We start from the raw sequence: 111,836 nt of genomic DNA, 5'->3' as shown, positions 1-111,836 counted from the left end.
CCGAAACGGGCGGCCTGCCGGCCTTCCTGACGAACCCGGTGCGTTCCGCGCCCGTGGCCGCTGAGGATCAGAGCCCGGCGGCTCCGACCTTGGATTTCGGCGGCGAGCCCGCCGCCGATGAGCGTCCGCGCCGCCGCACTCGCCGCACCCGCCGCGATGTCGTCGAGAGCGCGGGCGACGAGGCGGGCACCTTCACACCGGACGTGGAAACCCCCGCCGCCGAGTAACGGCTGGGAACATGCGATAAGAATGAAGAAGGGAGAGCCATGCTCTCCCTTTTTTGTTGTGCTGAGTTCCCGATCGTCCCGGACGGCGTCAGCCGATCCGGGCGCTTGATGAATTCCCTCCACGTCATCCCTGGGCGTGGATCCCCGGAACAAGTCCGGGGATGACGCTCACGCACTGTTGTGGTTATGGAACCCCTTCCCGCGCTTCGCGCGCCGGGGATGACAGAGTTTCTTACAAGGCGAGCGTCGCCTGCTCAGTCTCGAAGTGGTCGCCGACCGCGATGCTCCCGCCGCTGAGAACTTCCGCATAGATGCCGCAGTCGAAATGCCCGTAAGCCTCCATCAGGCTCTTCGGGATTTGCAGGTCGCGGATGCCGGTGTCCGGGTCCACATTGGTGGCTGCACAACGCTCGATACGCTTCGTCACCTTCAGCCGCACGCCGGGCGCCGTGGTGAGCACCTGCCCCACGAGATCGAACTCCGCCCAAGGCGCCAATCCGTCGATGTGAACATTGCCACGGAAGCGCAAGGGATCGACGGCTGAGCCGACCACGTTCTCGAGCTGCCGCACGCTGGCGAGGTTGATAAGCGAGACAAAGCCGCGCCGAGAATCCGTGAAGCGGAAGCCATCCGGGGCTGTCAGCACCTTCGGCGGACCGCGCAGCTCCTTCGGCATGTAGCGGCGAAAGAACGCCTCGATGGCAAGCCGCCCTTCGCGCGTCGACAGATCGCCGCGTGCCACCTCGCGCCCGCCTTCCTCGATAAAGAGCGTCGTGATCCGGTCGAGATAGCGTGTCTTCAGCCGCGCCAGGCTCTCATTGCGCATGAGCATGAGAAACTTGATCTTGGGCTGATGCTGCGGAGTTTCGGGATCGAACCCGGCAGGGCCGTTCTCAATGGCGAAAAGCCGGTCGCCGGGGAAATACCCTCCCTTGGTGAGGGTGGCGGATTCCAGTGTCTCGGGCGACAGACCCTTGACCGGATAGCGTTGGAGGGAGGCGATGCGGATGCTCATGCCCTACCGATAAAAGGCGCGCGGGTATGGAGCAAGGGACCTCCGGAGATTGTTCCGCTCCACCGTCATGACCGTCCCCGGACTCGATCCGGGGATCGGTTCCGGCCATCGGGCCTTCGTCGCCGCAAAGACGTGGATCCCCGGGACAAGCCCGGGGATGACGGAAAATTGCCTAAAGAAAAGCCCCGCCGAGGGGGCGAGGCTCTTCCTGGCTCAAGCAAGATTAATGACTTTAAGAAGCATCCCCCGAGCGGGCGACCTTCGAACGCTTCAGCTGAGGCGTGAAGCCGGCCTCGCGGCCGCTGGTGCGGTCGAACTCCACCATATTCGGGTCCTTCTGCATCCCTTCGTGGGAGGTCTGGTGCTCAGGAATATTGGCGGTGGGGCCTGCCTCCTGCTTCATGCGAAGCGCCTTCTCGGCATTGGCCATCAGCTCCTGGCGGGCCTTCTCGGCCTTGCGCTTCTTGGGGTTGAGGCGGGCAAGAAAATCGGAAAATGCCATAGTGAATTACTCCTTTGCTCGCGAAAGCACGCCATCGCTCCGGTCGCTGCGATGGGTGGGCGGGGTTTCGACGTTCTGACGGTTTTCAGGGATGTCGCGGGAGGTCTTCATGGTGCCGGTGGAATCGCCGATATCCTGCTCCTCGGCCGTGACAGCTCCGGCGCCTTCGCCACCTCTGAGCACCCGTCCGCGTTTCGTCGTGTCGCCGAAGGTCTGAGGAGTCACGGAGGGCTGCTCCTCCAGGGGGCTTTCCGGTACGGCGAGCCCCAACTCGGCGTTGCGCGCCAGATCGGCGCGGGCTTTCTCGGCGTCTGAGCGCGGATCGCGCGTCATGGAAGCCTCCTTGAATTCGTTGAAATCACGTGCAGGGTCAATGCGAGGGCTTCCAGGGGGTTCCCCTCTTGTTGTTCCGGATCAATGTCCCCACCTTAAGCGCAGCGGATGCCTCCATGTGAGGGTCCGACATCGCAGGGCTGGCCTGTGCCTCTTGAGAGGGCGGGCGGGCCTGAGGAGGGATGACAATATGAATTTCGAAAAATACACCGAGCGCGCCCGGGGTTTCGTTCAGGCTGCGCAGAATCTGGCCATGCGGGAAGGACACCCGCAGCTCTCCCCGGGCCATGTTCTGAAAGTTCTGCTCGACGATCCTGAAGGCTTGTGCTCCGGTCTCATCGACCGCGCGGGCGGTCGCTCGCGCGATGCCCATGCTGCCGTCGAGCAATGGCTCGCCAAGCAGCCGAAGGTCTCCGGTTCCGCCGCGCAGCCGCAGGCGACGCGCGAGCTGATGCGCTTCTTCGACACTGCCGAAAAGGCTGCCGAGAAGGCGGGCGATTCTTACGTCACCGTCGAGCGCATGCTGCTGGCGCTCGCTGTCGAGAAGGACAGCGAAGCGGGCAAGATTCTGGCATCGGCCGGCGTGACCGCTCAGGGTCTCAACACGGCCATCAACGCTTTGCGCAAGGGCCGCACCGCCGACAATGCGACGGCGGAAAATGCTTATGATGCACTGAAGAAATACGCGCGCGACCTCACCGAGGCTGCCCGCGAGGGCAAGCTCGATCCGGTGATCGGCCGCGACGAGGAAATCCGCCGCACGATCCAGGTTCTCTCGCGCCGCACCAAGAACAACCCGGTGCTCATCGGCGAGCCCGGCGTCGGCAAGACCGCCATCGTGGAAGGCCTCGCGCTGCGCATCGTCAACGGCGACGTGCCTGAATCCTTGAAGGACAAGCAACTGCTCGCCCTCGACATGGGTGCGCTGATCGCGGGTGCGAAATATCGCGGCGAGTTCGAGGAGCGCCTGAAAGCCGTGCTGCAGGAAGTCACGGCAGCCGAAGGCGGCATCATCCTCTTCATCGACGAGATGCACACCCTCGTCGGCGCGGGCAAGGCCGATGGCGCGATGGATGCCTCGAACCTGCTCAAGCCTGCGCTTGCGCGCGGCGAGTTGCACTGCGTCGGCGCGACCACGCTCGACGAGTACCGCAAGCACGTGGAGAAGGACGCGGCGCTTGCCCGCAGATTCCAGCCGGTCTTCGTGGACGAGCCCACCGTGGAAGACACGGTGTCGATCCTGCGCGGCCTGAAGGAGAAGTACGAGCAGCATCACGGCGTGCGCATCACCGACAGCGCGCTCGTGGCCGCGGCCACGCTCTCGAACCGCTACATCACCGACCGTTTCCTGCCGGACAAGGCGATCGACCTGGTCGACGAAGCCTCGTCCCGCCTGCGCATGCAGGTCGATTCGAAGCCGGAAGAGCTCGACAACATCGACCGCGAGATCGTCCGTCTCAAGATCGAGCAGGAGGCCCTGAAGAAGGAGACGGATGCCGCTTCCAAGGATCGCCTCGAGCGCCTGACGAAGGAGCTTGCCGATCTGGAAGAGCAGTCGGCCGCCATCACCGCGCGCTGGAAGGCGGAGAAGGACAAGCTCGGCACGGCTGCCGATCTGAAGAAGAAGCTCGATGAGGCCCGCAACCAGCTGAGCCAGGCACAGCGCAACGGCGACTGGGCGAAGGCGGGCGAACTCTCCTACGGCGTCATTCCGGGCCTGGAGAAGCAGCTTGCCGATGTCGAGGCGAACGCCGACGGCGGCGGCCTGATGGAAGAGGCCGTGACGCCCGATCATGTGGCGCAGGTCGTCTCCCGCTGGACCGGCGTGCCTGTCGACAAGATGCTCGAAGGCGAGCGCGAGAAGCTCTTGCACATGGAGCAGGATCTCGCGAAGCGGGTGGTCGGCCAGCGCGAGGCGGTGGAAGCGGTTTCGACCGCCGTGCGCCGTGCGCGGGCAGGCCTGCAGGACCCGAACCGGCCCATCGGCTCGTTCATGTTCCTTGGCCCCACGGGCGTCGGCAAGACCGAGCTCACCAAGGCGCTCGCAGCCTTCCTGTTCGACGACGAGACCGCGCTCGTGCGCATCGACATGTCGGAGTACATGGAGAAGCACTCGGTCGCCCGTCTCATCGGCGCGCCTCCGGGCTATGTGGGCTATGAGGAAGGCGGCGCTCTGACGGAAGCCGTTCGCCGCAGGCCTTATCAGGTGGTGCTGTTCGACGAGATCGAGAAGGCGCATCCGGACGTGTTCAACGTCCTGCTGCAGGTGCTCGACGACGGACGCCTCACGGACGGTCAGGGTCGCACCGTGGACTTCCGCAACACGCTCATCATCATGACCTCGAACCTGGGCGCCGAGTATCTGGTGAACCAGCCCGAGGGTCAGGACACCGATGCGGTGCGCGATGAAGTCATGGGCATGGTGCGCTCGCACTTCCGTCCCGAGTTCCTCAACCGCGTGGACGAGATCATCCTGTTCCACCGGCTGAAGCGCTCGGAGATGGGTGCCATCGTCGACATCCAGCTCGGGCGTCTGCAGAAGCTGCTCGCCGACCGCAAGATCACCATCGAGCTCGACGGCGACGCTCGCGAGTGGCTCGCCCAAAAGGGCTACGATCCGGCCTATGGTGCGCGCCCCCTGAAGCGCGTGATCCAGAAGAATGTGCAGGACCCGCTGGCGGAAGCCATTCTCGCCGGCGAGATCAAGGACGGCGAGACAGTGCCCGTGCATGCAGGCCCCATGGGCCTGACCATCGGCAACGCCACTGTGCCCAAGACCACGGAGCGTCCGCCGGAAGGCGTGCGGTTGAATTGATGCAATGCTCCCGCACTTAAAGTGCGGGAGCATGCGACTCCATTTTCATCGGCGTAAACCGGGAACTGATCTCCTTCCCGTCTGCTGCACAGCCGCCGGGGACACATCCGCTCCATCGTCATGGCCGGGCTTGTCCCGGCCATCTCGCTGTGAAGAGCGCGGCGCTTTTCAGATCGGGATCACCGGCACAAGGCCCGTGATGACGCGGGTACAGATCTTTCCTCGGCTTCGACTCATCGGGGATATACGATAATACTCACATTCATCACTGTAGCAGCTTGAGCCGGGGCGGCAGGTCTTCGGCGCTGAGGCTCTCAGTCTTGCCGTGGACGTAGAGCATCAGCTCCCCATGCGCGTTCTTGTAGATGCCGTAGAGCAGACGCCCTTCCAGAGCACCCAGTTGGCTCTCGACCTTGTGTAAGCGCAACGCCTCGCGCGAAACTTGCGCGGCGAGATAGGCGATGCCCAGCACCGTCAGCATCGGAGCAATCAGCCACAGGGCCTGGATCCATTCCGGCGCAGTGTGAAACTTGCTGAGCAGGTCGGCCCCGAACGAATACGGCTGATCCATCGCTATGTCCAAAAGCGAGTGAAACCGAGAACTGAAGATCAGGCGCGCGTGAGAACGACGCCTTCCTGATTGTGTCGGGATATGAATGCGATCCCGGCCTCTATGAGAGCTTTCTCGATGGCCTGGATGGTTGAGTCCCGAACAGACTTTCCCTGCTCGAATCGTTGGAGTGCCGTAAGGGCAACAACAGCCTTGTCCGCGAGCATGACTTGATCCCATTTCAGCAGGGCGCGCGCAGCGCGGACTTGGCAAGGCGTGACCATGGGGTCACTCTTCCGAGTCGGTGCTGTGATCGCTACAAAAACAACTATAATAGTTGCCTATAAACCTGGAACAGGCAAGTGTCTGGGGGAGACAGCTACCAGCGGCGCTGGTGGCCGCCCCCGCCAATTGGTTTGAGGCTTCAGGCGAAAGTGCCTATTCCGCAGCTGCGCGAAACTCTTCCTCATCGCGAGCCGGCGGTCTGTTGCTTTCACGCAGCAGCGCGCCCTTGTCGACACGCTCGGCCTTGTCTTCACGAAGCTCGCGCTTGGATCTGCGAAGCTGCTTGGCGGCCTTCTGCAAGGCCTGCCGGAACGCGGCGTAGAGGTCCTTGTTCTTGGCCTCGCCGGTCATCTTCTTCAGAGCGCCCATCTGGATATTCACCGTGCATCGATAGGTGATGCCCTCGCGGGTGACATGCACTGAGGCGGCACTTAAGCGCCCAAAATACTTTCCTGCCACTTGGCGGATATTCGTTCTTGCGTATTCGGGAAACACCTCGCCTAGATCGACAGTTGAGCTTTGCACCAGGATAGAGTTTTCGGCGCCTTCGAGACTCATTCGTTCCTCCGTTCGTGAAGGTTCGAGGGCTAACGGCTGTTGTGCAAGAAGGTTTCAGGACGCTAGGAAACAAATTCCTCTCGGCAAAGGTTATTTACGGTTCAGCTCCCGAAAATCGGAAAGCTCCTTTGGCGGAGGAGAGCGTTAGCCTTGCACACGATTCGTCAGTCAGCAACAGGTTCTTCCGCCACGAGCGGAGCCGGCATCTGGAAGGATCAGGGCCGCGGGAACGCAGCGGCGTCAAGGCCGGCGACGCCGCTGGGCGACTTCGCCCACGTCGATCACCCGCACCTCGACCGTACGGGTGCGATTGTCCCGCATGACCTTCAGCGCCACACTTTGACCGACTCCAACCCGTTCAAGGTGATCCGTGAGATCGGATAGGCGCCGCACAGGCGCATCCCCGATGCCCACGATGATATCGCCAATGACGCCCATGGCAGGATCGACCCCGCGCAATCCTGCCTGCTCCGCAGGCGAGCCCGGCGCCACGTCGCCGACGATCACGCCTGTCACGCCAAGCTGGGCCGCAAGCGTCTCATTGGCCGCGAGAATGCCAATGCCGGGCGTGGGCACGCGGCCGCTGCGAATGAGTTCGGGCACGACACGGTTCACCACATCGACCGGAATGGCGAACCCGATGCCGGCATTCGCACCCGATGGTGAAAAGATGGCTGTGTTGACGCCGATCAGCCGTCCCGCGGAATCAAGCAGCGGCCCGCCGGAATTGCCGGGGTTGATGGCGGCATCTGTCTGGATGACATCCGCGATCTCGCGCCCGCCGCTCGTGGGCAGCCGCCGCTTGAGCGCGCTGATGATGCCGGTGGTCAGCGACTGATCGAGCCCGAAGGGATTGCCGATCGCATAGGCCGTCTGTCCCACCTTCAGATCCGCCGAGCGTCCGACTGCCACAGGCGCAGGCAAGCTGCCTCGGCGACCAAGGCGCAGCACGGCAAGATCGTAGTTCGGTGCCTGTCCGACCACTTCGGCAGGCACCACCTCGCCGGAGGCAAGGCGCACCACGAAGCCGGCGCCGTTGGCCACCACATGATCGTTGGTCACCACATGACCGGCGGCATCCCAGACGAAGCCCGTCCCCGACCCGGACGGCTCGGCTTCAGTCGCAGGGCCTCCTCGCGCCGACATGCTGACCACCTGCACGACGGAAGGCGCCACAGTCTCGAACACGCGAATCGTCGAGCGCTCGAAATCGGACAGATCGCCACGCGCCACGACTGGCTGCGGCTGACGTGCGGAGAGCAGATAAGAACTCACGTAAGGCTGAAGAACGAGGATCGCGAGCAGCACCGCGACCGCCAGCATAATCATGCGTGTTGCGCGATCCTGCATCTTGCCTCCTTCTCGATCGATTGGATCACCTCACAATGGACGCACCTGTGCGCACTTCGTTCCTCCCAACCTGACGTCTCGAACAAAAGCCTCCTGCAAACGTTCGCCACGAAAGATCTTCGCAGGAGAATTCCATGTCCTCTCGCCGTCTCATGATTGCCGGCATCGCTGTTGCCTTCACCCTTCCCGCTCTTGCCCAACAGCAGAACCAGGCAATCCCCTACCCCGTCTCCCCCCAACCCACCGAGACGCAGCCCAATCAGGCGCTCGGCCAGGGAGCCGAGCAGCGTCAGCAGCGCACGCAACAGGGCGGCGCGCCGCAGGATACGCAAACACCCATGCGCCAGGGCCAGGCCGGCAGCGCGCCCGCAGCGCAGGGCCAGCAGCAATCGCAAGCGGACCGCCAATACATCCAGCAGGCGCTGGCGCTGAGCACTGTCTCGCTTCAGCAATCGAACTTCGCCCTGTCGAAGGCTCAGAATCCGCGCGTGAAGCAGTTCGCGGAATTTGAAATCGGCGAGCAGAACAACCTCACGGATATTCTGCACACTTTCGCCGATCCCGCGGCGACGGCCTCGACCACCTCAGGCGCTCAGGCCTCTGCATCGACCGCTCCTGAGTTGCCGCAGGAAGATTCCGCCGCCATGGAGCGCCTGTCGAAAGCACAACCCGGCGCAGCCTTCGACCGCGACTATGTCACCCTGCAAATTCAAGGACATCAGAAACTGCTGAGGCTGCAGGAAGATCAGCTCAAGAGTTCCGGCAGCCGCGAGATGACCAACATCGCCAAGCTCGCGCGCGGACAGATCAGGGAGCATCTCGCCATGCTCGAGATCATTCAGCAGGAGCTTGGCCGCTAAACATTTCCGGCCCCGCTTGTTTGCATGATGCGGGGCCGGAACCCCTCTTTCGACAGGTCGTTGCTTTCCAAGACTCGCGGGCTTTCTCCAGCCCACCTTAAACCTAAGAAGAGGAATATCCGATGGCGCGAGACAAGCGCGGAAATCCCCCCGAACCGGATGTGGATGAGGTGATGAACGAGCTGGCCCAGAATGAGGGCGGTGATGATTTCGTCGCAGGCCCGACCCAGCGCAATGATGTCGGCAATGCCAAGCGTGCTGCGGCAAAAGCCACTGGCGTGATGGGCGCGTCGAAGAAGCTCGATCCCGATCTCGACATCGATCACGTCGATGATGGGCGCGTGACGAGCGGCTCCAATGCCGGCATCCGCTCCTTCAAGGAAGTGCCGGAAGAGGAGGATGACGGCGCTGGCTTCCAGATGTCCAACGAGGAGATTGCGGAGGGCGTGACGACGACGGCGCAGAAGAGCCCTGCTCCTCGCTCAGCGCAGACGAACGCCGGAACAGGCCCCACCGGCATGAGCGGCGGTGCAACCTCGCGCAAGCGCGTGCCGGCTCCCGGCACTGCCGTGGATGTGCCGAAAGGAACCCTCGTGCGCGGTCATCCGACAGCGAGCCAGTCCGGCGGGCGCTCGCAATCCTCCACGGGTGACGAGAAGCCTCCGAAGCGCTCCGCGCGCGCTGGCGAGGGACAGCACCGGCGTCCCCTCTCCAAGGGAGGCTCCGAAGAGCGCTGATAATCCGATCACTCCCCTTTCGCCCCGGAAGCGCAAACTGTCCGGGGCGATCCTTTTTCGGGACCCGTCCAACTCCAAAGAGACACCTCAGACGGAAGGTGGAGTGACACGATCCCGCCTCCCGCTTTATTGATCGTTCAGCCCAAATGGCTTTTCCGAAATAAAGCGACCGAGGAAACTCCCATGGATAGAAGAAAAGTTCTCAAAGGCGCAGGCTTGGCGGCTGCTGCCGGTACTGTGGCCTCGCCCGCCATCGCGCAGGCCAACCCCGAGATTCGCTGGCGCATGTCCTCGGCGTATCCTAAGAGCCTCGACACCCTCTATGGCGCGGGCGAGATGATCGCCAAGCGCGTGGCAGCCGCGACGGACAACAAGTTCCAGATCCAGGTCTTCGCGGCCGGCGAGATCGTCGGTGCGCTCCAGACCCTCGACGCCACGCAGAACGGCACCATCGAGTGCTCCTATACCCTGTCGAGCTTCTTCATCGGCAAGGACCCGACCTTCATGTTCGACACCTCGGTGCCGTGGGGCATGAACGTGCGCCAGCACAATGCGTGGATGCATTACGGCGGCGGCCTCGAGCTGATGCGCGAGTTCATGAAGGACTACAACGTGTTCCCGATTCCCGCGGGCCAGACGGGCGCGCAAATGGGCGGCTGGTTCCGGAAGGAGATCAACTCCATTGCGGATCTGCAGGGCCTCAAGATGCGCATCGCCGGCATGGGCGGCCAGATCATGGCCAAGCTCGGCGTGGTGCCGCAGGTGCTGGCTGCGGGCGACATCTACCCTGCGCTGGAACGCGGTACGCTCGATGCGGTGGAGTTCTCCGGCCCGCATGACGACGAGAAGCTCGGCTTCGTGAAGGTCGCGAAGTACTATTATTATCCCGGTTTCTGGGAAGGCGGCGCGCAGCCCTCCCTCTATGTGAACATGGGCAAGTGGAACGAGCTCCCTGCCCACTACAAGGCCGTTCTCGAAGCGGCCTGCGCGGAAGCCAACGCCATGTGCGTCGCCAAGTACGACGCCCAGAACGCCGATGCCATCCGCCGTCTCGTGGGTCAGGGCGTGCAGCTGCGCCCCTTCCCGCGGGACGTGATGGAGCAGAGCTACAAGGAAGCCTTCAAGCTCTACGGCGAGATCGCGGCCTCCAACGCGAAGTTCAAGAAGGTGTTCGATTCCTGGAACGCCTTCCGCGAGAAGGAGCTGACCTGGTTCCGCATCGCCGAGCTGCCCTTCGACTACTTCGTCAATCAGCAGCAGGGCCAGCGGTAAGTTCAAAAAGGCGGCGCGAAAGCGTCGCCTTTTCCTCGTGTGTCGGGATCGATGCCCGTCATGCCGCGTTGTCGTGGTGACAGAACCCTCTGAGCACCATGGAGACACGGCATGAACGACAAGATGCGCAATCAAGACAAATCGCCCGACAAATCCGAACACGATGACAGGAAGCTGCCGGAGAATTCCAGGAAATCTCTCGACGAGAAGCTGGATGAAGGCGTGGAAGAGTCTTTTCCCGCGAGCGACCCGGTTTCCGTGAAGATCACGAAGTAAGGTTCGTTTTTCATGACGCATGCCCCAGGTCTCACGCCTGGGGCTTTTTGTTGTCAGCTGCGGCTTGCCACCGCGACGCCCAGCGCCGCGCAGGCCATGCCGGCCATCTGGATCAGGCTTAAGGATTCCCCGAACAGCAGGAAGGCCATGATGGCCGCGACCGGAGGCACGAGGTAGAGCAGCGTCGCCACACCGACGACGGCACCCTGCCGGATGAGGAACAGCAGCAGGCCGATGGCGCCGATGGAAAGGCCCAGGACCGCCCACGCGAGAGCCCCGATCAGCGGCAGCGTCCATTCCATCCGCCCCTGTTCCGTCAGCAGAACCATCGGCAGGGTCACGATTGCCGCGCCGATATATTGTACGAAGGCGTTGACCCGCAGATCCTGCGCGCTGCCTGCCCGCTTCTGCCAGATCGTGCCGAAGGTGATCGAGAGCATGCCGAGCACGCAGATCACAAGCGGGAAGACAGGCACGCCGCCATCCCCCAGCTTCGGCGCCACGACGAGCGCGGCTCCCAGGAACCCGAGGCCGATCCCCGCCCAGCGGCGTTGCGAGACCCTCTCGCCCAGCAGAGGTCCGGCCAGTGCCCCCGTCACCAGGGGCTGGAGCCCTGCCACCAAAGCGGAGATGCCGGCCGGAAGTCCATGCTTCACCGACCAGAACACCCCGCCGAGGTAGCACCCGTGCAGCAGGGCGCCGGCGAGGAGACCGTTCCTCCATTCCTGTCCCGTGCGCGGCCAGGGCGCCCTGACGGCAAGGACGATCAGCCCCAGCACCAGGAGTGCCAGGAGATACCGGACCAGGAGGAAGGTGAGGGGATCGGCATAGGGCGCAACCGTCCGCGCCACGATGAACCCGGTCGCCCAGATGACGACGAAGAGCGGAGGCGCGAGGCGGGCGAGAGAGGATGAGGTCATATCGGGCGGGGACCAAGGCAACAGGATGGGAAGCCTACACCTCCCGGAAGGGGACCTTCTGCCACTCCCGGGCCTCTTCTGTCGAGCGGCAGTTCAAGAACGCCTGTCTACAGCATCGGTCCCAAAAGTGCAGGTCCACTTTTCACGTCCGATGCTTTAAGGCAAAGGCCTCCTCCGGGAGGCTTTTTGCTGGAACGTTCGCCAGGAGAGCCGTTTAAAGCTGATTGGGGGCAGGAACCCGGTTAAGCTCGACACGCCTGTCGAGCTTGCCTGTTCTTCGTCGCTGCACCATCTCCAGCCCCCTGGAGCCTGATTGTTGAAACGCCTGCGCCTCTATGTCGAACTGCTCGCGATCACGATGAACCGCTTCGTGCTCCATGACGCCTGGGCGATCGCAAGCCATATCGCGCTGTCGGTGCTGACCTCGTTGTTCCCCTTTCTCATCCTGGTCACGGCGCTGGCGGGTGTGTTCGGCACCGGCACCTTGGCCGATGAGGTAGCCAACCTCATTCTCGAAGCATGGCCGAAAGAGATTGCAGGCCCGATTGCCGGGGAGGTGCACAACATCCTCACCGGGCGGCGCAGCGACGTGCTCACCTTAGGCGTGGTGCTGACCCTCTATTTTGCGTCGAGCGGCGTCGAGAGCCTGAGAGTCGGTCTGAACCGCGCCTATAACGTGCGCGAGACCCGTGCCTGGTGGCTGACACGCCTCGAATCCATCGCCTTCGTCATCGGCGGCGCCTTCGTGCTCATGGCGATGGCTCTGCTCGTGGTTCTGGGGCCTTTCATCTGGCGCGGCATCCTGCGATGGGTGCCGGCGCTACAGCCCTTCGACGGCTTGATCGCTTTCCTGCGCATCGGCGTGGCCACCCTCGTCATCGTGGTGGGCCTAATATTGGCCCACAAGCTCGTCCCTGCCGGACGGCGCAGCTTCCGCTCCGTGCTGCCGGGTGTCGGCGTGACGCTTTTCCTGTGGCTTCTCGGAGGCTTCGGCTTCAGCTGGTATCTCGAGTTCTATCCGGGCGCCTATGCCTCCACCTATGGCGGCCTCGCGACCGCCATGGTGGCGCTGATCTTCCTCTACACCTTGGGCGCGATCTTCCTTTTCGGCGGTGAATTGAACGGCACTATCCTGGCTGCCAAGCAAAGGCGGCTGGGGAAAGAGAGGCAGCCCGAACTCACCGACGTGATCACGTTTCCCTGACCGAAACAACCGCGCAAACGAAAACGGCCAGGAGTTTCGCCTGGCCGCTTCGATCTTCAAGCGCTGAGCGCTCAGCCGACGATGCGATACTTCACGAAGCCTTCCGGCGCATCACCCATCTTCTCGACCTTGATGCCGGCCGGCTGATAGGCCGCTGCATTCGGACCCGTCGTGAAGGTCATGGTGACGCTGGTGGGCACTGCGAGCGACCAGGAGCCGTCGGCCTTCGGCGCGACTTTCTTCTTCTCGATGATGTAGCGCATGATCGCATCGCGGGTGAGATCGGGCGCCTCGAACACGATGGTCGTGCCGTCGTTGCCCGGGAAGTTGCCGCCACCGCCCGCGCGGTAGTTGTTCGTCACGACGATGAACTGCTGATCGTCCGTCACGGGCTTGCCGTTATAGGTGAGATCTCTGATGCGGTGCGCATCGGGAGCGACGAGCTTGCCGTCGTTGTCGTAGCGCGAGGCTTGGGTCGGATCGATCTTGTACTGCACGCCCGCGATGACGTCGAAGTTGTAGGCCGGGAACTTGGAATTGATGAGGTCCTGCTCGCCGCCCTTTGCCGGGTCGATCTGGTTGTAGATGCCCGCCGAACGCTCGAGCCACTCGCGCACCTGCGCGCCCGTCACCTTCACGACGCGGATCGTGTTCGGATAGATGTAGATGTCCGCCATGTCCTTGATGGCGAGCGGACCGGGCTTGATGTCGGTGAAGTAGGTCGGGCCGCCGCGTCCGCCGGCCTTGAAGGGCGCGGCCGCGGACAGGATCGGAAGATCCTTGAAGGCAGACGCCTTGAGCTGGTCCGCCACATACCAGGCCTGTGCCTCGGCCACGAGCTTCACGGAAGCATCATCAGAGACGAGCGAGAAGTAGGAGTGGATCGGGACTGCCGTCGTGCCGACCGGCTCACGCACGTATTTCAGCGTGGCGTCGTGATCGGCCTGGGCTGCCGCAAGCACGGCCGCATCGGAATCCACCTTCGCCACCACCTTGCGGTCGACGCGATCATAGATCGGGCGCGCCTCGGTGCGGAAGCTCGCGACCTTCCAGGCATCGCCTTCCTTCGTCAGGTCGAGATCGATCACGCCCAGATGGCTGCCCCAGAAGCCGGCCATCACGGCAGGCTTGCCATGGAGCGTGCCCGCCTTCACGTCGACGCCCGGGATGTTGTTGAACTCCTTGCCGCCGGGGAACACGAAGTGCTGGTGGCCGGTGAGGATGACGTCGATGCCGTCGACCTTCGCCAGATGCAGCGCCGCGTTCTCTTCACCACCTTTACGCTCGCCGCCCGCGATGCCGGAATGGCAGAGTGCCACGACGATGTCAGCGCCCGCCTTCTTCAGGTCGGGCACGTGCTTGTTCGCCGCATCGACGATGTCGACAGTGGTGGCCTTGCCGTCAAGATGCGACTTGTCCCACTGCACGATCTGCGGCGGCACGAAGCCAATGACGCCCACCTTGATTGTCTGCTTGGCTCCGGCCTCGTCCACGAACTCGCGGTCGAGAATGAGCCAGGGCTTCTGCAGCAGCTCGCCGTTCGCCTTGACGACGTTGGCGCAGACCAGCGGGAATTTCGCAGCACCCAGTGAGTTCTGCAGGAACTCGAGGCCATAGTTGAACTCGTGATTGCCGAGCGTGCCGCAATCGTAAGAGAGCTCGTTCATGGCGGCGACCATGGGATGCACGTCGCCAGCCTTCATGCCGCGGCGATAGGCGATGAAATCACCCAGCGGCGAGCCCTGGATCATGTCGCCGTTGTCGAAGAGCAGGCTGTTCTTCGCCTCGCCCCGCGCCGCCTTCACGAGGGTCGCCGTGCGCGCGAGCCCCACCGTGTCGTCGGCCGCGTCGCGATAGTAATCATACGGGAAGATGTTCACGTGAAGGTCGGTGGTCTCCATGATGCGGAGCTTCACCACCGGACCGGCTGCCCAGGCGAGATTGGGCAGGCCCGCGAGAGCGGCAGCGGCCACGCCGGTCTGAAGGACGCGGCGGCGGGTAATCGACGATGTCATGAGATAGTTTCCCTCTGATGGAACGTTGTTCCTTAACCAGAGGGAAGCACAACTTTTATGACAGGATCAAGATAGCCGGCTCAACGAATCCCCGCCCGTCGACAGCCTGTGTCATCCCGGGGCTGCGGAGCAGAACCCGGGATCGGTGGCAGAATAAGGCACTGTCATCCCGGCGAAGGCCGCGATCCAGAACCGCAGGTCGAGCAAGTTTTGGCTCCGTCAGTGGTTCTGGTTTCCCGCCTGCGCGGGAATGACAGTGTCGAAGTGGCTGTGCCCGTCCTGACCACGATCCCGGATCTTCGCTGCGCTCCGTCCGGGATGACAGCCTGCAAGGGATTCACGACGCCCGCAGCGCCTCGTCGAGGTCACGGTAGAGGTCTTCCACGTCCTCGATGCCGGTGGAGAGGCGCAAGAGATCGGGCGGGCAAGGCGTTCCCGGGCCTTCGATGGAGGCGCGATGCTCGACGAGGCTTTCCACCCCGCCGAGCGATGTCGCCCTTTTCCACAGGCGCACCTTCGCGGCCGTGCTGATGGCAGCCGCCTCCCCGCCCGTAACCTGGATCGAAAGCATGTATCCGAATCCGCCCTCCATCTGCCGCGCGGCGATATCGTGGCCGGGATGCTGCGGGAGGCCGGGATAGAGCACCCGCGCCACCTTCGAATGCGCGGAGAGGCGCTGCGCGAGGTCGAGCGCGCTCTTTGCCTGCGCCGCCGTGCGCACATGGAGCGTGCGCATGCCGCGCATGAGCAGGTAGGCCTCGAAGGGACCGAGGATCGCGCCCTGCATCTTGCGGATGGAGGCGATCCTCGCCCAGAACTCGTCGGCCGTGGCGCCCGCGAGCGCACCGGCTACCACATCCGAATGACCGTTGAGCACCTTGGTCGCGGCATGCATGACGATGTCGGCGCCGAGGTTGAGCGGACGGGTATGGACCGGCGAAGCCGTGGTGGAATCCACCGCCAGTCGTGCCCCTGCCGCATGGGCAATCTCGGCAACGGCTGCGATATCGGTGATGGTCCAGAGAGGATTGGAAGGCGTCTCGACCCAGACGAGCTTGGTCCGGCCCGGCACGACCGCCTTAGCGACGGCATCGAGATCATCCGTCTCCACGAAATCGACCGCAAGGCCCCAGCGCACGGCCTCCGTCATGAGCCAGTTGCGCAGCGCCCAGTACATGACTTTGGAGGCCACGATGTGATCGCCGGGATTCAGCGCCTGGAACACGGCGGTGGCTGCTGCCATGCCGGAGGAAAACAGGAGAGCGCCGGCCTCGGCCTCTTCCAGCATGGCCAGCACGCCTTCAGCCTCACGAATCGTCGCGTTGTCCGGGCGGCCATAGACGTAGCCGGAGGAATAAGCATTGTCCTCGTCGCGGATATAGGTGGTCGCCACATGGATCGGCGGCACCACCGCTTTCGTGATCGGATCCACATGGCCCATGGCCTGGGCGGTCAGGCTGCGCTTCGACCACGGGAGACGCGATGACGACATGGGAACCTCCGAGAAGCGTGACTGTTGGGGTCACGGGTTTCAAGACGCGCAATGTTTAAAGGGATTTCGGCGATGCATACAGACCAAACCGTGCCGGGCAGCCATGCAACGCCGCCGCTTTGGCGGTTCCTGATCGCCGTCCTGCCGGTCGTGGCTGTCAGCGTCGCGGGTGGCCTCGTGACGAGGGCCAAGATCCCGACCTGGTACGCCAGCCTCGCAAAGCCCGGCTTTACGCCGCCGAACTGGCTCTTCGCACCGGTCTGGACCACCCTTTATGCGCTGATGGCCTATGCACTCTGGCGCATTCTCTCCCTGCCGAGGAACCGGCCCGGGCGGACAGCGGCGGTCACGCTCTTCTTCGTGCAGCTCGCGCTGAACTCGCTCTGGTCCTTCGCCTTCTTCGGCGCGCAGAGCCCATTGTGGGGTCTTATCGTCATCGCCGCCCTGGTCGTGGCGATCCTTGCCACGATCATTGCGTTCCGGAAGCTCGACCGGGTGGCCGCACTTCTCCTCGTGCCGTATCTCGCCTGGGTCTCCTATGCGACCCTTCTGAACGGCGCGGTCTGGCAGCTCAACAGCTGATTATTCCGGCTTGTCGAAGAGGTCCGGGTTCGTATCGTGGCGGTCGAGAACGCCGACGAACGGAAGCTGGCGGTAGGAATGGGCGACATCCATGCCGTAGCCGACCACGAACACGTCGGGGCAGGTGAAACCCACATAATCCGGATGGATCGACACGGCGCGCTTGCCGGGCTTTTCCAGGAGAACGGCAGTCTTCACGCTCTTGGCGCCACGGGCCATCAGGAGGTCCTTGGCGAAGGTGACCGTGCGGCCGGATTCGAGGATATCGTCCACGAGCAGCACGTCGCGGCCGCGCACGTCGCTTTCCACGTCGCGCAGGATCGTGACGTTGCCGGAAGAAACCGTGCCGTCGAGATAGCTGGAGAGATGCACGAACTCCACCTGGGGGCTGAGGCCTGCACGGTGCAGGGCACGGATCAGATCCGCCGCAAACATGAAGCTGCCCTTCAGAACGGCGACGACCAGCAGGTTCTCAGGCTTGGAATTCGCGATTTCCTGCGCCAGAGCCTCGTTGCGCTTGGCGATGGTCTCTTCGTCGAAGAGAACCCGGATACGGTGGGAAGCAGTCATCGTCGGTCTGTCCAGAAACAAATGGAAGCGTCTTGGGGCTTCCTCTTTCACGATCATGGCGGAGCGCGGAAGTCAAACGGACTTCACGATTCTCCCGGCAAAATAGGACGCTCGAGCCCTTCAGGAATGATCCTGCGGCAATGTTCCGCGACCACCTCGCTTTCCGTCCGTGCCCCGCAAGTTTATGGCTTGCTAACCATGGCGGAGCGATAAGTTGAGACGAATCGCCTGTGGCTGGACCTGTCCGGTCCGTCACTTTTCCAGCTGTTCCAGAGGGTTCGGGCGCGCGTGAGAGCCTATTACGACGAGGAATTCGATGAGGACGTGGCCGTTCCGGCCGTGCGTTTCGAGAATGTGGGCGTGCGCTACGGCATGGGGCCCGAGGTTCTGCGCGACCTGACCTTCTCGATCGAGCCGAATTCCTTTCAGTTCCTCACGGGTCCCTCAGGCGCGGGCAAGACCACGCTGCTGCGCCTCATCCTGCTCTCGGTGAAGCCGACGCGCGGGCTGATCTCGCTCTTCGGAGAGGATGTCTCCAGGATCTCGAAGAACGAGCTGACCGGCCTTCGCCGCCGCATGGGCGTGGTGTTCCAGGACTTCCGCCTGCTCGATCATCTCACGACCTACGAGAATGTCGCCCTGCCCCTCCGCGTTCAGGGCAAGGACGAGGCGAGCTATCGCGCCGAGGTGGTCGAGCTGCTGCGCTGGGTCGGCTTAGGGGACCGCATGCACATGCTGCCGCCTGTGCTCTCGGGCGGTGAGAAGCAGCGCGCCGCCATCGCACGCGCGCTCATCGTGCGGCCGGACCTGCTGCTCGCCGACGAGCCCACCGGCAACGTGGACCCCTCGCTCGCCCGGCGGCTGCTGCGCCTCTTCATCGAACTCAACCGGCTCGGAACTTCGGTGGTCATCGCCACTCACGATTTCAGCCTCATGGATCAGCTCAACGTTCGCCGCCTCGTGCTCGGCGACGGCCGGCTGCATATCGACGAGTAAGCCGGATGAACGCGCCCCAACCCCGCCTCAGGAAGGCCGCATCGCACAAGCCGCAGGCAGGAGAGAAGCGCTCGCTTCCCGCCTCCTTGAGCCGCAACGCGCCGCTCGTGCCGGTCGATTCCGCGGGCGGTCAAGCGCTTGCCGCCGTCATCGCGATTCTCACCTTCCTTGCTGCTCTGTGCGCGGGTGGCGCGGAATTGATCTCCGCCAGTTCCGCGCAGTGGCGCTCGGAAATCGCCCGCGAGGTCACCATCCAGATTCGCCCCAACCCCCAGCGCTCCATCGACGATGACGTGGCGCGCGCGGTGGCGCTGGCGCGCCGGACACCGGGGGTGGAACAGGCGCAGCCCTTCACGAAAGAAGAATCCGAGCGTCTCCTGGAGCCGTGGCTCGGAACCGGCCTCGATTTCAAGGATCTTCCGGTGCCGCGCCTGATCGTGATCAAGCTCAAGGAAGACGAGCGGCCCGATTTCGCCCCCCTCAAGCAAAGCCTTCAGAACGAAGTGCCCGGCGCGACGCTCGACGATCATGCGCTCTGGGTCTCGCGCCTCTCGACCATGGCCAATACGATCATTGCCACGGGCTTGTTTCTCGTGGCCCTCGTTCTCATCGCGGCGGGATTGGCCGTCATCTTCGCCACGCGCGGTGCCATGGCCGGCAACAAGGAAGTGGTCGAGGTGCTGCATTTCGTCGGTGCCAACGACGACTTCATCGCCAAGGAATTCCAGCACCGCTTCTTCCGCTTAGGCCTTCGAGGCAGTGCCATCGGCGCGGGCGGCGCTCTCGCTCTCATCATCATCCTGGGGCTGATCACCCGCTCCTGGCGGGCAAGCCCGGCGGGCGACCAGATCGAGGCCCTGTTCGGGGCGTTCAGCATCAGCTGGACAGGTTATCTGGTCGTGATCCTCATCGCGCTCCTCGTGGCGCTGATCACGGGCATCGTGTCGCGCCTGACGGTGAGACGTTTTCTTAACGGAAATGGTTGATCCTCGGGCATCGTGCGGACCTCCGGCTCCGTGCCTGACGATGCGCTAGCTTACCCGTGGAAAAAGAGGGCTGCCTCTCCATTGCCGCATTCTCCACTATCATCGCCCAAGATGACCTCGCGAACGCAGAGTTGGGTAGCGCCGAGCGCCATGGAACCCGCTGAAGCCTTGGGCTGGGGCTGGACGATGCTGGGCGCTCCGACGCATCTGACCAAGAGGTCCTTGACCCGACGGCTCCTGAGCGTCGGCGCCTGGGGCTTTGCCGCTTTCTGTCTGATCGGCCTTCTCGGATTCCTCGCCTTCGTCTACAGCATCGACCGTATCGAGCAGCCGCCCGAGACGCGCGCGGACGGCATCGTGGCGATGACCGGCGGCGCGCAGCGCATCGGTGATGCCATCGACCTTCTGGCGAAAGGCTACGCCAAGCGGCTCCTGATCTCCGGCGTCAACGAGAAGACCAACCGCGATCAGATCTCCCGCCTCAATCCCGGCCAGCGGCAGCTCTTCGATTGCTGCGTGGATCTGGATTACCGGGCCCGCAACACCATCGGCAACGCCATCGAGACACGGCGCTGGGCTGAAGCGAACGGCTTCAACACCATCATCGTCGTGACCTCGAACTACCACATGCCCCGCATGCTGGTGGAACTCGACCACGCCCTGCCGAATCTGCAGAAAATCCCCTACCCGGTCGCGGCCACCATCGATCCGCACGAGTGGTGGCGCAATCCCGCGACGGCCAAGATCCTCGTGACGGAATACCTGAAGTTCCTCGCCGTCTGGATTCGCACCCGCTTCGAAGAAGATCCGGAGAGTTCCTCGGTCGCCCACATCATCAGCGGCGGCGCTCCGAGCCAACAGGCGAACGTCAAAACGACCTTGCGCTAGAACGTCGTGCAAAAAGTGCACTCTACTTTCGGGCTTGATGCCTAGAGACCTCAGCTAAAACCGATTAAGGTGCGCCACCCGCGGAGCCGTAGGCTCCGCTTTTTACGCTTTCACGAAGCCATGCTGTTCGTTCGCTCCCTGCTGTTCAACACCGCCTTCTACGCCAATCTCGTCCTGTGGCTGGTCATGCTCCTCCCGGGCCTGCTGGTGCCGCGTCGGGTGTTCATCAGGTTCGCTCAAGCCTGGGCACACTCGTCTCTCTGGCTCCTGAGGGTTCTGGCCGGGATCAGGATCGAGGTTCGCGGGCGGGAGAAGATCCCGGCTGGCGGGGCTCTGGTTGCCGCCAAGCATCAGTCCCTTTGGGAAACCTTCGCGCTGGTCACCCTTTTCGACGACCCGACCTTCATCCTGAAGCGGGAGCTGATGTGGATTCCCTTCTTCGGCTGGTATCTCTGGAAGGCGGGCTGCGTTCCGGTGAACCGCAAGGCGGGATCGTCGGCCCTGATGCAGATGACGGCCCGGGCCAGGGAAGAGGCGCAGCATGGCCGCCAGATCATCATCTTTCCGGAGGGCACGCGCCGCCCGCCAGGGGCGCCGCCCGCCTACAAGTACGGCGTGGCGCATCTTTACAATAACCTTGGGTTCCCTTGCATTCCGGTGGCGCTGAATTCGGGTCTCTACTGGCCTCGCCGTCGGTTCATCCGCCGCCCCGGCACGATTCGCGTGGAAGTTCTCGACCCCATTGCTCCCGGCCTGTCGCGTGAAGCGTTCTTCAAGCTCGTCCAGGAGCGGATCGAGGAAACGTCCAGCCGGCTGCTTGCCGAGGGACGACGGGAGCTGGGCATGAGCGATTCGGCCCAGGAAGCTGCCGTATCAGCCTCAAAAGTTTGATATTGCTAAGCTTTACAGCATCTTGACGGTTCGCCTCGCTCTTCCTACATATAAGAACATATGGCGAACAAACGTACCATATCCTGGAATACGGCCATGCGGGATCTCCGCAACGACCGAATGCGGAGGGCTGGCGTGCGCGAGGAACGCTTACGGGCAACGGCGGGGCTTCGCTCTTCCTCGACCTTGAGCTCATGGCGCGGCCTATCCGGCCGCCGCTACATCGTCGGCGTGCATCCCCTTGAGTTGAACGAACTCCTGGAAGTCACCGATGCGGTGATCCTGGCAGTCCACCGTGACGAAGGCGGCACCGGTCACGTGGTCGATTCCGTGCTCGCGGGCGCTGAGCCCAGCACGGAAACGCGGACACGCTGGCTCGAAAGGGTGCAGGAGCGCGGCGCCTCGGAACTCCACATCCACCGCCTCGCCGATACGGAAGCGCGCCGCCGCGAGATCCTGGCCGATCTGCGCGAGAACGCCGATCACGCCTCCTGATCGAGCGCCTCGACGAGCCGCCGCATCAGCGGATCGACGACACCCATGCCGAGAAGATGCTCGTGGGTCGAGCGCACGTAATCCGGATTGGCGCCCGAGATCCCCTTCCCCTGCCGCACCAGAGCCAGCACCTCCTCGAAGGAGAGATTGCCCGCATATTGCTCATGCCTGCGGTCGGCCACGTAGCCGATGGCCGTGACGGCCCTGCCGTCATCGAGCCGCACGGGCAGAGAACGCTCCAGGTAGACGCTCGTCACCTGCTCGCGCTCGCGCAGGTAGTGCACCGTGGATTCAGCCTCTTCCCTCGTCACGCGAAAGGCGACGCCGTGGCAGCGACCACCGCGATCGAGGCCGAGAACGAGCCCCGGATTCTCGGGCGTGCCGCGATGGACATGGGAGAGCACGCAAAGGGCGCGGCGATAGCCGTGAAGATGCGCGTGGCGTCGCTCGACAAAGGGAAAGCCTGGCCTCCACATGAGGGAGCCGTAGCCGAAAACCCACAGATCGCCAGACCCGTCCATCATCGTTTCGTGCCCGAACCTTGCCTGCTTTGCTTTTTAAGAAGCGCTGCATTCACGCAAAAAGTGCTCTCCACTTTTCCTCACGGGCGCTACCAGTTACGAAGCAGCAGCACAACAGGAGATCCTGCATGGCCGAGGCCATCCTCTCGGAAGACAAGCGCCGTAGCCGCTTCTGGCTCTATACGCCCTTCGTCCTGCTGCTTCTCGTCGCAATCGCCTGGAGCGTCGTCTGGTTCTTCATCCGCAACCGCGCTACCGAGGCGCTCGACGCATGGCTTGAGGCGGAAGCACAAAAGGGCCGGCAATGGACCTGCACGGACCGCACCATCGCGGGCTATCCGTTCCGCATCGAGATCGTCTGCAACACGCTCGATTTGAAGCAGGGCGCGGTGACCGCCTCCTTCGGACGCACGGAAGCCATCGCGCAGGTGTATCAGCCGCGCCTCGTGATCGCCGAGATCGCAGGGCCTCTGCGCGTGAGCGACGGCAAGGTGAATGTACAGGGCCAGTGGACTCTGATGCAGGCGAGCATCCATGCCTCGCCAACAGGCCTGCAGCGCCTCTCGATCGCGGCAAACGCCCCCAGGTTCAATGTGACGGGACTTCTGCCGCAGGAGATTGCAACATCGGGCGAGCGTCTCGAACTGCATTTGCGTCCCAATCCCTCGCGCGCATCCGAGAAGGCTTATGATGCGGCGCTTTCCGTGAAGCAGGCGAGCATTCCGCTGCTCGATGCGCTCATCGGCGGCACGGAGCCTACGGATCTGAATGCGGATGTCACGGCAACGCAGGTCGTCGGCTTTCAAGGCCGTCCGGTTGCCGAGGAACTCGAGCGCTGGCGGACGGCGGGCGGCACGCTCGACATCCTGATGCTGTCCGGCGCCAAAGGCCCGCGCCGCATCGAGGCGAAGGGCAAGCTCAATCTCGACGAGGAGCATAGGCCCGCAGGGCAGCTCAACGTGGCCGCCGCAGGCCTCGACGGCCTCATCGGCAATGTCACGGGCAACCGCACGGGCGGCGCGCTGCTTGGTGCGCTTTTGGGACAGAACTCGCGGGCTCAGGGAAAGAACCCGCAGCTTGCCCCCCTGCCGCCGCTGACCCTCAACAACGGCTTTCTCGCGATGGGTCCCTTCGTGATCCCGAATGTCAGGCTGCAGCCGCTTTATTGAGTGCACCGCTGCTTAATTCCCTCCCCCTTGTGGAGAGAGGTAGGGGTGGTGCGACCGGGTGAGAGGGAACCCAACTGCTCTCCCGTCATCACCGGCCTTGTGCCGGTGATCCCGAGTTCTGAAGCGCGGCGCTCATCAGAAGCGAGATGGCCGGCACGAGGCCGGCCATGACGTTGTATGATTGTTGTGTTTTCTGGAATGCCGCAACGCTTTGACTTTACGCCTCACGCCCTCGCTCCCTCCCGCCGCAAGTCGGGTGTTCCCGAGATCCGTGGGGAGGGAAGAAACACGGCGTTCAAGCCTTGTCCTCGCGCCTGCGCCCGAAATCGGGCTCCGGCGTTTCCTGGCCTGACGAGATGATGCCGCGGCGGATGGCGCGGGTGCGGGTGAAGAGATCGAACAGCTTGTCGCCCTCGCCCCAGCGGATGGCGCGCGCGAGGAGCGCGATGTCCTCGTTGAGGCGACCCAGCATTTCGAGCACCGCTTCCTTGTTGTGCAGGAAGATGTCGCGCCACATGGTGGGATCGGATGCGGCGATGCGCGTGAAATCGCGGAAGCCGCCGGCGGAGAACTTGATCACCTCGCCTTGCGTGACGGTTTCCAGATCCGCCGCCGTTCCCACGATGTTGTAGGCGATCAGATGCGGCACGTGGCTCGTGATGGCGAGCACGAGATCATGGTGCTGCGCCGTCATGATCTCCACGTTCGAGCCCATGGCGGCCCAGAAGGCGCGCACGCGCTCGATCGCCTGCTCGTCCGTCCCCTCCGGCGGCGTCAGGATGCACCAGCGGTTATGGAAGAGCGTCGCAAACCCCGCATCCGGGCCTGAATGCTCCGTGCCCGCCACCGGATGCGCCGGCACGAAATGCACGCCTTCCGGCAGATGCGGCTGCACCTGCGCGATGACGGAGGCCTTCACCGAACCCACATCGGATACGATGCAGCCCGGCTTCAAGCCGGGCTTCATGGCTTCGGCCACGGCGCCGCACACGCCCACCGGCACGCAGAGGATGACGAGATCCGCATCCTTCACGCCGGAGACGAAATCGGTCGTCGCTTCGTCCGCGATCTGCAGCTCGCGCACGCGCGCCACCACCTCCTCGCTGCGATCGATCGCGACGACGGCCCCGGCGAGATTGAGATGCTTCGTCGCCCGTGCGATCGACGAGCCGATCAGGCCGAGGCCGATCAGGGCGATGCGGTTGAACAGCGGCTTCTCGAAGGGAGGCCCAAGACGCTCAGGCATTCCGGGCTCCATTCATGAATTCACGCAGCACCTCGACGACGAGACGGTTCGCCTCCTCGCTGCCCACCGTCAGACGAAGAGCGTGCGGCAGACCATAAGCATCGATCCGGCGCAGGATCAGGCCGCGGCTCGAGAGGAATTCGTCAGCGTCCTTTGCGGTCTTCCCCGGCTCGTCAGGGAAGTTGATCATCAGGAAGTTCGCAACGCTCGGCGTGACCTTCAGGCCAAGCGCCTCGATTTCCTTCGTGAGCCAGTCGAGCCATTGCGCATTGTGCTCGGCGGCTTTCGCCACATGCGCCTCGTCCTGAACCGCTGCGATGCCTGCGGCCATCGCCGGCCCGTTCATGTTGAAAGGCCCGCGAATGCGGTTCACCGCATCGACGATATGCGCCGGCGCGACCATCCAGCCGATGCGCAGGTTCGCCAGGCCGTAGATCTTCGAGAAGGTGCGCGTCATCACCACGTTCTCGGCGGTGGCGACGAGTTCGAGACCGGACTCGTAATCGTTGCGGCGCACGTATTCCGCATAAGCCGCATCGAGCACCAGCACCACATGCGGCGGCAAACCCGCATGCAGGCGCTTCACCTCGTCGAAGGGAATGTAGGTGCCGGTCGGATTGTTGGGGTTGGCGAGGAAGACGATCTTCGTCTTGTCCGTCACCTTGGCGAGGATGGCATCCACATCCGCGCGGTAGTTCTTTTCCGCGGCCACCACGGGCGTGCCGCCGGCAGCGAGGATCGCAATGCGATAGACGAGGAATCCGTGCTCGCTGTAGATGCCCTCGTCGCCCGGGCCCACATAGGCGCTGGTGATGTACGAGAGAAGCTCGTCCGAACCCGCTCCGCAGACGATGCGGTTGGGATCGAGCCCGTACTTCGCGGCAATCGCCTCGCGCAGCTTGGTGGCCGAGCCGTCCGGATAAAGCTCGAAATGGTCCGCGTTCCGCACGGCCTCGACCGCCTTCGGCGAGGGGCCGAGCGGCGTCTCGTTCGAAGAGAGCTTATAGACCTTCGATCCCCCTGCGGCCTTGCTCTTGCCAGGCACATAGGCGTCGATCTTCATCACGCCGGGACGGGGTTCGGGACGAACGGACATATCAAAGGGTTCCTGAAAAACAAAAACTTGGGATGAGGCTCTAGCGCAGCTTTGCAATCATTTCACGTGGAAACGTTCGGCGTGGCTGCCGACCTCCGCCAGCTGGGCGAGGCTCGCGCCTGCTTCCGTCAGCTCCTGATGGAGGCGGGAGGCCTCCACGAGGCCGGGGACGGCAATGAGCTCGGAGAGGCCGTTGGCATCGGCGGCGCTCGCCACCACCTCGCCGCCGAGCCGCGTCAGTGCCTCGTTCGCGCCCCTGTGCCAGCGCTCGAACTGGGCCGCATAGAGCACCACGTCGCGCACGGCGGCATCCGTCAGGGGCTTGGAGATCACGAAGACCGGGGTGCCTGCCGGATGATCCGGGCGCTCGATGAAGGGCAGGCGCGCGATGATCTTCGGGCGGTCCCTCTCGGCGAGCGTGCGCCACCACGCGCCGCTCGTCGCGCCCTGGTCGAGGCGGAAGATGCCGAGATCGCCCCTGGAGTTCGCCACGGCCTCGATGACCGCCGCCGCGCTCGGGTGGGTGACGTAGGGCACCGTGAAGCCAAAATGAAACCGGGCCGAATCGCGCATGGGCGCATCGCCCCCCGATACGTCGGCATGGACCGAGTAGTTCGACTGCACATAGGTGAAGGTGCCGATGATCACCCGCCAGATGCTCTCCACCGTATCGAGCGGGAGCAGGCCCTGGTGGCGCTCGGCGAGCGAGCGCATCATCGAGGCCTCGCGGCCCGGACGGAAGGCCGAGCTCAGGCCCGTCTCGGAGGCCTTCTTGGACTCGATCAGCCGGTCGATGATGGTGCCGCGCTCCATGAGCAGCCGATGCATCGCCTCGTCGATGCGGTCGATCTCCTGGCGCAGCTCGGCAAGGGAGGGAACGGGCTTCTCGGTGGACATGGCTTCAATCCTGGAACAGAGCGCTCTTCTTTGGCCGGTTTGCAGCCGCTTGTCATCCCCGACAATAACGGCAAGCGTTCCTCTGATCTTCCGGGGCTCGCCTTCGGCGCCCGGGAAGATCAGTGGGAAGCATTTCACAGTCGATTGACATCGGCCATCGGCGGCAGGACTTTAATCCGCCAAACCGAAGCTGCTCGAATGGCGCGATGACATACTACGTCTACCTGCTGGCCAGCCGCCGCCACGGCACACTTTATCTTGGTGTCACGAACGATCTGCCGCGCAGAGTGGAGCAGCACAAATCCAACGTCGTCCCCGGCTTCTCAGCGGCTTACGACGTGACGCGTCTCGTCTGGCATGAGACCTACGAACGCATCGACGAGGCCATCACACGCGAAGAGAGCCTTAAGAAATGGCGGCGCGATTGGAAGATCCGTTTGATCGAGGACATGAACCCCGATTGGTCAGATCTCTACGCGTCGCTGAACATGTAGGTCTCAGAAATCCCACCCCCGTCATTCCGGGGCGGCTCCTAGAGCCGAGCCCGGAACCCAGAGCCGCCAACGTTGCAGAGAGGGCGCACCGCTGATCGTCCGTCCTTGAAATGTCATGTTTATGGGTCCCGGGTTCGCCTTTCGGCGCCCCGGAATGACGGCACGAGGGCAATAGGCGAATGTTCCCTGTTCGTTCTTGACTTCTGTCCTAAGCTCGGCTATATCGTGTCTTGTCCCGGCTCAGCGAGGGGCGCGCTCGCGAGGCGTCGTGACTGTGGAGCCGGGGCACGGTCCTGCGGAGGAGGCTGAACGCCAGCCCACCGGCAGGAGGCCGCCCGCAGGTCCCGAGCGACCGCTGCGGTGTCCGCCTAAAGAAGCCGTGCGCGAGGAGCCGTCGGGTTCCACGCTACCATCAGACATCGAGCCGGACCGCTCCTCGCGCGACCCCTCGACCCTCACCCTCGGAAGGCTCGCCAGCCCAGAGGATGCTTCCGCTCGGCTCTTTGACATTCTGCACCCACCGCTCCGAGCCCGAAAGCACAGCGTCGGACCTCATGTTCGTTGACGGCCGGACCTATCCGAATTACGGCTTGTTCGGAAGACCGAACGCAGCTGCCAATCCATGACATCGTCTCCTCTCTCCCTGGAAGCGCGAAGCCAAGCCGACGACCCGTCGAGCCTGGTCATGCGCTTTGGCGCGGATGAGCCTCTGATGATGGACTCAGGGGTGGCGCTGGCTCCCTGGCAGATCGCCTATCAGACCTACGGCACCCTCAATGCCGATAAGTCGAACGCGGTGCTGATCTGCCATGCGCTGACCGGCGACCAGCATGTGGCGAACGACAATCCGGTCACGGGCAAGCCCGGCTGGTGGCTGACCATGGTCGGCCCGGGCAAGCCGGTAGACACCAACCGATTCTTCGTGATCTGCGCCAATGTGATCGGCGGCTGCATGGGCACCACGGGCCCGGCCTCGACCGATCCGGTGACCGGCCAGCCCTATGCCCTGAACTTTCCGGTGGTGACCATCCGCGACATGGTTCGCGCCCAGGCAGCCCTGATCGACAGGCTCGGCATCGAAACCCTGTTCTGCGTGATCGGCGGCTCCATGGGCGGCATGCAGGTGCTGCAATGGGCGGCGAGCTACTCTCACCGCGTCTTCGCAGCGCTGCCCATCGCGACGGCCGCGCGCCATTCGGCCCAGAACATCGCCTTCCACGAGGTCGGCCGCCAAGCCGTGATGGCCGATCCCGACTGGCGGGGCGGGCGCTATCTGCTCGAGGGCACGCGCCCCTCGAAGGGCCTCGCCGTCGCCCGCATGGGCGCGCATATCACCTATCTGTCCGAGATGGCCCTGCACCGGAAGTTCGGCCGCAATTTCCAGGACCGCAACGCGCCGACCTTCTCCTTCGACGCCGATTTCCAGATCGAGAGTTACCTGCGTTACCAGGGCATCTCTTTCGTCGAGCGTTTCGACGCCAATTCTTATCTCTATGTGACGCGCGCGATGGATTATTTCGATCTCGCGGCGGGGCATGGCGGCTCGCTCGCCAGAACGTTCAAAGGTTCGGCGACGCGCTTTTGCGTGATCTCTTTCACCTCCGACTGGCTGTTCCCGACATCGGACTCGCGCGCCATCGTGCACGCGCTCAACGCTGCTGCGGCTTCCGTCGGTTTCGTGGAAGTGGAGAGCGACAAGGGGCATGACGCCTTCCTGCTCGACGAGCCCGCCATGTTCGCGGCCGCAAGCGGCTTCATCGATGCGGCGGCACGCGTGCGGGGGATCGCATGAGCACATCGAGTCTCGCCCTTCCGGCGACCGACCATGTCACCGGCCACCGCCTCGATTTCCTGCTCGTCGCCGAAATGGTCGAACCCGGCTCCCGCGTGCTCGATATCGGCTGCGGCGATGGCGCCCTGCTGTCGCTCCTGCGCGAGCGCAAGAACGTCGACGGACGCGGCATCGAGATTTCCCGCGAGGGCGTGAATGCCTGCCTCGCCAAGGGTCTGCCCGTCATCCAGGGCGACGCGGATACGGACCTTGCCGACTACCCGGATGACGCCTTCGATTACGTGATCCTTTCACAGACGATCCAGGCGACTCGCCAACCGCGTGTCGTGCTGGAGCACCTGCTGCGCATCGGCAGGCGGGCGATCGTCTCCTTCCCCAATTTCGGACACTGGCGCGTGCGCGTGGATCTGGCCCTCAAAGGCCGGATGCCGGTGACGGAGAACCTGCCCTATTCCTGGTACGACACGCCGAACATCCACTTCTGCACGATCCGCGATTTCGTGGAGCTCTGCCGCGAGGTCGGTGCGCAGATGGAAAAAGCCGTGGCGCTTAATGCCGGCGGCAGGCCCATGCAGGTGAGCCTGCCCTGGTGGGTGTGGAACCTGCTCGGCGACCAGGGCGTGTTCCTGCTCAAGCGGCGGTGAGACTGCCGCCTTATTCCCCCGACGACAGCGGGTGCAGGTCGCGGACCATGCTCTTCAGACGCTCGTCCAGAACATGCGTGTAGATCTGCGTGGTCGAGATGTCGGAGTGACCCAAGAGCTCCTGCACCACGCGCAGGTCCGCACCATTCTGGAGCAGATGGCTCGCGAAGGCATGGCGCAGCACGTGGGGGCTGATCTTGTCACCCCGCAATCCCGCTCCCGCGGCGACGGCCTTCAGGTCGCGGGCGAAAGCCTGGCGGGTGAGATAGCCGGTCTCGCTGTCTGCCGGAAACAGCCAGGGGCCGACTGCCTTCCCCTGCTCTTCAAGCAAGGCAAGATAGGCGCGGGCCGCGTCCCGCGCGGCATCCGTCAGAGGGACAAGGCGCTCCTTCGCACCCTTGCCCCGGACCACGAGGAAGCGGTCGCGGGTCTTGGCCGCGCTGCTGGGGAGCGAGACCAGTTCGGAGACACGCAGGCCCGTGGCGTAGAGAAGCTCCAGAAGGCAGGCCATGCGGGCCGCCCGCAGGCGCTCGGCGGGGGAAGCCTCAGGCCGGGCCACACCCTCATGAGCGACTTGCAGCAGACGGTCGACCTGATCGACCGAGAGAACCTTGGGCAGCGCCCTGCCCCGCTTCGGCGCTGATACGGCCGCCGTGGGATCGGCAGGGGCATAGCCCTCTACGTAGAGAAATTTGTGGAACTGGCGGACGGCCGAGAGCCTGCGGGCGGCCGAGGTGGCCTTCAGGCCGCGCTCGTCGAGGCTTGCCATGAAGCCGCGAATGGTGGCGGCGGTGGCGGCGTCGGGCCGGGCGCCCGCTTCGTTGAGATAGGCGAGGTAATCGTCGAGATCGCGCCGATAGGCATCGAGTGTGTTCTTGGAGGCGCCGCGCTCGGCGACGAGCATGTCCAGGAAAAGGCTGGCCTGACGGGCACCGTTCATGAGGACGAGGGCGCCCGCTGGGTGGGAACCGGTACCGTGATCTCGCGCGGATCGGGATTGACGAAGGTCGCCAGCGCGAACATGGCGGCGAAGCCTAGGCCCGCGAGAACGGCAATAACGAGGAGAAACCGGAACAGTGTGGGCACGGGAGCCTCTTTGAGCGATCCTCCGCTAGAACCATGCAAAAGCCGCAAAGGCAAGACCTAACCTTGGGTTACATTCCACACGCCCCACCATAAGCGCCCTATGCCAGAGCCGGAGCCCCGTGCTAGGACAGGGCCATGAACAATATCAGCCGCTTCAATCCGCTCGATGAAGCTGGCGAGCAGACTGAAAGTCGCCGGCGCGGCCATCCCATCAGCCGCCAGCTCGGCAGACGCTCGATCGTGCTCGTCGGGCTCATGGGCGCCGGAAAAAGCACGGTGGGTCGCAGGCTGGCCCAGACGCTCAAACTGCCTTTCCGCGACGCCGATCACGAGATCGAGGCGGCCGCCGGCATGACGATTCCCGACATCTTCGCTATCCACGGCGAGGAGCATTTCCGGGACGGGGAGCGCCGGGTCATCGCGCGCCTCCTCCAGGAAGGCCCGATGGTGCTGGCCACCGGCGGTGGAGCCTTCATGAACGAGGAAACCCGCCGGAACATCGCCGAACAGGGCATCTCGGTCTGGCTGAAAGCCGATCTCGACGTGCTCATGCGCCGCGTCCGCAAGCGCGACACGAGGCCCTTGCTGCGCAATCCCGATCCGGAGGGCACCATGCGCCGGCTCATGGAAATCCGCTACCCGGTCTATGCCCTGGCGGACCTCACCATCGATTCGCACGAGGCACCCCACGACCGCGTGGTGGCCGACACCATCAAGGCCTTAGGAAGCTGGTTCGAAAAGGAAAAACAGGGGAGCGCCGAATGAGCAGCGCAGCCGCTCAGGTCCAGAACGCATCCGTGATCACGGTTCCGGTTCCCCTCGGCGACAGAGCCTATGACATCCTCGTCGGGCGTGGCCTCATCGAGACGGCCGGCTCCCGTATCGCAGGCTTAAGCGCCCGCGCCGCGGCTATCGTGACGGACGAGCATGTGGGGCCGCTCTACGCACAGGCCCTCAGCCAGTCCCTCCAAGCCAATGGCCTTCGCAGCTGCGTGATCACTCTGCCCCCGGGCGAGGCCACGAAGTCCTATGCCAGCCTCGAGCGGGTCTGCGACGCCGTTCTGGAGGCCAGGATCGAGCGCGGCGATCTTGTCGTCGCCTTGGGCGGCGGCGTGATCGGCGATCTCGCCGGTTTCGTGGCCGCCATCGTGCGTCGCGGCGTGCGCTTCGTGCAGGTGCCGACCACCCTGCTCTCACAGGTCGATTCTTCCGTCGGCGGCAAGACCGGCATCAATTCCCGCCACGGCAAGAATCTTGTCGGCGCCTTCCATCAGCCGAGCCTCGTGCTGGCCGATACCGCGCTGCTCGATACGCTGCCCCTTCGCGAAATGCGTGCGGGCTATGCGGAGGTGGTGAAATACGGCCTCATCGACGATGCGCGTTTCTTCGCCTGGTGCGAGGCGAACTGGAAGGGCATCTTTGAGGGTGGGCCGGAGCGCGACGAGGCTGTCGCACAAAGCTGCCGCTCCAAGGCTGCTGTCGTGGTGCGCGACGAGCACGAAACCGGCGATCGCGCGCTTCTCAACCTCGGCCATACCTTCGGTCATGCGCTGGAGCGGATCACGCGATACGATTCCGCGCGCCTCGTTCATGGCGAGGGTGTCGCCATCGGCCTCAATCTCGCGTTCCGCTTCTCCGCCGCGCTCGGGCTTTGCCCGATCTCGCACGCGGAGCGCATCGAGGCGCATCTTGCGGCTGTTGGACTTCCCACGCGCCTGTCCCATGTACCGGGTGGGTGCAGCACGGTCGACGAATTGCTCGACGCCATGGCGCAGGACAAGAAGGTGAAGGGCGGATCGCTCACGTTCATTCTGGCCAAAGGCATCGGGCAGAGCTTCATCGCTCCCGGCATCGAGGCCGAGAAGGTCCGCACCTTCCTGAGAGGTGAAATCAACGCATCGCGATCATGATCGAGGAATCCTCTTCCGGCGACCTCTGGCTTGCAGCTCTGGTCGTCGTTGTTTGTCTCCTGTGCTCGGCCTTCTTCTCGGCTGGCGAGACAGCCTTCACGGGCGCTTCGCGTGCCCGCATGCTCATGCTGGAAAAGGGCGGCGACAAGCGTGCCCGGCTGGTGAACCGGCTGCTCGAAATGCGTGAGCGCTTCATCGGCACCGTTCTGATCGGCAACAACATCGTCAATATCGGCGTCTCGGCCTTCGCCACCAGCGTGCTCGTTGCGATCTTCGGCGACGGTGGTGCGCTCTATGCCACCGCCATCATGTCGGTGCTGGTGATCGTATTTGCCGAGGTTCTCCCGAAAACCATCGCCATCACATCGCCTGACAGCGTCTCGCTCTTTCTCTCGCGGCCGATGTCCTGGATCGTGGCCCTGCTCGGTCCGCTTGCTATCACCATCGAGCGCATCGTGCGCCTCATGCTGCGTCCCTTCGGCATTCGGATCGGCGAGAACACGCCGATCCTCTCGGCATCGGAGGAGATCCGCGGCCAAGTGAATCTCCTGCACAAGGAAGGCGGCGTCGCGAAGGTGGAACGCGACATGCTCGGTGGCCTTCTCGATCTCGAGGATCTCACCGTCTCGGAAGTGATGGTTCACCGCACGAAGATGCGCACCATCAATGCGGACCTCTCCTCGGAAGAGATCGTGCGCGAGGTGCTCTCCTCACCTTATACGCGCATGCCGCTCTGGCGCGGGAGCCAGGAAAACATCGTTGGCGTTCTGCACGCCAAGGACCTGCTGCGCGCGCTCGATGCGGTGGGCGGCGATGCGAGCAAGCTGAAGGTGGAAGCGATTGCGCTGGAGAGCTGGTTCGTGCCGGACACCACATCCCTGCGCGATCAGCTCAAGGCATTTCTCGCCAAGAAGACCCACTTCGCACTCGTCGTCGACGAGTACGGCGAGGTGATGGGCCTCGTTACCCTCGAGGATATCCTCGAAGAGATCGTCGGCGACATCAAGGACGAGCACGATCTCTCGGTGCAGGGCGTACGGCCTCAGCCCAACGGATCGGTGAATGTGGACGGCTCGGTGCCGATCCGCGATCTCAACCGCGCCATGGACTGGAACCTGCCGGACGAGGAAGCCACCACCATTGCGGGCCTCGTCATTCATGAGGCTCAGACCATTCCGGATACGGGCCAGATCTTCACCTTCCACGGCTGCCGCTTCCAGGTGCTCCGCAAATCGCGCAACCGCATCACCGCGCTCAGGATCATGCCGCTTCAGCCCATGCGCGGCAGAGAGAGTTGAGCGGTCAAGCTTTCAGGAAGCCGAAGAGCGCCCGATTGACGGCGTCCGCCTCTTCCAGGTGCACCCAATGAGTGGCCTTCTCGAAACGCAGCGCTTCGCCGCGGGTGCACAGGGCCAGGCTTTCCTCGCAGAGACCGAACTCCAGAGACCAGTCCTGCATGCCCCAGATCGCGAGCACTGGCATGGAGAGCTTCTCCGAGAAGGCACGAGGAGGCTTGAGTGGCAACGCACGATACCAGTTCAGCATGCCTGTGAGCGCACCGGACTGCGACCACGCTCTCTTGTATTCTACCAAATCCTTTTCCGAGAACGTGCCGGTCCGGCTCGTGCGCAGGAGCGCACGCTTCAATGCACGGTACTCGTTGGCCGAGAAGAGAGCCTCAGGAAGATAAGGCAGCTGAAAGAACCCGATATACGAGCTTCGCAGCATCTGGCTGGGATGACGGCGCATGTAAGCGCCCGCAACAGCGGGATGCGGGGCGTTGATGGCGATGAGCCGCTCGATCCGCTCCGGATGCCGCGACGCCGCCCACCAGGCGACAAGGCCGCCCCAATCGTGGCCGACGAGCGAACATTGGCTGTATCCGAGCGTCTCGCTTAAAGCCACGACATCCTTCGCCAGCGTATCGAGATCATAAGCCCAGCGGCCTTCCGGCTTGTCGCTGAGATTATAGCCGCGCTGATCCGGCACGAGGACGCGAAAGCCCGCATTCGCCAGCGGTTCGATTTGATGGCGCCAACCCCACCAGAATTCCGGGAACCCATGCAGCAGAATGACAAGAGGCCCATCCTTCGGTCCGGTCTCGATGCAGTGAAGCGTGATGCCGTTGGCCTGAAGGTGTATGCCGGTGGTGCGAGGGTCGGTGGCCTGCGCCATGATCCGCGTCGAACTCAGGCCTCAGCAGCGACGGCTTCTCGCACCACCTGTACGGTGGATTCGTCCGTCGCCATGAACTGCGCACGGGCGAGCTCGGCAAAGCGCCCGCCCTTTGCCACGAGTTCATCGAAGGTGCCGGTTTCGATCACGCGCCCGTGATCGAAGACGAGAATGCGGTTGGCGTTGCGGATCGTGGCAAGGCGATGCGCGATCACGAAGGTCGTGCGACCTTTCATCACCTCATCGAGCGCCCGCTGCAGCTTCCGCTCGGTGGCAGCATCCAGCGCGCTCGTCGCCTCGTCGAGAATGAGGATCGGCGGGTTCTTCAACAGCGCACGTGCAATCGACAGGCGCTGGCGTTCGCCGCCGGAGAGCGAGCGCCCGCGCTCGCCGATCACCGTATCGAGCCCTTCCGCCTGACGGGAGATGAACTCAATGGCTTGTGCGCGCTCCAGCGCTTCGATCATTTCCGCGTCCGTGGCATTGGGGCGGCCGACCTGCAGATTCTCGCGGATCGTGCGGGCAAAGAGCATCGGCTCTTGGAACACGACGCCGATATTGCGGCGAAGCGAAGCGAGAGTCAGATCGCGGATGTCGTCACCATCGATGCGGATGCTGCCGGATTGCGGATCGAAGGCCCGGTGCAACAATCCAAGTGTCGTCGACTTGCCGGAGCCTGTTGCACCCACCAGCGCCACGCTCTCGCCCGGATGGATCGCGAAGGTCACGTCCTGCACGGCGGCCCGCTTGCCGTCGTAGGAGAAGCTTACATTGTCGAACGCGACTTCGCCCTTGAAGCGAGCAACCGCTTTGGCGTTGGCACGGTCGTGCACGGCAGGCGTCGTATCGAGAATCTCGAAGAATTCCTGCAGCTTCGGTGCCTGCATGAAGAGCTGATTGATGAAGCTCACGGCCTGTTCCAGGCGTCCGATGAGCATCGTGGCCATGCTCATGAACATGACGATCTCGCCGATGGTCGCCAAACCGTTGAGATGCAGCCATGTTCCGAGCAGGAAGATGGCGGTCACCGTGATGGTAGCCGACGCACGAGACGCCACGGAAGCCAGCGCCCACCAAGACAGAACCGGGTTCTGCGCCTGCAGCAATTGATGGATGATCGTCCGCAGCGAACGGCTCTCCGCCTCGATGCGCGTGAAAGACTGGATGACCGGCACGTTGCCAAGAGCGTCAGAAGCGTGTTCGGCTAGGCTCGAATGGTAACGCTCGACGGATCCCTGCAGGGTTTCGGTCTTGCGCAACACGATGGCGGTGAGCACTGCGAAGACAGTCACGAGTGCGACGAGCAGAAGCCCAAGGCGCCAGTTGAGAAACACGGTGAGGGGCAACAACACCACAAGGGCGATGAGTGCCGACAGATGCTCCCGGAAGAAGCCGAGCCAGAGCCAGGACATGCCGCTCGAGCCTTCAAGCATCACCTTCAGAACACGGCCCGAATGGGTCGAGGTGTGAAAGGCAAGTGGCAATTCGAGGACGTGCTCGAAGTAATCGGCGATAACGGCAAGACGACGGCGATGGGCCAGCCGGTCTGCGTGAAGTGCGACGAGGGCGCCCGCACCGATGGAGAAAAGACCGAAGGCCACCCAAGCGACGATCAAGGGCATGAGCACCGAAAACGTGACGGGAGGTGAGCCCGGGATCTGTGCGCGGGTGAGAACGTCGATGATACGGCCGAACAGGATCGGCTCGGCAAAGGCCGAAATCGCCAAGGCGACGTTGGCCAGAGCCAAGAGGGCGCCAACCTTCAGGTCAGACCCGAGTTGGCCCAGAACGCGCACATATAGCCTGATCAGCCGCATGGGATCGACCTGCAACCATGGCGAAGCTCATAGGGAGAACTCCGCTCCTGATAGAGAGTTTCGTAGCCTTGTTTTTTCACAATGCCAAGGTGGGCCTGCATGGTGCACCTCATGCATTCTCCGGCTTGAGCTTCCTGAAACGTCTGCGGAATCCACCCAGCCACTTCTTGCGTGGATGCCCCGCCCGATGAAGCCGAGGCTTGGGCAGGAGGATAGCGCCCTCCTCCGTCTTCCGGATGTGGAGGGTCCGCGTATGGAACTCCTCAAGGCCCGGACGGTGCCCTATGGACATGACGGTCGCGCCCTTCAGTTCTTCATCGAACAGGGACAGCATGGAGGCCTGGTTCTCCTCATCGAGGGCGGAGGTGGCCTCGTCCATGAACACCCATCGCGGCTTGTGCAGCAGAACGCGGGCGAAGGCGACGCGCTGCTGCTGGCCGAGAGAGAGGGTCTTATCCCAGCGCTCGTGCTTGTCGAGCATGTCCAAAAATTCGCCCAGGCCGCAGCGCTCCAGGGCGCCGCGGATATCCGCATCGCCGAAGGTCTCGGGCGAGGCCGGATAGCTGAGCGCGGCCCTGAGCGTTCCGAGCGGCAGATAGGGACGCTGCGGCAGGAACATCATCTCGTTGCCGGGAGGGATGCGGATCGTGCCCGAACCCCAGGGCCAGAGACCGGAGATCGCTCTAAAGAGCGTGCTTTTGCCGGCCCCGGATTCTCCCATGATCAGAACCCGCTCGCCGGGCTGGATCTCCGCCGTCGCATCCTCGATGAGAATGCTGCCGTCACTCAAGGCAATGGACACTCCCTCGAAGCTGAGCCAACCTTTCGGGTGCGGCTGAATATCGATCTTGCCGTTCTGGGCCGTGACCTCTTCCAAGTCGATGGCCGCTTGGCGGAAGGTGGCGACGCGCAGCACCGCCGAGCGCCAATCGGCAATCTTCGGGAAGTTATCGACGAAGTAACGCAGCGCTGCCTGCACCTGATTGAACGCCCCGACCACCATCATCATGCCGCCGAAAGACAACCGCCCACTGAAATAGCCCGGCGCGGCGGCGATGATCGGAACCACGATCGCGACCCATCCGTAGCCCGATGTGATCCAGGTAAGGCGGGCAAGAGCCCCCGAGAGGCGGCGTGTTGCCTTGAGAACCGCCTCTACGAATTCATCGAGGCTGCGCCGCTCGTCATTCTCGCCGTTGTACAGGGAAACGCTCTCCGAACTCTCATTCACCCGCACGAGCGCGAAGCGCAGGTCGGCTTCGCGCGCATAGCGCAGCGTGTTGAGGCGGATCAATGGACGCCCGACGAGCCAGGTGAGTCCGGAGCCGATGCCCGCATAGCCGATCGCAACCCACACCATGTAACCGGGGATCGAGATCTCGTTGCCGCTGATGACGAAGGTCGTCGTGCCAGAGAGCGCCCACAAGACGCCGATGAAGCTGACGAGCAGGAGAAAGGCCTGAAGCATGCCAACGCCAAGCTCCGTCGACAGCTCGGAGAACAGGCGACAATCCTCCTGCAGGCGCTGATCGGGCTGGCGGCTCGCCTCTCCCATGAAGCCGAGCTGATAGGCGCGGTTGGGCTTGAGCCAGAGATCGAGCAGAACCTGTGTGAGGCGCTGCCTTAAGCGGATCTTCAGCCGCTCCTGCAGCCATGTCTGCCCCACAACCAACGCAAGCAGCGCGGCGACGATGACGAGAAAAACGAGAAGCTGGTGAAAGAAAGCGGATGCATCGCGCTTCTCCACTGCATCGAAGAAGGCGCCGTTCCACTGGTTCAGGCGCACCTGTCCAATCATGTTGCCGATCAGAACGACGACAATGGCGATGGCGAGCCGCAGCATCGGCCAGCCCTTCCGGTTCCGGAACATGTCTCGAAATAACAGAAACAGCTCTCGTCTAATGCTGGGACGATGCTCATGTGCAGGTTCAGGGCCTTGATGCACCTCCGGCTGATGGGCAGCAGCGTGAGCCGCCTCCTTCGCCAGAGTCTTCTCCTGACCGGGACCGACCTCCTGATCGCCCCCTGTTGCGGGAGGCGGGGGCATTTGTTTGCCCAATTTGGGATCAAAGTCCGGCATGGTCCCTAAAAGCGTACTCTTTCCGCGCCGATACTGGTGCTGGAAACTAAAGAGCTACGCTTCTGTTTAAGTTCCGAACCGCGACAGAACGGCTAGGCCTTTCAATCAGGCGAAACCTCGGATCAGCGCCTGTCCGCCGCGACCACGAGCGCCCAATAGACCTTGTACTTGGAATTGGGCGTATAGGCCGTGGCGATGCCGATCTTCGTAGCCTTGGAATCCAACAGCACCCGGTTGTGCTGCGGGCTCTCGCGCCACCCGGAGAAGGCTTCGGCAAGCGTGTGGTAACCCGCCGAGAGATTGGCCGCCGGTGCGACATAGCCCGCCGAAGACAGGCGGCTCTTGAAGGCATCGGCGGAAATCGGCCTGTCGGCAGCCGCCATCGCGTCTGCCTCTGCCTGCGCAGCCGCCTGCAACTCGGGATCGAGAACCAGCGGCCCCAGACCATTGTTGCGGCGATAGGCTCCGATCATGTCCCGCGCCATGGCTGCATCCACGACAGCGCCTGAATTGGCCATGGAGGCATAGAAGCTCGGCGTCTGCGAGCGGGCTTGGCGCTGATCGGACTGGCATCCCGCCAGGACGAGCGCGGCAAGGCTTGAACAGATGAGGCTTTTCATGCCGGCGATTTATCCTTGAGAAGGGTTAAGGTTTCATCCTCTTCCCCACCCTTTTTGGATGCATCTGCCTTCGGTGCCTCATCTTCCTCAGGCTCAGGCGTGCTCGGTGCAGGCACGCCAATGCCCGCCTTCCGAAGGCCCCGGAAGATTTCGAAATAGATATCGCTCGACACGCGGGCTGCCGCGTCGATGTCGTCCACGAAGCAGACGAGATCGAAGTCGATCGTGTTCTCCGTCGCCTTCTTGAAGAGGACGCGCGGATTGGGTTCGCTCATCACCTCGCGATGCGCCAGGGCCGCGCGGCGCATGATGTCCGCCATCAAATCAGGATCGGTTGCGCGTGGCACGGGAACCGAAACGAGCACGCGCCCGACGCGGTCGTTGCGCACGCGGTTGCGCACAACGCCCGAGATCAGGTTCGAATTCGGCACGATCAGTGTCGAGCGGTCGAAGGTCTGGATCTCCGTGGACCGGACATTGATCCGGCGCACATAGCCCTCGCCATCGCCTACGACCACGAGATCGCCCACACGGATCGGGCGTTCCCAGAGCAGGATCAGGCCTGAGATGAAGTTGTTGACGATGGATTGCAGACCGAAACCGATACCGACCGACAGGGCGCCGGCGACGATGGTCAGCCGCTCAAGGCTGAGGCCCAGATAGGTGAAGGCAACGACGCCCGCCGTGATGACGCCCACATAGCCCGCCGCCGTGCGGATCGAGTTGCGCAAGCCTGCATCGAGGTCGGTGGCCGGCAGGAAAGTGTTGTCGAGCCAACGCTGAATGATGCGCGTGATCGTGAAACCAGCCGCGAAAAGCAGCGCCGCGATCAGGATCGATGACAGGGAGATCGTGACATCGCCGACATTGAAGCCGAAGAACAGGGCCCGCAGCGAACTCATGACATCCGTGGATTCGATGCCCCAGGGCAGCAGGACCAACAGGATGGCGATGACGATGAGCGCGAGCCGCGCGATGCCGCTCGCCAGCACGCCAATCTGTTCCAGGGAGCGGCGGCGGATACCCGTGTTGGCCTGCAATGTCGTGGCAAGCCTGCTCTGTCCACGTAGCGACCCGCCGATGAACTCATCGGCCAGCGCAATGCCGAGGATCAGCATGGCGATGATGGTGGAGATCGAGACCGCCTGCTCGACGATGAAGGAAGCAAGAGCCGTGTAGCCGCCCAGCACGCTGCCGATGACGACAGCCACGACGAACCAGCCGAGGCTTCGCACCGGACCGCCGATATCGACCTCTTGCGGAACATAAGGGCCGAGGCAAGCTTCATCCTGGCTTTCGCGAGACGCAAACCGGCGCAGCAACTCCGCGAAGAGCAGAGCCATGGCCAGTGCAAAAACCGCTCTGGTGATCACCGTGATCGGCAGGGCCGCGGCGATGGCCTTGTTGAAGGCTTCGATCACCTTGCCAACGACCATGACGGTGGCGAGCGTGACGGAGAAGCGCATGATGCGCGCAGCGGAAGCGTCCCGGACCGGGATGAGGCGCCACGACGGATGATCCGGCGCAAGGATCGCATCGATGAGCGCACGCACGAAGGCAATGAAGGCGAGGCCGCCGAGCAGCGATCTCACCACCTGCTCCAGACGCGGCGGGACGATGTCCGCAGAGTCGAAGGCCACCCAGACGATCCAGCTTCCGGCAATGGCGGGACCTGCGCCCAGCACGAGAACGCCGACGGCAGCCATCAGGCGGCTCCGACGTAAAGGATCCGTGACCGCCGGATCGCGCCGGACGAGACGCGGGGCGATCGAACGACGGCCAATATAAAGCGCGACGGCAGCGCCGATGGCCAGTCCAAGGAAGAAAAGGACGCCGAGGGTCGCATTGCGCCGCAATTGGTCGAAGGCGTCGGACAGCACGATCCGCTGAGCTCTGAGCTCCCGCGGGATCGCCTGGATCACGTTCATCCAGAGGTTGGGGCTGAGGAGGCCATCACTCTGTTCGAAGAGGGCGCGCGCGAACCCGGCGCGGCGCAAGTCGCCGATCTGAGCACTGAGCTGCTCGGCCTGGACCAGAAGCGCGCGCCCGAGACGTTGGGTTTCATCGAGCTCCGCAACGGCGGCCTCACGGTCGGCGCGATCCCTGGCGACATCGGCGCTTTCCTCGGGCTGGCCACTGGCAGGCTTCGGCCCGAGCTGGGAGAGGCGCTGACGGCTTGCCTCGAGCCTCGGTGCCTGCTCGTCGATGACGGTGCGGATGTCGGAGATGATCGGCTCGATCTGCTGGCGCAGGTTCTGCAGCTCCGCATCGGACAGCACGCGCCCCTGGAGCGCCAGCTCCTTCTGGTCGAGATCCGCCTTGAAGCCATCGAGCTTGGCACGGGCCGCTTTCGTTTCAGCCGAGACGCTTGCTGCGGGCGCATCAGGGGCTGCGGCCGGAGGCGGCGCCGGTTGCTGAGGCGCGGGGGCCTGAGGTGCGGCAGGGGCTTGAGCCTGGGGTTGAGCCCGGGGTGGCGTTTGCGCCTGCTGGGCCAGAGCCAGGCCTCCCGTGGTCAGGCCGCACGCCATGATCACGGCGGAAAAGAGCCGCTTCAGTCCAATCCCTGTCATTCAGTCTGCCCTATCGCATTCCCTTGCGGGCTGGTTACTTGCGAATCAATAAGGCGAAAACTCGCCGCCGGGCAGCCGAAGCGCAACAAAAAAGCCTGGGTGACCGGGTGCCATCCAGGCTTTCTCGAAGAATGTTGTCCTTTACCGCTGCGCCGGCTCGTTGGCCGAGGGCTTGGCCTCCGGCACGGGATAAGCCGGGTTTGCAGGCGTGATCCGGTTTGTGGGGTTGGCATCAGAAGAGCCGGTGGTCGAACCGGTTGTGGCCGAACGAGCGGCGTCCGTACCGGGATCATCGGGCGATTGCGCGCCTGCCCAAATCAGATATCCGCCCACGGCGACGGCGAGCAGCAGGAGCGAGCCGAGCAAGACGCCCAGAACCGGGCGGCCGGAGGCACCCTGGCGGGCACGATCGTCTGGAATTTGTTGAGCCATCTCAAGCCTCTTTGGAAAGCATGGGTTTTCAGGGCGAGCAGCAAGGCTCGGCGTTATCAGGGCAACGCCAGATGCGGGGGGCGGTTCCTGCCAAGCATCTGCACTTCGCCAGCGCGCATTCAGAGACCCTCCCCCTGGATCCAATGCAGCGTTTCGCCGTTGTTCGAGACGGGCCACTAACCAGTATCAGGGACGAGGGGTCGATGGTTCGGGCAGGCGTTGGAAGCATCGATTGTCGCACCCCCCGACATGGCTTTCGTCTCCCGGCCCGAAGCCATTTTTTCGCCGTCTTGGGTGCCCTTGGGTAATCTCTGATTCAAGGAGAAATCATGCAGGACAATCGCATCAGTCTGGACGGGACTTGGGAATTTTTGCACGTGGCCGATGATCGCCTGTCCGGCCCGGCGGAAGTTCGCCAGATCGTGGTGCCAAGTCCCTGGCAGGCCCAATTTTCGGACCTGCGCATGCGGGCGGGGATCGGCATCTATCGCAGGACGATCGAGATCGACGAATCGTGGCTGCACGACAGCGTCTGGATCCGGTTCGGCGCCGTCTTCCACAACACGAAGGTCTTCATCAACGGTGAGGCCGTCGGCCACAACGAGGGCGGCTTCCTGCCCTTCTCGTTCGATGTGACGCCTCACCTCAAGCCGGGACCGAACGAGATCAAGGTGCGCGTGGACTCGCCCACCGACAACCCGGCCGAGTTCCCGGATTCACCCTTTGCCGAAATCCCGTTCGGCAAGCAGAGCTGGTACGGCCCGCTCTCCGGCATCTGGCAGTCGGTCTATCTCGAACGCCGCATCCCCGATCACATGAACCGCGTGCGCCTCGTTCCGAATCTGGCGACAGGTGTCGTGACGTCGGGCGTGTTCTTCGCGCGCCCCCTCACGGGCGCCACGCAGATCCGCATCGAGGTGACGGATCCGTCAGGCCAGGTCGTGATCGATGAGATGCATGAGACGCAAGTCGGCGTCACCAGCATGCCGTTCGAGCTGACGGTGCCGGATGTGCAGCCTTGGTCGCCCGATCACCCCAATCTCTATCGCATTCGCCTGCAGCTCATGCGCGGCGGCGAAGTCAAGGATGAGATCGCCGACAATTTCGGTTTCCGCACCATCGAGACGCGCAACGGCAAGTTCTATCTCAACGGTGAGCCGCTCTACTTACGCGCAGCGCTCGATCAGGATTATTACCCGGACACGATCTGCACCGTCCCGTCGGTGGAGTTCCTGGAGGATCAGTTCCGCAAGGCGAAGGAACTCGGCCTCAACTGCCTGCGCTGCCACATCAAGGCGGCGGATCCGCGCTATTACGAAACCGCGGACCGCATGGGCATGCTGATCTGGACGGAATTGCCTAACGGCGGCATGGCCACCGACCGCTCGCGTGGACGCAAGGAAAAGCTCCTGAAAGGCATCGTCGACCGCGATTGCAACCATCCGTCGATCATCATCTGGACGATCATCAACGAGAACTGGGGCGTCGACCTCGTCAACGATGCGGATCACCGCGACTGGCTCAAGCGCACATTCGCGTGGCTCAAGGCCTATGACCCGACACGCCTCGTCGTCGACAACTCACCGCTCGCACCGAGCTTCCACGTGGAGTCCGACATCGCGGATTATCACTTCTATGCTGCGTACCCGGACCACCGCGTGCAGTGGGATCAGTTCGTCGACGAACTCTCGAACCGCGCCTCATGGCTTTATTCGCCTCACGGCGATGCGGTGATCACCGGTCGCGAGCCGCTCATGTGCTCCGAGTTCGGCAACTGGGGCCTACCCTACCCGAAAGATTTGCGCGATGCCAAGGGCGAGGAGCCCTGGTGGTTCGAGACCGGTCACGACTGGGGCGAGGGCGTGATGTATGCCCACGGCGTCGAGAACCGTTTCTCGGATTGGAGCCTGGACCGCGTCTTCGGCGACCTGCGCCGGTTCGTGATCGCCGCGCAATGGCAGCAGTTCCGCGCCTTCAAGTACGAGATCGAGTCCATGCGCCGGAAGCCCAATCTGGCTGGCTACGTGATCACCGAGCTGCACGACTGCCACTGGGAGTCGAACGGTCTTCTCGACATGCGCCGCAATACACGCGTGTTCCACGAGCTGTTCCACATCTTCAACACGGATACGGTGCTCGTGCCGAAATGGGAGCGCGCCTCCTATTGGTCTGGGGAGACGGTCGCTTTGGAACTTGCGGTCGCGCATGGCGCGGGCCCGGCTCTGGAGGATTGCAAGCTCGAGATCAGCATCTGCAACGAGATTCAGCAGATCGACCTGCCGCGCATCGAAGCACCGGATGTGCTCGATCTCGGCCGCATCGAGATCCAGCTGCCGGAGATGGACGAGGCATCATTGCGGCGTATCAGCTTTACGCTGCGCGGATCCGATGGCCGCCTCATCGCGCAGAACCACCATGACATCGCCATTCACCCGAAGCGCACAAAGCCTATGCATGTGCGGGAGTTGGTCTGGTCGCCGGATGAGGACATTCGCGAGCGCTTCCGCGCTCTCGGCTACACCATGGCGCGCGCCTTCGAGGAATCGACCCTGGTCGTCTCCCGCACGCACAGCAAGGCGATTGCCGACCATGTGCGCGCCGGCGCCAAGCTCCTGCTGCTGCCGGAAGAGGACATGACCCTCTATCCGTTCTTCCCGCACTGGCAGGCGGTGAAGGTGCAGACGCGCCACGGCACCCTGTGGTCGGGCGACTGGGCCTCCTCCTTCGGCTGGCTGCGCCGCTCGGGCCATTTCGCCCGCTTCCCATCAGGCCCGCTGCTCGACGAGACCATGGACCGCGTGCTGCCCGATTTCGTGATCTCGGGCTGCAACCTGCTCGACTTCCAAGCCCGCGTTTTCGCCGGCCTCGTGGTCGGCTGGATCCACAAGCCGGTGGCGCTGGGTGTCGAGCGCTCCTATGGACGCGGCCGCCTTGTCGCATCGACGCTCCGCCTGTTCCGGGATGCGCCGCTTGCCGATCCCACGGCAACGATGCTGACGGATGCCTTGGTGGAATTGGCGGTCGAGTCCCGCGCTGCCCGTCTCGAAGAGGCGGTGCGCGCGGCGGAAGCCGCTGCCTGATCGGCCACATAATCCGAAACAGAAACGGCGCGGAGAGATCCGCGCCGTTTTCATGTGTCTCTTGGGAGATTACCGCTGCTATTCGGCAGCCACTTTCAGGTTCTCCTCCGACCACTCCACCTCGCTATCGATGAAGAAGCGATCAAGCGCGCTTTCAAGGCGAGGCATGAGGACACCGCGCTCGGTGGCTAGCGCCGTCTTGAGAACCGGCAGATCGCCTGCCTCTGTCACGAGGCTTGGATCGAAGCCTGCCCTCTCGGCCGCCTGTGCCGCCAGATCGCGCCAGGAGATCTCGCCGATATTGGCCATGTGCCAGATACCTGTTCCGCCGTCGATCAGCAGATCGAGGGACGTGTTCACAAGATCGGGCACGTAAGTCGGCGACACGACATCGACGCTGGCCTCGACACCCTCGCCCTTGCTCAAGGTGTTGAGGATCGACCAGACGAAGTTGTGGCGGTCCCACGGACCGAAGAAGGCGCCCGTGCGGATGATAAGAGCCTTGTCGTGGGCATCGAGAACACGGCGCTCGGCCTCAACCTTGCTCGCACCATAGACGGTGGTGGGATTAACCTCGTCACTTTCCACATAAGGCCTGTCGAGCGTCCCGTCGAACACGAGATCGGATGAGAAGGTCACGAGCGGGATGCCAAGATCCGCGCAGGCCTTCGCCAGCACCTCCGCACCAACCGCATTCTCACGGAAGCACACCTCGGCATCCTCCTCGGCCTCCGACACGCGCGCGTAGCCTGCGGTGTTGATGACGGCCCAAGGCCTGTGGCAGGCAAGAGCCTTCTTCACGCTCTTTGCATCTGCAATATCCATGTCGTTGCGCGAGAGCAGCACGTGGTTGAGACCGCGGAACTCGGCCAGCCGCGAAAAAGCACGTCCCAGGGTTCCGGTGGCGCCCGTAATCAGAAGTTGGCGCGGCTCGTCAGCGAGCCAGCAGGATCGCGATTGCCTGGATGGACGCCTATAGAACCGAATATCGCGCTTCCACCATCCCGCACGGTCGAGGACCGGATGATCGTAGCTGCCGGTCTTCGCCAGCGCCTCGGCGGCATGGGCCAGAGCCGTACGCCGAGGTTCGGGAGCCCGCACGTCGAAGGGACCAGCCTCATAGAAACCGTTGCGCTGCGTGAGCAGGCTGTTCCAGTCCACAGCGCCTAAGAGCGACCAGACGGTCACGGCGCGAATGTCAGCACCTTCGTCACGCAAGGAGTTGACGTCGTTCCACACCTCGATGAGCCAGCGCAGTTGATCGTCGCGCGAGCTGCCATGGTGGGCTTCCGTTACCGCGATGGGACGCTTGTAGCGCTCCCACACCTCGCGCAACCGGGCTGCCGGGCCGAGATACTCAGGCGGTAACGGCATGCGTACCGCTTCCGCATCCGCATATCGATGGCGTCCATTGCCGCCCCAATGATGCTCGGGGTAGCGCCTCATGTTCTCGTCGAGGTAGCGCTCGCTCGTGAGGTAATGATTGATACCGATGATGTCGGGCGCAGCATCGCCTTCGAGGAGAAGTTCGAGATCAGCTTCGCTGACGCCGTTCTCGATGAAGATCGGCCACCAGGGGTGGTTCCGGTCCACCATGCCGCACAGGAGATCGAAGCTCAGGAAACGGCGCTGGTTCTCATGCTCGGCCTGATAGACCAGCAAGGGCGTCGAGAAGGTCTTGCCCATGTCGTCCGTCTGCACAAGCTGTGCATCCGGCCGGACCTTGCGAATGGCACGCATGGACAGAACAGTGGCCTTGCATTCGTTCACGAGGATCTTGAGGAAAGCCTCATAGCTCGTGCCATGCGGATACCAATGGCCATAGAGCCCCGAGAATCGCGCCGTGGTGAGCGGCTCGTTGACCGGCGTGTAGAGATCGAGATGCGGATAGCGCTCGGCCACATTGGCCGCATGACGTGCGAGAAGCTCAGGCCAAGCCGGATCGAGCATCTGCGTGTATCGCGGGCCGCTGCCATGATGGCACAGGCCCGCGATAGCACGGATCCCGAGATTCTGAAGTCGACCCAGGCGTTCGTCGTGCCATGTGAAATCCGTGCTGTCCGGGCTCTCGGGAGAGATCGTCTCCCAGAGAACCGGGTGTCGCAGCGTGCGGATTCCAAGTTCAGCAATGCGATCAAGATCATCGACGCGATTGGTGTACCCGGTCTCCAGGCTTTGATCGCGGTAATCGTCGCCAACACGCGCGACAGTACATTCGATACCGCCCCAAAGCTCCAGGGATCGCTTCATCATTCAGCTCCGAGCTAATTTTTGCACCAGACGTTCAAAAACTGTGCTCAGCGCAATTTGTTCGATGAAGCTCATCCGTCATGATACCAGAGCAGCCGATGACGGCATGGCCTTGATGCTCGACGTGTCCGCACCGACCGGCAGGGCTTCGTTGATGCGCCGGAAGGTGGCGAGCGCTTGGCCGACGATCTGGTCCATGTTGTAGTAGCGATAGGTTGCCAAGCGACCCACGAACCACACATCTGGTGTCGCGAGAGCCAGACGCTCATACTTCTTGAAGAGCTCCTGGTTCTCAGGCTTCGGAATCGGATAGTAGGGATCACCCTCAGCAGACGGGTACTCGTAGGTCAGAGCAGTCTTTGCATGCTCCTGGCCCGTGAGGTGCTTGTATTCGGTCACGCGAGTGTAAGCATGCGTCTGCGGGTAGTTCACTACGCCCACCGACTGATGCCAGGGCTTGTGAAGGGTGACATGCTCGAAGCGCAGCGAACGATAGGGCAGCTTGCCGAACTGGTAATTGAAGTACTCGTCGATTGGACCCGTATAGATGACGCGGCGATGCGGCACGATGTGCTTGATGTCTTCATAGTCCGTCTGCGTCATGATGTGGATGTTCGGGTTGCTCACCATCTTCTCGAACATCCGGGTGTAGCCGTGCTTCGGCATGAACTGGAATTCGTCCGCGAAGTAACGGTCGTCCCGGTTTGTGCGGGTCGGCACGCGGGAGGTCACCGACTTGTCGAGCTCCGACGGGTCGAGCCCCCATTGCTTGCGGGTATAGCCGCGGAAGAACTTTTCGTAGAGCTCACGACCCACGGTCGAGACCACAACATCTTCCGAGGTCCTGATCTCACCGATCTTCTCGGCGCGCTCGGCAAACCAATCCTGCAGCTGCTCGGAGGTGAGATTGAGGCCGTAGAGCTTGTTGACGGTGTCGAGATTGATCGGAATCGGCACCTGCATACCGTCCACCTCAGCCAACACCCGGTGCTCGTAGAAACGCCATTCGGTAAAGCGCGAGAGATAATCGAAGATCTGCTTCGAATTCGTGTGGAAGATGTGAGGACCGTACTGGTGGATCAGGAGGCCGTCATCATCGTAACGGTCATAAGCATTTCCGCCAATATGGTTGCGGCGGTCGATGAGAAGGACGCGTTCATTGCGCTCGGTTGCAAGACGCTCGGCCAGAACAGAGCCCGCAAAGCCGGCGCCGACAATCAGCCAATCATACATTCAAATCACTCCGCGGGCGTGGTGGCATAGACGGAAAGGGAGGCCGCGGCAGGACGGTCCGCCGTCGTTTCACCTGTGGCGTCGAGCATGAGCTTGTGCATGGAGGCCCAGGTCTTGTCCCATGATCCTTGAGCGAGATGACGGTCGACCTTGGCAAGCCAAGCCTCTTTCGGCCTGCCTAAGATGGTCTCGACCTTGGCGACCACCTCCTCGGCACTGCGCGCGATCTCGACGAGACCCTTTTCACCGTAGGGCTTCACCACATCCGTGATAGGCGTCGAGACGACCGGCACACCGGCGGCGAGGAATTCGGGTGTCTTGGTCGGGCTGATGAATTTCGTTGCTTCGTTGAGCGCGAAGTTCATGAAGCCTACATCCCAGCCCGAAAGATAATGTGGCAGCTCACTGTAGTGTTTGCCGCCAAGCCAGTGAATGTTAGGGCGGTGTGGCAGGATGGCGGGATCGATCTTCACCACCGGACCGATCATGACGAACTGCCAGTCGGGGCGAAGATCTGCGACTTCGGTCAGAAGGTCGATGTCCATGCGCTCGTCCACCACGCCGAAGAAGCCAAGACGCGGATGCGGAATATGCGCCTGATCCTCCGGATCTTCGTGGATCGCGCGCGCCTGCGAGAAATGGTTGAAGTCGATGGACGACGGGAAGCCGTGAACGCTGCGGTGGCGGCTCTTCTTGGCTTCATAAAGGCTCATGCCGCCGGTGAAAACGAGATCACAGCGCGAGAAAAGCGCGCTCTCAAGATCGAGCAATTGCTGAGACGCCCCGCGGAAGAGCGACAGTTCGTCCATGTTATCATAGACGCACAGATCGCATTCGAAATCGCTGGTGAAAGCCATGGCCATCGGCGTGTAGTACCAGAACACGCGCGAGCCGTTGGCCTCCCGTCCGATCAAGGTCTCTATCAGGTCGTGCTGCTCGGCGATAACGTCCTCGTGCGAGAGACTCTCCGGCAGCATCGGCACGGCGATGGTGACGCCCTGCGGGCGGGTGCTCACGTCCACATGCGGCTTGATGCCGGCTTTGAACATGGGCTCTTCAATAATCAGGACATCGTAATGCTTGACGGCACGGCTAAGCAGATGCTGCGGACGCTGCCAGACGAAATCCCATCGAAGATGCGAGAAACAGACGAGAAGAGGCTTTTCGGAGCTGGCCTGATAGGGTGTACGGAGGGCATGCGGCTGCGTCATCAAACGCTCATGCATAGCGCGATCCTCAAACTACAGATGTGTTATCACGGTCGGACGGAAAATCACAGTCCGGGGCGAATAAAGCGATGACTTTAGTGAAGCGCACCGGAGAAGGGTCACGGGCGCAATCGTTTATTCAACGCCGTGGGTGCTATTCGGTTCCAACTGCATTCATGTTCATGAACGACTATTCATGATGATCGTTCGCATCACTTCTTCTCCAGCATCAGGGTTCCTTGCTTTTGGATGAAGGTCTTTGCCTTTTCAGCAACCATTGCGAGGATCCACGGTAGCTGCACTTCCACCCGCACCTGTTCTTCCATCACCTGGACATTGCCGCTCACGTTCTGGCCCATGGCTCCGACGCGGAAGTCCATGCGGTCTCCGGCCCAGCTTTCATCGATGGACGCAATCTTGTCGCCGAACTGCGATTTGAGGCTGGTCATTCCGCCCTGCAGCCTGCGCTGGGCCTCGGCCTTGCCAAGATTATGAGGAATGGAGACCACGAGAGGTTTGGACATGACGATGCTCCGCTTGTTGAGACGACAAGCGAGGCGACACGGCTCAGGTTCCGCCGTTAGAGCATTTCGACCTTGATGGCGCGGATGACGATGGTTTCCTGCTGGAAGCGGCGCTCAAGCTCCGCGCGGTAGTTTTCCCACCAGGCATGGTCGATTTCGCGCGCCATCACTTCGAACACGACGATATCATCATGGGCGGTATGACCACCCTCTTTCCAGACGCCCTCGGCTGGCGCACGGGTGAAACTGGTGATGCCGCCGAACCGCTCCGACAGTTCGGAGCGAACGCGGCCGTAAGCCTTGCCATCGAAGCGGCGGCCTGCATTGTCGGCCAGCGGCAGAAGGATCTGCACCAGATGCATCGCCTTGATCCTGTGACATGGGACAATCACAAGACTTCTGCGAAGCCCTGTGCGATGTGGCAGGAAATAGTTCAGGAAAGAAGAAAGGCGAGTCCTGAAAGATCAGGCAAGAAGAGCAGCAAAAAGATCCTGATCCGTTTCAGGCCAATCGTCATCAATCCGATAGCGGCTCGACGGCTTCGAGACGCGCCACGGGTGGAGTGTCGATGCCTGGAACGCCTCGGACGGGCGCAGGCGACGTGCCGTGCCGTCGGAAAGTACCTCGTCGATCACGACGAAGCCGAAGATGTTGAGCCTCGTCGCCATGTCCTTGGTTGCCCGGTCATCCGCCGGAACCGGCAGAGAGCCTGCGGCATAGACCGCATCCATGAGGCTCTTCTGATCGCGGCGCGGACTGGCCGACGACCGTGCGCCCGGAAAGCGGATGACGTTCGTCGGCTGAGACGATCTCGATTCCATGTAAGCAACCCTTGGTCCCGAATCGAGCCAAGAATCGCCGCAAGGGATTAAGAAGCGCCTAACTCCATCGAGGTAGGCCCCTAATCGAGCCTGTGCAGGGAGACATAGCCGGTACCGGTGGCGGTCAGACCCAGCGCCTGGGCGGGTCCCTTAGCCAGATCGATGATGCGCCGGTGGGCGAATGGTCCGCGATCATTGACGCGAACAACGACCGAGCGGCCATTCGTTTCATTGACGACCCTGAGCCTCGTGCCGAAGGGCAAAGAGCGGTGGGCCGCCGTCATGTCGTAGGAGTTGAACCGCTCACCGCTGGCGGTCTTCCGGCCGTGGAAGCCGGGGCCATACCAAGAGGCGGTGCCCCTCTGAAATTCCCGACCCAGGCTGGCTTGCGAGATGGATCCCGTCGTCGTGGGATCGTTAGAAGCAGTCGTATTGCATGCAGCAACGAATAGAAGTGGCGCCATTGCTGACACGCGGGTGAGAATGTTCTTCAAAAATGGTCTCCCCTTCCGTTTCAATTGGAAGTGAAGCTCATCTTTAAAAAGGCAAGAATAAGGCACTTCGATTTTTGCGTTACGATCTCATACTTTTGCGCCAGGGGATTAACGTGAACTATAGCCTGGACTCAGGACAAATCAGCGGGATATAGCCTGGATATAGTTTCGTTATCCTGCGGTAATTTTGAAAATTTTACCCCTTTTGGGAGCCTTGCCTCTGGCCGCCGAACTCGGCTGTTCTAGTTGGGATGGATTACGGGTTTTCCTGCAACCAGCAGCACCGAGGGTTGCCGATCCATGCCGAATGCCTTGCACTCGCCGCGTGTGGCCGTCGTCGGCGCAGGCCCTGGCGGCCTTGCCATCGGCGGTTGCGGCGCGGTATCGGAAGCCATGGCGAAGGTCGCCCGCAAGATGGGTGTCCATATTCGGCTCGATACTCCGGTGGACCGCATTCTCTACGAAGGTGGCGAGGCTGTTGGCGTCGAAACCGGCGGCGAGCATTTTGCGGCGGGCGCCATTGTCGTCAACGGCGATTTCGGCCATGCCATGAATCGTCTCGTGCCGCAGACCTTGCGCCCACGGTGGTCAAACAAGAAGTTCAGCCGCGCCAAACTCTCGTGCTCGACCTTCATGCTCTATCTCGGCATCCGAGAGTGAGGTGGGGGACCTCTCACATCACACGATTCTTCTTGCCCGCGATTACGAGCGCAATATTCGCGAGATCACCGGAGGTGTTATGCCAGAAGAGCCTTCGATTTATGTGCAGCATGCCGGTGCGACGGATTCGTCGCTGCCCCCCAAAGGTCACACGAGCCTCTACCTGCTCATGCCAGTTCCGAATTTGCGCTGTAACATCGACTAGCGGCACGAGGCAAAACGCTACCGCAGAATCGTGCTCGAGAGATCGAAGCTCCTGGGCCTCACGGACCTCGAAGGCAGGATCCGCTTCGAGCGTATGGTGACGCCGCGCGGCTGGCAGGACGAGTTCTCCGTCTTCGAGGGCGCAACCTTCAGCCTCGCACACAATCTCACCCAGATGCTCTATTTCCGGCCGCACAACCGGTTCGGTCGCAACGTCTACCTGGTGGGCGGCGGAACGCATCCCGGCAGCGGCCTGCCGGTCATCTACGAGGGTGCGCGCATCACCACACGCCTCCTGTTGGAAGACTGGGAACGCCGACGTGCCGGATGGCGCGAGCGGGAACCTGAGACGCAAGCAATCCGCGAGGCCACTTCATAGGGGAGAAGGAATGAGACGCGTTGGGTGGATTTTGGGTTTCGTTCTCATCGCGTCCTCCGCCCAGGCCGCCACCCTCACCATACGCGCAGAAGGTGTCGGCTCCACGCAGGGCATGGTTTATGCCGGCATCTGCGACACCAGCTTCGAGGAGATCACCTGCCCCTACAGGGACCGAGAAACGGCGAAGGCCGGCGCGGTCCACCGAATTTCGAAGCAGCCCGCATCATCGTGAAAGATCCCTCGACGATGATCGTGATCCAGATCCGGTAAGTTTCCCATGCTGTGGCGCGCCTATGCTGTCCTCCCCCATGGTGGAGATCGCATGGGCTTTCGCCCCTGGCGCAGGCCGGGGCCTCCGCTGCTCTATTATACCAACGATGTGCGGGGTCCTCTTCGCTGCCGCAGGCTTCGATCCTGTCATCCGCGCGCCGGAGGGCACGTGATGCACATGATCTGCGCCCGTCGTCCCATGATCATGAGGTCACCTTGAACCGCGTTTGGCGCTTCCTAGAACCAGAGCTTCGAGCCATGCGCACGACTAGGGGAAAAGGCCTGAGAGCCTTTGCGCCAACGTTTCATGGCCGGGATCTGACGGGAGGACCTTCGTGAGCGCTCAAGGAGCTTCTGTTGCCGCGATCGGCGGGGGTCTGGGCGGCAAGCCAGCAGTGCTGCACGAAGGCGGCTTTCGCTTCGACATGGGCCCGACGATCCTCACCGTGCCACGTGTTTTGGAGCGCATCTTCGCAGAAGCCGGACGCAATTTAAGCGATTATCTCGACCTCGTGCGGCTGGATCCGCAATGGCGCTGTTTCTTCGATGACGGCACGCGGATCGACCTGCAGGAAGACATCGATGCCATGGATCGCTTCGTGTCCGGCAGGGGCGCTGGCGAGGGCTACAAGCGCTTCCAGGAAATCTCGGCGCATCTTCTCGACATTTCCAATCGCTTCTTCCTCTGAAAACCGGTGGAGGACCTGTTCGACACCATCAACATCCGCGCCAACATGAACCCTGCCACCCTACGGGATGTGCTGTCCCTGCGCATGGGTTCGTCGGTTGCCGGCATCATACGCTCCAAGGTGAAGGACAAGCGTCTGGCGCAGATGCTCGATCATTTCACGCAATATGCGGGCTCTTCTCCCTACGGCTCGCCCGCCGTTCTCTGCGCCATCGCGCATATGCAGGCGGCAGATGGCGTGTGGTATCCCATGGGCGGCACGCGCGCGGTGGCCGAGGCGCTGATGAAGCTCGCGGCCGAACTCGGTGCGGCCTTCAAGCCCGCATCGGACGTGACCTCCGTGCAGATCGAGGATGGCGCGGTCAAGGGTCTTGTGCTCGCCAATGGAGATGCCGCGGCTTACGACAGCGTCATCTCCAACATGGATTCCATTCGCACCTATCGCGAGCTCGTGGGCGGCGAGGTGGGCGAGCATTACGCCCGAAAGGATTTCGAGCCCGCCTGCTCCGGCGTCGTGCTCTATCGGATGCGCCGGCGGCCGTCCTCGTCGCCGATCCACGCTTCGCCCGCGTGTGCGAGACTTTGGCCGATGAGGCCCGTGCAGGCATTGCCGCCGCGGACGAAGCCTTGACGCGCCTTGATCGGGCCGACCTCGAACCCGCGATCCTGATGATGGAAAACTACCGTCGCGTTCTCGAACGGCTCACCGACCGCGGCTCGGGCACACGCCAGGGAAAACTCCAGCTGACAGCGACAGACAAATTGCACCTCCTCACCCGCGCCATGAGGCCCGCATGACGGCAAGACGCATCCATATCATCGGAGCCGGCATTGCCGGCCTGAGTGCCGCCCTCGCCGTGACGAAGGAAGGCGGGGAGGTCATTCTCTATGAGGCGGCCCCGCATCCAGGCGGGCGCTGCCGCACGCTGCATCCGGCCGGTGGCTTTTCTCACGACAACGGCACCCATGTGCTGTTCACGGCGAACCGGCATGCGCTGAACCTCCTCAAAGCCGTTGGGGCGAGAGACAGATGGATCGAACCGGAGCCGAAAGGACTTCCCATTCACGATATGCGCGCAGGAACCAAGCGACGCATCGGTCTGTCGCCCTGGTCCTGGCTGTGGCCGTCGCGACGCCCGAAAGGCCTGGGCCTCGCCGATCTCTCGCGCATCGTGCGCCTCGCCTTTCCGGCGCAGGAATGCTCGGTGGCCTCCATCATCTGCGACAGGCCCATCATGGACAGCCTGATCGGCCCTCTCACGGTCGCCGTTCTCAACACGCCGCCGAATGTCGCCTCCGCCAAGCGGCTTGCTCTCGCATTACGGCGTCTGCTGTGGCCACGCTCAGGCAGGCTGCTGGTCGCGAAGAATGGTCTAAGCGAGGATTTGATCCAACCAGTGGTCGCAACCCTGAAGGCACACGGTGTCTCTATCCTGACAGGACAGCGCCTGAGACAGCTTCTGACCAATGATCGGCGCGTCATCGGCTTGAGCCTTTCCCCGCCATCCAGGGACCGGACACGAAGACGATCTGCTACGCCACGCAGAACCGCCAACTCGCCGTGCGGGTCATCGCCAAACGGGCCGAGCGCATCATCGTGTGCGGTGCGCGCAATTCATCGAACACGAATCGTCTCCGCGAAGTGGCGGAGAGCGAGGGGCGGCCCGCGCTTCTCATGCAGGATCCGAAGGACCTGACGCTCTCCTTCATCGACGGAGCGGCAGTGATCGGCCTCACCGCTGGCGCGTCCGCGCCGGAGGAGCTGGTGCAGGGGGCTCTCGCCCTGCTTGCGCAGTGGCGGCGGATCACCGTCGGGGAAGTCCACGTGACCCATGAGGGCATGCAATTCGCACCGGTCGATCTCTCAAAGCTGATCGCTCAGCTCGCGAATGCCTCCTGAACATCCTGCGGCACGGCCGTGACCAAGCCGAGCCGGTCGCGGCGCACCCAGCGCCAGAGCATCAGGGAGGCGACGACGCCGAGCCCCGTCGCCAGGCCGATCCAGATGCCGATGCCGCGAAGCGGCGTGCCGAAGGCCAGGATCACGCCGAGTGGCAGGCCGATGCCCCAGTAGCCGAAGGCCGCATAGAGCATCGGCACCCGCGTATCCTGCAGGCCGCGCAGCATGCCCGCACCCACAGCCTGCGACGCGTCGGCGAGCTGGAAGATCGCCGCCATGACCAAGAAGGAAACGGCAAAGCCGATCACCGGCGCATTCTTTGGGTCGCTGAGATCCAGGAAGGCACTCAGCAGCAGGTGCGGGGCAAAAAGCATGAGAGACGCGGTGACGATCATGAAGCTCGCGGCAAGAGCAAAAGCCGTCCAGCCCGCCCGCGTCACGCCCGCTGCATCCTGCGCACCATAGGCACGGCCCACGCGCACCGTTGCCGCCTGGCTTAAGCCGAAGGGGACCATGAAGCAGAAGGAGGCGATCTGAAGCGCGATGGCATGGGCGGCCAGTTCATTGGCGCCGATGCGCCCCATGAGGAGGGCCGCCGCGTTGAAGATCGTCACCTCGAAGGCGAGCGTCAGGCCGATGGGCACGCCGATGCGCCAGAGCGTCCGATAGCGCGGCCAATCGGAACGCCAGAAGCGGCCGAAGATGTGGTAGCGATTGAGCTTTGGATCGAGGCCGATCACGAGGGCCAGAGCGACGAACATGAAGGTGCTCGACACAACCGTGCCCACGCCCGCGCCGATCAGGCCAAGATGTGGCATGCCGAACTTGCCGAACATGAAGCAATAGGCGGCTCCTAAGTTCACCGGAACGGCGAGAACGCCGATGATGAGCGGCCAGCCGGGACGCTCCAATGCTGCCAGGAACGAGCGCAGCACGAGATAGAGCAGGAACGGCAGCAGGCTCCATTGGAGCGCGCGCATGTACTCACCCGCCTCGTGCGCGAGCCTCGGCTCCTGTCCCATGGCGAGCAGGATGATTTCGCCGTTCCAGGAGACGATCCAGATCGGCACCGCGACAGTGAGCGCCGCCCAGAATCCCTGCCGCACCGTCCGGCGCACCTCGCGGACGGAATGACGCCTGCGACCCAGCTCCTCGGCGATCAGAGGCGAGGTTGCGCTCATGAGGCCGATGCCGAAAATCAGGAAGGCGAAATAAAGATTCGTGCCGAGGGCGCCGGCCGCCAGGGCATCGGAGCCGAGCCATCCCATGAGGATGACATCCGATGTCATCAGGGCGTTCTGCGCCACGTTTGTCAGAATCAGAGGCCAGCCCAAAGACAGCGTCGCCCGCAGCTCCGCCAGCCAGGCGGATTTATCAAATGTCTCATTTTTCGCGATCATGGTGGCGGGTTTTACCCAAACGAAGCCTCGAAAGCCACACCACGGCCCTGAAAAGAGGGGGGAAAGCAAAAACAAGGAACTCAGCTACACCGCGCCCGTTCACTCCCACGCCTCACGCTTTCGTGTTCTGCCGGAGTTCTCGATGGCGCAGACTGCGCTTCCCACGTCGATCGATTTTCTTGCGCCTCCCGTGCTTTACAACGAGCAGGGCGAGGTGCGCACGGTCGGGGTGGAGATCGAATTCGTCGGGCCTTCCGCCGAGAAGACGGTGCAAGCCTTGCAGGAAGCGCTGGGCGGCCGGCTCATCGAGGTGGACCCGCATTCCTTTGCCTTGAAGGATTCCGCTATCGGCGAGCTAACGGTCGAGCTCGACAGCCGCATCCTGCATCCAGGCAAGAGCGCAGGCAGCCAGAAAGGCGTGCTGCCCAAGATCGCGGCCCTCTTCGGCTTTGCCGCAAGCTATCTCGTGCCCTGCGAGCTGGTGACGGCACCGACCCCCATCGACCGCCTGCAGGAGCTCGACCGTATTCTCGGCATCCTGCGCAAGCTCGGCGCGAAGGGCACCCAGGATGCGCCCTTCTACGCCTTTGGTCTTCACTTCAATCCGGAAATCCCGCGCCAGGATGCTCAGACCCTCGCAGCCTTCATGAAGAGCTTCGTGCTCCTGAATCCCTGGCTGCGCCGCGAGGTCTCGCCCGACCGCACACGCAATCTCCTTGGCTTCGCCGATCCGTTCCCAGCGGATTACGTGCGCATGATCGTCTCGCCCGATTACTGGCCCGACATCCCGCGTTTCATCGATGATTATCTTGAGGCGAACCCCACCCGCAACCGGGACCTCGATCTGCTTCCGCTCCTGCATCATCTCGACCGGGACCGCGTGCGCGCCGTGCTGCCAAACGAGAAGATCAACGCACGGCCGACCTTTCACTATCGGCTCCCCGATGCACGCGTGAGCGACCCGGGCTGGAGCATCGCGCCGGAGTGGAACCGCTGGGTGACCGTGGAGCGCTTGGCTGTCGACCGCGAGAAACTCGACATGGTGGGCAGCACCTATCTTGCCTTCGAAGGCGAGGACAAGAGCTGGGCCAACGTGGTGGAGCAGGTCGTGCGGTCATGACGAGGCCTTTGATCGGCGTTACCACCTCAAGACTTGGCGGCTGGCGCAGCTACCTCATGCATCGCCTGGCACTCGCCCGCGTGGGTGCGCGCTCCGTCCGCCTCGTGCCAGGCGAGCCCCTGCCCGAGGAGCCGTTGCAAGGCCTTGTCATCGGCGGCGGCGACGACATCGGCGCGGAAATCTATGGCGGGAAGGTCCTGCCCGACGTGCGCATCGACCCGGAGCGCGACAAGATGGAATTGTCGCTGTTGCGGGCCGCATTACCTCAGCAGCTCCCGATCCTCGGTATCTGCCGGGGCTCGCAGATGATTAACGTGGCCCTGGGCGGAACCCTGCACACGGATATCTACGAGGTCTATGTTCAGGCGCCGAAGATGCGCACGGTTCTGCCGAAGAAGCGTGTGGCCATCGAGCCGGATTCCCGGCTGGACAGGATCCTGAGCTGCAATCCCTGCCTCGTGAATGCATTGCATCATCAATCCGTGGATCGGCTCGGCGAGGGCTTGAAGATCGCAGCGCGCGACGAGAGCGGGATCGTTCAGGCCATCGAGAACGAGAAGGCACCATTCCTCATCGGCGTCCAATGGCATCCTGAGCTTCTGGTCTGGAAGAAGCCGCAACAAAGGCTTTTCGCTGCGCTCGCGCGGGCGGCAGAAGAGGTTGCAGTTCCTTTGACGGCTGCGGCCTTGGCCTCGTGATCAGCTCACGCGCTTCGTCGTGCGCGGGAACAGCGGCACGACTTTGTCGTCATCATCATGCGGCGTCAGATGGCGCTGGATCACAGCATGCAGATCGCGGCTGATGATGGGCTTCTGCAACAGCGGGAACTCGCTCGCATCACCCGCCGCGATCGGATTACCTGTGATCAGCAGAACGGGAAGCCCGGGGAAGATCTGGCGCACTTCGCGGGCCAGCATGACACCGTTCATGGTACCCGGCATGGCGATATCGGTCAGTACGAGACCGGGCCTGCGCGCATTCAGGCTCTTGATGGCCTGCGCGGCATCGGTGGCGATGCTGGTAACATAGCCGAACTCTTCCAGGGTGGATTGCAGAGCGAGAGCAACCTCGAGCTCATCGTCGACGATGAGGACTTCCGCATTGTGTCGCATATCCTCGCTCGGCAACTCATCATCACCGATGGCTCCGAAAGGCAGCATCGTCGCGGCCTGGGCACGCGGCAAGTATAACGTGATCGCCACATCCACGCCGCTGCGCGAAACCTTCGAGGCTCCGCCGATGCCTTGCAGGAAATGCAAGCTGCGGTTCAGGCGCAGCCATGACGACACATCGATGTCCTGCAGCGTGAAGGCCGGCTCTGCAGTCTCATCCAGATCTATGGAATTTTCTCCGGCAATGCTGCGGATCGTGAGCTGAACAAAGTCGCCCTCGATCTCCAGGTTCGGGAGAGAGCCCTTCTCGACCTGCGCGTTCTGCGCTTCGAGGGAGATCGTACCGCCCTGGGTCAGAGCATCGCGCACATAGGCGCTCAAGGTCACGATCGCCGTTTCGATATCGTCTGAATCGGCCTCGACCGGCCAGAGTTCCTCGTCCAACGATACACGCAGCTCCACGGTGTCACGCAGGAGGGACCGTCCCATCAAGGCCGCTACTGAATCAATTCTCTCGGACAGGTCGAGATATTGGACCTTCGGCTCACTCTGCCGGGCGAAAGCGGCGGACTTGGCGATGAGTTTGGCAGCCTGATCGGATGCCACGAGTGCCGACAGCAGCTTGCGCTGGATCGATGGTTGATCCTTCATCTGTCGGGCAACCGCATCGATATTCGCGCTGATCACCATGAGCTTGTTGTTGAGATCATGAGTGATTCCGTCCCGCAGACGGTCGACGGCCTGAGCCTTCTGAGTGCGGCGCAGAGCCCCGTCGTCCTCGACGGGAGATGGTTCTTCAGGAGAATGGAGTGCCACCTGCGCCGCAGCCGGCTCGACGGTGACGGCATCAAAGACGGATGCATCATCGACAACCAGCTTCCTTCGCTTGAGAACCCGGCGGACTTGCCGTCCAACCAGCGAAGGAGCACCCGCTGCAACAAACAGGAAGAGGGCCAGCGCGACGGCAAGAGTTTCCGAGTTTCGTGTATAGGCAGCCCCTGCCAGCGCCAGACCTGACAGAATCAGGGCGCAGGACAGGATCAGAAAGGACAACCTCAGGATCGCTGGCACCGGTTGCTCGCGTTTCTCACAAACCCATTGACCTGGCGCCCGCAAGGCGCCACTTCGGGACGTTATCTTGTGTAGCACGAATGCATGACAAGCGAGACAGCTCTCGCAATAAAGTTATCATTCCGGATTAAGGAGATGAATGTGCGGCTTTCTTATGTCCTTAGGCTTCTGTCAGCCCTGGCCGTGTCCAGCCTGTCCCTGAAGGGAGTTACAGCGCAGGAGGCGATCGAGCGCCGCGTGAACGAGTTGCTCGGGCAGATGACCCTGGAAGAGAAAGTCGGACAGCTGAACCTCGTCTCGCACGGCCCCCCTCTGCGCTGGGAAGATATTTCCGAAGGTAAGGCCGGAGCGGTGCTGAACTTCAACAATGCCGAGGACGTGGCCCGGGCACAGGCGCTCGTCCGGCAATCGCGGCTCAAGATTCCACTGCTCTACGGCCTCGACGTCCTACACGGCTTCCGTACACAATTCCCCCTTCCTTTGGGAGAAGCTGCAGCCTTCAGCCCGCGCATTTCGTTTCTCGCTTCCGAGTGGGCCGCGAAGGAAGCGTCCCACGTGGGCGTGAACTGGACCTTCGCGCCCATGGCCGACCTCTCGCGCGACAGTCGCTGGGGCCGCATCGTCGAGGGCTTCGGCGAAGATCCCTATCTCGGCTCCGTGCTGACGGCCGCGCGGGTGGAAGGTTTCCGGAAAGGCGGTCTTGCCGCTGCCACGAAGCACTTCGCAGGCTACGGTGCGCCCCAGGGCGGACGCGACTACGACACCACCTACATCCCGCGGGCGGAGATGTACGACACCTATCTCCCCTCGTTCCGCGCTGCAGCAGAGGCCGGATCGGCGAGCTTCATGGCTGCCTTCAATGCGCTCAATGGCGAGCCCTCGACAGCGAATGCATGGCTTTTGACCGACGTGCTGCGCAAGCAATGGGGCTTTGACGGTTTCGTCACCTCTGACTGGGTCGGCATCGGTGAACTGGTGAACCACGGTATCGCGGCCGATGGCGCCGAGGCGGCGCGCAAAGCGATCCTGGCCGGTGTCGATATGGACATGATGGGTCAGCTCTACATCAAGCACCTGCCCGACGAGGTGCGCGCCGGCCGCGTGCCGGAAAGCGTGATCGATGAATCGGTCCGCCGAGTCTTACGCACCAAGATGCGCCTCGGCCTCTTCGATCAGCCCGCCATCGATCCCAAGCGCACGGATGCAAACTTCCCCTCCAGGGAAGCGCGCCAGGCGGCGCGTGAGGTTGCGCGCGAAACCCTCGTGCTATTGCAGAACAAAGGCGACCTGCTGCCTGTGAAATCCGGCACTCGTTCGATTGCCGTCATCGGCCCCCTCGCCGATGCGCCTCAGGACCAGATGGGCCCGCACGCCGCCCGCGGTCACAAGGAGGACAGCGTCACGATCCTTCAGGGCATCCGCCAGCGTGCACAATCCGCCGGGATCGCGGTGAACCATGCGCCTGCCTGCGATCTCATGTGCCGCTCGACGGAGCAGCTGCCCGCAGCCATCGAGACTGCAAAGAAGGCCGATCTCGTGATCGCCGTGTTCGGCGAGCCGCAGGAGCTTTCGGGCGAGGCGGCCTCTCGGGCCTATCTCGATCTCAGCGGCAGGCAGAAGGAGATCCTGGAGGCGCTCGCTGATACAGGCAAGCCGATCGCGCTCGCGATCATCGGCGGTCGCCCTCAGATCCTGAACTCGCTGGCCGAGCGCATCCCGTCGATCGTCATGGCCTGGTATCCAGGCACGGAAGGCGGCAATGCCGTGGCCGATGTGCTGTTCGGCGACGTCAGCCCGAGCGGCAAGCTTCCGCTCACGTGGCCGCGCGCTACGGGTCAGCTGCCCATGTACTACAACCGCCTGCCCTCGAGCCGCCCGACCCTTCCGAACAATCGCTTCACGCTGCAATACATCGATGAAGCAATCGCGCCGCTCTATCCGTTCGGCTGGGGCCTCAGCTACACGCAGTTCGCGTATTCGGACGGGACCATTGGACAAAAGCAGCTCGATGCGGGTCAGATGCTGGACGTATCCGTGAACGTGACCAACAAGGGATCACGGGCCGGACAGGAAGTGGTGCAGCTTTATATCCGCGATCCGGTGGCAAGCCGCAGCCGTCCTCTGCGCCAGTTGAAGGCCTTTGAGAAGATCAGTTTGAATCCGGGGGAAACGAAGCGCGTGACTTTGCGCGTCCCGGTCGAATCCCTGGGCTTCCATCTCGACGACGGCACCTATCTGGTCGAGGCGGGCGAAATCCAGGTTTTCGTCGGTGGAAGTTCTCTGGCCGAACAGGTCGGCGAGGTGGAGATCGTGAAGACGATCAGCCTGCCGCCTGAGGAACGGCGCGCCTCCGCCGCGACAAGCGTTGCCCAGTAATCTTGACCGGGCCGCCCGAAGTCTCTTCGGGCGGCTTTTTGATTGGTGGACCCCGCCAGTCCGGCGCAGTAATGTCATGCCGATGGACGTACAGCTGAGACACGCCAGGCACCGTATCGCCGCCGCCCGAACTTTCAGGTCGGTGAAGGCGATTGCTGCTTCTGAGCGGACAGGCACAGCAGATACGCTCCTCGGCATGGCGCTCACCTTCATCGCGGGCGCGATCAATGCCGGCGGCTTTCTCGCCGTCGGGCAATACACGTCGCATATGTCCGGTATTCTCTCGTCCATGGCGGACAATCTGGCCCTGGGCAGCGCGACGCTCGTTGCGGTCGGCCTTGCAGCATTCGCTCCCTTCGTCTCAGGGGCGGCCTGCTCCGCCATGCTGATCAACTGGGGCAGGCGGCATCATCTCGGCAGCCGCTATGCCCTGCCCCTGATGCTGGAAGCCGTGCTTTTGTGCATTTTCGGCCTGTTGGGCCGGATGGCGCATCCCTCGCCGCAATTCGTTGCGGGCGCCATACCGCTTCTTTGCTTCATCATGGGCCTGCAGAATGCCACGGTGACGAAGATCTCCGGCGCGCGCATGCGCACGACCCATGTCACCGGCATCGTGACCGATATCGGCATCGAACTCGGCAAGCTTTTTTACTGGAACCGTAGCGGGCATCTCGACGGGCTCGTGATGGCAGACCGCGAGAAGCTGCGTCTGCTGCTCCTGCTGCTCGCCTCGTTCTTCACCGGCGGCGTCACAGGCGCCATCGGCTTCAGCCATCTCGGCCTTCTGTTCTCCCTGCCCTTTGCCCTGCTGCTCGTGCTTCTGGCCGGACCACCCCTCGCGGAGGACCTCATCGGCCGCGCCCGGCCCTCGCGCCGCCGGTAAAAGCCCCTTTCCATTGCCAGCACCTTTGCCAGCCCCTGCCAAAGGACTATGCTCAAGCTAGCGCTATGCGCGGCAGCCAAATGTGCATGGTGCTCATAAAGGAGGAGCCGGGCACGTTTGCCCGGTCAAAAGCATAAAGGTTGGAACAAACCATGCGTATCGGCGTGCCGAAAGAAATCAAGAACCACGAGTACCGCGTTGGCCTCATACCCTCATCCGTCGTAGAGCTCGTCCATCACGGTCACAGCGTGACGATCGAGCGCGGCGCGGGTCTGGGCGCGGGCGTGACGGATCGCGAATATGAAGCCGCAGGTGCGGTCATCGTTGACGGGCCGGACCGGATCTTCGCAGAGGCGGACATGGTCGTGAAGGTGAAGGAGCCCCTGGCGGAGGAGCGCAGGCGTCTTCGCCCTGGCCAGGTTCTCTTCACCTACCTCCATCTCGCGCCCGACCTGGAGCAGACCAAGGATCTCATCAAGAGCGGCGCCACCTGCATCGCCTATGAGACGGTGACGTCGGCATCCGGCGCCCTGCCATTGCTGACGCCCATGTCGGAGGTCGCCGGACGTCTCGCGCCGCAAGTGGGTGCGCATTGTCTCGAGAAGGCACAAGGCGGGCGTGGCGTTCTGCTCGGCGGCGTGCCCGGCGTGCCTGGGGCCGAAGTCGTCATCCTTGGCGGCGGCGTGTCTGGGACGCATGCTGCCACGATCGCACTCGGCATGGGTGCGCATGTCACGGTGATCGACCGCTCGGCCGATGTGCTGCGCCGCCTGTCGGCCCAGTTCAACGGGGCCGTGCGCACCGTCTTCTCCACGCGCGATGTCATCGCCCAGGCGGTTACGAACGCCGATCTCGTCATCGGCGCCGTTCTGGTGCCAGGAGCCGCAGCCCCGAAGCTGATCACGGCCGAAATGGTGCGGCAAATGAGGCTGGGCTCCGTCTTCATCGACATTGCCATCGATCAGGGCGGATGCTCCGAAACATCGCGGCCCACGACCCATTCCGCCCCGACCTACATCGTGGACGACGTAGTCCATTACTGCGTCACCAACATGCCGGGGGCAGTGGCCCGCACCTCCACGTTCGCGCTCAACAACGTCACCCTGCCCTTCACCCTCGCGCTGGCGGACAAGGGATGGCAACAGGCCCTGAAGGACGACCGTTTCCTGCGTGACGGACTCAACGTCCATGCCGGTAAAATCACTTGCCGTCCGGTCGCTGAGGCGCATGGTCTTGCCTATACGCCGGCCGAGGAGATCCTCGGCTAACACGAATGCAAGGAACATCGAACGAGGCGTGACAGTTCACCCGTGACAGAGTGGAGCGTTACCCATGCCTCGTTTGAACAGCAACCCCGTCGAAGTCCTGGCCCGCTTAGGATACGGCGCACGTGGGGCTGTCTATGGCCTCGTCGGCGGTCTGGCCCTTCTCGCCGCGATCGGTTCGGGCGGTCAGACCGGCGGCAGCCGGAACGCATTGCAAACCCTTCTCTCGCAGCCCTTCGGCAAGATCTGGCTCGCTCTGATCGCCGTCGGCCTGTTCGGCTTCTGCGCCTGGCGCGTGGTGGAAGCCCTGACCGATGCTGACCATCGCGGATCGGACATGAAGGGCTGGAGCGTTCGAGGCGCACATCTCGTCAGCGGCGCCATCTATGCCGGTCTCGCGATCTATGCCGTAAGCCTTGCCCTTGGACGCGGATCCGGCGGTGGAGAAGACCAAGCCGCTCAGGATTGGACGGCCTGGCTCATGAGCAAGCCCTTCGGATTATGGCTTGTGGGCCTCATCGGCCTCGCGGTCGCGGCGACAGGTCTCGGCTTTGCCTGGAAAGCCTGGCGCGGTGATGTCGCTCAGCGTCTTTCGCTGCCGGCCGACAAGCGGCAATGGGTGATCTCCCTCGGGCGCATGGGATTTGCCGCGCGCGGCGTCGTCTTCGTCATCATCGGCGGCTTTCTCATCCTCGCCGCGCTTCACAGCTCTTCTTCAGAGGTCCAAGGTCTCGGCGGCGCTTTGCAAACCTTGCAGCAGCAACCCTATGGCTGGGTGCTGCTGGCGTTGACGGCCATAGGCCTCTTCGCCTTCGGCATCTTCGGCCTCGTGCAGGCGCGCTACCGTCACATCGATGCTCCCGATGTCGATGACGCGAAAGCAGCCGTGGCGCAGATGGGGCGTTGATACGGGCTCAACCTGATCGCTCACGACACGTGCTCAGTAACGAGGGCGCTCAAAAGGGGAAACCTCCTGAGCGCCTTTGTGCATGATTGCCTCAAGCGTTCCGTCCCGCGAGACCATTCCAGTCCGCATCGTGAAAATCTTGATTGGCCCAATAGTAGCCGCGCTCGATCATGGCGATCTTCTGCTCCGCAAGGCTGACCAGAACACTGTCAGGTGCAGAATGTCTCAGCTCGCGCAACGCGTCCTTGATCTCGCTCAGGGCATGGGTGATGACCATCGGAACCTCACCCCCCATCAATTTCTGCTCCAACACCATCGGCAATGCTCCACATAACTGCAGTGGATGGCCCATGTCCTTTTGGCCTGCGGATCTCACGACCAGCCAAAAGCCGAACCCATCGCACGCGATCAGACGAGCAGATCACCGTCGGATCGACTGCTTCGGTCATGAGCTTAAGCGCCTCAAGAAGACGTCATGCTTACGGTCACATTACAGGTGTGTAATGCAGCTGTCGTTTCCGGGAGGTGTGCCCGGTCACATGACAAGCGCGCTGCAGGCTCTTCTCACCGGAGATTGAAACGAAGAGGCACCGTGAAGGTCAGTTGCTGCTGCGGAAGCGCATCCGGCGCTGAAGGCAGTGCGGTTCCAGGTACCGCTGTCGCCAAGGCGGCTTGGTCGAGAATATTGTTTCCCGTGCTGCGCACCAATGATGCGCTGACGATGCGGCCGGAGCGCTGCATCGTGAAGCGGATGGTTGCCACGCCCGACACTCCCTGCAGGCGTGCGGCATCAGGATAGCGGAGACGGCTGCGCAGGGCGGCAGCCAGTCGAGCCGCATAGCGGTTGATCACGTTCGGATCCGCGGAAGCCGCGGCCCCTCCGGTGTTCTCGCTTGACGAGGCGGCCTGCTGCTGCGGAGACGAAGAGGCAACGTTCTTCTTCAGCGTGGGCTTACGCGGCTTGGGGGGATCCTTGCGCTCCGTCTTGGTCTGCGCAGGCGGCTTCACCGGTTCCTGGGCAGACTTTTGCTCCACAATCTCCTCTGGCGGAGGCAGGGCCTCGACCAGGTGGGGCTCGGGAGGAGGCGCGGGCTCAACCGGCTTTTCCTCGACAGGCGGAGGCTCCGGCGTCTTCTCAGGCGGATTGGTCTCCGCCACCTCTTTAGGGGGTGGAGTTTCCTCTTCAGCCGGCTCGGAGATGGGCTCGGGCGGCTGAACCTCCGTTACCTCCGGAGGAGACTCGGCGACCGGCGTCGCCTCTGCAGGAGTGAGAGTCTCCTCGAATGCCATCGCAGGAGCCAGATCGATGGTGATCTCCTGCTCGCCAGGCGGGCTCTGGACATCCCGGGATGTCCAGTTCGTCAGGGCGGCCAGAGCGCCGGCATGCAGGATAAGGGCGGCCAGAAAGGCAGCACCGATCCGCCTTTGGCCCATCATCGGCCCTGTGTTCTGAATCGCTAAAGGCATGGACTACCGTTATTGCGGAGCTGTTCCGCCGGGCGCCTGCGCGATGAGCGAGACCTTGCTGAAACCCGCAGCGCTGACCTGACCCATGATTTCGATGATGCGCCCGTAGGGAACGCTCCGGTCGCCGCGCAGCAGGACGACCTGGTCCGGGTCCTGCGCAGCAAACTCCTTCAGGCGCGACAGCATCGTTTCCGGCAACAAGGGCTCCTTGTCGAGGAAAGGCTGACCATTCTGATCAATGCTGACGACGACGGGTTGCTTCGGCTGCGAAACTTTCGGCGCAACCGTCTTCGGCAATTGCACTGGAACGCCGACGGTCATGAGGGGCGCGGCCACCATGAAGATGATGAGCAGCACCAGCATAACATCGACGAGCGGCGTGACATTGATCTCGGAGAGAGGCGCGGCTCCGAACTCGTCGTCCGCCTCGTGCGGGCGGATTGGACCCATTCCCATTATTCAGCAGCCTCCGTCCGCAGATGAGGCTTGCGGTCACGCGCAAGGCGATCACCGAGGGCCGTCATCCCCGCTGCAAAGGATTGCTGCACACGTCCTAAATCGGTTGTCAGCTTGTTGTAGGCGATCACCGCAGGAATCGCGGCGACGAGTCCGATGGCGGTTGCGAACAGGGCTTCGGCAATGCCGGGCGCCACGACGGACAGGCTGGAGTCCTGGCTCTTCGCGATGGCCGAGAACGAGTTCATGATGCCCCAGACCGTACCGAACAACCCAATGAACGGCGCCGCCGATCCTGTGGTCGCGAGGAAGGGCAATCCGGTCTGGAGTTGGCGCATGTCGATCGAAAGCGCGGCCCGCATGGCACGCTCGATCCGCTCGCGCCGCTCGGCCCTGGTCTCGGAAGGATCCTGATCGCGCCAGGCCTCCTGCGCCGCTGCCATGATGCGTCCAATCGATCCGGGCATTTGCGGCTGAAGCTGCCCGCCAGCACGTGCCATCGCCTCAAAAGAGCGGGCCTGGCGCCGCAAAGCAATCAGGCGCAGAATCCTGTCGAAGATGATCGTCCAGCAGCCGAGCGATGCCAGCACCAGGAGAATCATAACGCCTTTGACGATGGGATCAGCCTGCAGAAACAACGCAAGGAATGACAGATCATGCGGCGTGACGGTCTCAATCATAGCGACAGTCTCACTTTAGTATCGGGAATGATGGCGACAGCATGCAATGTCCACATGCCGCCGCTCTAATGAATGGACGCGCGGTTGGCTTGCGAAGCGCTCGGGGCAAGACGGGTTTGCAACTGGTTGAGCCTTTCAGCCGCGCTCGAAACGGTATCGCAAAGGCAAGTGGCCACCCCTCCCATCAATGCCGCCGCCGCTTCATGGGCGTCGGAGGAGAAGCCGTGGCGAGCATAGGCAATGATCTTGATGAGGCGTTCTTCATCTGCGGTCGTCCGACAGCAGGTCGCCGGCAGGAAGCGCCATTCCCTCATGCATTCGCGGCGGATAGAGCGCATGATTCCTGTCATCGTGGCAACGAACTGCGGACCCTCGATTGGACCCAGTGCCCGCTCGGCAGCGTCATGGGCCGCATCCCAGCAGGCCACGTCGCTCGTCATGTAGCCGGCTGCTACGAAACGAAGAACCGCAAGCGCCAGCACTTCGGAATCGTCCGCGCAGACATCGGCAACGCGGTTCAGGTGATGTTGATCGTGACGGCACATGTCTTCACCCATCGTGCAAGAGCGCTGCGGCTACAGACTTGTTTGCCTGCAGGCCAGTAACGCCAGGGGTCTCTTGACTGCGAGATGCAATTCCGAACGGTTGCCAAGAACCGAAGTCAATTTTTAGTATCAGGAACTAAGTTTACGGGTCAATGACATAAGGGAAAGTCAGAGCACTTCTAAAAAGCCGTTTATCCTGTTGTGAGAAAGCTCGAATTTTCTTCCCTAAAAACCTTCCAGACTAAAAATTTACTTGCCGATATGGCAAAGGCGGCCACACTCGTCTCTCGGCTCAGATCAACTTGTCTTCGGATGAATTCGTCTTGCGTATCTTTGCCTCTGCAAGCGGGCAGAGAGAGCCGCAATCCTCAAAGCCTGGCAAAAGGTAGCGCAGGCAACAAACCTTGCGTCTTCGCGCAAGCGTCCCCTCATCCTCGCAACGGAGAACCATCCCGTGCATCGGATTGGGCCGCCCTTTTGCATCGGTGCGGCACTCCAGCAAGGCGCGGCCTTCGTTCAGGAGTGCTTGGCTCGGGTTGAGCGCTTCCGCCTGCTCAAGCGCCCACTCGAAGGTTGCAGCGGCGTTGGCCCAGAGAAGACGCCGTGACACGCGAAAACGATCGGCAAAATGCTCGACCAGGGGCTCGATGTGCCCCTCGAAGAGACGAGAGAAGCGACCCGCTTCTCCCACACATCCTTCCCTGCCATCGTCGGGAAGAACGATAGCGGCTGTCCGTCCCTCTCCGTTGAGAGCGATGCTTACATGATCCAGCTCCAGCGGCAGCTCTCTGTCGAGCAGCAGGATTGCGGCCGTGGCTGGAACAATGAGAATGCCGAAGTGCCACTGCGTCCACATCGAGACGATCGCGCGGCGATCCGCTCCCGGAAAAGTCTTGGCATAGTGGCGCAAGAGCTCGTCTGCGATGCCGCCATCGAGCAGATCGCGACCGGAGAGAGTGGTTGGGTGCTCGCCCGGAAGAGCCAATCCGTCCTTGTACCACTGGAAAGACCCCGTGAAGCCGGGCGCAAGGGAGGGGATCATCGCGCGTGGGACGCCGCGTGTGCGGCCGGAGTGCTCTCGTGCCGGCTCCGGGCTTCACCCGAGCGCCTGCTCAGGAATGCAACCGGAGCCGCTGCCGCGAGAGCAAGAACACCATTAAGGCCGAAAAAGACGCCGTATCCGTGATTCTGCGAGATCCATCCGGCTCCTACACCGCCCGCCATGCTCACGAGAGCATCCATGCATTGCAGGAGCGTGAAGTCGACGCCGGCCTGACGTGGATCCGAGAGCGACATGAATTGCGCGTAAAGGGCCACGAAGCCGAGCGCCAATATGCCGGAGGAGCTTGCAAGGGCAAGCACGAGTAGAATGCCCTGAGGCGCGCCACCGGACCGAGCGGCGAGTGCGAGACCGCACAGGGCGAGGGCCTGCAGCACGAGCGCGAGAAGCATGACGGATCGAGCCCCCCACGCGCGCACCATCGCGCCACCCAGAAGAGCGCAGGCGAAACCGACGATCAGCCCACCAAGGCCATTGAGAATGCCAAGGGACGTCAGGTCCAGTCCTGAATCGATCAGGAAAGGCCCGAGCATGCTCAGGCCCCACTTCTGAGTGAAGGCATAAAGGGCTGACAGTATAAGTCCTTTGCGCATCGAGACGCGTCTAAGCGCATCCCTCAAGGAAGGCTTGTGCACGCGCTCGCAGGCGGAACCTGCGGCGGACGAGAGGACAAAAGGCAACCCGAGCAGCACGAGCAGCACGGCCATGCCGATGGTTGCCCATCTCCAGTCGAAACGCGCAACGAGGATGAGATAGAGCCCCGATCCAACGGCGGCTCCGAGATAAGCCCCTCCAACCTGCGCGGCATTGACCCAGCCGTGATGTCGTTCGGAAAGACCCTCGACGGCTTCTGCATCGCAGGCAATATCGACGGTGGACGCCGCAAAGGCGATCAGCATGAGAAGGCCCAAGAGCGGCATGAAGCCTGTCGGTCCGATCACGCCGAGAAAAACGAGGCCGAGTGCCGAGATCACGCCTCCGACGAAGACGATGGAGCGTGAGCGGTTCGGCCCCACCGGAGGCAGTCTGTAGCGTTCGATGGCCGGAGCCCAGAGGAACCTCAGCACCCAAGGCAGAACGGCAAGATAGGTCAAGCCGATCTGATCGAGCGGCACGCCTCTGTCTCGCAGGACGCTCGGAAGGGCGCTGAATGTCACCCCTCCGATGATGCTTTGTCCCACATACAATCCGCCGAGCGTCAGGACGACGGTGACTGGAGAATGGAGATGCCGCACGACGATCACCAGCGGTAGCGCAGGCTCGCGAGGACCTTGCGGCCTTCGTCGTAGTAGCAATAGCCGGAGGTGCAGACTTGGCTGATTTCATCGAGCAGGTTCGTGGCATTCACCTGGAAGCGCATGCCCTTCATGCTCGGGTCGAGGTTCTCGAGATCGTAGTGGAGCGCCGCATCGAAATAGGTCCGCGCCTCGTTGTCGAGAACGGCCCTGTTGAGATTGTCGCCGAGGCTGGAGCCGACATAGCGCACGCCACCTGCAACACCGAATCCCTTCGCCGCACCCGCCTGGACCGTATAATCGAGCCAGAGCGAGGCCATGTGATAAGGCACGCTCGTGAGCCGGTTGCCCTCCGTCTCAGGCGTCAGTCGTAAGATGCGCGCGTCTGTGTAGGAATAGGACGCCTGAACGTTGAGCCCGTTCGTGAGCGAAGCAACGCCTTCGATCTCGAAGCCTTGCGAGCGCAGATCGAGCTGGACCGCCTCGTTCAAGCCGTTCACCACCTCGAAGACTCGCGCGTTCTCCTGACGAAGATCGAAGACGGCGGCACGCAGCGATGCGTTATAGCCCGGCAGATCATATTTCACGCCGAACTCGACCTGTTCACCGGTGGTCGGCTCCGCAACGGCGCCGGTCACCAGCGTCCCGGGATTCGGCGTGAAGGACGTGCCGTAGCTCACGTAAGGCGCGAGGCCGGAATCGGTGACGTAGCCCAGCGCCGCGCGGCCCGTGAACTTGCCGTCGTCGCGCTTGAACTCCATTCCGCCCGTCTCGTAATTGCTCTCGAGCCAATCATGCCGGCCGCCAAGCGTCAGGCGCCAGTTCTGCCACTTGAGCTGATCCTGGACATAGACGCCCGTGAGCGTCTGAGCCTGACGCGAGCGGTAGAGAAGCTCGGGATCTTCTCCCACCGGAACGCCGCCATAATCTTCCTTGGACCGATAGCGCAGATGGCTCACGTCCAACCCGGTCAGGATCGCGTGGTCGACCTCACCTGTCCTGACACGGCTTTCGAGATGCGTATCGCTCACGATGCCCCAGTTGTTCTCGCGAACGAGACCGGGCGTGCCCACATAGACATATTCCTGGTTCGTACCGAGCGCCGAGAAGCGCGTGCGCTGGCGAAGCGTAAACATCCCGTTGAAGCGGTGCTCGAATTCGGTGCCGATCCGGCCCTGCTGCTGGCTGAAGTCGTTGTAGCGCTCGTCGCCCGCAAAGACTTTCGTCGCGCCGATCGACTTGTAGGAGATGTTGCCCTGGCGATCCACGTAAGGCCCGTAGTCGTTCACATAGGCTGCCGTGCCGCCCGTCGTGGAATCCATATACTCGCCGAGGAGCGTGAAGGTCGTTGCCTCGTTCGGCTTCCATGTGAAAGCAGGCGCGATGAAGACGCGATCATCCTTGACGGCACCGATCCCGGTGCCGGCCTCACGCACGAGACCTGTCAGCCGATAGAACAACGTGTTGTCAGAGGAGACAGGACCGGACAGATCGAAATTGCCCTGCAGACGACCATAGGATCCGGTCTGTACCTCCACCTCGCGGAACGGGACAAAGGTGGGACGCTTCGAGATCAGATCGACAATGCCGCCGGTGCTGCTGGCCCCATAGATGGAAGCGGCCGGTCCACGTAAGATGGCGATCCCTTCAAGCCCGTAGGGCTCGAGGCGCCAGAGGCCATTCGGGCTGTTGACCTGCCGCAATCCGTCGCGGAACACGCCCGTATAGGTAGCGTCGATGCCACGGATCGAGAAGGCGTCATACCGCGGATCGAATCCGTAACCGCCGACGCGGGCACCCGGCGTATATGACACGGCATCGAGCAAGGCCTGAGGCTTGCGATCCTCGAGCTGCTTCTGCGTCACGGTCGAGATCGATTGCGGCGTTTCGAGAAGGGGCGTGTCCGTCTTCGTTGCGCTCCGCGCCGAGGTGGCGACATAGCCGTTCGCCGTCATCGCGCCGGTCTGATCGGCGCCTTGCCCTTGAACGGCAATCTCCTCCAGCTCGATCGCCGGTGTCCCAGCCCCTTGAGCGAGCGCAGCGCTCGAGACCAGCGTGAGAGCTGATGATGTCAGCAAGGCAAGAGGAGACTTCATGACGCAACCCTCAAAGAGAAAATGAGGTCTCGCGCCTAACAGAGCGGCTTAATTTAAGTCAAATACTATGTTTTACAATTATTACAATAAAAATATGCTGTTTAGAAGAACTCTATACTATAGAACTTACAATCTATTGAGATCTTGATTTAAAATAAATTTAAACAAGCGCCGAATGCACCTTCAGTTTCAACGGCCACCCGCGTTCCGGGGTATTGCTCAGGCTTCTCTGGATTCGTGGGCGCATGGCTTGCATGAGCTGCCTGCCGGGATGCGCTCCTTACAAGGAACGGCTCCGCTCCGGGCGGAAAAGCTGCCGTGCTTCAGATGAGAAATGTGAGGAAAAACTGGCGATCCCGGGAAGACTCGAACTTCCGACCTTCGGTTTAGGAAACCGCTGCTCTGTCCTGCTGAGCTACGGGACCGCTTGAGCAAATCGGGTTTAGCATGGTCGTGGCGGGCATTCCAGAGGGTTGCGGGTTACGTTCGGCTCCTCGACTGGCAGCAGCTTCAAAAGGTAGCTGAACAAGCCGCCGTGTCACCGGCCCTCGGCACGGCGGCAGGGTCAGGCTACTAGTGTGTCGCGGCCTCCGGCATGTGCACCGGAAGCATCAGGTGCTCGTAGGGTGTGTCGGGCTACATGATAATGGGTTGGGACGTGTCGGGCTTCGCGTTTCGAGGATAGCCCTCTATCATTCCCTGGCCCTACTACCATGATGTGGGGGCCTGTCTCGATCCGGTTGTTGGCCTCAGGCTTCTGCGCGTCAGGATCGGTGTTGCTGGCGTCCGTGCCACCCGCGAGCATGGAGAGGAAGCCGACCTTGTTTCTCGGCGGCTCCTTCTTCTCGATCCAGGCCTTTGCCCATTCCATCGCATTCCGGTCGCCGCACATGGGGTCGGGCCCCGGCGTGCTCGGATCGTCGGGCAGGCAGGTAAAGCCGTTGGCTCCTTTTGCTCAGCTCCCGCATCTGCCCATCGGCGGATGTCGCCACGATGGCGGCATCCTGGGCGACGGCGGGCGGGGCCGCCGCCATGGCGCTCCTGATGAGATCCTCATCGCTCATGGAAGCTGCCGTGTGCTGATGCTGGGCGGAAGCCGTGCCGATGAAGGCAAAAGCCATGACGCTGCAGGCAAACCATGCGAGAGCGCGATGCCTTTTCATGGCTCACCTCCTGCTTGCTGCGCGGCCGGCTGCCCATCCCACTCCTCCCTTTCGGCACGGAGAACGGGCATCTTGGGCAGCTTTGCCACGCCTGCCGGAACTCCCCACCCATGGATCGGTTTGTGAGAGGAACCGGAGGCATTCCATGGCTCAGACCCTGCGCGATTTTCTCAAAGCTGTTGAGAACCTTCCCCCCGACACCCTGCTCTGCGTCGCGGAGGTGGACGAGGCTTTCGCCTCCCACGTGGAGGAGTTCGAGATCGTCGAGAACGCCAAGCTGCAGAACAAGAAGTCGGAGGCCTCGGAGGCCGTCGAGCTCGGCAATGGCACTCAGACTGTCGTGGTGATCCGCTGGTAGGGCGAAAAGCGTGCCGTCACGCCTGAACCAACGGCAGCGTGATCGATTGACCCCGCGAGCACATGTTCAAGGCGCATGCGTCTTGAGCATTCCCATCGCAGGCAACGAACAATCAGGATCTTCGCGATGACCAAGAACATCCCAGGCTCCCGTGCGAATCCCGAGGGCATTCCTCAGGAAGGCCATGGCGGCTCCAACACCCGGGGCACGCAGCACCAGCAGGGCAAGGACGGCAACGGCGCCCAGAAGCGTCAGCAAGAGAAGAAATCATGAGCAGCACTGGCAACCGCAGCAACCCGAACGAGACCCGCGTGTCGGGTCATCAGGAGGGGCAAACCCAACAGGCCCACACCAACGCCTCCGGAAAGCCCGAGATCGGGCGCCAGGGCGGCGCGACCCACCAGGAAACCCGCGAGCACAACAAGCACAACGAGCCGGGCCAGAGCGGACACAAGCCGCAGAAGCACAGCCCCGCACAGGAAAAGCGCTAGTGTTGCATTCTTGAGCCTAGCCGTCCCGATCCGCCTGGGTATGATCCTTCGTCTCAGACGGGATCACACATGCGGATCGGGGTTGCGCTAGGCTTTTGCACTGCCCTCCTGACAAGCCCGGTCGCGGCTCAGGAGAACGCGCTACCGCGCCTGCCCCTCAAAAACCTGCCCGGCTGCGCCGGTGAGGTGCGCCAGGACCGCCTTGAAGGGATGACGCCCGAGGGCGATCTCGTGCTGGACTCCGAGCGTTTGGCCAAGCTTTCCGGCCTCAGGCTGCCGGACGAGCCCATCTTGAGGCAGCAAGCGCTGGCTTGGCTCAAGGCCTGGACCGGACAACCTCTCCTCGTAACGGTCCAGGGCGGGCGGGATCGGTGGAATCGTCTGCCTGTCAGGGCTCGTATATCGAAGGATTCTTTGGCTTTTGACCTCAGCCACGGCCTTGTGGAGACCGGGCTTGCCATCGTCGATCCCGGGGCCGATTCCCCCTTCTGCCAGCCCGAATTGTTCGCCCTCGAGGAAACGGCCCGTGAACGACGTCTTGGTCTTTGGGCCAATGGCCGCTATAACCCAATCCCCGTTGATCAGGCCGACCGTTTGAAAGAGCGCGTCGGCAGCTTCGTCATCGTCGAAGGGCGGGTTCGAAGCGTCGGGGAACGCAAGCAGAGAACCTATTTGAATTTCGGGGGGCACTGGGCAGACGACTTCACGATCATCATCCCGAAGAAAACCTGGGTGCAGATGGCCGGGCGTGGCCTTTCAACAGACTCGTTAAAGGGCCATATCATTCGGACCCGAGGCATTTTGCAGTCTTGGCAAGGCACCGCCCTTACCGTTGATTCAGCGGAGATGATCGAACGTCTTGAGGGCGGACGTCTTCAAGGCAGACGCAATGAAGACAAACGCTTGGCCCAATGAGCGAGCATGCGCGATAGACGTCACACAGTTAAGATTCGGATCGCCGCCGGCTTGATGATCTCAGGTCTGGTTGCGGGCTGCGCGGGCTTCGGTAATGCCTCTCTGCCGGCCAATGCACCGCGGGTGATCGGCCCGGATCGTGACCGCGACCATATCCGCTTGGTCTCGGCCTTCGGCGGCGAAGGCCGGGCTCCCCAGCTTGAGCGCCTCCTGACCGATGCAGTGAACCGGCTCGTCATGGCCACCGACCGGCCGGACGAGGCCTATCAGGTGACAATTCTCAATTCGCCCGTGGTGAACGCCTTCGCCCTGCCGAATGGGCGGCTTTATGTCACCCGCGGCCTGCTGGCCCTGGCGAACGACACCTCGGAAGTCGCGGCCGTGCTCTCGCACGAGATCGCCCACGTCACCCTTCGCCATGCCTCCCAGCGCAACGAGTTGCAGGCGCGCTCTGCTCTGATCGAGCGAGTGGCGGAAAACGTTCTGAACAATTCCCAGGAAGCGGCCGTGGTGCAGGACCAGGCCCGCTCGTCGCTGGCGAGCTTCTCGCGTTCGCAGGAGCTCGAGGCAGACCAGACCGGCGTCGCGGTTTTGGCGCGGGCAGGCTTCGACCCCTATAGCGCACCCCGCTTCCTCACCGCTCTGGGCCGCTCGGCCAACAGTGCCAACAATCCCGACCGGGTTGCCTCCCATCCCAGCACGAACGAACGAATCTCGCGGGCCCTTCAGGCTGCGCGACGCGCAGGCCCTCCAGGCATGGGCGAGACCGGCAGGCTTGAATATCTGACGGCTCTCAATGGTTTGGCTTATGGGGATGATCCTGGCGACGGTGTCGTGAAGGGTCGGCGCTTCATCCATGCGCGCCTCGGCGTCGCTTTCGAGGCACCCGAGGGCTTTACCCTGGAAAACACCTCCCAGGCCGTTCTGGGCTCCTCCGCTGATGGCGAGCGCCGGCTGCTCTTCGATGCGGCCGATACCCCGGCCGGACAGAGCCTCGAGGAAGTTCTTCGCTCCACCTGGACCGATACCATCGAACCGGGAAGCCTCGTGACGGCGATGGTGAATGATCTGCCGACCGTGACGGCTCTCTCCAATGGCAAGGAATGGACCTTCCGTCTCTCCGCCATTCGCATCGGCAATACCACCTATCGGCTCATCATGGCGGCTCGTAGCGGAGGCTCGGATCTGGAGGGCATGTTCCAGCGGACCCTCAACAGCGTGCGCCAAGTCCAGCCGGAGGAAGCCCGTCGCATCCGTCCGCTCAAGCTGCAGATCGTGACGGCCCGGCGCGGCGACACGGCGCAAGCGCTCGCCTCACGCATGCCGATCGACCGTGCGCTCGACCGCTTCCTGCTGCTCAATGGCCTTGATCGGAACGGGCCGTTGAAGGCGGGCGAACGCTACAAGATCGTCGTCGAGTAGCGGCCATCTTTTTCATAGCCTCACTCTGAGGAGCGTAGCGTCTCGAAGGGCGTCTTCAGAGAGCACCGGATCCTCCTCGAGACGCAGACTTCGTCTGCTCCTCAGAATGGGATGGGGGGTGGTGTTTCGATGGTCGGCACAGCGCATCAAAAGCACTCAGGCGAGCCGGTGTCCGGCTCGCCTGATGTCTTTCCAAGGGTCTCGACAATCCTTAGACGAAAGCACCCGAGGCCTGAGGATACTTGTCTATCAGGGCGCGCTTGAGCTTTTCCAGGGCGCGGTTCTCGATCTGGCGGACACGCTCCTTCGAGATTCCCAGACGATCACCAAGGAATTCAAGGGTCACCTGCTCGTCGTCAAGACGGCGCGCTTGGAGGATGCGCAGCTCACGCTCGTTGAGAACCTCGAGCGCCTGCTTGAGCCAGCGCACGCGACGCTCGGTGTCGATCACATCGCTCACGCTCTCGTCTGGCAGCGGGCTCGTATCGACGAGAAACTCCACGCGCTCTGCGGAGTTGGACGGGTCCGCATCGAGCACCGGGGCGTTGAGGGATGTGTCGGGAGCCGAAAGGCGGGCATCCATGAGGGCGACATCCGCCTTGGACACACCGATCGCCTCGGCGATCTTCTCGTGCACGTCGGCGGAGATGCGCTCCTCGCCACCGCGCGTCAGGCGAGCGCGCAGACGGCGGAGGTTGAAGAAAAGAGCCTTCTGAGCGGAACTTGTTCCGCCACGGACAATTGACCAGTTACGAAGGATGTAATCCTGCACGGAGGCACGGATCCACCAGGTTGCGTAGGTGGAGAAACGGACTTCCCGCTCCGGTTCGAACCGGGCAGCGGCTTCGAGAAGACCCACATGTCCTTCCTGAACGAGATCCGCCATCGGCAGGCCATAATGACGAAAACGGGCCGCCAGCGCGATCACGAGGCGCATATGCGCAGCCGTCAATTGGTGAAGAGCCGTCTCGTCGCCATGTTCCTTCCAGCGCACGGCCAGTTCATGCTCCTCTTCTCTTTCGAGAAAAGGCGCATTCATGGCTGCGCGAACGAAACGACGACGAACGCCTGAGATTTCTCCCATTGTGTCCTCCCTTGGCAGAGACACAACGAGCGAGGCGGGAAAAAGTTCACGCCGAATAGCCAAGTTTTGCGAAATAGATTCCAAAGTCCTGAAAACAAGGCGTCTTCGCAAATAAAAAGCCTGGCGCGAGGCCAGGCTTTTGAAAGGTTCGGTCGAAACCCTGCTGCTTTTTAGGCAGCTTCTTCCTGCATATCGTCGCCATCCGCGTCGACATCGGCATCGGCTTCGGCGCCCTTGGCGCGGCGCGGGGACTTGGCGAGGCTCTGCTCGATGAGCTTGAGCGCTTCCGTGTCCGTGATCTTGTTCACAACAGCGATCTCGCGCACGACGCGGTCGAGAGCCGATTCATAGAGCTGACGCTCGCTGTAGGACTGCTCGGGCTGGGCCTCAGAGCGATACAGATCGCGCACGACTTCCGTAACGGCGATCAGGTCGCCGGAATTGATCTTCGCTTCGTATTCCTGAGCGCGGCGCGACCACATGGTGCGCTTCACGCGGGCACGACCCGTCAGAACGTCCAGAGCCTTTTGAACCAGGGCCGGTTCGGCGAGCTTGCGCATACCGACGCTGGCAGCTTTCCCGGTCGGAACTCGCAGGACCATCTTGTCCTTGTCGAAGGAGACCACGTACAGCTCCAGCTTGAAGCCGGCGATTTCCTGCTCTTCGATGGCCGTGATGCGGCCGACGCCGTGAGCAGGGTAAACAATGGCTTCGCCGGATTTGAAACCCAGGCGCTGGGCGGACTTCTTAGCGGTTGTCATGCGAGAGAGGCCTCCTTGCATGGTCCCTTGCCGGTTCAGGCTCGGGAGCGATGGTTCCACTGAGCAGGGACCCAGGGGAACAGGAATGAGATGAGTGGTTACGGAACTTGACTATTCCGCTCGACTCCCTGATGTAAGCCAGCAGCTAGAAAACGCTCTTCCCCGGACCCAAGGCAGGCTGAACTCCCTTAAGCCGGGTTTCGTGCATCATTGCTTCAGTGTGTGAACCGACGACCTGCGGGGACGGTGCACGGCTTGAGCGCAAGCGACGGCATTCACAGACGCTACCATAGTCTGGCCGAAAAAGCAAAAATATTTCAAAGCGTAGCGTAAGGAAGCCCGGTTTATGGCCGAGTTTGAGGCGCCGTAAGGAAGAGCGGCTTCGGGCTTCCACGCCTGCCGCTCCGCTGTCGCAATGAGCACCGGCTCGACCCTGAAAGCGGCCTCCACTTTTGGGGGCCGATCTGCCTAGTCGCCCTCGCCGGGGCTGGGCGTGAAATACTTCTCGAACTTGCCCGCGACACCATCGAATTCCTTGGCGTCCGCCGGGGGGTCCTTCTTCTGCGTGATGTTGGGCCAGCTCTTGGCCATATCGGCGTTGAGTTTCAGCCATTGCTCGAGACCAGGCTCAGCATCGGGCTTGATGGCCTCGGCCGGGCATTCCGGCTCGCAGACGCCGCAATCGATGCACTCGTCCGGGTGGATGACGAGCATGTTCTCGCCCTCGTAGAAACAGTCCACCGGACACACCTCGACGCAGTCCATGTATTTGCACTTGATGCAATTTTCAGTGACGACGTAGGTCATGAACGGTCCTTCGGGGGTCTGTTCCAAAAAAGCGCGATACTGCCGCCGCTCTAGCCCTTGTCGCCGCCGCTGACAAGCGTCGCGTTGTCTCCGTTGAGATCGGCGTAGAGCTGCCTTGCTTCCGGTGCAGGACCTCGGCGCTCGCCGAGGCCCTCCACCCGCACCACCAGGGTTGTGCGGGCCAGGGCGATGGTCACCACGTCACCGACAGCCACCGCCTTGGCGGCATTGTCCGTGCGCTGGCCGTTGACCCGGACGAACCCGCTCGTGACGAGCTTGGCGGCCAATGTCCGGGTTTTGGCAAAGCGTGCGAACCAGAGCCACTTGTCGAGTCGCTGCCGGTCCTCACGCATTCACGGCCTCACTTCTTTCCGTCTTCGAGCTGGGCCTTGAGGGCCATGAGCTTGGCGAAGGGCGAGTTCGGGTCCGGCTGCTTCTCGCGGCGCTCCTGCCCGCCCTCACGGCGGTTATCGGTGCGCTTGTCGGGACGCGGGCCGCGACGATCGTCCGGGCGAGGTCCGCGCGGCGGACGGTTCTGTGGACGGCCGCCCTCCCCTTGGGCCTCGCGGCGAGGGCGCTCGCCCTGGCCATCGCCGTGCCGGGGACGCCGGTCGCCGCGCTCGGGACGCTCGCCGCGCTCATGACGGGGGCCTCGAGCCTCGCGTCCCTGGCGGGCGTGACCGCCTTCGTGATGGCGGCGGTGCTGACGCCAGACTTCGATCGTCTCGGGCTCGGCAGGGGTCTGAGCAGGAGCTTCGGCAGCGCCTTCAGCAGGACCTTCAGCCGGAGCCATGGCCTTGCCTTCGGGCGAAGCCACGGCCTCGGCGGCGCTGGCCTCGACAGCCTCGGCCGTGACGGAAGCCTCGGGTGCCTCCACGGCCACCGCGCCGGTCTCTTCGGCAACAGCTTGAGCCTCAGTCGGAGCCTCGGCAGCGGCCTGCTCGCCCTCGGCAGCCTGCGGCGCTGCCGTCAGCGGAACGGTGATGGCGGGGCCGGGACGGCGCTCCATCACGTAGCCGAGCGACTTCAGGATGGTGGCGAAATCCTCGCCGGCGCAGCCGACAAGCGACGTCATGGCCACAGTCGGCACGAAGCCCTCTCCGTCGGCGGCACCGGCCGGCGGCTCGCCGGGGGTGATCCCGGGGCGGTATGAGATCGCCGGACGGATCAGATCGGCCAAGCGCTCCAGGATGTCGACGCGCACGGCGCGGCCGCCGCAGACGCGGAAGCCGGCAGCGCGATAAAGCCCGTGGGCGATCTCCGGATCGACCGGGATCGAGGTACGGCCGGACTGGGCGAGATGGGCGATCTCGTCGATGCCCTTCTGGTCGAGGCCGCCGTTCTGGAGGGCCCAGAGCTGCGTCGCGAGCACGCGCGGAGCGGGTTTCAGAAGGGCCGGCAGATAAAGGTGATAGGCGCCGAAGCGCACGCCCGCCTTGCGGAGCGCCGCGCGGGCATCCTGGTCGAGGCTGCGCACCTCGTTGAGAACCTTGGCGCGCTCGAGGACGCCGAGAGCCTCGCCGATCTGGAAGGCGATGCCGCGGGCAAGGCCCGTCAGCTCGGCATTGGTCTCGAGATCCATCACCGGGCCGAGCAGGCGCACCACATAGGCCTTGAGCCAGGCGCGCAGGCGGTTGTCCACCTTGTCGCGGGCAGGTCCGGTGAGGTGCTCGTCCGAGAGAATGCGCACGCGCGGCTCGAAGAGCTTGTCGCCGGGCTCCAGCTTGGCCACGGGATCGCCCATCCAGCGGATCGTGCCGTCATTGGACAGCACCAGCGTGGTATCGGGAGTTTCGGCGAACCGGTCGGCCCGCGCCTCGATCTCGCCGGCCAAGGCCTTGCTGGCGGCATTGCGCAGCGTCTTGGCCTCCGTGGTGTCGGCCTGGGGATCAGGCACGAAATGGAAGCCGTGCAGGTGGCCGATATGTTGCCCCTCGACGGTGACGTCGCCGGTGGTCGTAATTTCCGCTTCGAGCATTGTGTTCTCTCTCAAGCGCCGCATGAGAACGCTCGTCCGCCGGTCAATGAATCTTTGGGCGAGACGTTCATGAAGCGCATCCGATAGCTTGTCCTCTACCTGACGCGCAACACCCTGCCAATGCTCCGGGTCCTTCAACCAGTCAGGACGGTTTGCGACAAAAGACCAAGTCCGTACCTGGGCGATGCGGTTGGAGAGGGTGTCGATATCGCCATCCGTCCGGTCCGAAGCCGAGAGATGGCGGGCGAACCAGTCCGCCGGAACGGCCCCCTCCTTCATGAGGAAGCGATAGAGCTGGCCGACAAGGTCCGCGTGAGTTTGAGGCGAAACTTTCCGATAATCCGGCACCTGGCAGATCTGCCAGAGCCGTTCGACCGCATATTTCGTGCGGGCGAAGGCCTGGATATCGTCATCCCGGGCCAGGAGTTCCAGCGCCGCCACATCCTCGCCCATGGGAGCGCGCACGAGGCCATGTTCCCGGGGCTGCTGGCCCAGGGAATCGCGCAGACGCCCAAGGGACGAGAAATCGAGATCCGGGTTGCGCCATTGCAGGATGCGCACGGGATCGAAGGTGTGGTTCTCCAGCGCCTCCACCGTCTCTGCATCGAAAGGCGGGCAGCGGCCCGTAGAGCCGAAGGTGCCGTCGCGCATATGGCGGCCCGCTCGGCCCGCGATCTGGGCGAGTTCCGGATTGTAGAGCTTGCGGAAGCGGAAACCGTCGAATTTCTTGTCGGCGGCGAAGGCCACATGGTCCACATCGAGGTTGAGGCCCATGCCGATGGCGTCCGTGGCGATGAGATAATCCACGTCCCCGTTCTGATAGAGCTCGACCTGGGCGTTGCGGGTGCGGGGCGAGAGCGCCCCCAGAACCACAGCCGCACCGCCGCTCTGGCGACGGATGAGCTCGGCGATGCCATAGACCTCCTCCGCCGAGAAGGCGACGATGGCCGAGCGGCGCGGCAGGCGCGAGACCTTCTTCTCGCCCGCGAAGGTGAGTTTCGACAGGCGCGGCCGCGTGACCACATGGACGCCGGGAATCAGCGCCTCGACGAGGGGGCGCATGGTCATGGAGCCGATGAGCAGCGTCTCCTCGCGCCCGCGCTGGTTCAGGAGGCGATCGGTGAAGACATGGCCGCGATCGAGGTCGGCGGCGAGCTGGATCTCGTCGATGGCCACGAACGACGCGTCGATATCGCGCGGCATGGCCTCGACGGTCGAGATCCAGTAGCGCGGGCGGTCCGGCTTGATCTTCTCCTCGCCCGTGATGAGGGCGACGTTGTGCGGCCCCGCCTTCTCGACGACCCTTTGATAGACCTCGCGCGCGAGCAGGCGCAGCGGCAGGCCGATCATGCCGCTGTCGTGACCGAGCATGCGCTCGATGGCGAGGTGGGTCTTGCCGGTATTGGTGGGCCCGAGCACGGCGGTGACGCCGCGCGCGCGCACTTGCGGAGGGAGAGAACGGCGAACCATGCCTGGGTGTCGGATAATGTCGGATCTGATCCCGGGTGAGAGGGACGAGACGCCCCCGCATCGACCGATGCAGGCAGCCTCTCACAAACAGGCCTGGCCCAAAGGTCCGGCAGCAGGCTCTCTCTTATATGGGACCTCGGGCCGGTTTCGCTACCGGAAACCTGAGAATTCTCCAAGGATTTTGAAGGCTTATTGCCCGACCCCGGCTTTGATGGGGTCCCTCCCCTTGATCCTGGGCCTGGCCGCCGCCGCGGTCGCCTTAGCCTCGCCCTCCACCGACCAGCTGGCCGCCTCGAGCTCACCCATGCCGATCATGGTGCGCACGGCAACCTTGATCGGGAAGAGCACGCGCGCACCTTCCACGGGTGCCAGCCACACGTTCATATCCTTGTTCTCCTGCATGAACTTGATGGCACTCCGTTGCGGACGATGGCCGGAGATCGGCACCCAGCGGGCATTACAGACGAGGACGGGGCCCGAATAACCCGGCACCTCGACATTCTTCGTCCCGGCATAGGAGAGCACGATGTTCTGACGCGCGGTGCCATCGAAAACGGGGATCGTGCGATTGCAATTGGCCTGATCGGTGAGGCTTTTTGACGCCATGGCCGGCATGATGAGGGCGCTCAAGGGGTCGATGACCCCTTTCTTGTCGGTTTCCTTCACCGGCACCCGGTCTTCCTTCGGCTCCAGGGGCGGCACGATTTCGGCTTTGACGACGTTGCCGTCATCGAGCGCCATGCGCACGGTGCGCTGCTCGCCGGAGGATTTGGAGGTGACGGCAAAGTCCTGGGGCTGAAGCTGGGACCCGGCAATCGTGCCAGAGGCCGTGCCCGCGCCCTTGCCGCCCGTGATCATCTTCACGAGACCGGAGAGCTTCACGCTGCCCTGCATCTCATATTTCGGGCCTTTGAAGGTGGAGGACAGATCAGCCTTCCCCAACGGCAGGCCTGCCAAGGAAAGATTATAGTTCACCTTGAGAATCTGGGCGGCCTGGGCCTGAGCCTGGGAGCCGAGGGCGGCCAAGCCAAAGGTTAACAAAGCTGAAGCGATGAAGCGCATTGGGTTTTCTTGGGGCTATCCCGTTAGTCTATTCTGTTGCATCGCATGGGAATCAGAATAAATCATGACCAAGGCGGCGCAAAAAAACGAGTTGCGCTGTCGCACTATTCTTGACGCGGGGCCTCTTTTCAGCCTATAGCCCTGCACCTTCCAAGGACTTCTGGTGTCCGGCCGCGTGGGATCTGCGTTGAAGCAAACCCGCGAAATCGAAGCCGCGACCCCTTATGACGATAGGATTGAACCCATGTCGCGCCGTTGCGAACTGACCGGCAAGGCCGTGCTGAGTGGCCACCTGGTGAGCCACTCGAACCGCAAGACGAAGCGGAAGTTCTTGCCGAACCTCTGCAACGTCACGCTCCAGTCTGAGACCCTGCAGCGCTCCGTGCGCCTGCGCGTGTCCGCCCATGCTCTGCGCTCCGTCGAGCATCGCGGTGGCCTCGATGCCTTCCTTGCGAAGGCCTCGGCTGACGAGCTCTCCACCACCGCCCTCGCCGTGAAGCGCGAGATCGAGAAGAAGCTCGCCGCTGCGAGCTGATCTCGGACTTTACGTTCTCTACGCTGCGGGCGGCCTCACGGCCGCCCGTTTTGCGTTGCCCTAAGGGCTTAGCTGCTTTCCAGGAAGGCCGATCATGATCAGGACCGAGCACCGCGACTTCCTCATTGCGCTTGCCGCGATGACCCTTGTGGTCCTCTCGTCCAATATTCTGGTTCAGTATCCCTTCCATTACCTGGGCCTGGGCGACTATTTGACCTGGGGCGCCTTCAGCTACCCCTTTGCCTTCCTGGTCACCGACTTGTCGAATCGGCGCTTCGGCCCCAGGGGAGCGCGCCGGGTCGTCTATGCCGGCTTCGTGCTGGCTGTGGCGCTGTCCGTCTATTTCGCCACGCCGCGTATCGCGATTGCCTCGGGTTCCGCCTTCCTCGTGGCCCAGCTTCTCGACATCCAGATCTTCGCGCGCCTGCGCGGCAAGGCTTGGTGGATGCCGCCCTTCGTGTCGTCCGTGATTTCGTCGGGCCTCGACACCGCGATCTTCTTCTCGTTCGCCTTCTATTGCGGCGCGGTTCCGGGTCTTGGCCTCACGCTCACCGATGTGCTGGCGCAAGCGGGCATCGTGGATCAATGCATCGCTCTGCCGTGGGTGAACCTGGCCGTCGCCGACTACCTCGTGAAGCTCGCGCTGGCCGCCATTGCGATTGCACCTTATGGAGCAATCCTGCGGCTCATGCGCTATTCTGCAAAGCACCATCATCAGACTGCCTGATCAGGCAGTCTCCCTCTCGCAATCCGATCAGAGGACCTCTTCCGCGTAAGGCGGATGGGGAATGGCCTGGTGGGCCGCGCGCAGGGCCGCTGACCAGCGCTCGCGCAGATCGCGGAAGTAAGGTTCGTCTTCCTGGATGCGGTGGGTGATCTGGGCTTTCAGCGCATCGCGCTTGGCCACCACGATATCGATCGGAAGGCCGACGCCAAGATTGGATTTGAGCGTCGAATCCATCGAGATGAGACCGAGCTTCAGGGCCTCCACGAGTTCCGTAGTGTGGGAGATCGCGCGGTCGAGGATGGGTTTGCCGTATTTCGGCTCACCGATCTGCAGGAAGGGCGTATCGAGGGTCGCCTCGATGGCATTGCCCGCCGAATAGACCTGATAAAGGCGCATCTGCCCCTGCCCGATCTGTCCGCCGAGCAGCATGGTGACGTCGAAGGTCATGTTGCGCTTTTCCATCTCCACGCCATCGATGGCATAGACCTGACGGATCGCGCGGCCGACGAGCTGGGCGGCCTTGAACATGCTGGGCACGTTCATCAGCGTCTCGGGCTCGCCCGTTTCCGGGTTCTCAACACCGTCCGACAGAAGCGACATGACCGACTGGCTGACTGAAAGATTGCCGGCAGTGGCGAGCGTCACCAGTCGCTCGCCGGGCTTTTCGAACAGGTGCAGCTTGCGGAAGGTCGCTATGTTGTCGACGCCCGCATTGGTGCGCGTATCCGCGACCATCACGAGGCCGTCGCGCACCAGGATGCCAACGCAATAGGTCATGGGTGCTCCTCCGGGTGCCTTCTGGTCGAGCTGCGGTTTTAAGATCATCCTTACGCCTGTGCTTGACGGGCGCTTTCGATCCTCAAACGAACGTCGAGCGCTTCACGGGAGATTCCGTAATAGCTGCCTCTGACAGGAGCTGCATCAAGATAATCGAGGCCGGTGGCGAGCCGCACGTAGTGTTCCGTTGCGGAAACGCCATTCGCCGGATCGAAGCTCACCCAACCGAGATCGGGAATGAAGGCCTCCGCCCAGGCATGGCCCGCCTCCTGCTGGGGCTCTCCGGGCTTGTGGAGATAGCCGGAGACGTAGCGTGCCGGGATCCCTAGGAACCGAGCGGCTGCCAGATAAACATGTGTAAAATCCTGGCAGACCCCATGCCCCGCCGTGAATGCCTCCGTCGCCGTGGTGGCGGGATGGGTTGCATCCGTATCGAAACGCAGGCGCTCGCCAATCGCGCCTGTCAGCGCATGCGCCAGGTCGAGAGGATTGGAGGAGCCTCCAGCAATCTCTTCGGCAAACTCGCGGATGACGGCATTGTCCTGTGTGAGCGGGGTCTGTCTCAAGTAAAACAGCTCCGGAAAGCGCTCGACACCCCCGCGAATGATGCCCGCCGTATCGGTCGTTTCGATTTCGCCTGCCACGCGCAAGGTGATCTGCTCGACAGGTCCTGCCACAAAGAGGCTGTGCGCGATGTTGCCGTACCAATCCTCACGGCGCAGAAGCTTGGCCTCGCAATCGACGTCGATATTCCATGACAGGACGGTTTGTCCCTCGTGGCCGCGCGGCGTGAGGCGGAGCCACTGGATCGCGGATTTCGCAGGCTCGCTGTAGCGATAGACCGTCTCGTGTGTGATGCGGATGCGCATGAGTCAGCCCAGATATTGCTGCGTGATGGCAAGACCGAGCCGGTTGTTCTCGGCGACGAACTCCTGCAGAAACTCGTGCAGCCCCTGCTGGAAGATGTCTTCGATATTCCGATTCACCAGCCGGGCATGGATGGAACGTGCCTGACGTTGCGCGCTGCCGGACAGGCCATAGCGGTGGGCGATGTCATCGAGGTGACGGGAGAGCGCGCCGTAGCAGGCCGCAAGCGAGCGCGGCATCTCCTCGCGCAGGATCAGCAGATCCGCCACGAGCCAGGGCCGCAGATTCTGGTGATAGACCCATTGATAGCTCACGAGAGCCGAGACCGAGCGGAGGATGGCGGCCCATTGGTAGTAATCGATGCCGCCGCCCACTTCCGCATCCTGGGGCAACAGCACATGATACTTCACGTCGAGCACGCGCGCGGTGTTGTCGGCGCGCTCGATGTAGACGCCGAGCCGCGAGAACCAATACGCATCGTTGCGCAGCATGGTTCGCATGGCGGAGCCGTCGTAGCGGAGCGAGGCTTCCTTCACGAGGTTGAGGAAGCGCGGCAGCTCTTCAACGCTGATCTTCTTCGTCCTGTAGCGACGCAGGTCGAGCCATGCGGAATTGATCGCCTCCCACATTTCGGAGGTGAGCGCAGAGCGGACCGAGCGGGCGTTCTGCCGCGCCGTGTTGAAGCAACTCTGAATGCTCGATGGGTTCTCCTCCGAGAAGGCGAGAAGCTCGATCACGCGCTCCGGCGTGACCTCACCATGAAGAGCACGAAACTGGTCGATGCCGCACGCCGTGATGAGCGCGGATTCCCACTCGTTCGTTTCGACGCCGTTGTAGGAAATCGGCATCGATGCCATGCGGTAGGCGACGTCGAGAATGCGTGCGGTATTCTCGGCGCGCTCCACATAGCGGGAGAGCCAATAGAGGCTGTCTGCATCACGGCTCAGCACGGCAACCGCTCCCTCATCATTCGCTCAACACCCAGGTATCTTTCGTCCCGCCGCCCTGGCTCGAATTCACGACGAGCGAACCTTCGGTCAGCGCGACACGCGTCAAACCGCCCGGCACGAGCCTCACGCCGTCGCGCCCGCTCAGGACGAAGGGACGCAGGTCCACATGGCGCGGGGCCAAGCCCTTCTCCGTGAGGACGGGGCTCGTGGAGAGAGCGAGCGTCGGCTGCGCGATATAGTTGTCGGGCGCTGCCAGGATGCGGGCGCGGAAATGTTCGCGCGCCTCCGCTGTGGAATGCGGCCCAACGAGCATGCCGTAGCCGCCCGATCCGTTGACCTCCTTCACGACGAGCTCGTGCAGATGGTCGAGCACATAGGAAAGAGCCTCCTTCTCGCGACAGCGCCATGTGGGCACGTTCCTGAGGATCGGCTCCTCGCCCATGTAGAAGCGCACGATATCGGGCACGTAGCTGTACATGGCCTTGTCGTCGGCGACGCCCGTCCCCGGTGCGTTGGCGATGGCGACATTGCCTGCACGATAGGCTGCGATCAGTCCCGGCACGCCGAGCGCGGAATCGGGACGAAAGACCAGCGGATCGAGGAAGTCGTCGTCGATGCGGCTGTAGATGACATCGACGCGTTTCGGCCCCTCGGTGGTGCGCATATAGACGACCTCGTCGCGCACGAAGAGATCGCGGCCCTCCACCAGCTCGACGCCCATCCGGTCTGCCAGGAAGCTGTGTTCGTAATAGGCGGAATTGAGAGAACCCGGCGTCAGCAGAACCACCGTCGGCTCCCATGGGCTGCTCGCCGGCGCGACGGATTTGAGCGTACCGAGCAACTCGTCCACATAGTTCTCGATGGGACGGATGCGCTGCTTCGCCACGAGATCGGGGAACAAGCGCATCATCACCTCGCGGTTCTCCAGCATGTAGGAGACGCCGGAAGGCGTGCGCAGATTGTCCTCGAGCACGTAGAAGTCCTTGTCGTCGACGCGCACGATGTCGACACCGGCCACCTGCACATAGATGTCGCTGTTGAGAGACAGTCCATGCATCTGCGGCCGGTAATAGGGATTGAGATAGACGAGCTCCGGCGGAACGATGCCGGCGCGCAGAATTTCGCGCGGCCCGTAGATGTCTTTCAGAAAGAGGTTGAGCGCCTTGACCCGCTGCTCGAGCCCTCGCGAAAGATGCGCCCATTCAGACCCTGAAAGAATGCGCGGGATGATGTCGAACGGAATCAACCGTTCTTCGGCTTCCGTGTTGCCGTAGACCGCGAAGGTGATGCCGACCCGGCGGAAGAAGAGTTCCGCCTCCTCGCGGCGATGCTCCAGGAGCTGTGGTGGCGCGGATGCCAGCCACTCCTGGAGCACCCGATAGGCCTCCCGGCTCTCGCCGTCATGGCCATTCATCTCGTCGAAGATCGCTCGCGCCGTCACAGGGTCCGCCGCCTCCCGTTTGGACAAGTGGTGCAAGAATGTGCGCCACATCCATTCAAGAGAAGGTTAGTTGCCTAAAACGAAGGACGGCAAGGGCTACTTAAAGCCAAAAGGGGGCAGGAGACGATGAGAAAAAGCGCAATTGCCCAAATAGAAGGCAGGCCCGCTGGGTGTCACGCTACGAGGGAAAATTCCAGCAACAGGGTCCGCTGGAGGTTCGCGTTGAAGTTGTTGTCGGAAATCAGGGTGAGGATGGTCTCGTCTCCCTCGCGGTGAACCGCGAGACCTTCCATGTTGTCGATCTGGTGCGAGGCTGCGCTCTCATAGATCGTCTCGCCATCGACGCTCGCGCCTGCCTTGATGGCGGAAGAGGTCACGCGGCGCAGGCGGCATCCGAATCCGCCGAACAGCGAGAAGCGGCGTTCGAGGATGATCGCATCGCCCGTGTCGAGAAACGCAAGATCCGTGACGTCATAGCCGTCCCGGCCCGCCACCTCGAAAGCGCCCTGCCTCGGACCGGTGAGGATGAAGCCTTTTCCTCCTTCCGCAATGCCGACGAGAGCACCGGCGAGCGTCGAGCGCTGCGGCGCAAGGGAAAGCGCCTCAAGCCCTCCATTCCTCGACAGATCCTTCAGCTCCTTCGGCACCGTGATCGGAACGCCTTCGACAAGGGACCCCTCCCGGTCGCGCTCGTAGCGGATCACGGCGTGATTGCGCTCGACACCGACGAAGGCTACGTTGCCGGAGACCGCGAGGCTCTCCGTGTCGTAGTAGCGAGACCGGCGGGCAGGCCGTCCGTCGTTCAGGAGCAAGGGCGCCATCACGGCATTGGACAATCCGGATAAACGCCCGTCCGAGGTCTCGATGCGCGCCTTCAGCACCTGCGCATTGTCGGCGAGCGCCACGATCTCCTGTCCCTTCGCAGAGCGCCACAGGCCCGAGAAGCCGCCGAAGGCGGCCACATCCGATTTCAAATTGAGGCCGGAACGAAAGAAGAGAGATCCGAATTGCGTACGGTCAGGATCGGTTGCGGAGAGGCGGCTGATCGGCTGAGCGGCGACTGTGATCCGCGTAGCGTTGCGAAACGCCTGCGGGCGCTGCGCAAAAGCTGCGCCTGCTGCACTGGCGGCGGTGAGTGCACCGCCGCCGATCAGCAGATTTCTTCGGGTGAAAAGCCTCACGCGTGAGCCCGGCGGCGGGGCGCTGCTCCGCGCGCAGGCAGCGCATTTTCTTCGAACAGCTCCGCGAGCTTTTCCGTCATCACGCCGCCGAGTTCTTCCGCATCGACAATGGTCACGGCGCGGCGGTAATAGCGCGTCACGTCATGGCCGATACCGATGGCAATGAGCTCCACCGGCGAGCGCGTCTCGATCTCTTCGATGATGTAGCGCAAGTGCCGTTCGAGGTAATTGCCCGGATTGACCGAAAGCGTCGAATCGTCCACCGGCGCGCCGTCCGAGATCACCATCAGGATGCGCCGCTGCTCGGGACGGCCGAGCAGACGCTTGTGCGCCCAATCGAGCGCCTCGCCGTCGATGTTCTCCTTCAGCAGACCCTCGCGCATCATCAGGCCAAGGTTCTTGCGCGCGCGCCGCCAGGGCGCATCCGCCGACTTGTAGATGATGTGGCGCAGATCGTTGAGACGGCCGGGATTGGCGGGCTTGCCGTTCTGCAGCCACATCTCGCGAGACTGTCCGCCCTTCCACGCGCGGGTGGTGAATCCGAGGATTTCCACCTTCACGCCGCAGCGCTCCAGGGTGCGCGCGAGAATATCGGCGCAGGTGGCTGCCACCGTGATCGGGCGTCCACGCATGGAGCCGGAATTGTCGAGCAGCAGCGTCACCACCGTGTCGCGGAAATTGGTGTCCTGCTCCTGCTTGAAGCTCAAAGGCTGGAACGGATCCATGATGATGCGCGGCAGGCGCACCGGATCGAGCGTTCCCTCTTCGAGATCGAATTCCCAAGCGCGGTTCTGCTGCGCCATGAGGCGGCGCTGCAGGCGGTTGGCAAGGCGCCCCACCACGCCCTGGAGATGCGCGAGCTGCTTGTCCAGATAGGCGCGAAGGCGCGTCAGCTCGTCCGCATCGCAGAGATCTTCCGCATGGATGATCTCGTCGAACTTAGGCGTATAGGCCTTGTAATCGGGCCCGCGCGCCTCGTTGGCGCGGGACGGCGGACGCCAGGATTCGCCGGCCTCGTCGGAATCGGCTTCCTCCGCTTCCTCGGGCAACTCGCCGGAAGGCCCGTCGGCCTCTTCGGTCGCGCCGTCCTCCATCTCATCGCTCGAATCCTCGCTGATCTCGACCTCGGCGCGGTCGCCTTGGGATTCCTGCTCGGATTCGCCCTCGCCCTGCTGCTCCTGCTGCTCGGACTCGTTCTCTTCCTCGTTCTCCTCGTCGTCCTGTTCGAGGGCCGCATCGTCGGCCATGTCGAGGGAGGAGAGCATCTCGCGGATGCCGCGCGCGAAATCGCGCTGGCTGTCGATGTTCTTCAACAGTCCGTCGAGGCCTTTTCCAGCACGCTGCTCGATGAAGTCACGCCAGAGATCGACGATCTTTTCCGCAGCATGCGGCGGCTTTTCGCCGGTCAGGCGCTCGCGCACCATCAGCGCCAGCGCATCCTCGATGGGCGCATCGGCGCGATCGGTGATCTCTTCGTATTTGCCGCCACGATGATAGCGGTCTTCCAGCATCGCCGAGATGTTCGAGGAAATGCCTGCCATGCGGCGCGAGCCGATGGATTCCACGCGCGCCTGCTCGACCGCGTCGAATACGGCGCGGGCAGCCTGACCTTCAGGCGCGAGCCTACGGTGGAGGACGGCGTCATGACAGGCGAGCCGCAGGGCCATGGAATCCGCGTTGCCGCGCAGGATCGCCACATCCTGCGAGGTAAGCTTTCGCGGCGGTTCCGGCAGGCGGGCCTTGTCCTGGCCCATGAGCACAGGCCGGTCGGAGGCGAAGGCCACCTCGAGATCGGGCTTGCGGGCGATGGCCTTCATGGCGCCGGCGATGGAGCGCTTGAGCGGCTCTGCCGGCGCTTCCTTCTTCTCACCTGGCTTGCGGTTCGAGATGGACATCTCACCTCTCCTGTCATTCCCGCTTGTGTCATCCCCGCGAAGGCGGGGATCCATAAACACAGGCTGTATCCCAGTCCTGCTCCGTCCCGTTTATGGATTCCGGGCTCCGCTGCGCGGCCCCGGAATGACAGGAAGAATGCGTTACGACAGCACCATGTTCACGGCGCTCTCCGGCAGTTCCTTGCCGAAGGACCGCTGGTAGAACTCGGCCACCAGGGTGCGTTCCAGCTCGTCGCACTTGTTGAGGAAGGTGACGCGGAACGCGAAGCCCGTGTCGCCGAAGATCTCGGCGTTCTCGGCCCAGGTGATCACCGTGCGCGGGCTCATGACGGTGGAGAGATCCCCGTTCATGAAGGCGCTGCGGGTCAGATCCGCCACGCGCACCATCTTGTTGACGATATCGCGGCCCTCGGCGCTCTCCTGGTAGTGCTTCGCCTTGGAGAGGACGATGTCCACCTCCTTGTCGTGCGGCAGGTAGTTGAGCGTGGTCACGATCGACCAGCGGTCCATCTGGCCCTGGTTGATCTGCTGGGTGCCGTGATAGAGGCCGGACGTATCGCCGAGGCCCACGGTATTGGCGGTGGCAAAGAGGCGGAAAGCCGGGTGGGGACGGATCACGCGCTTCTGGTCGAGAAGCGTGAGCTTGCCCGATTGCTCCAGCACACGCTGGATCACGAACATCACGTCCGGGCGGCCGGCGTCGTACTCGTCGAACACGAGGGCCACATTGTGCTGCAGCGCCCAGGGCAGGATGCCGTCCTGGAAGGCGGTGACCTGCTTGCCGTCCTGGAGCACGATGGCGTCCTTGCCGACGAGGTCGATACGCGACACATGGCTGTCCAGGTTCACGCGCACGCAGGGCCAGTTGAGTCGGGCGGCCACCTGCTCGATATGGGTCGACTTACCCGTGCCGTGATAGCCGGTGATCATCACGCGGCGGTTGCGCGCGAAGCCCGCCAGGATGGCGAGCGTCGTCTCCCGGTCGAACAGGTAATCCGGATCGAGGTCGGGCACATGCTCTTCTGTTTGGGAGAAGGCCGGAACTTCCAGATCCGAGTCGATGCCGAAGACCTGTCGCACGGATACCTTCATATCCGGCAGTAGGGTCGTTGTATCGGTTTGTGCCGTCATAGGGGCCTCTCGATCGGATTGAGGGTTTTCAATACTTGCCATGGCTTCTTAAACTCCATGGCGGTGCGGTGCAATTTCCTAAACGCTGGAGAGGGCTGCATAAAATGATGCCGTCTCAGCAGAGCCCCGCGCTTTTGAGGGTATCGTGCGCCTTGATAATGTCCCGCAGCCGCTCCTCGAAGGAGCGGTCGCCGCCATTGGCGTCGGGATGGAAGCGCTTCACCAGGGCCTTGTACTGGGCCTTGATGGCGGGTCCGTCCGCGGTTTCGTCCAAGCCTAAGATGTCCAGCGCCCGGCGCACGGCCCCCGTATAGCGGGGCCGCTTGGGTTCAGGGCTGGCCCTGTGGGTGCGGGCCTGGGTGAAGTCCTCGCCTCTCAGGATGCCCAAGGGGTCGAAATAAGCCCAGTCGCGGGCTTCCTGCTTGGCGCCCTCTCCCTCGGCCTTGCCGGAGGTGTTCACGCCCATGGCCCAGGTCGGGCGATGGCCGATGATCGCATCCTTCTGGTAGGCTGCGACAGCCGAATCGGACATGCCCGAGAAATAGTTGTAGGATGCGTTGTACTCGCGCACATGGTCCAGACAGAAACGCCAGTACTGGCCCTCGCGGTCCCGGCCTTTCGGCGCGCGGTATTCGCCCGATGCCTTGCAGCCGGGATGCTCGCAGACGGGTCCCTTGGCCTCCCGCGGCTCATCGGCGGAAGGCTTAATCCGGATACGGTCGAAAAGAGGCGAGTTGAGATCCATGATTCAAACATTATGAGGGGCATGAGGCCCTGAGCCAAGGCTTAAGAGCTTTTCGCCGCAGACCCGTTCAAAAAGGTTTATCGAAGCGCATGACCCTGAACCGTTGGATCACGCAAACCCTGCAGGAGCGCCTGCACCCGTCCCAACTGACCGTCACGGACGAGTCGGAACAGCATCGCGGTCATGGCGGATGGAGGGAGGGAGGCGAAACTCACTTCAGGGTACATATCGTATCTGAAGCCTTCATCGGCAAGAGCCGGGTCGAGCGCCACCGCCTCGTCAACGAGGTGTTGAAGGACGCCTTCGACAGGGGCCTGCACGCCCTGGCCGTTCAGGCCAAGGCGCCGGGGGAATAGAGGGCAGGGGAATAGAGGGATCGGCTCACCCCGTCATGGCCGGGCCTGTCCCGGCCATCCCCATGCCGAACGCGCCGCGCTCAACGGGTCGGGATCACCGGCACAAGGCCGGTGATGACGTGCAGCGCGTGACTTAGAAGTCACTTGATCCGCTCGAGCACGCTCACGTAGTTCGCGACGGCCGCGCCGCCCATGTTGAAGATGCCGCCGAGCTTCGGGTTCTTCACCTGCATGCCGCCGGCCTCCTCGCAGAGCTGCATGGCCGAGAGCGCGTGCATGGACACGCCTGTCGCGCCGATGGGGTGTCCTTTCGACTTCAGGCCACCGGAGGGGTTCACCGGCAGTTTACCGTCGCGATTCGTCCAGCCTTCCTTAACAGCAATTGCGCCCTGCCCGCGCGGCGTCAGGCCCATGGCCTCGTATTCGATAAGCTCGGCAATGGTGAAGCAGTCGTGGGTCTCGACGAAGGAGAGATCCGACAGCTGGATGCCGGCCTGATCCAGCGCCCGCCGCCACGCTTCCGTGCAGCCCTCGAACTGAATGATGTCGCGCTTCGACATGGGCAGAAAATCCTGCGCATGGGCGGTCGCGCGGAACGCCACGGCCCGGCGCATGCGCAATGCCGTCTCGGTATCCGTCAGCACGAGCGCGGCCGCGCCATCGGAAACGAGCGAGCAGTCGGTACGCTTGAGAGGACCTGCCACAAAGGGGTTCTTCTCGCTCTCGGCCCGGCAGAACTCGAAGCCGAGGTCCTTGCGCATCTGCGCATAGGGATTGTCGACGCCGTTCTTGTGGTTCTTGGCCGCGATCAGCGCCAGCGCATCCGATTGGTCGCCATAGCGCTGGAAATACTGTCCGGCGATCTTGCCGAACACGCCGGCAAAGCCTGCCGGCGTCTCGCCGTCTTCCGGCAGGTAGGAGGCTTTCAGCAGGATATTGCCGATCTCCGGACCCGGCGTGCGGGTCATCTGCTCGACGCCGACAACCAGCACCGTCCTGGCGCGCCTGGCTTCGATGGTTTTGATCGCCTGGTGCACGGCCGCGGAACCGGTGGCACAGGCGTTCTCGACGCGGGTGGCCGGCTTGAAACGGAACTTGTCGCTTGCCTGGAAGACGAGGGAGGCCGTGAAATCCTGAGGCGAGAACCCGCCGTTGAAATGGCCGAGCACCACCTCGTCCACATCTTCCGCGCCGATGCCCGCATGCTCCAGCGCCTCGCTGGCGACGCGGACGATGAGGCTTTCGACGGTCTCCGCGTCGAGCTTGCCGAAGGGCGTGTGCGCCCAGCCGACGATGCAGGCAGTCATGGGTGTCTCCTCACAAAACTTCGTTGTTGAGCACAAGGTGGTGTGGTTCTTAAGTTTCGGCAAGTCAGCCTTGGTCGAACTCCAAGCCTCTGGGTCAGCCCTTGAATTTGTCGCGGCTTAAGCCTCCATGTTCGCTCAGGAACGAATCATCGGAAATCTTCCATGCGCCTTTGCGTCTTCTGCGGCTCGAATGCGGGCCAGGACCCCGTCTATAGGGAAACCGCCCGTTTGCTGGGTGAAACCCTGGCACGAAACGGCATCGAGCTTGTCTATGGCGGCGCTTCGGTCGGGCTCATGGGTGCCGTGGCTGATGCGGTGCTCGGCAATGGTGGCCATGTGATCGGCGTAATGCCGCAGGCTCTCGTCGACAAGGAGATCGCGCATACAGGTTTGAGTGACCTGCGAGTCGTCGGTTCAATGCACGAGCGCAAGGCGCTGATGGCTGAGCTCTCTGACGGCTTCATTGCCCTGCCGGGCGGCCTCGGCACCTTCGAGGAACTCTTCGAGGTCTGGACTTGGGCGCAGCTCGGCTATCACGAGAAACCCTGCGCCCTGCTGAATGTCTCAGGCTTCTACGACAAGCTCGCGGACTTCCTCGACGATGTGGTGGAGCGCGGCTTCGTGAAACCCGTTCACCGTGCCATGCTGATCGTGAAAGACGAACCCGCCACCTTGATCGACGCGATCCGCAGCTACGAGCCGCCAAGGGTCGAGAAGTGGATCAAGGCAGGTGAGCGTTGATCGAGATCGTAACGGCGCTCATTCGCGACAAGCAAGGCCGCGTGCTGCTCGTTCGCAAGAACGGCACCGCCAGCTTCATGCAGCCCGGCGGCAAACGTGAGGCGAACGAAAGCGATCTCATGGCGCTCGCCCGGGAGATCAGAGAAGAACTCGGCTGCACAGTCGTTCCGGATTCGATCCGGTTTCTCGGCACCTTCGAGGCGGCCGCCGCCAATGAGCCGGGCCAATGGGTGCGGGCCAGTGCCTACAAGGTCCGCGTAACAGGTCGGATTGCCTGCGAGGCTGAAATCGCGGAGATCATCTGGGTGGATCCGCGCAAGCCGTGCGAGCGAAATCTGGCTCCGCTCATGCGGGATATCATTCTTCCGCTCGCCTTGTCACTGGAAGACTAGGCCTTACTCTCTCTCACGCGCACCGCACCCCATCCTGGCCTGCCGGCGTGTCGAAACGGAAGTCCGAATTGCTCGTTGAAGTGTGCACGAACCAAGGAGCAGTATCGCCATCCTGGAGAGAACGGCAGGCCAGTATTCCCGGGGGCTTCAACACTTTGAGCGTTTCGAACGGCCCACCCCAACCAGCTTTGCTCCGTTATACTATTTTGCTCAACTGATGCAGGACGATCAACAACTGCCCTGCAACCAATGGCCCCGCTTCATTGTTCTTCAAAGCGAGCGGCTCTTGCCACTCTCTTGCCACGGAGTTCGGTACAAAGGGCAGACCGGGTTGCGATCAATGACCCTGACCTAGCCAAGGCTAAGGTTTGGGGCTAAAAATATAGCCCAGCTGGCAAGCGGGGCTTCTGGTTCCCCTCTCCGACCGTTGTACAAGTCAAGGAGTCGTTCCGTATGAACGTTAGCCGAGCCCTGCGCGTGACAGCCTTTGCCATTGCCGCCCTCGCGAGCGGACAGGCTCTGGCCGCCGGCGGCCCCGCCCTCGTGGTCGAGGTTGAGTCCGGCCGCGTTCTGCATGCAGAGCGGGCAACCGATCCGTGGTATCCAGCCTCCATCACCAAGCTAATGACGGCTTATGTCGCCCTCGACAAGGTCAAGCGCGGCCAGCTTAGCATGGATACACTCCTGACGGTAACCGACAGCGCAGCCGCGTTGCCGCCGTCCAAGATGGGCTTCAAGCCGGGCACGCAGATCCGCCTCGACAACGCCCTCAAGATCATGCTGGTCAAGTCGGCCAACGACATCGCCGCGACCATCGCGGAGAGTATCGGCGGCTCCATCGATGGCTTCTCGGCGCTCATGAATGCCCACGCCCAGCGGCTCGGCATGGCGAGCAGTCATTTCGCCAATCCGCACGGCCTGCCCGACGAGCGCAACCAAACCACCGCCCGCGACATGGCGATTCTGGCGCGCGCGCTCCTGAAGGATTTCCCTGAGTATCAGGATCTGTTCGATATTGGCGCCGTCCAGTTCGGCCGCCGCATCATGCGCAACACCAACGGCCTCATCGGCCGCTATCCGGGCGCCGACGGCATGAAGACCGGCTTCATCTGCTCGTCCGGCTTCAACGTGGTGGCCAGCGCCACCCGCGATGGACGCCACCTGATTACGGTCGTGCTCGGGGCGCCTTCCGCCAACGAGCGCACCATGAAGGCCGCAGAGCTCTTCGACCGCGGCTTCAACAGCAAGGTCAACTTCACCAATCCCGAGCTCGCGGCCCTGCCCGCTTCGGCCAACACCACGCCGCCAGACATGCGCTCGGTGATCTGCGACCGTCGCGGCCCGATGCCTCAGGAAGAGGACGCACCCGTGGTTGCCGAAGAGGATTCGAACGTTCCCAACCTCTTCTCGTCCGAAGTCATGGCCTTTGCCGGAGACACCCAGAAGCCCGTGCGCACGGTGCTCGGCCCCCGCGCTGCCGTGCAGCCGGAACGCGTCTGGATCGGCCTGAACCCGCCATCCGAGGCCGAACTCGCCGCTCAGGCCGCGGCTGAAGAGGCGGCAGAAAAAGCCCGCCTGAGCAAGAAGAAGGCGACGGCCTCCAAAAAGAAAGCCAGCAAGCAAGCCGCAAAGGATTCGGATGTGGCGCCGGTGATCGAGGAAGGCGACAAGACGAAGGGCAAAGGACGCGTAAGCGTCACCGTCAAGCCGGTGAGCGGTGACACGAAGGCCACTGATAAGAAGCCTGCCGCCAAGCCGAAGGCCCAGAAGGCCGACGCCGCGTCGAAAGCCAAATCGGCGACGAACTGACCTTATCCACCGTGTATGAGCGCCCGGCCCCGAGCTGGGCGTTTTGCTTTGGGGCCCCTTGCATTCGCCCCCGATCCGCGCGAACGGTGCGCGTCTTACATAAGTCTCACTCGAAATGACGCGCTCCTCCCACGGCTCCGGACTTCTCCTCGCCATCGGTTCTGCCAGCTGTTACGGCTTCAATATCGTCTTCGCGCGCATGGCGTCCTTTGCCGGTGCCAGCGGCTCGGCCATCGTGGTCTACCGGGTGCTCCTGATGCTGGCGCTCGTGGCAGCCGTGGCGGCAATCGCGCGACGCTCGCTCGCCATGGCGCGGGAGGAACAAGGAAAGCTCGTCCTGCTCGGCATCGCCAGCGCTCTCCAGGGCATTTGCTATCTTTCGTCCGTCGCCTTCATACCAGTGACGGTCGCAGCGGTTGTGTTCTACACCTATCCCATCATCATCGTTCTCACGAGCCCGTTCGTGGAAAAGACGCCACTGACGCCTGCCCTCGTCGGTGTCGTCGCAATCGCGACCCTCGGCGTCGGCTTGGTGGTGGGGCCAGCCTTTTCCGATCTCGATTGGCGCGGCCTGGCTCTCGCCTTCGGCGCCAGCATCGCCACGGCGATACAATTCTTCACCGCAGCCCGCTGCACCAGGACAGGCGTGGTGGCGAAGGTGTTCTGGATTCAGCTGATCATACTGCCCACCGCGATCCTCATCAGCCTTGTCACGGGGCAGTTCGCACCGCCATCGGTCCTCGCTCTCGCTCCCTTCGCGATGGCCATGACCATCGGCGGCTACATCGGTGGATTCGTGCTGCAGTTCCTGGCGCTGGGGCGCATCTCGGCGGTCGCAGCCGGAATCGTCTTCTGCACCGAGCCGGTGGTTGCGACCCTCTCCTCAGCCTTTATCCTCAATGAGGGCCTGTCTCCCCTGCAGGTCGCAGGTGGCGCTCTTGTGCTGGCCGCCATCATCACCAACGTTCTCCTGGAGCAGCGCCGCCTGAAGAACACGGCCCTGGTTCCGATCGCGGATTGAAAAGCCATGACGAATCCCCCGATGACCCCGCCCGCGCCGATCCCGCTGACGATCATCACCGGCTTCCTCGGTGCCGGAAAGACCACCCTGCTCAACCGGATGCTGAAGAGCCCGGCGCTGCAGGACACGGTCGTCATCATGAACGAGTTCGGCGAGATCGGCCTCGATCACCTGCTGGTGGAGACCGTCGACGAGGGCATGGTGCTTCTGTCCGCGGGCTGTCTCTGCTGCACCGTGCGCGGCGACCTCATCGCCACGCTCGAGGATCTCCTGCGCAAGCGCGACAACAACCGAATCCTGCCCTTCAAGCGCGTGATCATCGAAACCACGGGCCTCGCGGATCCCGCTCCCATCCTCCATGCGGTGCTCTATCACCCGTATCTCTCCATGCGCTACGCCGTGGAAGGCGTGGTGACGGTGATCGATGCAGTGAACGGCTCTCGCACCCTCGACGCGCACCGCGAGGCCGTGAAGCAGGCGGCCATCGCGGAGCGGGTCGTCATCACAAAGACGGATGTCGTTCAGGATCAGACGAGCCTTCCGGAACTGCAGGACAGACTGCGCCAGCTCAATCCGGGCGCTACGATCCTCAAGGCCGATGCGCCCGTCGAAGATATCGTCGCAGGCGGCCTCTTCGGTCTCGACGGCAAGATCGCCGATGTCGCCGAATGGCTCAGGACGGAAGCGGTGGAAGAGGCCGAGCGCGAGAGCCATGCGCACCAGCACGCGCATCACCACCATGGCCATCACGGCCACGACCATCACCACCATCACGACGTGAACCGGCACGATGAGCGCATCCGTGCCTTCTGCCTCACCAGCGATCAGCCGATCCGCCAGGGCACGCTGGACATGTTCCTCGACCTGCTTCGCTCATCGCAAGGCGCGAAGCTGTTGCGCGTGAAGGGGCTGATCGCACTCGCCGAGGATCCGGAACATCCGGTAGTGATCCACGGCGTGCAGCACGTTATCCACGTGCCTGCCGTTCTGCCGCGCTGGCCGAGCGAGGATCGCCGCAGCCGCATCGTCTTCATCGTGGATGATCTGGAGCGTGAGACGGTGGAGAAGCTCTGGAACGCGTTTCTCGGGCGTCCCGCCATCGACCAGCCGGATGCGGCGGCGCTCTCCGACAATCCTCTTTCTCTGCGCCGCTGATAAAGCTTCCGCAAGGGCTGCCGATCAGTTAGGGTTCAGAAATGATATAACGCTGATCCCATAAGGCTGATTGCGATGCAGATTTCGAAATATCTTCAAGCCGTCTTTCTGTGCGGCGGCACTCTCATCGTTCCAGCTCAGGCGCAGCAAGCCCCGGGACCGAGAGTCCTGAAGATCGATGTACGGATCGAGGGCTCGGAAGGATGGCAGACCGCAGTCAGCTATGAAAAGGCGCTGATCTCGGAGCATTTCTTCCTGGCGACAGTCCTGGAGCCGAGTGAAAGCCTCGGTGGCATGAACCCCCTTGATCCGGACTCCATCCGCAAGGCGCAGGAAAACAGCGCCAGGCAGATCGCCAACGCGCAGAAGATCCAGGAGCGCAACAAGGCCCTGGCTCACGCTGTGCCGCCGAGCGCCGCTATGCAGCAGCAGGTCAACCAAGCGATCATGCAGGCCTATGCCAAATGCAAAGGCGACGAGAACTGCATCAAGGCGGCGGTGATGCGGTCGAATCCCGGCTTGATGCCCCCGCCTCCTGGCGCGACCATGAATCCCGGCATCCCGGATGTTTCGGCAGCATCTCAGGACGAGGAAAAGGCGATCTACCGCCAATGGTTCGGCCTTGAAGGGTGCCCCGGCAAGTTCAGGGCCATGCGCAACGATATCAGCAAGGGCGCCGTCGCCGACGTGGGCGGCGCGCGGCCGTGGAACCATGAGATCAAGTTAGACGTCGCGCAGGACAAGCCGTCGCTGTGCCTGTCCTATCCGATGTCAGTCGTGGACGAGGAAGCCGGCAAGCTCTTCCTTCCAGGCTTCACCTTCCCGGATGTACCCGCCACGCAGAAAAATATTGGAAGTCGCAGCGCGACCGTTCCCGGCGAAATTGCCACATGGGTGAGCAAAACCCTCAACGGCGCGCCGCTCTCCGGCACGAAGAGCGAGACGATCAGCTTGCAGAGACCGATCCTCGTTCTCCCGCTGGGGAACTTCTCCTACGGCGGCAGCGTGAAGATCACCATCACCTGGAGCTTCACGGAAAGCTACAAGCCAGGTACGGCCCTGCCGGATGATTGAGAGTAGGCACGCCGTTCCCGCGCCATTCATGGAAACAGCCAGATTTTACGCTCCCATCTGCGAGCGCTGCGCCCAGCCGGTCATGGAGCGCTCCGCATAGGCGGTGATCGCATACATGATGACGCCGAGCACCGCGAGCACCAGGAGAGCCGCCCAGACGAGCGGCACCTCGAAGGCGGCGGATGCGCGGGTGAGCAGGTTGCCGATGCCGACGTTGGATGCATTCTGCTCGCCGATCACGGAGCCGACATAAGCAAGCGTGATCGCCACCTTCAACGAGCCGAAAAAGTAAGGCATCGCGCGCGGCACGCCAACCTTGAACACGATGTCCCGCTTCGAGGCGCCGAGCGCGCGCAGCACATCCTCCATCTCGGGCTCTACCGTGGCGATGCCGGTGGCGACATTCACCACGATCGGAAAGAACGAGATGAGGAAGGCCGTCAGCACCGGCGGCACCCAGCCGACGCCGAACCAGAACACGAGGATCGGCACCACGGCCACTTTCGGGATCGAGTTGAAGCCGACGAGAAGCGGGTAGCTGCCCGCATTGATGAGCTTCGAGGAGCCCAGCACCATGCCAAGAAGGAGGCCGAAGGCTACGGCGAGCCCGAAGCCTGCAAGCGTCATCCAAAGCGTGTGCAGGGCGTGATAGGCCAGCTGGTTCCGGTATTCCCACACGGCGAGCAGGATCGTGGAGGGTGCGGGCAGGATGAAGCTGGAGATTTTGAATGCGCGGCAGACGATCTCCCACAACAGGAAAAAGCCGACGGTGAAGACCCAGGGCGCGACAGCGAGTTGATTCTTGGTTTTCATGAGGGTCTCACGCCGCCTTGCGCGCCTGCGCGATGTGACCGCGCAGCTCGTGAACGAGTTCGGAAAATTCCGGGATGTAGGTGATCTCGAGATCGCGCGGACGCGGGAAGGTCACCTCACGCTCGGCCACGATGCGACCGGGGCGCGCACTCATGCAGAAGATGCGATCCGCCAGGAAGGCCGCCTCGCGTAAATCGTGCGTGACGAGAATGATCGTGACCTTCTGCGCCGCATGGAGATCGCGCATCACGCACCACAGCTCCTCGCGGGTGAAGCTGTCGAGCGCACCGAAAGGCTCGTCCAGCATCAGGAGCTTCGGCTCGTGAATAAGCGCGCGGCAGAGGGAGGCGCGCTGCTGCATGCCGCCGGAGAGTTGCCAGGGGTATTTGTGACCTTGGCCCTTCAGGCCGACTTGCTCCAGCAGGCCCTCAGCTTTCGCGACATATTCCGCCTTGTGTCTGCGCAAGCGCGAGCGATGCGGCTCCACGATTTCGAGCGGCAGCAGGATGTTGTCGAGGGTCGTGCGCCAGGGAAGCATGGTGGGATTCTGGAACGCCATGCCTGCGAGCTTGACCGGCGCACCCACTTCCTTGCCGTCCACGATCACCGTGCCCTCGCGAGGGAACTGCAATCCGGTGGCGAGTTTCATGAGCGTGGACTTACCGCAACCCGATGGACCGACGATGGCGGCGAACTCACCCTCGTTGATCCGGATGGTCAGGTTTCGAACCGCCGGGACACCATCCTCCGCGCGGGCGTAGACATGAGTGACGTCGTGAATATCGACGAAGGCAGACAAGGGGCACTCCGGGTTTTCATCCTCCCCTTGAGAGAGGATCGGCTCGAAGAGCCGAGGTGGGGTGGTGGCGCGACATTCTTCGATGTTGGAGCTTCTCACTCCACCCCGCTCACGATGCTCGCGCCCCTCCCCCACGCAAGTCGGGTGCTCCCGACTGGCGCAGGTAACTGGATCCGGGAACACCCGAGATCCGTGGGGAGGGTGAGAGAAGAGCGTACAATCTCAGTTCACCTTCCGCTGATCGGCGGCGGGCAGGAACTCTTCCGTGAACACGCTCTCCACGGTCGGCTTTTGCTTGTAGTCGAAGGTCAGGCCGATTTGATCGAGCGCCTTGGCGAAGCGCGCCTTGTCGATGCCGCCGAAGCCGTTCTCCTTCACCCAGGGCGTGAGCATGTTCTGCTCCAGCACCATCTTGAGGCGCTCCAGCTCCACATCCTTCTTGGCGACGTCGTTGCGCTTGATCACCGAATCCACGGCGCTCGACGGATCCTTCACCGTATCCTGCACGCCCTTCACGATCGCGCGCAGCAGGCCTTTCACGGCCTCCGGCTTCTCCTGCGCGAACTGCTGCGAGACAATGATGGTGTTGCCATACAGGTCCACGCCGTAATCGCTCATGAGCAGGACGACGATGTCATCGGCCGGAACGCCGCGCGACTTCAGGTTGATGTAGGAGGACATGGAGAAGCCGAAAACCGCGTCGACCTCGCCCTGCGCCAACATCGGCTCGCGAACAGGGAAGCCCACATTCTCGAACTTCATCCCAGAGTCGTCGATCTTATTGACGGCCTTGAAGATCGGCCATTGCGCATAGGCGCCGTCCGCTGCCGGCGCGCCGAACTTCTTCCCCTGGAGGCTCGACGCCTCCTTGGAGATGCCGCGGCTCTTGCGGCCGATGATCGCGAAGGGCGGGCGGTCATACATCACCATCACGGCCTTGATTTCCGTGTCGGGGTTCTCATCGCGGAAACGCACGAGCGAGTTCACGTCGCCGAAACCCGCATCATATGTGCCGGAAGCCACGCGGGAGATCGGCTCGCGGGAGCCCGCCGCAGGATCGATCGTGACATCGAGCCCCTCGGCCTTGAAGTAGCCCTTGTCGAGCGCCACGGCGAAGGGCGCCGCCGGGCCTTCCCAGCGCCAGTCGAGGGAAAACCGCACCGGGGTCTGCGCCTGGGCGGCGGCAGTACCGAGCAGCACTGCCGCGCTGGCTAGGATCCCCCTGATCCACCGCGTCTTTGTCGAACGTTCTGACACCATCACCGTTACCTCTGCTTTATGGCCCAGCCTCTTGAACGAGCTGGATTGGCTAGAGTTGCCTTGTTGTTGACCATGCAAGCAGATCGGTGAGCAGGGTCAAGCCTGTAGCCCGGGCAAGCCTGCCCTGAAGTCGCCCACCTGACGCAAAATTGAGCAGAATCATCCCTGGTGAATGGTCTTGACGATAAAGGACGCCCTTCCCATGTTGCGTGGCGTCGGTGACCGGGCCCCTCTGGCAGGTGGATGAACCCCTGTGATGTCGGAGCCGACTTGGTTCAACAATGGGTTCGGTCAAAATGTTTGAAGTCCTGCTTTTAAGCTGGCTCGGCACTCCCGTATGGATGTGGCTTGCCTTCCTCGGAATCGTCCTTGCTCTCCTCGTGCTCGATCTCGGCGTGCTTCACCGCAAGCACCATGAGATCGGCGTGCGCGAGAGCCTTGTCATGAGTGCCTTCTACATCACCCTCGGCGTCGCCTTCGGCGGCTTCGTGTGGTGGTATCTCGGCTCCGAAGCGGGCATGAATTATCTCACCGGCTTTGCGGTCGAGAAGGCGCTGGCGATGGACAACGTGTTCGTCATCGCCATGATCTTTTCATTCTTCGCGGTGCCCCGCCTCTACCAGCACCGGGTGCTGTTCTGGGGCATTCTCGGGGTCATCGTCCTGCGCGCGCTGATGATCGGCTTCGGTGCCGCGGTGATCTCACAGTTCTCCTGGGTTCTCTACCTCTTCGCCGCGTTCCTCATCGGTACGGGCGTGAAGATGCTCGTGTTCTCCGACACGGAATATGACATAGCGAAGAACCCGGTGATCGGCTTTATGCGCCGTCACTTCAACGTTACCGACGAACACCATGGCGAGCACTTCTTCGTGAAGAAGCCGCACCCGGCAACCGGCAAGCTCGTGTGGTTCATGACGCCGCTCTTCATGGCGCTGGTGCTCGTCGAGATCGCGGACGTGATCTTCGCGGTGGATTCGGTTCCGGCGATCTTCGCCATCACGACCAATCCGTTCATCGTCTATACGTCGAACATCTTCGCGATCCTGGGCCTGCGTGCGCTCTACTTCGCGCTCGCCGCCATGGTGCACCGCTTCCATTACCTGAAGTATGCCCTGGCCTTCGTGCTGATCTTCATCGGCTCCAAGATCTTCGTGGCCGACATGCTGGGCCTCGCCAAGATCCCGGCTCCGATCTCGCTTAGCGTGACCTTCGCCATTCTCGCTGCAGGCGTAGGCTGGAGCCTCTGGAAGACGCGGGATGAGGCGGGCAAAGCAAAGCACGTTGCTGGCTAACGACTGGAACTACACAATATCGGTGCCGGGAGGGTAAGAACCTCCCGGCAAAGCTTGCTGCAGACAAGCTTGCAGCAGAGCTTCACCCAGTCCTTATCCGTGGACCCTTGCAGCGCAGGATCGGCGCTCCCACGTAAGGTCTATCACTTACCGGGCCCACTTGGTGGAGACGGCTTGTCCACGATGTCGGACCTGGCGGGATTCAACATGAACGGGCTTAAGTCATGTTCGACATCCTGCTCATTCCTTGGCTCGGCAAGCCTCTCTGGATGTGGCTGGCCTTCTTCAGCCTTGTCGGGTCGCTGCTTGTCTTCGATCTCGGCGTTCTCAACCGTAAAGATCATGCCATCGAGATCCGCGAGAGCCTCTATATGAGCGCTTTCTATATCGCGCTCGGCCTTTTCTTCGGCCTTTGGGTCTGGTGGTATCTCGGTTCTGAGCCGGGCATCAATTATCTGACCGGCTTCGCGCTGGAGAAGGCGCTGGCGATGGACAATGTGTTCATCATCGCCCTGGTCTTTCGATACTTTGCCGTGCCGCGGCTCTATCAGCACCGGGTGCTGTTCTGGGGCATCATGGGCGTCATCGTCCTGCGCGCGCTGATGATCGGCTTTGGCATCGCCGCCATTGCCCACTTCTCATGGGTCCTCTATGCCTTCGCGCTGTTCCTGATCGCCACGGGATTGAAGACTCTTTTCTTCGCGGAGCAGGTGAACGACATTGGGCGCAATCCCGTGCTGCACCTGATGCGCCGGCGCTTCAACGTTACGGACCGGCATCATGGCCGTCATTTTTTCGTGAAGCTGCCTCACCCTGAGACCGGGCGACCGACATGGTTCATGACGCCGCTGTTTCTGGCGCTGGTGCTGATCGAAGGTGCCGACATTCTCTTTGCCGTCGATTCGGTTCCGGCGATCTTTGCCATCACCACGGATCCGTTCATCGTCTACACGTCGAACATCTTCGCGATCCTGGGGCTGCGCGCGCTCTACTTCACCCTCGCCGCGATGATCCACCGTTTTCACTATCTCAAATATGCCCTGGCGCTCGTGCTGATCTTCATAGGATCAAAGATCTTCGTGGCGGAGGCTCTCGACATCGGCAAGATTCCACCCGCCATCTCGCTCGGCGTGACATTGAGCATCCTGACGGCTGGCGTGCTGTGGAGCTTGTGGAAGACGGGACGGCGCGGCCACCAGGGCGATGAGCTCTCCGTTTGACGCCCAAGCCTATCCGGCGCCCCTAAACCGGCAGCATCCCGTCGCTTTTCACTTCCTCCATCACCGCATAGGTGCGCGTTTCCTTGACGCCCGGCAGCGCCAGCAGGATCTCGCCGAGGAAGTGGCGGTAGGCGGCCATATCGGCGACGCGCGTTTTGACCAGATAATCGAAACCGCCCGCTACCATGTGGCATTCGAGAACCTCGGGAGCGCGCTTCACCGCTTCGGCGAATTTTTCAAAGACGTCCGGCGTCGTCTTGTCGAGGGAGACCTCCACGAAGACCAGGAGCTCCAAACCCAGCCGGTGCGGGTCGAGCCGCGCTCCGAAGCCCGCGATGAAGCCCTCCCGCTGCAGGCGCTTCACCCGGTCGCTGGTGGAAGTGGGGGAGAGGCCCACCTTCTCGGCCAGGTCCACGGTGGAAATCCGGCCGTCCTGCTGCAGGAACTTCAGGATCTTCCGATCGATCCGGTCAATCTCCGTCATTTTCACGCCTGTTAAGTTACCTTGCCTGGAGTATTAAGGCAGAACTCACAATATTGCCATCGAAACACGGCATGAGAGCCCGTATATTCCCGGGAAATTCCCAGAGGAAACCCATGGCTCAGAATTTCAACGCCGCCCTGCCCTTCAACCCGCCCTTCGCCGAGGACGACAAGGCCATTGCGGCCCGTCTTCTGGCCAGCTCCCGCCTCTCGCCCGAGCGTGAGCGCCGCATTGACGAACAGGCCACCCGCCTGATCGAGGCGATCCGCGCCAAAGGCGGCGGCCTCGGCGGCGTCGAGGAGATGCTGCGCGAATATGCACTCTCCACCAAGGAGGGCCTCGCCCTCATGGTGCTGGCAGAAGCGCTTCTTCGCGTGCCGGATGCCGCCACCGCCGACAAGCTCATCGAGGACAAGCTCGGCCAAGCGGATTTCGCGAGCCACGAGGCCAAATCCGACGCTTTCCTGGTCTCGGCCTCGGCGTGGGCGCTCGGCATCACCGCTCGCGTGATCCAGCCCGGTGAGACGCCGGAAAGCATTCTCGGCCAGCTCACGAAACGCATTGGCCTTCCCACCGTTCGCGCCGCCACCCGCCAGGCCATGCGCGTGATGGGCAATCACTTCGTGCTGGGTCAGACCATCGAGGAAGCCCTGAAGCGCGCCACCTCCTCCAAGGGCCGCATCTATCGCTATTCCTTCGACATGCTGGGCGAAGGTGCCCGCACAGCGGATGACGCCCGTCGTTATTTCGAATCCTATTCCTCCGCCATCGACGCCATTGGCCGCTCCGCCGGCAACGAGCCTCTGCCGAACCGCCCCGGTATTTCGGTGAAGCTCTCCGCGTTGCATCCGCGCTATGAGGCGACAAGCCGTGAGCGCGTGATGCGCGAACTCGTGCCGCTCGTCATTGAACTAGCGCAGAAGGCGAAGTCCTATGACCTCAATTTCACCATCGACGCGGAAGAGGCGGATCGCCTCGAACTGTCGCTCGAAGTGATCGAGGCCGTGATCGCCGATCCGTCGCTGGCGGGTTGGAAAGGTTTCGGGCTTGCCATCCAATCCTATCAGAAGCGCGCAGGCAGCGTGATCGATGCGATTGCCGCCATGGCCGAACGCTACGACCGCCAGATGATGGTGCGCCTCGTGAAAGGCGCCTATTGGGATACGGAAGTGAAGCGCGCCCAGGAGCGTGGGCTCGACGATTATCCGGTCTTCACCCGCAAGGCGATGACGGACCTGCATTATATGGCCTGCGCCGAGAAGATGCTCTCGCTTCGTCCGCGCATCTTCCCGCAATTTGCCACGCATAATGCGCTCACCGTAGCCTCGATCCTCGAGCGCGCAGGCGACACGGACGGTTTCGAGTTCCAGCGCCTGCACGGCATGGGCGAAGCGCTTTACGCACGCCTGCTCGAAGACAATCCGGGCCTTGGCTGCCGCGCCTATGCACCGGTCGGCGGCCACCGTGATCTCCTGGCCTACCTCGTGCGTCGTCTTCTCGAGAACGGCGCGAACTCCTCCTTCGTGTCGGTTGCGGCCGACCCCAACGTTCCGGTGCAGACCCTGCTGAAGCGTCCTGCCGACATCATCGTCTCTGCCGATCAGGCTCGTCATCCCAGGCTCCCGCTGCCGCGCGATCTCTATGGCGCCGAGCGCGCCAACTCGAAAGGCGTGGAGTTCGGCCATCAGGCTTCGCTCGATGCGCTGCTCGCGGAGATCAAGCAGGCGGCTTCGCAGACCTACCGCGCCGATCCGCTCCTCGACGGCAAGATGGCCTCCGGCGAAACGCGGCCGGTCGTCAGCCCCATCGACGGCACGACGATTGCTGGCCAAGTGACGGAAGCAACCCCTGAGGTCGCCGACCGCGCCATGGCCTCCGCCCGCGCCGGCTTTGGTGCGTGGAGCCGCACGGATGCCGAGACCCGCGCGAAGGCGCTGGAGCGCGCAGCCGATCTGCTAGAGCAGCGCCGCGGTGCGCTGCTCCATCTTCTGCAGACGGAAGCGGGCAAGACGCTCGACGACGCACTCTCCGAAGTGCGCGAAGCCGTCGATTTCTGTCGCTACTACGCGGTGCAGGGCCGCACGCTCTTCGGCTCCGGCGAGCCGATGCCCGGCCCGACCGGCGAGAGCAACGTGCTGCGCCTTCGCGGACGCGGCGTGTTCGTGGCGATCTCGCCCTGGAACTTCCCGCTCGCGATCTTCTTAGGGCAGGTGAGCGCAGCCCTGATGGCCGGGAATACGGTTGTGGCAAAGCCTGCCGAGCAGACGCCGCTGATCGCCGACATGGCCGTACGCATTCTGCATGAGGCAGGGGTCAGCAAGACCGCGCTGCACCTCGTTCCGGGCGATGGTCGCGTGGGTGGACGTCTCGTCGAGCACAAGGACGTCGCTGGTGTCGTCTTCACCGGTTCGACGGAAGTTGCGCGCATCATCAACCGCACGCTCGCCGGAAAGGACGCCGCCATCGTTCCGCTGATCGCGGAGACCGGTGGCATCAATGCCATGATCGTCGATGCCACGGCGCTGCCTGAGCAGGTAGCCGACGACGTTGTGACCTCCGCCTTCCGCTCGGCCGGTCAGCGCTGCTCGGCGCTTCGTCTGC

The 111,836-nt window shown here is 62.7% G+C and carries 110 protein-coding genes, 1 tRNA gene and 2 pseudogenes (2 of these 113 running past the window's edge); 51 read left to right on the top strand and 62 right to left on the bottom strand.

All coding sequences use genetic code 11. The features are described 5' to 3' along the window. Positions 1-227, top strand: the 3' end of a protein-coding gene (locus tag DC522_RS02370; RefSeq protein WP_205769468.1) for a DUF4167 domain-containing protein. Its footprint begins 709 nt before the window's first position; 227 of the gene's 936 nt are visible here — the last part of the coding sequence; its start codon lies off the left edge, out of view; the stop codon is at positions 225-227. Positions 228-459: 232 nt separating this feature from the next. Here DC522_RS02370 and DC522_RS02365 read toward each other — a convergent pair whose 3' ends face one another. The 3 genes from DC522_RS02365 to DC522_RS02355 all read right to left on the bottom strand — a co-directional run bounded on the left by DC522_RS02365 (position 460) and on the right by DC522_RS02355 (position 2,077). Then, positions 460-1,242 (bottom strand): MOSC domain-containing protein, encoded by a 783-nt coding sequence (locus DC522_RS02365; RefSeq protein WP_116527087.1) that lies wholly within the window; start codon positions 1,240-1,242, stop codon positions 460-462. A 232-nt stretch (positions 1,243-1,474) separates the two neighbouring features. After that, positions 1,475-1,744, bottom strand: coding sequence for a hypothetical protein (locus tag DC522_RS02360; RefSeq protein ID WP_116527086.1), 270 nt, complete (start codon positions 1,742-1,744; stop codon positions 1,475-1,477). A gap of 6 nt (positions 1,745-1,750) precedes the next feature. Beyond that, the gene (locus DC522_RS02355; RefSeq protein ID WP_116527085.1) at positions 1,751-2,077 is read right to left on the bottom strand and encodes a hypothetical protein; all 327 of its coding nucleotides are present in this window, start codon (positions 2,075-2,077) and stop codon (positions 1,751-1,753) included. Between the two features lie 190 nt (positions 2,078-2,267). Here DC522_RS02355 and clpB point away from each other — a divergent pair, with 190 nt between their 5' ends. Continuing rightward, positions 2,268-4,892, top strand: a complete 2,625-nt coding sequence (clpB, locus tag DC522_RS02350; protein ID WP_116527084.1) for an ATP-dependent chaperone ClpB — start codon at positions 2,268-2,270, stop codon at positions 4,890-4,892. Positions 4,893-5,157: 265 nt separating this feature from the next. Here the strand turns inward: clpB and DC522_RS02345 are convergent, their stop codons facing one another. The 4 genes from DC522_RS02345 to DC522_RS02330 all read right to left on the bottom strand — a co-directional run bounded on the left by DC522_RS02345 (position 5,158) and on the right by DC522_RS02330 (position 7,635). Beyond that, on the bottom strand, positions 5,158-5,463 hold the full coding sequence (locus DC522_RS02345; RefSeq protein WP_116527083.1) for a hypothetical protein: 306 nt from the start codon (positions 5,461-5,463) through the stop codon (positions 5,158-5,160). Between the two features lie 38 nt (positions 5,464-5,501). Then, positions 5,502-5,726: a helix-turn-helix transcriptional regulator gene (locus tag DC522_RS02340; RefSeq protein ID WP_116527082.1), complete on the bottom strand. Its 225-nt coding sequence runs from the start codon at positions 5,724-5,726 to the stop codon at positions 5,502-5,504. A gap of 154 nt (positions 5,727-5,880) precedes the next feature. Then, a complete protein-coding gene (gene hpf, locus DC522_RS02335) occupies positions 5,881-6,285 on the bottom strand; it encodes a ribosome hibernation-promoting factor, HPF/YfiA family (RefSeq protein ID WP_116527081.1) in 405 nt (134 codons plus the stop codon). A 240-nt stretch (positions 6,286-6,525) separates the two neighbouring features. Next, entirely contained in the window at positions 6,526-7,635 is a 1,110-nt protein-coding gene (locus tag DC522_RS02330) for a S1C family serine protease (RefSeq protein ID WP_116527080.1), read from the bottom strand. 134 nt (positions 7,636-7,769) lie between these two features. Between DC522_RS02330 and DC522_RS02325 the strand changes: the two genes are divergently transcribed. The 4 genes from DC522_RS02325 (at position 7,770) to DC522_RS34575 (ending at position 10,780) form a co-directional block, all read left to right on the top strand. Next, on the top strand, positions 7,770-8,495 hold the full coding sequence (locus tag DC522_RS02325; protein WP_116527079.1) for a DUF4142 domain-containing protein: 726 nt from the start codon (positions 7,770-7,772) through the stop codon (positions 8,493-8,495). Between the two features lie 122 nt (positions 8,496-8,617). Further along, a complete protein-coding gene (locus DC522_RS02320) occupies positions 8,618-9,232 on the top strand; it encodes a hypothetical protein (protein WP_116527078.1) in 615 nt (204 codons plus the stop codon). Positions 9,233-9,415: 183 nt separating this feature from the next. Next, positions 9,416-10,504, top strand: coding sequence for a TRAP transporter substrate-binding protein (locus DC522_RS02315; RefSeq protein WP_116527077.1), 1,089 nt, complete (start codon positions 9,416-9,418; stop codon positions 10,502-10,504). Positions 10,505-10,615: 111 nt separating this feature from the next. Continuing rightward, positions 10,616-10,780, top strand: a complete 165-nt coding sequence (locus DC522_RS34575; protein ID WP_165820019.1) for a hypothetical protein — start codon at positions 10,616-10,618, stop codon at positions 10,778-10,780. Positions 10,781-10,833: 53 nt separating this feature from the next. Here the strand turns inward: DC522_RS34575 and DC522_RS02310 are convergent, their stop codons facing one another. Next, positions 10,834-11,700: a DMT family transporter gene (locus DC522_RS02310; protein ID WP_116527172.1), complete on the bottom strand. Its 867-nt coding sequence runs from the start codon at positions 11,698-11,700 to the stop codon at positions 10,834-10,836. A 316-nt stretch (positions 11,701-12,016) separates the two neighbouring features. Between DC522_RS02310 and DC522_RS02305 the strand changes: the two genes are divergently transcribed. Next, on the top strand, positions 12,017-12,904 hold the full coding sequence (locus tag DC522_RS02305; protein WP_245443915.1) for a YihY/virulence factor BrkB family protein: 888 nt from the start codon (positions 12,017-12,019) through the stop codon (positions 12,902-12,904). Positions 12,905-12,975: 71 nt separating this feature from the next. On the opposite strand, the gene DC522_RS02300 is transcribed toward DC522_RS02305, so the two are convergent. Continuing rightward, positions 12,976-14,919, bottom strand: coding sequence for a bifunctional 2',3'-cyclic-nucleotide 2'-phosphodiesterase/3'-nucleotidase (locus DC522_RS02300; RefSeq protein WP_116527076.1), 1,944 nt, complete (start codon positions 14,917-14,919; stop codon positions 12,976-12,978). A gap of 337 nt (positions 14,920-15,256) precedes the next feature. After that, on the bottom strand, positions 15,257-16,411 hold the full coding sequence (locus DC522_RS02295) for a PLP-dependent aspartate aminotransferase family protein (RefSeq protein WP_116527075.1): 1,155 nt from the start codon (positions 16,409-16,411) through the stop codon (positions 15,257-15,259). A gap of 72 nt (positions 16,412-16,483) precedes the next feature. Here DC522_RS02295 and DC522_RS02290 point away from each other — a divergent pair, with 72 nt between their 5' ends. Continuing rightward, complete coding sequence (locus tag DC522_RS02290) at positions 16,484-16,993, top strand: TspO/MBR family protein (RefSeq protein WP_116527170.1); 510 nt, start codon at positions 16,484-16,486, stop codon at positions 16,991-16,993. Here DC522_RS02290 and hpt read toward each other — a convergent pair whose 3' ends face one another. Continuing rightward, positions 16,994-17,563, bottom strand: a complete 570-nt coding sequence (gene hpt / locus DC522_RS02285; protein WP_116527169.1) for a hypoxanthine phosphoribosyltransferase — start codon at positions 17,561-17,563, stop codon at positions 16,994-16,996. Between the two features lie 288 nt (positions 17,564-17,851). Between hpt and ftsE the strand changes: the two genes are divergently transcribed. The 5 genes from ftsE to DC522_RS02260 all read left to right on the top strand — a co-directional run bounded on the left by ftsE (position 17,852) and on the right by DC522_RS02260 (position 21,819). After that, positions 17,852-18,559, top strand: a complete 708-nt coding sequence (gene ftsE / locus DC522_RS02280; RefSeq protein ID WP_205769466.1) for a cell division ATP-binding protein FtsE — start codon at positions 17,852-17,854, stop codon at positions 18,557-18,559. A 5-nt stretch (positions 18,560-18,564) separates the two neighbouring features. After that, entirely contained in the window at positions 18,565-19,545 is a 981-nt protein-coding gene (locus tag DC522_RS02275) for an ABC transporter permease (protein WP_116527074.1), read from the top strand. A 150-nt stretch (positions 19,546-19,695) separates the two neighbouring features. Beyond that, on the top strand, positions 19,696-20,433 hold the full coding sequence (locus tag DC522_RS02270; protein WP_165820018.1) for a YdcF family protein: 738 nt from the start codon (positions 19,696-19,698) through the stop codon (positions 20,431-20,433). A 120-nt stretch (positions 20,434-20,553) separates the two neighbouring features. After that, positions 20,554-21,324: a 1-acyl-sn-glycerol-3-phosphate acyltransferase gene (locus tag DC522_RS02265; RefSeq protein ID WP_116527072.1), complete on the top strand. Its 771-nt coding sequence runs from the start codon at positions 20,554-20,556 to the stop codon at positions 21,322-21,324. 60 nt (positions 21,325-21,384) lie between these two features. Next, entirely contained in the window at positions 21,385-21,819 is a 435-nt protein-coding gene (locus DC522_RS02260) for a hypothetical protein (protein WP_116527071.1), read from the top strand. Here the strand turns inward: DC522_RS02260 and DC522_RS02255 are convergent. After that, positions 21,807-22,343 carry a gamma-glutamylcyclotransferase gene (locus DC522_RS02255; protein ID WP_116527070.1) on the bottom strand — a complete coding sequence of 179 codons (537 nt, stop codon included), beginning with the start codon at positions 22,341-22,343 and terminating at the stop codon, positions 21,807-21,809. The genes DC522_RS02260 and DC522_RS02255 overlap by 13 nt on opposite strands. Positions 22,344-22,468: 125 nt before the next feature. On the opposite strand from DC522_RS02255, the gene DC522_RS02250 reads away from it, so the two are divergent. Continuing rightward, complete coding sequence (locus DC522_RS02250; protein WP_116527069.1) at positions 22,469-23,509, top strand: DUF2125 domain-containing protein; 1,041 nt, start codon at positions 22,469-22,471, stop codon at positions 23,507-23,509. A 295-nt stretch (positions 23,510-23,804) separates the two neighbouring features. On the opposite strand, the gene DC522_RS02245 is transcribed toward DC522_RS02250, so the two are convergent. The 3 genes from DC522_RS02245 to DC522_RS02235 are packed head-to-tail and all read right to left on the bottom strand — an operon-like array spanning position 23,805 to position 26,748. Next, positions 23,805-24,755, bottom strand: a complete 951-nt coding sequence (locus DC522_RS02245) for a prephenate/arogenate dehydrogenase family protein (protein WP_116527068.1) — start codon at positions 24,753-24,755, stop codon at positions 23,805-23,807. Continuing rightward, the gene (gene hisC / locus DC522_RS02240) at positions 24,748-25,851 is read right to left on the bottom strand and encodes a histidinol-phosphate transaminase (protein WP_116527067.1); all 1,104 of its coding nucleotides are present in this window, start codon (positions 25,849-25,851) and stop codon (positions 24,748-24,750) included. Before hisC ends, DC522_RS02245 begins: the two co-directional genes overlap by 8 nt. A gap of 57 nt (positions 25,852-25,908) precedes the next feature. Next, positions 25,909-26,748, bottom strand: coding sequence for a chorismate mutase (locus tag DC522_RS02235; protein ID WP_116527066.1), 840 nt, complete (start codon positions 26,746-26,748; stop codon positions 25,909-25,911). Between the two features lie 206 nt (positions 26,749-26,954). Between DC522_RS02235 and DC522_RS02230 the strand changes: the two genes are divergently transcribed. From DC522_RS02230 to metW, 3 genes are all read left to right on the top strand, one after another. Next, positions 26,955-27,242 carry a GIY-YIG nuclease family protein gene (locus DC522_RS02230; protein ID WP_116527065.1) on the top strand — a complete coding sequence of 96 codons (288 nt, stop codon included), beginning with the start codon at positions 26,955-26,957 and terminating at the stop codon, positions 27,240-27,242. Positions 27,243-27,864: 622 nt separating this feature from the next. Continuing rightward, entirely contained in the window at positions 27,865-29,034 is a 1,170-nt protein-coding gene (locus tag DC522_RS02225) for a homoserine O-acetyltransferase (protein WP_116527064.1), read from the top strand. Further along, positions 29,031-29,678 carry a methionine biosynthesis protein MetW gene (gene metW, locus DC522_RS02220; protein ID WP_116527063.1) on the top strand — a complete coding sequence of 216 codons (648 nt, stop codon included), beginning with the start codon at positions 29,031-29,033 and terminating at the stop codon, positions 29,676-29,678. The genes DC522_RS02225 and metW overlap by 4 nt, the downstream gene beginning before the upstream one ends. Before the next feature lie 10 nt (positions 29,679-29,688). On the opposite strand, the gene xerD is transcribed toward metW, so the two are convergent. Further along, on the bottom strand, positions 29,689-30,618 hold the full coding sequence (gene xerD, locus DC522_RS02215) for a site-specific tyrosine recombinase XerD (RefSeq protein ID WP_116527062.1): 930 nt from the start codon (positions 30,616-30,618) through the stop codon (positions 29,689-29,691). Further along, the gene (locus tag DC522_RS02210; RefSeq protein WP_116527061.1) at positions 30,615-30,764 is read right to left on the bottom strand and encodes a histidine kinase; all 150 of its coding nucleotides are present in this window, start codon (positions 30,762-30,764) and stop codon (positions 30,615-30,617) included. Before DC522_RS02210 ends, xerD begins: the two co-directional genes overlap by 4 nt. A 135-nt stretch (positions 30,765-30,899) precedes the next feature. On the opposite strand from DC522_RS02210, the gene DC522_RS02205 reads away from it, so the two are divergent. From DC522_RS02205 to DC522_RS02195, 3 genes are read left to right on the top strand one after another with little or no spacing between them, the layout of a single operon-like run. Continuing rightward, entirely contained in the window at positions 30,900-31,529 is a 630-nt protein-coding gene (locus DC522_RS02205) for a shikimate kinase (RefSeq protein ID WP_116527060.1), read from the top strand. Beyond that, complete coding sequence (aroB, locus tag DC522_RS02200) at positions 31,526-32,674, top strand: 3-dehydroquinate synthase (protein WP_116527059.1); 1,149 nt, start codon at positions 31,526-31,528, stop codon at positions 32,672-32,674. Before DC522_RS02205 ends, aroB begins: the two co-directional genes overlap by 4 nt. Continuing rightward, a complete protein-coding gene (locus tag DC522_RS02195; RefSeq protein ID WP_116527058.1) occupies positions 32,671-33,972 on the top strand; it encodes an HlyC/CorC family transporter in 1,302 nt (433 codons plus the stop codon). Before aroB ends, DC522_RS02195 begins: the two co-directional genes overlap by 4 nt. Before the next feature lie 4 nt (positions 33,973-33,976). Here DC522_RS02195 and DC522_RS02190 read toward each other — a convergent pair whose 3' ends face one another. The 6 genes from DC522_RS02190 to DC522_RS02165 form a co-directional block, all read right to left on the bottom strand. Continuing rightward, positions 33,977-34,849 (bottom strand): alpha/beta fold hydrolase, encoded by an 873-nt coding sequence (locus DC522_RS02190; RefSeq protein WP_116527057.1) that lies wholly within the window; start codon positions 34,847-34,849, stop codon positions 33,977-33,979. 14 nt (positions 34,850-34,863) lie between these two features. Further along, on the bottom strand, positions 34,864-36,666 hold the full coding sequence (locus DC522_RS02185) for a glucan ABC transporter ATP-binding protein/ permease (RefSeq protein WP_116527167.1): 1,803 nt from the start codon (positions 36,664-36,666) through the stop codon (positions 34,864-34,866). A 109-nt stretch (positions 36,667-36,775) separates the two neighbouring features. Continuing rightward, on the bottom strand, positions 36,776-38,536 hold the full coding sequence (locus tag DC522_RS02180) for an ABC transporter ATP-binding protein/permease (protein ID WP_165820017.1): 1,761 nt from the start codon (positions 38,534-38,536) through the stop codon (positions 36,776-36,778). A 332-nt stretch (positions 38,537-38,868) separates the two neighbouring features. Continuing rightward, positions 38,869-39,366, bottom strand: a complete 498-nt coding sequence (locus DC522_RS02175) for a CAP domain-containing protein (RefSeq protein ID WP_116527055.1) — start codon at positions 39,364-39,366, stop codon at positions 38,869-38,871. Continuing rightward, positions 39,363-41,936 carry a DUF3772 domain-containing protein gene (locus DC522_RS02170; RefSeq protein WP_116527054.1) on the bottom strand — a complete coding sequence of 858 codons (2,574 nt, stop codon included), beginning with the start codon at positions 41,934-41,936 and terminating at the stop codon, positions 39,363-39,365. Before DC522_RS02170 ends, DC522_RS02175 begins: the two co-directional genes overlap by 4 nt. A gap of 141 nt (positions 41,937-42,077) precedes the next feature. After that, on the bottom strand, positions 42,078-42,368 hold the full coding sequence (locus tag DC522_RS02165; RefSeq protein ID WP_116527053.1) for a hypothetical protein: 291 nt from the start codon (positions 42,366-42,368) through the stop codon (positions 42,078-42,080). A 329-nt stretch (positions 42,369-42,697) separates the two neighbouring features. Between DC522_RS02165 and DC522_RS02155 the strand changes: the two genes are divergently transcribed. Next, positions 42,698-45,448: a glycoside hydrolase family 2 protein gene (locus DC522_RS02155; protein ID WP_116527051.1), complete on the top strand. Its 2,751-nt coding sequence runs from the start codon at positions 42,698-42,700 to the stop codon at positions 45,446-45,448. A gap of 78 nt (positions 45,449-45,526) precedes the next feature. On the opposite strand, the gene DC522_RS02150 is transcribed toward DC522_RS02155, so the two are convergent. The 7 genes from DC522_RS02150 to DC522_RS02120 all read right to left on the bottom strand — a co-directional run bounded on the left by DC522_RS02150 (position 45,527) and on the right by DC522_RS02120 (position 51,978). Then, on the bottom strand, positions 45,527-47,701 hold the full coding sequence (locus DC522_RS02150; RefSeq protein ID WP_245443914.1) for a family 1 glycosylhydrolase: 2,175 nt from the start codon (positions 47,699-47,701) through the stop codon (positions 45,527-45,529). Between the two features lie 75 nt (positions 47,702-47,776). Next, positions 47,777-48,931: a UDP-galactopyranose mutase gene (glf, locus tag DC522_RS02145; protein ID WP_116527050.1), complete on the bottom strand. Its 1,155-nt coding sequence runs from the start codon at positions 48,929-48,931 to the stop codon at positions 47,777-47,779. A 5-nt stretch (positions 48,932-48,936) separates the two neighbouring features. After that, the gene (locus DC522_RS02140; RefSeq protein WP_245443913.1) at positions 48,937-50,142 is read right to left on the bottom strand and encodes a glycosyltransferase; all 1,206 of its coding nucleotides are present in this window, start codon (positions 50,140-50,142) and stop codon (positions 48,937-48,939) included. 209 nt (positions 50,143-50,351) lie between these two features. Beyond that, entirely contained in the window at positions 50,352-50,663 is a 312-nt protein-coding gene (locus DC522_RS02135) for a polyhydroxyalkanoic acid system family protein (protein WP_116527048.1), read from the bottom strand. A 56-nt stretch (positions 50,664-50,719) separates the two neighbouring features. Beyond that, a complete protein-coding gene (locus tag DC522_RS02130) occupies positions 50,720-51,025 on the bottom strand; it encodes a hypothetical protein (protein WP_116527047.1) in 306 nt (101 codons plus the stop codon). 102 nt (positions 51,026-51,127) lie between these two features. Continuing rightward, a complete protein-coding gene (locus DC522_RS02125) occupies positions 51,128-51,484 on the bottom strand; it encodes a hypothetical protein (RefSeq protein ID WP_116527046.1) in 357 nt (118 codons plus the stop codon). An 80-nt stretch (positions 51,485-51,564) separates the two neighbouring features. Next, on the bottom strand, positions 51,565-51,978 hold the full coding sequence (locus tag DC522_RS02120; RefSeq protein ID WP_245443911.1) for a septal ring lytic transglycosylase RlpA family protein: 414 nt from the start codon (positions 51,976-51,978) through the stop codon (positions 51,565-51,567). 300 nt (positions 51,979-52,278) lie between these two features. Here DC522_RS02120 and DC522_RS37165 point away from each other — a divergent pair, with 300 nt between their 5' ends. The 7 genes and pseudogenes from DC522_RS37165 to DC522_RS02095 all read left to right on the top strand — a co-directional run bounded on the left by DC522_RS37165 (position 52,279) and on the right by DC522_RS02095 (position 56,079). Beyond that, the gene (locus DC522_RS37165) at positions 52,279-52,638 is read left to right on the top strand and encodes a phytoene desaturase family protein (protein WP_371678664.1); all 360 of its coding nucleotides are present in this window, start codon (positions 52,279-52,281) and stop codon (positions 52,636-52,638) included. 235 nt (positions 52,639-52,873) lie between these two features. After that, positions 52,874-53,221 carry a hypothetical protein gene (locus tag DC522_RS37160; protein ID WP_371678662.1) on the top strand — a complete coding sequence of 116 codons (348 nt, stop codon included), beginning with the start codon at positions 52,874-52,876 and terminating at the stop codon, positions 53,219-53,221. Positions 53,222-53,231: 10 nt separating this feature from the next. Further along, the gene (locus DC522_RS02110) at positions 53,232-53,453 is read left to right on the top strand and encodes a hypothetical protein (RefSeq protein ID WP_133239214.1); all 222 of its coding nucleotides are present in this window, start codon (positions 53,232-53,234) and stop codon (positions 53,451-53,453) included. Positions 53,454-53,826: 373 nt separating this feature from the next. Next, positions 53,827-54,702: pseudogene (locus DC522_RS02105) on the top strand (phytoene desaturase family protein); the annotation flags it as partial. A gap of 104 nt (positions 54,703-54,806) precedes the next feature. Then, positions 54,807-54,977 (top strand): hypothetical protein, encoded by a 171-nt coding sequence (locus DC522_RS34570; protein WP_165820016.1) that lies wholly within the window; start codon positions 54,807-54,809, stop codon positions 54,975-54,977. Next, positions 54,974-55,633, top strand: a pseudogene (locus tag DC522_RS02100) (FAD-dependent oxidoreductase); the annotation flags it as partial. The gene DC522_RS34570 and the pseudogene DC522_RS02100, both read left to right, overlap by 4 nt. 50 nt (positions 55,634-55,683) lie before the next feature. Next, a complete protein-coding gene (locus tag DC522_RS02095) occupies positions 55,684-56,079 on the top strand; it encodes a hypothetical protein (protein WP_371678727.1) in 396 nt (131 codons plus the stop codon). Here the strand turns inward: DC522_RS02095 and DC522_RS02090 are convergent. Next, positions 56,058-57,479, bottom strand: a complete 1,422-nt coding sequence (locus DC522_RS02090) for an MATE family efflux transporter (protein WP_116527042.1) — start codon at positions 57,477-57,479, stop codon at positions 56,058-56,060. The two genes, DC522_RS02095 and DC522_RS02090, sit on opposite strands and share 22 nt — an antisense overlap. Before the next feature lie 142 nt (positions 57,480-57,621). Here DC522_RS02090 and DC522_RS02085 point away from each other — a divergent pair, with 142 nt between their 5' ends. Both DC522_RS02085 and DC522_RS02080 read left to right on the top strand, forming a co-directional pair. After that, entirely contained in the window at positions 57,622-58,599 is a 978-nt protein-coding gene (locus tag DC522_RS02085; RefSeq protein ID WP_165820015.1) for an amidoligase family protein, read from the top strand. Then, on the top strand, positions 58,596-59,297 hold the full coding sequence (locus DC522_RS02080) for a gamma-glutamyl-gamma-aminobutyrate hydrolase family protein (RefSeq protein ID WP_116527040.1): 702 nt from the start codon (positions 58,596-58,598) through the stop codon (positions 59,295-59,297). The genes DC522_RS02085 and DC522_RS02080 overlap by 4 nt, the downstream gene beginning before the upstream one ends. Here the strand turns inward: DC522_RS02080 and DC522_RS02075 are convergent, their stop codons facing one another. Continuing rightward, positions 59,298-60,782 carry a response regulator gene (locus tag DC522_RS02075; protein ID WP_133239213.1) on the bottom strand — a complete coding sequence of 495 codons (1,485 nt, stop codon included), beginning with the start codon at positions 60,780-60,782 and terminating at the stop codon, positions 59,298-59,300. Positions 60,783-60,917: 135 nt separating this feature from the next. On the opposite strand from DC522_RS02075, the gene bglX reads away from it, so the two are divergent. The 4 genes from bglX (at position 60,918) to DC522_RS02055 (ending at position 66,213) form a co-directional block, all read left to right on the top strand. Then, positions 60,918-63,158, top strand: coding sequence for a beta-glucosidase BglX (bglX, locus tag DC522_RS02070; protein WP_116527038.1), 2,241 nt, complete (start codon positions 60,918-60,920; stop codon positions 63,156-63,158). 76 nt (positions 63,159-63,234) lie between these two features. Beyond that, positions 63,235-64,041 (top strand): YoaK family protein, encoded by an 807-nt coding sequence (locus DC522_RS02065; RefSeq protein WP_371678657.1) that lies wholly within the window; start codon positions 63,235-63,237, stop codon positions 64,039-64,041. Positions 64,042-64,193: 152 nt separating this feature from the next. Then, the gene (gene ald / locus DC522_RS02060) at positions 64,194-65,309 is read left to right on the top strand and encodes an alanine dehydrogenase (protein ID WP_116527037.1); all 1,116 of its coding nucleotides are present in this window, start codon (positions 64,194-64,196) and stop codon (positions 65,307-65,309) included. A 64-nt stretch (positions 65,310-65,373) separates the two neighbouring features. Beyond that, positions 65,374-66,213: a DUF1206 domain-containing protein gene (locus DC522_RS02055; RefSeq protein WP_116527036.1), complete on the top strand. Its 840-nt coding sequence runs from the start codon at positions 65,374-65,376 to the stop codon at positions 66,211-66,213. Positions 66,214-66,304: 91 nt separating this feature from the next. Here DC522_RS02055 and DC522_RS02050 read toward each other — a convergent pair whose 3' ends face one another. From DC522_RS02050 to DC522_RS02005, 10 genes are all read right to left on the bottom strand, one after another. Next, entirely contained in the window at positions 66,305-66,508 is a 204-nt protein-coding gene (locus DC522_RS02050; protein WP_133239212.1) for a hypothetical protein, read from the bottom strand. A gap of 269 nt (positions 66,509-66,777) precedes the next feature. Continuing rightward, the gene (locus tag DC522_RS02045; protein WP_116527034.1) at positions 66,778-67,680 is read right to left on the bottom strand and encodes an energy transducer TonB; all 903 of its coding nucleotides are present in this window, start codon (positions 67,678-67,680) and stop codon (positions 66,778-66,780) included. 9 nt (positions 67,681-67,689) lie between these two features. Continuing rightward, positions 67,690-68,136 carry a biopolymer transporter ExbD gene (locus DC522_RS02040; protein WP_116527033.1) on the bottom strand — a complete coding sequence of 149 codons (447 nt, stop codon included), beginning with the start codon at positions 68,134-68,136 and terminating at the stop codon, positions 67,690-67,692. Next, positions 68,136-68,816 (bottom strand): MotA/TolQ/ExbB proton channel family protein, encoded by a 681-nt coding sequence (locus DC522_RS02035; RefSeq protein WP_116527032.1) that lies wholly within the window; start codon positions 68,814-68,816, stop codon positions 68,136-68,138. Before DC522_RS02035 ends, DC522_RS02040 begins: the two co-directional genes overlap by 1 nt. Positions 68,817-68,881: 65 nt before the next feature. Then, positions 68,882-69,361, bottom strand: a complete 480-nt coding sequence (locus tag DC522_RS02030; RefSeq protein ID WP_116527031.1) for a hypothetical protein — start codon at positions 69,359-69,361, stop codon at positions 68,882-68,884. Positions 69,362-69,653: 292 nt separating this feature from the next. Continuing rightward, positions 69,654-70,403, bottom strand: a complete 750-nt coding sequence (gene fhuF / locus DC522_RS02025) for a siderophore-iron reductase FhuF (RefSeq protein WP_116527030.1) — start codon at positions 70,401-70,403, stop codon at positions 69,654-69,656. Next, positions 70,400-71,656: an MFS transporter gene (locus tag DC522_RS02020; protein ID WP_245443904.1), complete on the bottom strand. Its 1,257-nt coding sequence runs from the start codon at positions 71,654-71,656 to the stop codon at positions 70,400-70,402. The genes fhuF and DC522_RS02020 overlap by 4 nt, the downstream gene beginning before the upstream one ends. 5 nt (positions 71,657-71,661) lie before the next feature. Continuing rightward, the gene (locus DC522_RS02015) at positions 71,662-73,752 is read right to left on the bottom strand and encodes a TonB-dependent siderophore receptor (RefSeq protein ID WP_116527029.1); all 2,091 of its coding nucleotides are present in this window, start codon (positions 73,750-73,752) and stop codon (positions 71,662-71,664) included. Between the two features lie 348 nt (positions 73,753-74,100). Then, a tRNA-Arg gene (locus DC522_RS02010) sits at positions 74,101-74,177 on the bottom strand. 339 nt (positions 74,178-74,516) lie between these two features. Then, on the bottom strand, positions 74,517-74,915 hold the full coding sequence (locus tag DC522_RS02005; RefSeq protein ID WP_245443902.1) for a hypothetical protein: 399 nt from the start codon (positions 74,913-74,915) through the stop codon (positions 74,517-74,519). 145 nt (positions 74,916-75,060) lie between these two features. Here DC522_RS02005 and DC522_RS02000 point away from each other — a divergent pair, with 145 nt between their 5' ends. The 3 genes from DC522_RS02000 (at position 75,061) to DC522_RS01995 (ending at position 75,764) form a co-directional block, all read left to right on the top strand. Then, positions 75,061-75,273: a sugar phosphorylase gene (locus tag DC522_RS02000; protein ID WP_116527028.1), complete on the top strand. Its 213-nt coding sequence runs from the start codon at positions 75,061-75,063 to the stop codon at positions 75,271-75,273. A gap of 126 nt (positions 75,274-75,399) precedes the next feature. Beyond that, the gene (locus DC522_RS34565; protein ID WP_165820013.1) at positions 75,400-75,546 is read left to right on the top strand and encodes a hypothetical protein; all 147 of its coding nucleotides are present in this window, start codon (positions 75,400-75,402) and stop codon (positions 75,544-75,546) included. Further along, positions 75,543-75,764, top strand: coding sequence for a hypothetical protein (locus DC522_RS01995; RefSeq protein ID WP_116527027.1), 222 nt, complete (start codon positions 75,543-75,545; stop codon positions 75,762-75,764). Before DC522_RS34565 ends, DC522_RS01995 begins: the two co-directional genes overlap by 4 nt. A gap of 141 nt (positions 75,765-75,905) precedes the next feature. Here the strand turns inward: DC522_RS01995 and DC522_RS34210 are convergent, their stop codons facing one another. Beyond that, positions 75,906-76,100, bottom strand: a complete 195-nt coding sequence (locus DC522_RS34210) for a hypothetical protein (protein WP_133239211.1) — start codon at positions 76,098-76,100, stop codon at positions 75,906-75,908. Between the two features lie 78 nt (positions 76,101-76,178). Here DC522_RS34210 and DC522_RS34205 point away from each other — a divergent pair, with 78 nt between their 5' ends. Both DC522_RS34205 and DC522_RS01985 read left to right on the top strand, forming a co-directional pair. Next, entirely contained in the window at positions 76,179-76,679 is a 501-nt protein-coding gene (locus DC522_RS34205; protein WP_133239210.1) for a hypothetical protein, read from the top strand. Between the two features lie 6 nt (positions 76,680-76,685). Then, complete coding sequence (locus DC522_RS01985) at positions 76,686-78,101, top strand: M48 family metalloprotease (RefSeq protein ID WP_116527025.1); 1,416 nt, start codon at positions 76,686-76,688, stop codon at positions 78,099-78,101. 211 nt (positions 78,102-78,312) lie between these two features. Here the strand turns inward: DC522_RS01985 and DC522_RS01980 are convergent, their stop codons facing one another. From DC522_RS01980 to DC522_RS01955, 6 genes are all read right to left on the bottom strand, one after another. After that, positions 78,313-79,185, bottom strand: coding sequence for an RNA polymerase factor sigma-32 (locus DC522_RS01980; protein ID WP_116527024.1), 873 nt, complete (start codon positions 79,183-79,185; stop codon positions 78,313-78,315). A gap of 170 nt (positions 79,186-79,355) precedes the next feature. Continuing rightward, positions 79,356-79,946 carry a CarD family transcriptional regulator gene (locus DC522_RS01975; RefSeq protein WP_116527023.1) on the bottom strand — a complete coding sequence of 197 codons (591 nt, stop codon included), beginning with the start codon at positions 79,944-79,946 and terminating at the stop codon, positions 79,356-79,358. 468 nt (positions 79,947-80,414) lie between these two features. Next, positions 80,415-80,753, bottom strand: a complete 339-nt coding sequence (gene fdxA, locus DC522_RS01970; RefSeq protein WP_116527022.1) for a ferredoxin FdxA — start codon at positions 80,751-80,753, stop codon at positions 80,415-80,417. 50 nt (positions 80,754-80,803) lie between these two features. Further along, positions 80,804-81,106 (bottom strand): RNA-binding S4 domain-containing protein, encoded by a 303-nt coding sequence (locus DC522_RS01965; protein WP_116527021.1) that lies wholly within the window; start codon positions 81,104-81,106, stop codon positions 80,804-80,806. A gap of 8 nt (positions 81,107-81,114) precedes the next feature. After that, positions 81,115-84,201 (bottom strand): helicase-related protein, encoded by a 3,087-nt coding sequence (locus DC522_RS01960; RefSeq protein ID WP_116527020.1) that lies wholly within the window; start codon positions 84,199-84,201, stop codon positions 81,115-81,117. A 189-nt stretch (positions 84,202-84,390) separates the two neighbouring features. Beyond that, complete coding sequence (locus DC522_RS01955) at positions 84,391-85,263, bottom strand: DUF3108 domain-containing protein (RefSeq protein ID WP_116527019.1); 873 nt, start codon at positions 85,261-85,263, stop codon at positions 84,391-84,393. Positions 85,264-85,507: 244 nt separating this feature from the next. On the opposite strand from DC522_RS01955, the gene rpmB reads away from it, so the two are divergent. Together rpmB and DC522_RS01945 are read left to right on the top strand one after the other, a co-directional pair. Beyond that, entirely contained in the window at positions 85,508-85,798 is a 291-nt protein-coding gene (gene rpmB, locus DC522_RS01950) for a 50S ribosomal protein L28 (RefSeq protein ID WP_047190249.1), read from the top strand. A 94-nt stretch (positions 85,799-85,892) separates the two neighbouring features. After that, on the top strand, positions 85,893-86,525 hold the full coding sequence (locus DC522_RS01945) for a queuosine precursor transporter (protein ID WP_116527018.1): 633 nt from the start codon (positions 85,893-85,895) through the stop codon (positions 86,523-86,525). A gap of 27 nt (positions 86,526-86,552) precedes the next feature. Here the strand turns inward: DC522_RS01945 and DC522_RS01940 are convergent, their stop codons facing one another. The 8 genes from DC522_RS01940 to DC522_RS01905 all read right to left on the bottom strand — a co-directional run bounded on the left by DC522_RS01940 (position 86,553) and on the right by DC522_RS01905 (position 95,512). Beyond that, a complete protein-coding gene (locus DC522_RS01940; RefSeq protein ID WP_116527162.1) occupies positions 86,553-87,302 on the bottom strand; it encodes a peptidase in 750 nt (249 codons plus the stop codon). A 50-nt stretch (positions 87,303-87,352) separates the two neighbouring features. Further along, positions 87,353-88,171, bottom strand: a complete 819-nt coding sequence (locus tag DC522_RS01935; RefSeq protein WP_116527017.1) for a transglutaminase family protein — start codon at positions 88,169-88,171, stop codon at positions 87,353-87,355. A 3-nt stretch (positions 88,172-88,174) separates the two neighbouring features. After that, positions 88,175-89,119 carry an alpha-E domain-containing protein gene (locus tag DC522_RS01930; RefSeq protein WP_116527016.1) on the bottom strand — a complete coding sequence of 315 codons (945 nt, stop codon included), beginning with the start codon at positions 89,117-89,119 and terminating at the stop codon, positions 88,175-88,177. A gap of 16 nt (positions 89,120-89,135) precedes the next feature. Further along, on the bottom strand, positions 89,136-90,533 hold the full coding sequence (locus DC522_RS01925) for a circularly permuted type 2 ATP-grasp protein (protein WP_116527161.1): 1,398 nt from the start codon (positions 90,531-90,533) through the stop codon (positions 89,136-89,138). Between the two features lie 200 nt (positions 90,534-90,733). Beyond that, a complete protein-coding gene (locus tag DC522_RS01920) occupies positions 90,734-91,741 on the bottom strand; it encodes an esterase-like activity of phytase family protein (protein ID WP_116527015.1) in 1,008 nt (335 codons plus the stop codon). After that, complete coding sequence (gene cobT, locus DC522_RS01915; protein ID WP_116527014.1) at positions 91,738-93,636, bottom strand: cobaltochelatase subunit CobT; 1,899 nt, start codon at positions 93,634-93,636, stop codon at positions 91,738-91,740. Before cobT ends, DC522_RS01920 begins: the two co-directional genes overlap by 4 nt. Positions 93,637-93,777: 141 nt before the next feature. Further along, positions 93,778-94,767, bottom strand: coding sequence for a cobaltochelatase subunit CobS (gene cobS / locus DC522_RS01910; RefSeq protein ID WP_116527013.1), 990 nt, complete (start codon positions 94,765-94,767; stop codon positions 93,778-93,780). Positions 94,768-94,882: 115 nt separating this feature from the next. Then, entirely contained in the window at positions 94,883-95,512 is a 630-nt protein-coding gene (locus DC522_RS01905) for a J domain-containing protein (RefSeq protein ID WP_116527012.1), read from the bottom strand. 89 nt (positions 95,513-95,601) lie between these two features. On the opposite strand from DC522_RS01905, the gene DC522_RS01900 reads away from it, so the two are divergent. After that, entirely contained in the window at positions 95,602-95,868 is a 267-nt protein-coding gene (locus tag DC522_RS01900) for a BolA family transcriptional regulator (protein WP_116527011.1), read from the top strand. Positions 95,869-96,008: 140 nt separating this feature from the next. On the opposite strand, the gene DC522_RS01895 is transcribed toward DC522_RS01900, so the two are convergent. After that, on the bottom strand, positions 96,009-97,175 hold the full coding sequence (locus DC522_RS01895) for an acetyl-CoA acetyltransferase (RefSeq protein WP_116527010.1): 1,167 nt from the start codon (positions 97,173-97,175) through the stop codon (positions 96,009-96,011). A 162-nt stretch (positions 97,176-97,337) separates the two neighbouring features. Here DC522_RS01895 and DC522_RS01890 point away from each other — a divergent pair, with 162 nt between their 5' ends. The 6 genes from DC522_RS01890 to DC522_RS01865 all read left to right on the top strand — a co-directional run bounded on the left by DC522_RS01890 (position 97,338) and on the right by DC522_RS01865 (position 103,367). Next, positions 97,338-97,916 carry a TIGR00730 family Rossman fold protein gene (locus DC522_RS01890; protein WP_116527009.1) on the top strand — a complete coding sequence of 193 codons (579 nt, stop codon included), beginning with the start codon at positions 97,338-97,340 and terminating at the stop codon, positions 97,914-97,916. After that, the gene (locus DC522_RS01885; protein ID WP_116527008.1) at positions 97,913-98,308 is read left to right on the top strand and encodes an NUDIX domain-containing protein; all 396 of its coding nucleotides are present in this window, start codon (positions 97,913-97,915) and stop codon (positions 98,306-98,308) included. The genes DC522_RS01890 and DC522_RS01885 overlap by 4 nt, the downstream gene beginning before the upstream one ends. A 453-nt stretch (positions 98,309-98,761) precedes the next feature. After that, positions 98,762-100,117 carry a D-alanyl-D-alanine carboxypeptidase family protein gene (locus DC522_RS01880; RefSeq protein ID WP_116527007.1) on the top strand — a complete coding sequence of 452 codons (1,356 nt, stop codon included), beginning with the start codon at positions 98,762-98,764 and terminating at the stop codon, positions 100,115-100,117. Positions 100,118-100,232: 115 nt separating this feature from the next. Further along, complete coding sequence (locus DC522_RS01875; RefSeq protein ID WP_116527006.1) at positions 100,233-101,138, top strand: DMT family transporter; 906 nt, start codon at positions 100,233-100,235, stop codon at positions 101,136-101,138. Between the two features lie 6 nt (positions 101,139-101,144). Continuing rightward, positions 101,145-102,293, top strand: a complete 1,149-nt coding sequence (locus tag DC522_RS01870) for a GTP-binding protein (protein ID WP_116527005.1) — start codon at positions 101,145-101,147, stop codon at positions 102,291-102,293. A 75-nt stretch (positions 102,294-102,368) separates the two neighbouring features. Continuing rightward, complete coding sequence (locus DC522_RS01865) at positions 102,369-103,367, top strand: hypothetical protein (protein ID WP_116527004.1); 999 nt, start codon at positions 102,369-102,371, stop codon at positions 103,365-103,367. Between the two features lie 45 nt (positions 103,368-103,412). Here the strand turns inward: DC522_RS01865 and DC522_RS01860 are convergent, their stop codons facing one another. The 3 genes from DC522_RS01860 to DC522_RS01850 all read right to left on the bottom strand — a co-directional run bounded on the left by DC522_RS01860 (position 103,413) and on the right by DC522_RS01850 (position 106,239). Continuing rightward, on the bottom strand, positions 103,413-104,180 hold the full coding sequence (locus DC522_RS01860; RefSeq protein ID WP_116527003.1) for an ABC transporter permease: 768 nt from the start codon (positions 104,178-104,180) through the stop codon (positions 103,413-103,415). Positions 104,181-104,187: 7 nt separating this feature from the next. Further along, positions 104,188-104,979 carry an ABC transporter ATP-binding protein gene (locus tag DC522_RS01855; protein ID WP_371678724.1) on the bottom strand — a complete coding sequence of 264 codons (792 nt, stop codon included), beginning with the start codon at positions 104,977-104,979 and terminating at the stop codon, positions 104,188-104,190. Between the two features lie 222 nt (positions 104,980-105,201). Next, complete coding sequence (locus DC522_RS01850) at positions 105,202-106,239, bottom strand: ABC transporter substrate-binding protein (protein ID WP_165820012.1); 1,038 nt, start codon at positions 106,237-106,239, stop codon at positions 105,202-105,204. Between the two features lie 296 nt (positions 106,240-106,535). Here DC522_RS01850 and DC522_RS01845 point away from each other — a divergent pair, with 296 nt between their 5' ends. Both DC522_RS01845 and DC522_RS01840 read left to right on the top strand, forming a co-directional pair. After that, positions 106,536-107,531, top strand: coding sequence for a TerC family protein (locus tag DC522_RS01845; RefSeq protein ID WP_116527158.1), 996 nt, complete (start codon positions 106,536-106,538; stop codon positions 107,529-107,531). Between the two features lie 224 nt (positions 107,532-107,755). After that, positions 107,756-108,751 carry a TerC family protein gene (locus tag DC522_RS01840; RefSeq protein WP_116527002.1) on the top strand — a complete coding sequence of 332 codons (996 nt, stop codon included), beginning with the start codon at positions 107,756-107,758 and terminating at the stop codon, positions 108,749-108,751. Positions 108,752-108,773: 22 nt separating this feature from the next. Here the strand turns inward: DC522_RS01840 and DC522_RS01835 are convergent, their stop codons facing one another. Continuing rightward, complete coding sequence (locus DC522_RS01835) at positions 108,774-109,235, bottom strand: Lrp/AsnC ligand binding domain-containing protein (RefSeq protein ID WP_116527001.1); 462 nt, start codon at positions 109,233-109,235, stop codon at positions 108,774-108,776. A gap of 113 nt (positions 109,236-109,348) precedes the next feature. Between DC522_RS01835 and putA the strand changes: the two genes are divergently transcribed. Further along, positions 109,349-111,836: the 5' portion of a bifunctional proline dehydrogenase/L-glutamate gamma-semialdehyde dehydrogenase PutA gene (gene putA, locus DC522_RS01830; protein ID WP_116527000.1), read on the top strand. 611 nt of this gene lie beyond the right edge of the window; 2,488 of the gene's 3,099 nt are visible here — the first part of the coding sequence; the start codon lies at positions 109,349-109,351; its stop codon lies off the right edge, out of view.

The sequence above is a fragment of the Microvirga sp. KLBC 81 genome, from assembly GCF_003075415.1.
Classification (GTDB): Bacteria; Pseudomonadota; Alphaproteobacteria; order Rhizobiales; family Beijerinckiaceae; genus Microvirga.
Note: the sequence above shows the minus strand (reverse complement) of the source record. Positions and strands in the feature narration are given on the sequence as shown.

Excerpts from the sequence above, each read along its gene's own strand:
- DC522_RS01845 (WP_116527158.1), top strand. The coding sequence starts at position 106,536 with ATGTTTGAAGTCCTGCTTTTAAGCTGGCTCGGCACTCCCGTATGGATG.
- DC522_RS01905 (WP_116527012.1), bottom strand. The coding sequence starts at position 95,512 with ATGGATCTCAACTCGCCTCTTTTCGACCGTATCCGGATTAAGCCTTCC.
- DC522_RS02175 (WP_116527055.1), bottom strand. The coding sequence starts at position 39,366 with ATGAAAAGCCTCATCTGTTCAAGCCTTGCCGCGCTCGTCCTGGCGGGA.
- DC522_RS01865 (WP_116527004.1), top strand. The coding sequence starts at position 102,369 with ATGCAGATTTCGAAATATCTTCAAGCCGTCTTTCTGTGCGGCGGCACT.
- glf (WP_116527050.1), bottom strand. The coding sequence starts at position 48,931 with ATGTATGATTGGCTGATTGTCGGCGCCGGCTTTGCGGGCTCTGTTCTG.
- DC522_RS02110 (WP_133239214.1), top strand. The coding sequence starts at position 53,232 with ATGAGACGCGTTGGGTGGATTTTGGGTTTCGTTCTCATCGCGTCCTCC.
- DC522_RS02040 (WP_116527033.1), bottom strand. The coding sequence starts at position 68,136 with ATGGGAATGGGTCCAATCCGCCCGCACGAGGCGGACGACGAGTTCGGA.
- DC522_RS01860 (WP_116527003.1), bottom strand. The coding sequence starts at position 104,180 with ATGAAAACCAAGAATCAACTCGCTGTCGCGCCCTGGGTCTTCACCGTC.
- DC522_RS02180 (WP_165820017.1), bottom strand. The coding sequence starts at position 38,536 with ATGTTCCGGAACCGGAAGGGCTGGCCGATGCTGCGGCTCGCCATCGCC.
- DC522_RS02170 (WP_116527054.1), bottom strand. The coding sequence starts at position 41,936 with ATGACAGGGATTGGACTGAAGCGGCTCTTTTCCGCCGTGATCATGGCG.
- DC522_RS02045 (WP_116527034.1), bottom strand. The coding sequence starts at position 67,680 with ATGCCTTTAGCGATTCAGAACACAGGGCCGATGATGGGCCAAAGGCGG.
- DC522_RS02320 (WP_116527078.1), top strand. The coding sequence starts at position 8,618 with ATGGCGCGAGACAAGCGCGGAAATCCCCCCGAACCGGATGTGGATGAG.
- DC522_RS02245 (WP_116527068.1), bottom strand. The coding sequence starts at position 24,755 with ATGCCTGAGCGTCTTGGGCCTCCCTTCGAGAAGCCGCTGTTCAACCGC.
- DC522_RS02235 (WP_116527066.1), bottom strand. The coding sequence starts at position 26,748 with ATGTCCACCGAGAAGCCCGTTCCCTCCCTTGCCGAGCTGCGCCAGGAG.
- DC522_RS02325 (WP_116527079.1), top strand. The coding sequence starts at position 7,770 with ATGTCCTCTCGCCGTCTCATGATTGCCGGCATCGCTGTTGCCTTCACC.
- DC522_RS01940 (WP_116527162.1), bottom strand. The coding sequence starts at position 87,302 with ATGACCTATTGCGTTGGCATCCTGGTGCGCGACGGCCTCGTGATGGTC.
- DC522_RS34565 (WP_165820013.1), top strand. The coding sequence starts at position 75,400 with ATGACCAAGAACATCCCAGGCTCCCGTGCGAATCCCGAGGGCATTCCT.
- cobS (WP_116527013.1), bottom strand. The coding sequence starts at position 94,767 with ATGACGGCACAAACCGATACAACGACCCTACTGCCGGATATGAAGGTA.
- DC522_RS02310 (WP_116527172.1), bottom strand. The coding sequence starts at position 11,700 with ATGACCTCATCCTCTCTCGCCCGCCTCGCGCCTCCGCTCTTCGTCGTC.
- DC522_RS01960 (WP_116527020.1), bottom strand. The coding sequence starts at position 84,201 with ATGGTTCGCCGTTCTCTCCCTCCGCAAGTGCGCGCGCGCGGCGTCACC.
- fhuF (WP_116527030.1), bottom strand. The coding sequence starts at position 70,403 with ATGATCCCCTCCCTTGCGCCCGGCTTCACGGGGTCTTTCCAGTGGTAC.
- DC522_RS02365 (WP_116527087.1), bottom strand. The coding sequence starts at position 1,242 with ATGAGCATCCGCATCGCCTCCCTCCAACGCTATCCGGTCAAGGGTCTG.
- aroB (WP_116527059.1), top strand. The coding sequence starts at position 31,526 with ATGAGCAGCGCAGCCGCTCAGGTCCAGAACGCATCCGTGATCACGGTT.
- DC522_RS01980 (WP_116527024.1), bottom strand. The coding sequence starts at position 79,185 with ATGGGAGAAATCTCAGGCGTTCGTCGTCGTTTCGTTCGCGCAGCCATG.
- DC522_RS02290 (WP_116527170.1), top strand. The coding sequence starts at position 16,484 with ATGCATACAGACCAAACCGTGCCGGGCAGCCATGCAACGCCGCCGCTT.
- DC522_RS37165 (WP_371678664.1), top strand. The coding sequence starts at position 52,279 with ATGCCGAATGCCTTGCACTCGCCGCGTGTGGCCGTCGTCGGCGCAGGC.
- hpf (WP_116527081.1), bottom strand. The coding sequence starts at position 6,285 with ATGAGTCTCGAAGGCGCCGAAAACTCTATCCTGGTGCAAAGCTCAACT.
- fdxA (WP_116527022.1), bottom strand. The coding sequence starts at position 80,753 with ATGACCTACGTCGTCACTGAAAATTGCATCAAGTGCAAATACATGGAC.
- DC522_RS02125 (WP_116527046.1), bottom strand. The coding sequence starts at position 51,484 with ATGGAATCGAGATCGTCTCAGCCGACGAACGTCATCCGCTTTCCGGGC.
- DC522_RS01870 (WP_116527005.1), top strand. The coding sequence starts at position 101,145 with ATGACGAATCCCCCGATGACCCCGCCCGCGCCGATCCCGCTGACGATC.
- DC522_RS02185 (WP_116527167.1), bottom strand. The coding sequence starts at position 36,666 with ATGCGGCTGATCAGGCTATATGTGCGCGTTCTGGGCCAACTCGGGTCT.
- DC522_RS02195 (WP_116527058.1), top strand. The coding sequence starts at position 32,671 with ATGATCGAGGAATCCTCTTCCGGCGACCTCTGGCTTGCAGCTCTGGTC.
- DC522_RS01890 (WP_116527009.1), top strand. The coding sequence starts at position 97,338 with ATGCGCCTTTGCGTCTTCTGCGGCTCGAATGCGGGCCAGGACCCCGTC.
- DC522_RS01875 (WP_116527006.1), top strand. The coding sequence starts at position 100,233 with ATGACGCGCTCCTCCCACGGCTCCGGACTTCTCCTCGCCATCGGTTCT.
- DC522_RS02250 (WP_116527069.1), top strand. The coding sequence starts at position 22,469 with ATGGCCGAGGCCATCCTCTCGGAAGACAAGCGCCGTAGCCGCTTCTGG.
- DC522_RS02155 (WP_116527051.1), top strand. The coding sequence starts at position 42,698 with ATGCAGGACAATCGCATCAGTCTGGACGGGACTTGGGAATTTTTGCAC.
- DC522_RS02140 (WP_245443913.1), bottom strand. The coding sequence starts at position 50,142 with ATGACGCAGCCGCATGCCCTCCGTACACCCTATCAGGCCAGCTCCGAA.
- clpB (WP_116527084.1), top strand. The coding sequence starts at position 2,268 with ATGAATTTCGAAAAATACACCGAGCGCGCCCGGGGTTTCGTTCAGGCT.
- DC522_RS02085 (WP_165820015.1), top strand. The coding sequence starts at position 57,622 with ATGGCGCAGACTGCGCTTCCCACGTCGATCGATTTTCTTGCGCCTCCC.
- DC522_RS01895 (WP_116527010.1), bottom strand. The coding sequence starts at position 97,175 with ATGACTGCCTGCATCGTCGGCTGGGCGCACACGCCCTTCGGCAAGCTC.
- DC522_RS02295 (WP_116527075.1), bottom strand. The coding sequence starts at position 16,411 with ATGTCGTCATCGCGTCTCCCGTGGTCGAAGCGCAGCCTGACCGCCCAG.
- DC522_RS02270 (WP_165820018.1), top strand. The coding sequence starts at position 19,696 with ATGGAACCCGCTGAAGCCTTGGGCTGGGGCTGGACGATGCTGGGCGCT.
- DC522_RS02130 (WP_116527047.1), bottom strand. The coding sequence starts at position 51,025 with ATGCATCTGGTGCAGATCCTTCTGCCGCTGGCCGACAATGCAGGCCGC.
- bglX (WP_116527038.1), top strand. The coding sequence starts at position 60,918 with ATGAATGTGCGGCTTTCTTATGTCCTTAGGCTTCTGTCAGCCCTGGCC.
- DC522_RS02225 (WP_116527064.1), top strand. The coding sequence starts at position 27,865 with ATGACATCGTCTCCTCTCTCCCTGGAAGCGCGAAGCCAAGCCGACGAC.
- DC522_RS02065 (WP_371678657.1), top strand. The coding sequence starts at position 63,235 with ATGCCGATGGACGTACAGCTGAGACACGCCAGGCACCGTATCGCCGCC.
- DC522_RS01965 (WP_116527021.1), bottom strand. The coding sequence starts at position 81,106 with ATGCGTGAGGACCGGCAGCGACTCGACAAGTGGCTCTGGTTCGCACGC.
- DC522_RS02080 (WP_116527040.1), top strand. The coding sequence starts at position 58,596 with ATGACGAGGCCTTTGATCGGCGTTACCACCTCAAGACTTGGCGGCTGG.
- metW (WP_116527063.1), top strand. The coding sequence starts at position 29,031 with ATGAGCACATCGAGTCTCGCCCTTCCGGCGACCGACCATGTCACCGGC.
- DC522_RS02345 (WP_116527083.1), bottom strand. The coding sequence starts at position 5,463 with ATGGATCAGCCGTATTCGTTCGGGGCCGACCTGCTCAGCAAGTTTCAC.
- hisC (WP_116527067.1), bottom strand. The coding sequence starts at position 25,851 with ATGTCCGTTCGTCCCGAACCCCGTCCCGGCGTGATGAAGATCGACGCC.
- DC522_RS02000 (WP_116527028.1), top strand. The coding sequence starts at position 75,061 with ATGGCTCAGACCCTGCGCGATTTTCTCAAAGCTGTTGAGAACCTTCCC.
- DC522_RS02205 (WP_116527060.1), top strand. The coding sequence starts at position 30,900 with ATGAACAATATCAGCCGCTTCAATCCGCTCGATGAAGCTGGCGAGCAG.
- DC522_RS02135 (WP_116527048.1), bottom strand. The coding sequence starts at position 50,663 with ATGTCCAAACCTCTCGTGGTCTCCATTCCTCATAATCTTGGCAAGGCC.
- cobT (WP_116527014.1), bottom strand. The coding sequence starts at position 93,636 with ATGTCCATCTCGAACCGCAAGCCAGGTGAGAAGAAGGAAGCGCCGGCA.
- DC522_RS02005 (WP_245443902.1), bottom strand. The coding sequence starts at position 74,915 with ATGAAAAGGCATCGCGCTCTCGCATGGTTTGCCTGCAGCGTCATGGCT.
- DC522_RS02090 (WP_116527042.1), bottom strand. The coding sequence starts at position 57,479 with ATGATCGCGAAAAATGAGACATTTGATAAATCCGCCTGGCTGGCGGAG.
- DC522_RS01835 (WP_116527001.1), bottom strand. The coding sequence starts at position 109,235 with ATGACGGAGATTGACCGGATCGATCGGAAGATCCTGAAGTTCCTGCAG.
- DC522_RS02330 (WP_116527080.1), bottom strand. The coding sequence starts at position 7,635 with ATGCAGGATCGCGCAACACGCATGATTATGCTGGCGGTCGCGGTGCTG.
- DC522_RS02355 (WP_116527085.1), bottom strand. The coding sequence starts at position 2,077 with ATGACGCGCGATCCGCGCTCAGACGCCGAGAAAGCCCGCGCCGATCTG.
- ald (WP_116527037.1), top strand. The coding sequence starts at position 64,194 with ATGCGTATCGGCGTGCCGAAAGAAATCAAGAACCACGAGTACCGCGTT.
- DC522_RS01935 (WP_116527017.1), bottom strand. The coding sequence starts at position 88,171 with ATGCGCATCCGCATCACACACGAGACGGTCTATCGCTACAGCGAGCCT.
- DC522_RS34575 (WP_165820019.1), top strand. The coding sequence starts at position 10,616 with ATGAACGACAAGATGCGCAATCAAGACAAATCGCCCGACAAATCCGAA.
- DC522_RS02190 (WP_116527057.1), bottom strand. The coding sequence starts at position 34,849 with ATGGCGCAGGCCACCGACCCTCGCACCACCGGCATACACCTTCAGGCC.
- DC522_RS02165 (WP_116527053.1), bottom strand. The coding sequence starts at position 42,368 with ATGGCTCAACAAATTCCAGACGATCGTGCCCGCCAGGGTGCCTCCGGC.
- DC522_RS01850 (WP_165820012.1), bottom strand. The coding sequence starts at position 106,239 with ATGGTGTCAGAACGTTCGACAAAGACGCGGTGGATCAGGGGGATCCTA.
- DC522_RS02255 (WP_116527070.1), bottom strand. The coding sequence starts at position 22,343 with ATGATGGACGGGTCTGGCGATCTGTGGGTTTTCGGCTACGGCTCCCTC.
- DC522_RS02230 (WP_116527065.1), top strand. The coding sequence starts at position 26,955 with ATGACATACTACGTCTACCTGCTGGCCAGCCGCCGCCACGGCACACTT.
- DC522_RS01880 (WP_116527007.1), top strand. The coding sequence starts at position 98,762 with ATGAACGTTAGCCGAGCCCTGCGCGTGACAGCCTTTGCCATTGCCGCC.
- rpmB (WP_047190249.1), top strand. The coding sequence starts at position 85,508 with ATGTCGCGCCGTTGCGAACTGACCGGCAAGGCCGTGCTGAGTGGCCAC.
- DC522_RS02030 (WP_116527031.1), bottom strand. The coding sequence starts at position 69,361 with ATGTGCCGTCACGATCAACATCACCTGAACCGCGTTGCCGATGTCTGC.
- DC522_RS01955 (WP_116527019.1), bottom strand. The coding sequence starts at position 85,263 with ATGCGCTTCATCGCTTCAGCTTTGTTAACCTTTGGCTTGGCCGCCCTC.
- DC522_RS02050 (WP_133239212.1), bottom strand. The coding sequence starts at position 66,508 with ATGGGGGGTGAGGTTCCGATGGTCATCACCCATGCCCTGAGCGAGATC.
- DC522_RS01925 (WP_116527161.1), bottom strand. The coding sequence starts at position 90,533 with ATGAATGGCCATGACGGCGAGAGCCGGGAGGCCTATCGGGTGCTCCAG.
- DC522_RS02360 (WP_116527086.1), bottom strand. The coding sequence starts at position 1,744 with ATGGCATTTTCCGATTTTCTTGCCCGCCTCAACCCCAAGAAGCGCAAG.
- DC522_RS02315 (WP_116527077.1), top strand. The coding sequence starts at position 9,416 with ATGGATAGAAGAAAAGTTCTCAAAGGCGCAGGCTTGGCGGCTGCTGCC.
- DC522_RS02150 (WP_245443914.1), bottom strand. The coding sequence starts at position 47,701 with ATGATGAAGCGATCCCTGGAGCTTTGGGGCGGTATCGAATGTACTGTC.
- hpt (WP_116527169.1), bottom strand. The coding sequence starts at position 17,563 with ATGACTGCTTCCCACCGTATCCGGGTTCTCTTCGACGAAGAGACCATC.
- DC522_RS01945 (WP_116527018.1), top strand. The coding sequence starts at position 85,893 with ATGATCAGGACCGAGCACCGCGACTTCCTCATTGCGCTTGCCGCGATG.
- DC522_RS01985 (WP_116527025.1), top strand. The coding sequence starts at position 76,686 with ATGCGCGATAGACGTCACACAGTTAAGATTCGGATCGCCGCCGGCTTG.
- DC522_RS02265 (WP_116527072.1), top strand. The coding sequence starts at position 20,554 with ATGCTGTTCGTTCGCTCCCTGCTGTTCAACACCGCCTTCTACGCCAAT.
- DC522_RS02035 (WP_116527032.1), bottom strand. The coding sequence starts at position 68,816 with ATGATTGAGACCGTCACGCCGCATGATCTGTCATTCCTTGCGTTGTTT.
- xerD (WP_116527062.1), bottom strand. The coding sequence starts at position 30,618 with ATGAACGGTGCCCGTCAGGCCAGCCTTTTCCTGGACATGCTCGTCGCC.
- DC522_RS01975 (WP_116527023.1), bottom strand. The coding sequence starts at position 79,946 with ATGACAACCGCTAAGAAGTCCGCCCAGCGCCTGGGTTTCAAATCCGGC.
- DC522_RS02260 (WP_116527071.1), top strand. The coding sequence starts at position 21,385 with ATGGCGAACAAACGTACCATATCCTGGAATACGGCCATGCGGGATCTC.
- DC522_RS01995 (WP_116527027.1), top strand. The coding sequence starts at position 75,543 with ATGAGCAGCACTGGCAACCGCAGCAACCCGAACGAGACCCGCGTGTCG.
- DC522_RS02275 (WP_116527074.1), top strand. The coding sequence starts at position 18,565 with ATGAACGCGCCCCAACCCCGCCTCAGGAAGGCCGCATCGCACAAGCCG.
- DC522_RS01840 (WP_116527002.1), top strand. The coding sequence starts at position 107,756 with ATGTTCGACATCCTGCTCATTCCTTGGCTCGGCAAGCCTCTCTGGATG.
- DC522_RS01900 (WP_116527011.1), top strand. The coding sequence starts at position 95,602 with ATGACCCTGAACCGTTGGATCACGCAAACCCTGCAGGAGCGCCTGCAC.
- DC522_RS02015 (WP_116527029.1), bottom strand. The coding sequence starts at position 73,752 with ATGAAGTCTCCTCTTGCCTTGCTGACATCATCAGCTCTCACGCTGGTC.
- DC522_RS02340 (WP_116527082.1), bottom strand. The coding sequence starts at position 5,726 with ATGGTCACGCCTTGCCAAGTCCGCGCTGCGCGCGCCCTGCTGAAATGG.
- DC522_RS02300 (WP_116527076.1), bottom strand. The coding sequence starts at position 14,919 with ATGACATCGTCGATTACCCGCCGCCGCGTCCTTCAGACCGGCGTGGCC.
- DC522_RS02055 (WP_116527036.1), top strand. The coding sequence starts at position 65,374 with ATGCCTCGTTTGAACAGCAACCCCGTCGAAGTCCTGGCCCGCTTAGGA.